Below are 92,401 nucleotides of genomic sequence, written 5' to 3'. Positions count from 1 at the left end.
GTTCAGGTCCGCCGTGCCGAGCTGCGCAACCTGGCTGGACGTCAGTGCCGCGATACCCGCCGTACCCAGGCCATTCACGACCTGGTTTGTGCTCAGCGCCTTGATGTCAGCGCTATTCAGCGCGTCGACCTGAGCCGAGGTGAGATTCGACAGCTGAGCCGTGCTCAAGCTGGCGATCTGGAACGTTTGCAGCGTGCCGATCGCGTTGGTGCCCAGACCGACGATTGCGCTTGCGCTGATCGCTGCGATCTGACCTGTCTTCAGCGCCTGGAGGGCCGAAGTGGACAGCCCCGCAAGCTGCTCTGAGTGAAGCTGGTTGATCGCCGCGCTGCTAAGCGAAACGATCGCCGATGCACTGATCGCGTTCAGCTGGCCCGAAGTGAGGCTGCTCATGTCCGCTGTTGTCAGTGCTGCGACATCGGCCGTGGTGAACGTCGCAAATTGCTGTGTTGACAGCTGCCCGACCTGGGTCGGTGTTAGCGACGAGATGATCGAAGTCATGTTTTATTTTCCTTCCGATTGCATCCAGTGAGGTTCGCGTGTGGCCCAACTGCAGCCTTTGCCGCCGACAATCACCCAAACCAAAAAGTGTCGGCTCTTTGTAAACATTGGCCACTGCCCGAGCTCTCAGCGCTAGAGTGCAGCCTCCGTGCATAACGGCACCGGCCAGAGCGAGTTAAGGGTTTGGAAGAAAAATTTGGTAAGAACTTCAGAATATTTGTAAGGAGGCCGATGAAATAAGCACTGCCGACGGTTTGCGCAAGAAAGGCGCAAACGTTTCACAAGAGAAAATCGATGCTTTCAGAAGAGAAACAGCATGAATCGCGGCAGTTCGGCGGCGATGCCCGGATGCAAGCGCCATACGACGCCAGGTCGATGCGACAGGCTTTCGAAGGCGTGTTCGGTCGTGGGATTTCCGATATATTTGCAGCGGCCGCCCAAGCCGGGCGCGCAGGAACGTCGGCTCCGGGTCACTTACGTGTCGGAAGCCTTACAAATTACCACCTAAGTAAGCGGCACGCGTCGCCACACGATTCGTCGTTGAAGGCAATGCGAAGTAGTAACCTTACGGCCGAATAACGCGATCTATCATGCGCACTGGAATTGTCACAATACAAAAGAACCGGGCTCCCTGGATTCCGGAATGGATTGCGTTTCACCATCTGGCCGGTTTCAACAGATTCTATTTTTACGCCCACAACTGCACCGACGATACGGCGCAGGTATTGCAGAGATTGGGCCAGCTTTACGACATCAAGTCGTTTACGCTTACCACGGATCAAAATCGCGTCCAGCTAAGCGCTTATCAACATGCCTATGAAAATTTCGGGCACGAGTGCGACTGGCTTGCGTTTATCGATGGGGACGAGTTTTTGTTTCCGGTCGCAGACCGCACGATTGGCGCAGCGCTCGACCGGTTCAACTACGAGAAGATTTCCGCAATCGGCGCGTATTGGTCGTGCTTTGGAAGTTCAGGCCACGTGGACGAACCCGCGGGCCTGATTGTGAAGAACTACCGACACCGGTTCGCCCTCGACGCACCGGCCAACAGGCACGTCAAAAGCATCGTTAGGGGAAGGCAAAATACGTCGGTCGGTCCCAACGCCCACATTTTCAACACGCCGTATGGAACCGTCGATGAAAACATGCGGCAGGTAACCACGGGGGCGGCCCCTTACGATCCCACCCACCAGTACTTCAGGATCAATCATTACGCCTGCCAGAGCCTTGAATTTTTCCGCAAATTCAAGCAGCGATCGGGCGCGGCAGATGCAGGCCAGGCATTCGTCAGGCCCGATAGCTGGTGGACTGAATACGATCGCAACGATTGCTTCGACGCTTCGCTGGAGTCGTGGTACCCCCAACTGGAAGCCGAAGTTCAGCGCATCGGCTTCACTGATTTCGCCGGGCGATTTACGCCGCCTTCCGACGCTTGACCTTAGCTCGCGGGGCCAGCGGCGTTTGATCGACTACCGGTTCGGCAACCGCCTTGACCACGTACTGAAACGCAATCGCGTCCTGCTTCGCCTGCTCCGGATCGACGCCAGACGCTTGAGCCATCTGTCCTATGGCGGCAAGTACCTGAGGATCAGGCTGATGGAAGATGCGGGCGCGCATATCGACGATCTGGAATCCACTCGAGTGGAACAGATCGATCAGCGTGAGCCTCGTGAACCAGCGAATATGCGTACGGTCCAGCAGCCCCGAGTCCTGATAGATGAACCGGCCCGTGTTCAAGCAGGTCTGCAGACTCCAATTTTGTGCGTTCGGCACACAGGCGATCACCTCCACAGGACCGCTCGCCTCCTGCCTGATCTTCTTCAGAAGCTTCCACGGATCGTACAGGTGCTCGAGCGCGTCGGCGAATACCCAGCTCTGGGCCGAGGAAAGGTCGCTGAAGGCCTCGTCGTCAAGCTTCTCGACGTTGCCGCAGATCACGTCCGTGCAATAGCGCCTGGACGCCTGCGCGTATTCCTCGACAATTTCGATCCCGACGTACCGGCAATCGGAATTGAGCTCGCGATAAGCGCGCGCCAGCGCACCGCTGCTGGATCCGACTTCCACCACGCAGGCGGCGTCCTTTCGCATTAAATGAAGGACATCGGCATTGTGAATGTCGTTAATCGGTGTTTGCTGGATGTCTTGAACGGGTTGCACCGCGAACCTCTCGTAGGGGCGACTGGTTTGAATAGCGTATTGGTACTAGGCCTGCGCAGCGCGCTGGGTAGCAAGACGATCGAGCAGACTGGCTCGCATCAGGAAAAAGGCCGTGAGGAATTCCGGATGCCCCGTTTCCGTGGCCGCGCGTTTGAGCGCGTCCATTGCGACGAGATCCAGGGCATTGCCCATCAGCGGCGAGTTGTATGAAAACGGCAGTTTCATCCCGTTGAAGCTACGCACTTTCCATCGCGGCTCAGTACCAAGGATCAGTGAGGCGATTCGCTCAACGAGAAAGACCTTCGCCGGCGCGGCCTTGTGGTCGTATTTGACATCGCCGCTTAGCAGCCTGCCGAACTCGCTGGCTTCGTCTTCGGCGAGATTGAACAGAAGCTCGCATTTTTCCAGCCAGCGGCGCCAGAACGCTGGCTTCGCGACGAGGTAATTGCAGAAAATCGTGCTAGCGGTGCTCATGACGATGCTATCGACCACTATGCCCGGCGCAACCAGTTCGAGCGCCTGCTTGATGATTTCGTCGCTACCGGCATGCAGAAACTTCATCTGCTCGAAAACGTTGAGAAAAAGCGCGGAGTGATCGAAAAACGGCGAAAACGTTACGACATCGACGTCATCGTGCGTTTCCGCGAGAAACTGCATGACCTGCGCAGAATCCAAACCCGTCTTGCCGGCGAATTTAGGTGAAAGAAAGCCGTAACGCGTGTTCTCGTCGAGCGATTCGCGCATCAGAAAGCTTCTGATCGGCCAGTATTCGTACCAGTCTGGCCGCTGCCCCGTGTTGTCGAGCGGGAGGAAGCCGGAATCGAGACCCGCCTGAGTTTCCGGAGAGTAAAAGATCTGGAAGACGCGATTATTCATTGCACGCGCGCTCGTCGCCGCGGGCGAGTCCTGGGGGACAGCTTCGTCCGCGGCGGCGTCCCCGCTCGGGGAGTGGATATCAGACATGGGCAAGCTGGCGCTGTTCTGGATGCAATTGGACTGCGGGGCAGTCTAAGCCATGCCCTTGTGCCGCAATCCTCCAAGCTGGCACGGAGTTCACCGGCAATTCACCGTTTGACGCCGCACGAATGCGAAAGCCGGTTTCCCCAACGGATCGGATAGTGGCAAATCTGAAAAAGGAAGCGACGGGGGGAAAACAATAGATTCTTGGCGCGCCCGGCTGGGATCGAACCAGCAACCCCTGCCTTCGGAGGGCAGTACTCTATCCATTGAGCTACGGGCGCATTGACTTGCTGACACTGCCGTCTGACCGAAGAACTCGGGGAAAGCAGCACCGAAGAGAGACCGAGAGAATAACCGGTTTCGGTTAAACCGTCCACCGCGCGGCCTTCCCGCCGGTTATTCGGGGTCATATTGCATCACGGCGCGCCACACGCCACCGCCAGCCCTCCCGCTCCGGGTAAACGCCCGCTGAACTACGTCCGCACACGCCCACCAGCCGGAAAACCTTCCGTCTATAATCGTCGGTGTTTGATCTGCCGCATGGCCATTGCCGTCCTGCTGTACCGCTCACCATAAAACCAACGGGAGTCGAGACAAGCATGAGCGAAGCACCCCACGGAGCCCCGATCAAAACGCCCGGCCAGCTGATCGCCGCTGTCATCGCCGGGTTTGCCGTCCCCATCGTCATCATCATTCTGCTCGCCTATTACGTCGACAACACGACGCGCACCGGCGCGGGCACCGACGAGCTCTCCACCCAGCAGGTCGCCGCACGCATTGCGCCGGTCGCGCAAGTCAACGTGCGCGACGCCAACGCGCCGCGCGTCTATAAGACAGGCGAGCAGGTCTTCCAGGCTGTCTGCGCCGCGTGTCACGCCTCTGGAGCCGCCGGCGCACCGAAGTTCGGCAATTCAGGCGACTGGGCACCACGCATCGCGCAGGGCTTCGACACGCTGTGGAAAACGGCGCTTTCGGGCAAGGGCGCGATGCCCCCGCGCGGTGGCACGAGCCCCGACGACTACAGCGACTACGAAATTGGCCTCGCCGTCGCCTATATGGCGAACCACGCCGGCGCGAACTTCCAGGACCCGCCCAAGCCCGCACCGGGCGCGGCTAATGCAGCCAACGCAGCATCGGGCGCGGCTGCCGCTGCAGCGGCCTCGGGCGCAGCGGGCGCCGATGCGAACGCCGCCCAGGCGCAGGCTGCCGCGGCGGCGATCGCGGCCATCCCGCAGGCGTCGTCCGCTCCCGCGGCAGGCGGCGACACGCAAAGCGCCGACGCCTCGCAGGCGGGCAAGGCGCTCTATCAGCAGGTCTGCCAGGCGTGTCACGCCGCGGGCGTGCTGGGCGCGCCGAAGTTCGGCAACAAGGCCGACTGGGCGCCGCGTCTCAAGGAGCCGATGGACACCGTCTACAACTACGCGCTGCACGGCAAGGGCCAGATGCCTCCCAAGGGTGGCTCGACGGCGCCAGACGCCGACGTGAAGGCCGCCGTCGATTACATGGTTAGCGCGGCGAAGTAAGCGACTCACACGCGCATCGCGCAGAAACACGAAGGGCCGCATCGATCATCGATGCGGCCCTTCGTGCTTTCGATCAGAGGGCAGCGGCGTTCACCCCTTCTGCAACAACGCCTTCAAACTCGCCAACCGGTCCTTCGGCGTCATCGGCGCTTCTTCGGCGGTTGGCGGCGGCGCGTCGTCAAGGCCCATTTCCGGAATGAAACGCGACGCCTCGCACACCACCGTCTCGCGCGCCCGCTTGCGCTTCTTGCACCAGTTCAGATGCAGGCTGCGCTGCGCACGCGTGATCGCCACGTACATGAGGCGGCGCTCTTCCTCGATGCGCCCTTCGTCGATTACGTCGTCTTCCGAGCCGCCGCGGTGGGGCATGATCCCCTCTTCCACGCCGACGAGGAACACGTGCGGATACTCCAGCCCCTTCGACGCGTGCACGGTCGAAAGACGCACGGCGTCCGGGTCCTCTTCCTTGCCTTCGAGCATCGACATCAACGCGACGGTCTGGATCAGGCCCATGAGGTTCTTGCCGGTGTCGGCGAGACCGTCGGCGTTGTCATAGCCGGTCGCCTCGCTGTCTTCGCCAATGTCTTGCTCGGGCTTCGTACCCTTGCGCTTGAGCCACTCCATGAATTCGAGCACGTTCTGCCACTTCGACTGCGCCTGGCGCTCGTCGAAGGCGTCGTACAGATACGCCTCGTAGTGGATCGCATCCATGAGCTCGTCGAGCACAACCGTCGCCGGATCCTTCTGCGCGCGCTCGGCGAGGCGCTGCATGAAGTCGCAGAACACGCGCATCGGTTCGACCTGGCGCGCCGACAGCCGCGCCTCGATGCCGCCCATGTACACGGCCTCGAACAGCGACACCTTCGCCTGCCCCGCGAACGAACCGAGTGCTTCGAGCGTCGTGTTGCCCACGCCACGGCGCGGCGTGGTGATCGCGCGGATGAACGCGGGATCGTCGTCGTGATTGGCGATCAGGCGCAAGTAGGCGCAGATGTCCTTGATCTCGGCTTTGTCGAAGAACGACTGGCCGCCCGAGAGCACGTAGGGAATGCGCTCGCGGCGCAGCACCTGTTCGAAGATGCGCGCCTGAAAGTTGCCGCGATAAAGAATGGCGTAGTCGCGAAACTGCGCGCGCCGCTCGAACTTGTGCGCCGAAAGCCGGAACACGACCGATTCGGCCTCATGCTCTTCGTCGTTGCAAGGCGTCACGGTGATGGTGTCGCCCATGCCGTGCTCGGACCAAAGCTTCTTCTCGAAGAGCTTAGGGTTGTTCGCAATGACGTTGTTCGCCGCCGTGAGAATGCGCACCGTCGAGCGATAGTTCTGCTCGAGCTTGATGACGTGCAGCTTCGGAAAGTCCTTGCCGAGCTGCGCGAGGTTCTCTAGCGTGGCGCCGCGCCAGCCGTAGATCGCCTGATCGTCGTCGCCCACGGCCGTAAACGCCGCGCGCGGGCCCGCCAGCAGTTTCAGCAGCTCGTACTGGCAGGCGTTGGTGTCCTGGTACTCGTCGACGAGCAAATAGCGCAGCTTGTTCTGCCACCGGTCGCGCACCTGCTCGTTCTTCGCGAACAGCTCGGCAGGCAGGCGGATCAGGTCGTCGAAGTCCACAGCCTGATAGGCATGCAACGTCGCCATGTAGTTGCGATACACGATGGCGGCCTGGTGCTCGTCCTCGTTCGAGGCCGTGGCCAGCGCCTGTTCGGGCATCACGAGACCGTTCTTCCAGAGCGAGACGATCGACTGGATCTTGCGGATGAAGCCTTTGTCCGTCGAGCCCACCTGCTCCTGGATCATGGCGAAGCAGTCGTCGGAGTCCATGATCGAGAACTGGGGCTTGAGGCCCAGATGCTCGGCTTCCTGGCGCAGGATCTGCACGCCCAGCGAGTGGAACGTGCAGACCGTCAGCTGGTTGGCCGGCACCTTGCGGCCTTCCTTGCCGGGCGTGGTGAGCGTCTTGCCTTCGAGCAGCTTGCCCACGCGCTCGCGCATTTCGGCGGCGGCCTTGTTTGTGAAGGTGACGGCGGCGATATGGCGCGGCTCGAAGCCTTTCGCTTCGATGAGGTGCGCGATCTTCTGCGTGATCACACGCGTCTTGCCGCTGCCCGCGCCGGCGAGCACGAGACAGGGACCGTCGAGGTAGCGCACCGCTTCGTTCTGGGCGGAATTGAGGCCTGCGGACATCGTTGCTGGATTGGAAAAACGGGTGGTACGGCTGGGATGCGGGAATTCGTGACGCCGCGGCTTCGGGCAATCACCGCCGAAGCGCGGCGCACCGCACGGCGCGAGGCGTGCGCACGTCGCAGCGGCCTCTCACGCGGGAGGTGCGATGCTAACACGGCGCAGCGATCCGCCGATGCCGCCCCCGATGTTGTGTCGCCAGTTCCCTTTCTTGGTCGCTCATCCGTCCCTCGGCTCGATTCGCACGTTCTACGCGCCGTGCCACAATGACGGGCTCCCGCCACCCGCACTCGCTGGAAAAAGGAAGCGCTAAATGACTGCACCGCTGCAAATCGGCCTGATGGGCTACGGCTTCGCCGGCCAGACCTTCCACGCCCCCGTGATCGCGCATAGCGGCGCCGCGCAGCTCGCGGCCATCGCAACGAGCCAGGGCGAGCGCGCCCAGGCCGACTATCCCGACGCCGCGATCGTGCCCGACCTCGACGCGCTGCTCTCGATCGACGCCATCGAATGCGTCGTGATCGCCACGCCCAACGACACGCACTACGACCTCGCGCGCCGCACGCTCGAGCGCGGCAAGCACGTGCTGGTCGACAAGCCGGTCACGCTCACTTCCGAGGAAGCGCGCACGCTCGCGTCCATCGCGAAGCAGCGTGGCCTCGTGTTCGCACCGTTTCACAACCGCCGCTGGGACGGCGATTTCCTCACCGTGCGCGAGCTGATCGCAGGCGGCGAACTCGGGCGCGTCACGCACTACGAATCGCATTTCGACCGCTTCCGCCCGCAAGTGAAGCCGCGCTGGCGCGAAGACGCCACGCGCGGCGGCGGCCTGCTCTACGATCTCGGCCCGCATTTGATCGACCAGACGCTCGCGCTCTTCGGCGCGCCCGAGTCGATCACCGCGTTCGTCCACACGCGCCGCGAAAACGCGAGTGCGCCGGACTATGCGCACCTCGTGCTGCGCTACCCGACCCACGACGCCGTGCTGCACGCCAGCGCACTCGCCGCCTACGCGCCGCGATTCGCGATTCATGGCACGCGTGGCAGCTATTTGAAGAACGGGCTCGACACCCAGGAAGATCAGCTCAAGGACGGCCTGCGCCCGGGCCAGCCCGGTTTCGGCGCGGGCAACGAGGCCGGCCGCCTGCACGTACTGCGCGACAACGGCCAGGAAGCCGATATCGAAGTTCCCAACGCAGCCGGCAATTACGCCGATCTGTACCGCGCGCTTGCCGCGGCGATCCGCGAGGACAAGCCGTTCCCGGTGAGTCCGCAGGACGCCATCGACGTCATGACACTCGTCGAGCTCGCCATGCAAAGCGCGAAGGAAGGCCGCACGCTGGCGTTCGTGCGCCGGTCCTGATCGCCCTGGCTTGCGCTTTCGGAGCGGCGTCGACCTTGCATTGCGCCGACGCCGCTGAAAGGTCCATACAAACGGTTACATCTGCTTGCCGCTGTCGGGTCATCACGCGGCAATAGGAAGACGTTTGTAGACATGCTGGACAAAAAAGCAGCAACGACAAGACAAAGGAGAGTCTGAATGACCCGCTACACCCACGCGCTGCGTTTTATCGCCGCTGGCGCGCTCGTCTCGACCCTTGCCGCGTGCGTGGTCAACCAGCCGGCGCAGCGGCCCGCTCCGCCGCCCGGCCCGAACCCGCACGAAGTCGCCGTCGACCGCCTGCATCAGGTCGATGGCCGGATCGACAACCTGGGCCACCGCATCGACATGCGCGTGAATCAGGGCTACTACCCGCCGCCTCAGGGCAACGCGCTCCATCACCGTCTCGACACGATCCGCGGTGAAGCCCACGACATGGCTGCGCAGCATGGCGGCGGCATTTCGCCCGAGGAGCAGCGCGTGCTGAACCAGGAACTCGACACGGCCGCCCACGCCATCGGCGAGTAAGCGCTACGCACATTTGCCTCACACGCACGGACCGCGCTCGCGGTTCGTGCCTCTTCCGCGCTCACACCCGAACCGCCCCCGTTTTTTATCGGCGCCGCATAATCCGTGCTGCCGCTGCGCGCCAGCCAATACCAGCACGCCCCACGGCCCTTTGCCCGCGCCGCACACAGAATTTTTCCGCATTGACATAGCCCCGAGGCGTCGCGCACAATCGCTGCGCGCGCCGGGAGAGCGCGCCGTTTGCTCTAGTTTGCTTTCGCTAGTGCAACCGGCGCCGCCGAAGGGGCAACCCACAAACTCTCAGGCAAAAGGACCGTGCGCGCCGGACCGCTGATTCGCTGCAGTTGCGCTTTTTGCGCGAGGTAACGCGAAGCAGTTGATCAGTCCGCAACTCTGGAGAGCGGCAGTAGAGCGGGCGGCGGCGGAAAAATCCCCCACGCGTTCAGGCTGCCCACCGAAGGGGCGCGCGCCAGCATCAAAGGCGCAATCTCTCAGGTACCGAGGACAGAGGGGCCATGCAAGAATCGACCACGGGCATCGTGCCTGCGGCGCTTCCTGCATGGCCTTTTTCGTTTTCGCGCGAACTTTCGCGACCGCCTGAGGCCCCATGACCGAACTCAAACGCACCCCGCTGAACGACACGCACCGCGCGCTGAACGCCCGCATGGTCGACTTCGGCGGCTGGGACATGCCCGTCAACTACGGCTCGCAGATCGACGAGCATCGCGCCGTGCGCACCGACGCCGGCATGTTCGACGTCTCGCACATGTGCGTAGTCGACTTTTCGGGCCCGAAGGCGCGCGAGTTCTTCTCCCGCGCGCTCGCCAACAACGTCGCCAAGCTCACTACGCCGGGTAAGGCGCTGTATTCCTGCATGCTGAACCCCGAAGGCGGCGTGATCGACGACCTGATCGTCTACTTCTTCGCCGACGACCAGTTCCGCACCGTCGTCAACGCCGGCACGGCCGAAAAAGACATCGCCTGGTTCGAGAAGCTCAACGCCGAAGGCGGCTTCGGCCTCACCATCACGCCGCGCCGCGATCTCGCGATCGTCGCCGTGCAAGGCCCGAACGCGCGCGAAAAGGTCTGGCAGGTCGCGCCCTCGTCGCGCAGCGACACCGAAGTTCTCAAACCCTTCAACGCCGCGAAGATCGAAGCCACGCCGTTCGGCGAGCTGATGATCGCGCGTACGGGCTACACCGGCGAAGACGGCTTCGAAATCGTGTTGCCCGCAGTGGCCGTGTGCGAGTTCTGGGACGCCCTGCAGCGCCAGGGCGTGAAACCCTGCGGCCTGGGCGCCCGTGACACGCTGCGCCTCGAAGCGGGCATGAACCTCTACGGCCAGGACATGGACGACGGCGTCTCGCCGCTCGACGCCGGCCTCGCCTGGACCGTCGACATGAAGGAGCCGCGCGACTTCGTCGGCCGTCCGGCGCTGGAAGCGAACGGCTCGCGTTCGGCCTTCGTCGGCCTGATCCTGCAGAAGGAAAACGGCAAGGCCGGCGGCGTGCTGCGCGCGCACCAGAAAGTGCTCACGCCGCATGGCGAGGGCGAGATCACGAGCGGCACGTTCTCGCCGAGCATGCAGGAATCCATCGCCTTCGCGCGCGTGCCGCAGGGCGTGCAGCCGGGCGATGTCGTGCAGGTGCAGATCCGTGACAAAGCCCTTCCCGCAAGCGTGGTAAAACTGCCGTTCGTGCGCAACGGCAAGGTGCTCGCCGCCTGATCCGCGAGGATCCTGCCGCCGCGCACGCCCTCCCCCTTTCGAGCAACAAAAACCGAACCACGCACTGGAGCAACCATGAGCATCCCGGCCGATCTGAAATACACCGAATCGCACGAGTGGATCCGCACCGAAGCCGACGGCACGCTGACCATCGGCATCACCGACCACGCGCAGGAAGCGCTCGGCGACATCGTCTTCCTCGAGCTGCCGGAAGCCGGCCGCGCGGTCACGGCCGGCGACGCCGTTGCCGTAATCGAGTCGGTCAAGGCCGCCTCGGACATCTACGCGCCGGTCGCAGGCGAGATCATCGAAGCCAACACGTCGCTCGTCGATACGCCCGACCAGGTGAACGGCGCGCCGTACGAGTCGTGGCTCTTCAAGATCAAGCCCGCCGCCGACGCCAAGCTCGATTCGCTGATCGACGCCGCCGCCTACGAAAAGGCTATCGGCGCTTAACTCGCAACCTTGCCTTAACCGCCACGGCGCGGCGGCGCGCTCACAACGCCGCCCGCGCCGGCCGTAAAAACCCGGAATCCCTATGAAGCTCGAACACCCGGATCGTCTGATGAACTCCCCGCTCTCGCTTGCTGCGCTCGAAGCGCACGACGCTTTCGCCGCCCGCCACATCGGCCCCGACACGGCCGACCAGCAGGCGATGCTCGACGCGCTCGGCTTCACCTCGCGCGCCGCGCTGATCGATGCGGTGATTCCGGCGAAGATCCGCCGCAACGAGACGCTGCCGCTCGGGCCGTTCTCGCAGCCGCGCTCGGAAGCCGAGGCGCTCGCCGCCCTGCGCGCGCTCGCGGACAAGAACCAGGTGTTCCGCTCGTATATCGGGCAGGGCTACTACGACACACACACGCCGGCCGTCATCCTGCGCAACGTGCTCGAAAACCCGGCGTGGTACACCGCGTACACGCCGTACCAGCCGGAGATCTCGCAGGGCCGACTCGAAGCCCTGCTGAACTTCCAGCAAATGATCACCGACTTGACGGGCCTCGCCATCTCGAACGCGTCGCTGCTCGACGAGGCCACCGCCGCCGCCGAAGCCATGACGCTCGTGCAGCGCGTGGGCAAGTCGAAGTCGAACGTGTTCTTCGTCGCCGACGACGTGTTCGCGCAGACCATCGAAGTCGTGAAGACGCGCGCGAAGCCGATCGGCATCGAGGTGAAGGTCGGTCCGGCCGCTGAAGCTGTAAATGCAGGCGCCTTCGGCGTGCTGCTCCAGTATCCGGGCGTGAACGGCGACGTGCGCGACTACCGCGCGCTCGCGCAAGCCGTGCACGCAGCCGGCGGCGCGGTGATCGCCGCCGCCGACCTGCTCGCGCTCACCATGCTCACGCCGCCGGGCGACTGGGGCGCGGACGTGGCCGTGGGCAACTCGCAGCGCTTTGGCGTGCCGATGGGCTTCGGCGGCCCGCACGCCGCGTATCTCGCGGTCAAGGACGAATTCAAGCGCCAGATGCCGGGGCGTCTCGTCGGCGTGACCGTCGACGCGCAAGGCAACCCGGCGCTGCGCCTCGCGCTGCAAACGCGCGAACAGCACATCCGCCGCGAGAAGGCCACCTCGAACGTCTGCACGGCGCAAGCGCTGCTCGCGATCATGGCGAGCATGTATGCCGTCTACCATGGCCCGCAAGGCTTGAAGCGCATCGCGCAGCGCGTGAACCGCGTCGCCGCGATCCTCGCCGCGGGCGCGAAGCAACTGGGCTACACGCTGGTCAATGAAGCGTTCTTCGACACGCTCACGTTCGAAGCCGGCCCGCGCACCCAGGCGCTGCAGGACGCGGCGCTCGCGCGCGGCATGAACCTGCGCCATGTCAGCGAGACGCGCGTGGGCGTGTCCGTCGACGAAACCACCTCGCGCGCCGATCTGGCCGACCTGCTCGCCGTGTTCGCGCAAGCCGCGTTTGCGGGCGAAACGCCTCCGCTCGACAAGCTCGACGCCGAACTCACGCAAAACACCGCTTTGACGTTCCCGGCCGCGCTGGTGCGCGAAAGCGCATACCTCACGCACCCGGTGTTCAACCGTCACCATTCGGAAACGGAAATGCTGCGCTACCTGCGCAGCCTCTCCGACAAGGACCTCGCGCTCGACCGCTCGATGATCCCGCTCGGCTCGTGCACGATGAAGCTCAACGCGACCTCGGAAATGCTGCCGGTCACGTGGCCCGAGTTCGGCCGCATCCACCCGTTCGCGCCGGCTGAGCAAACCGTTGGCTATCGCGAGATGGTCGATCAGCTCGAACAGATGCTCGTGGCCGCAACGGGCTACGCGGCCGTCTCGCTTCAGCCGAACGCGGGCTCGCAGGGCGAATATGCTGGCCTGCTCATCATCCAGGCGTACCACGCCTCGCGCGGCGATGCGCATCGCAACGTCTGCCTGATCCCCGCTTCGGCGCACGGCACGAACCCCGCATCGGCGCAGATGGCCGGCATGCAAGTGGTCGTGGTCGCCTGCGACGCGCAAGGCAACATCGATCTCGCCGACCTCAAGGCCAAGGCCGAGCAGCACGCGGCAAAGCTCGCGGCGATCATGATCACGTACCCCTCGACGCACGGCGTGTTCGAAGAGAACGTGCGCGAAGTCTGCGAGATCGTGCACGCGGCGGGTGGCCAGGTGTACGTGGACGGCGCGAACATGAACGCGATGGTCGGTCTCGCGGCGCCTGGCCAGTTCGGCGGCGACGTCTCGCACCTGAACCTGCACAAGACCTTCTGCATTCCGCACGGTGGCGGCGGCCCGGGTGTCGGTCCGGTCGCGGTTGGCGCGCACCTCGCGCAGTTCCTGCCGAACCAGCTTTCGTCGGGCTACAAGCGCGACGATCACGGTATCGGCGCGGTGAGCGCGGCACCTTATGGCTCGGCCTCGATCCTGCCGATCTCGTGGATGTACATCGCCATGATGGGCGCGGCCAACCTGACCGCCGCGACCGAAAACGCGATCCTCAACGCGAACTACGTCGCAAACAAGCTCGCGCCGCACTTCCCGGTGCTCTACAGCGGCCCGGGCGGGCTCGTCGCGCACGAGTGCATTCTCGACCTGCGCCCCATCAAGGATGCAAGCGGCATCACCGTAGACGACGTGGCCAAGCGCCTGATGGACTACGGCTTCCACGCCCCGACCATGAGCTTCCCGGTGCCGGGCACGCTGATGGTCGAGCCGACCGAGTCGGAGTCGAAGGAGGAGCTGGACCGCTTCATCGACGCGATGGTTGCAATCCGTGAGGAAATCCGCGCCGTGGAAGATGGCCGAGCGGACAAGGAGGACAACCCGTTGCGCCACGCGCCGCACACGGCCGCCGTCGTGGTCGCCGACGACTGGAGGCACGCCTACTCGCGCGAGCAGGCTGCGTACCCGGTCGCGTCGCTCGTCGCTCGCAAGTACTGGCCGCCGGTTGGCCGCGCCGACAACGCGTACGGCGACCGCAACCTGTTCTGCTCGTGCGTACCGATCGGCGAATATGCCGATGAAACGGCAGGCGAATAAGCCTGGTCCGCGCCGCTGCGTTACCTCCGGTTAGCGCAGCGGCAGTCATCCCCCTCACATTTGCCGCCGCAAACCGCTAACATCACACACCTGTCAGCCTTGAATCAGGGAGTCGCGCATGGCGCGGAAGGTGGAAACGGATCTACTGCGGGTTCCACTGCGGGACTCATTGCGGGACTTACCGCATACCGCAACGCGGAATTCGGTCCGGCAGACCCGGCACGCGCGCGGCACGTTGCAAAACCGCCCGCAGCGCCTTGCCGCCGCGCTGGCGCTCGCCTGCGCATCGCTCGCCGGCACCTTCGCTGGCACGGCCCACGCGGCGATGAACTTCTGCGCGGCACCCGCGCTGCAATCGAGCGAGCGCACCAACTCCGACCCGGGCGTGAAGGCGCTCGTGGCCGACGTGCTGACGCATGTGAACGACATGCCGCGTCCATTGCCGCGCCTGCACACCGAGGGCACGCTGCCGCACGAAGGCATCTACGATCAGAGTGTCGAGGCCGCGAAGGAGCTCGACCTCATGCGCAACGCCGCGCTCGCGTGGCGCGCAACGAGCGACGAACGCTTTCTGAGGCTCGTGGACCGCTTTCTGCTCGCGTGGGTTACCACGTACAAGCCGAGCTTCAATCCCATCGACGAAACGCGTTTCGAGGGGCTGATACTCGCCTACGACATGACCGCGAGCGCACTGCCCGTAAAAACGCGCAATGCGACGATGCAGTTCCTGAACAGCTTCGCGAACGGCTATATCGCGCAGGTCGATGCGCAGTCGCGTCCGCTCAAGGGAACTTTCGCGAACAACTGGCAGAGCCATCGGGTCAAACTGATCGCGATGATCGCGTTCACGCTCGACAACCGCAAGATGATCGCGACGGCGCAACGGCTCTTCGTGGAGCATCTCGGCGACAACGTCGCGCCCGACGGCTCGACGCTCGACTTCACCGAGCGCGACGCGCTGCACTACGTGACCTACGATCTGCAGCCGCTCGTGACCGCCGCGCTCGCCGCGCGACGCCACAACCGCAACTGGCTGACCGAACGCGCGGCCAACGGCGCCACGCTCGCGGGTGCGCTCGACTGGCTCACGCCCTATGCGCTCGGCCAGAAATCGCACGAGGAATTCGTGCATTCGAACGTACCGTTCGACGCCAAGCGGCGCGAAGCGGGCCTGCCAGGCTATACCGGCCAGTGGGACCCGAAGAACGCCGCGGAACTGTTTCACCTTGCGGCGCGACTCGACGGCCGCTTTGCGCCGGTCGCGCTGAAACTCGCGCCCACGCCGCCCGCGTGGCTCGCCGTCTGTCTGCCGTTGCCGGCGCGGTAAACCGCGCCCGGGTTGCGGCGGCGGCACGGAACTAACGATGCCGCGGAACGTGACTTCCGCGCCGCATCCCCGCAAACCAACGTCAGACAAGCAGGAGCAGTACCCATGGCAGTGAGCGTTTTCGATCTCTTCAAAGTCGGCATCGGGCCGTCCAGTTCGCACACGGTCGGGCCGATGCGCGCGGCGCTGATGTTCGCCGAAGGACTCGAGCGCGACGGCCTGCTCGTGAGCACCGCCGCCGTGAAGGTCGAGCTGTACGGCTCGCTCGGCGCAACCGGCAAGGGCCACGGCACCGACCGCGGCGTCATGCTGGGCCTCATGGGCGACGCGCCCGACACCGTCGATCCCGATACGATCAGCGAGCGTCTCGAAGCTGTGCGCATCTCGCGCCAGCTCGCGCTCCTCGGCCGCCATCCGATCGGCTTCGTGCCGAAGGAGCACGTGGCGTTTTATCGCCAGGCGCTGCCCGAACACCCGAACGGCATGAAGCTGCGCGCGCTCGACGCGGGTGGCGACACGCTGCGCGAGAGTACCTATCTCTCGGTGGGTGGCGGTTTCGTCGTCACGGCCGGCGCGCCGAACTCGAAGGTACTCGCCGCCGCGCAGCAATTGCCGAATCCGTTCAGCACGGGCGCGCAGATGCTCGCGCTGTGCGCCTCGACGGGCAAGAGCGTCGCGCAGTTGATGCTCGAAAACGAGCGCGTCTGGCACAGCGACGAGCAGATCCGCTCAGGTCTCCTGCGTATTTGGGACGTGATGCAATCGTGCGTCTCACGCGGTTGCGGCATCAACAATCCCGACGCCGACGGCACGCTGCCCGGCCCCTTCGCCGTGAAACGCCGCGCCCCGCAGCTGTACCGCGCGCTCACGAGCAACCCCGAGCGCGCGCTGCAAGACCCGCTCTCGATGATCGACTGGATCAACCTGTACGCGATCGCCGTGAACGAGGAAAACGCCGCGGGCGGGCGAGTGGTGACGGCGCCGACGAACGGCGCAGCGGGCATCATCCCCGCTGTGCTGCACTACTACGTGCGCTTTACGCCTGGCGCAAACGAGCAAGGCGTGATCGACTTCCTGCTCACCGCAGCGGCCATCGGCATTCTCTACAAGCTCAACGCGTCGATCTCCGGCGCGGAAGTGGGCTGCCAGGGCGAAGTGGGCGTGGCCTGCTCGATGGCTGCGGGCGCGCTCGCAGCCGTCATGGGCGGCACGCCGCTGCAAGTGGAAAACGCCGCCGAAATCGGCATGGAGCACAACCTCGGCCTCACCTGCGATCCCGTCGGCGGCATGGTGCAGATTCCCTGCATCGAGCGCAACGCCATGGCTTCGGTGAAGGCCGTGAACGCCGCGCGCATGGCGCTGCGCGGTGACGGCGCGCACTATGTCTCGCTCGACTCCGTCATCAAGACGATGCGCGAGACCGGCGCCGACATGAAAACGAAGTACAAGGAGACCTCGCGCGGCGGCCTCGCGGTGAACATCGTCGAGTGCTGATTCGTTCAAGCGCTGTCGCCTTGCCCGAAGTATCCAGACGTAATCACGTAACGATCGAAGGAGACTTGACCGTCATGCAGCAGCCGAACGCATCCGCCACTACCGAAGCCACCACCACCGGCGCTCGCCTCGTCGTCGACGCACTCGTCGCCAATGGCGTCGAGCGCGTGTTCTGCGTACCGGGCGAGAGCTATCTCGCGGTGCTCGATTCGTTGTCCGACGAAACCGCGAAGATCGAAACCGTGGTGTGCCGTCACGAGGCGGCGGCGGCGAACATGGCGGAAGCGATCGGCAAGCTCACGGGCAAGCCGGGCGTCGCGCTCGTCACGCGCGGGCCGGGCGCCACGCACGCCTCGATTGGCGTGCACACGGCGTTCCAGGACTCCACGCCGATGATCCTGCTGATCGGCCAGGTCGCGCGGGATCAGATGGACCGCGAGGCGTTCCAGGAAATCGACTATCGACGCATGTTCGGCCAGATGGCCAAGTGGGTCACGCAGATCGACGACGCGCGCCGCGTGCCCGAATATCTGAGCCACGCGTTCCATATTGCGATGTCGGGCCGCCCGGGCCCGGTCGTGCTCGCGCTGCCCGAAGACATGCTGAGCGGCGCGATTCCCGCAGCCGAAGCGCAACCCATCGCGCCGCCCGCGCAGCGCGTGCAGGCCTCGCCTTCCGCGGCTCAGATGGAGCGCGTGCGCGAACTGCTCGCGGGTGCGAAGAAGCCGTTCGTGATCGCGGGCGGACATGGCTGGAACACACAGGCATGCGCGGACTTCCAGCGCTTCGTCGAGAACTGGCAATTGCCGGTCGGCCTCGCGTTCCGCTTCCAGGACACGCTCAACAACGAGCACCCGAACTACGCGGGCGATGTGGGTCTCGGCGTGAATCCCGCGCTCGCGAAGCGCATTCGCGAAGCCGACGTGCTGCTCGCGCTCGGTCCGCGTCTGGGCGAATCCACGACGGGCGGCTACACGCTCTTCGATATTCCCAGGACGAAGCAAACGCTCATTCACGTGCATCAAGGTGCGGAGGAACTCGGTCGCGTCTATGCAGCGGATCTGCCGATCGTTTCGGGCCTCGCGGAAATCGCGGCGCTACTCGCAGAGCTTCCCGCACCCGCTCAACCGGCGTGGGCCGGCAGTGCCGCCGAAGCGCACGAGGCGTGGCACGCATGGCGCAAGCCGCTGCCGATGCCGGGCGACGTGCAACTCGGCGAAGTCATGCAGCAACTGCGCGCACGCCTGCCCGACGACGCGATCGTCACGAATGGCGCGGGCAACTACGCGACATGGCTGCATCGCCATTTCGCGTATCGCCACTTCCGTTCGCAACTCGCGCCCACGAGCGGCGCGATGGGCTACGGCGTGCCCGCCGCGATCGCTGCGAAGTCGCTCTATCCTTCGCGCACCGTGGTCGCGCTCGCGGGCGATGGCTGCTTCATGATGGCCTCATCGGAACTCGCCACGGCGATGCAGTACGGGCTGAATGTCGTGTTCATCGTCGTGAACAACTCGCACTACGGCACGATTCGCATGCATCAGGAGCGCCACTATCCGAATCGCGTGCATGGCACGCAGCTCACGAACCCTGACTTCGCGGCGTTTGCGCAGTCGTTCGGCGCGCACGGCGAAGTCGTCACGACCACGGCGCAATTCGCGAGCGCGCTGGAGCGCGCGCTCACGGCAGGCAAACCCGCACTGATCGAGATCCGTGTGACGAAGGAAGCGAGCACGCCTGCGGCTACGCTCGAACAGATTCGCGAGGCAGGCAAGAAAACACGCGGCGGGTGACTGAAAAGGAATCCTGAATAAGCTCACCTTTCGAGCTGGATGAGTCATTGTGAGCGCATAAACAAAAGCCCCGCAGATCTTTCGATCCCGCGGGGCTTTTGACTTCAGCCGGGCGTCAGATGCTTACTTGCCGCCCACGCTTTGCAGCGTCGTCCACTTGCCGTCGACAACCTTGTACAGCGTGATGCCGCCGTTCTTCAGGTCGCCGCGCTGATCGTACGCGAGGTCCGACGTCGTGACAGCCTGCATGCTGGTCTTCGCGAGGAACGGCAGGTACTTCGCCGGATCCGTCGAGTTGGCCTTCTTCATGGCCGCGAACATCGCCATTGCGCCGTCGTAGGCGTACGGCGAATAGGTCTGCACGTCTTCGCCGAAGCGCTTCTTGTACTTCGTGACGTAGTCCTTGCCACCCGGCATCTGGTCGAGCGGCAGGCCGGCGAGCGATGCCACCGTGCCGTTCGCTGCGTCACCCGCGATCTGCAGGAAAGTCGGCGTGTGCACCATTTCGCCGCCCATCAGCGGGGCCTTGATGCCGAGCGACTTCATCTGCTTGACCATCGGTGCCGCTTGCGAATCCGCGCCGCCGAAGTAGACCAGGTCGGGGTTCATCGCCTTCGCCTTCGTCAGAACCGACTTGAAGTCGACGGCCTTGTCGTTGGTGTACTCACGGTCGATGATGGTGCCGCCCGCAGCCTTCGCAGCCTTCGAGAATTCGTCGGCGAGACCCTGGCCGTAAGCCGTGCGGTCGTCGATCACGACGATCTTCTTCATGCCCAGGCTCTTCACCGCGAACGCGCCCGCCACCGAACCTTGCTGCGTGTCCGAGGTCATCATGCGGAACGTGGTGTTGAAGCCTTGCTGCGTGTATTCAGGCGCCGTCGCCATGGCGATCTGCGGGATACCTGCGTTCGCGTAGATGCGCGAAGCCGGGATCGTCGTGCCCGAGTTGAAGTGGCCGAGCATGCCCTTGATGCCGTCGTCGACGAGCTTCTGTGCGACCGTCGTGCCGGTGCGCGGGTCAGCCTGATCGTCGGCCGAGTCGAGCACGAAGTGAACCGGCTTGCCGCCGATCATGGGCTTCGTTGCGTTTTCTTCTTCGACTGCGAGCGTGATGCCGTTCTGGAAGTCCTTGCCATAGTGCGCCTGCGCACCCGTCATCGGACCGGCGAAACCGATCTTCACGTCTTCGGCTTGTTGTGCGTGCGCAGTCCCCGCCAGCGACAGGGCGGCAACAAGCGTTGCGCCTGCCAGCTGCTTCATCGTGTGTTGCATTGCTTCTCCTTGGTACCAGGTATCAAACGAGCGGCTTCGGATTCGATGAGCCTTGCCGCTTCCTTGTCTTGAGACGACCGACAGTATGGCTTGCGCTTAACCGATCGTCATCAAATTTGCATTACCGCCTGCTGCTGCCGTATTCACGCTGACCGAACGTTCCGCGAGCAGTCGTTCGAGAGCGTAATCTTCATCGCCGTTGGCGAGCGCATGCGCTGCCACGCCTTGCACCGAGACGATCGGGCCAGGACGCTTGGCCACTTCCTTCACGAGTGCGAGCAGCTCGTCGCTGTCGCCTTCGAAGAGGACCGCATCGAAGTCGGCGTCGGCCGTCTTCTTGATCGCCACGTGTGCCTTCAGTGTTGCCGGGAGCGCGTTCACCAGCGCTTCGCCTGCTGCGCCCTGGAACAACGCGCGGTTGCCCGTTGCGAGCGCAACGGCCAGTTGTGCGCGTGCGCCCGTTGCCGTGGAGGGCACGCACAACACCGTGCCGCGCGCCGAAAGCGTGTACGTGTTGCGCTCGCCCGTCGGGCCCGGCAAAACCGCCGTGGCGCCCGCGAGCACGTATTCGAGGTAGCCGTCGCAACGGGCCGCGAGCGCAGGCTCGCGCTCGGCGATGAGCCAGTCGCGCAGCGTCGTGAGCGCCGAATGGGCAAACTGCGGTGCCGATTGCGGCGCGCCGTTGGTGCCTTGGGCACCTTGCGGCGCATCCACGACGAGCACATCGGCGAGCGACTTCGGCAAACCTGCCGGACGCTTCGCGAGCAAGCGCGAGAGATACAGCGCGCCACCCGCCTTCGGACCCGTGCCCGACAGGCCTTCGCCGCCGAACGGCTGCACGCCCACCACCGCGCCGATCACGTTGCGGTTCACATAGATGTTGCCCACGTGCGCACGGCCAATCACGTGCGCAATCGTTTCGTCGATACGCGTGTGAATGCCGAGCGTGAGGCCATAGCCCGTTGCGCGGATCTGCTCGAGCAGCTTGTCCAGCTGGCTGCGGCGATAGCGCACCACGTGCAGCACCGGGCCGAACACTTCGCGCTTGAGTTCGTCGAGGCTGTCGAGCTCGATGAGCGTGGGCGGAACGAACGTGCCTTGCGCGCAAGTGTCGGGCGTCGGCATCTGCTGGACCTTGCGGCCCTTTTCGCGCATGCCGGCCACGTGGGTGTCGATGCCGCGCTTGGCGTCAATGTCGATCACGGGGCCGACGTCGGTCGAGAGGCGGTCGGGGTTGCCCACCGCGAGTTCCTTCATCGCGCCCGTGAGCATTTCGAGCGTGCGGTCAGCCACGTCGTCTTGCAGGCACAGCACGCGCAGCGCGGAACAGCGCTGGCCGGCCGAGTCGAACGCGCTTTGCAGCACGTCGGCCACCACTTGCTCGGCGAGCGCCGACGAATCGACGATCATCGCGTTCTGGCCGCCAGTTTCAGCGATCAGCGGAATCGGGCGGCCTTCGGAGTCGAGACGCTCGGAAAGCGTCTTGTTGATGAGGCGCGCAACTTCCGTCGAGCCCGTGAACATCACGGCGCGCGTGCGGTGATCGGCGACGAGCGCCGCGCCCACGGTTTCGCCGTTGCCCGGCAGCAGTTGCACCGCGCCCGCCGGCACACCGGCTTCGCGCAGGATGCGCACGGCTTGCGCGGCGATCAGCGGCGTTTGTTCAGCAGGCTTCGCGAGCACCGTGTTGCCGGCTGCGAGCGCGGCGGCCACCTGGCCCATGAAGATCGCGAGCGGGAAGTTCCACGGACTGATACACACCACGGGGCCGAGCGGACGATGCGTGTCGTTCGAGAACTCGTCGCGGATCTGCGTGGAGTAGTAGCGCAGGAAGTCGATCGCTTCGCGAATTTCGGCCACGGCGTTCGGCAGCGACTTGCCCGCTTCGCGCACGATCAGGCCCATCAGCGTGTGCATCTGCGCTTCGAGCAAATCGGCGGCGCGCGCGAGGCAATCTGCGCGCGCTTCGACGGGCGTGGCCTGCCAGATCGGGGCGGCGGCCACGGCGTGCGAGAGCGCGGCGCTCACGTGCTCGCTCGTGGCTTCCACAACGGTCCCGACGAGATCGCGATGATCGGCGGGATTACGCACGTCGCGTACGGCGCTGTCTGCGATGACGTTGTCGGCGAGCAACGGCGCGGCGCGCCACGGGTGATGGGCGCTAGCCAGCAGCGCCGACGACAGCGAAGCGAGACGATGCTCATTCGAGAGATCGAGGCCCATCGAATTGAAGCGCTCGTTGCCGTACAACTCGCGCGGCAGCGGAATCTTCGCATGCGGCGCGCCGAGCGGCACGACCTTGGTGGCGTCGTCGATGGGGTTCGTGACCAGTTCGCTGACCGGCACGGATGCATCGGCGATGCGGTTCACGAACGACGTGTTCGCGCCGTTTTCGAGCAAGCGGCGCACGAGATACGCAAGCAGCGTTTCGTGCGTGCCGACCGGCGCGTAGACGCGGCACGGACGGTTGAGCTTGCCTTGCGCGAGCGGGCCCGTGACTTCTTCGTACAGCGGCTCGCCCATGCCGTGCAGGCACTGAAATTCGTACTGACCGGGATAGTAGTTCTGGCCCGCGAGGTGATAGATCGCCGAGAGCGTGTACGCGTTGTGCGTGGCGAACTGCGGATACACGGCATCCGGCGCGCCGAGCAGCTTCTTCGCACAGGCGAGGTACGACACGTCCGTGTAGATCTTGCGCGTGTACACCGGGTAGCCTTCGAGGCCATCCACTTGCGCGCGCTTGATTTCCGTATCCCAGTATGCGCCCTTCACGAGGCGGACCATGATGCGGTGACGGCTGCGGCGCGCGAGATCCACGATGTAGTCGATCACGAACGGGCAGCGCTTCTGGTAAGCCTGAACCACGAAGCCAATGCCGTTCCAGCCCGCCAGTTCCGGGTCGAAGCACAGCGCTTCGAGCAGGTCGAGCGAGAGTTCGAGGCGGTCCGCTTCTTCGGCGTCGATATTGAGGCCGATGTCATAGCGGCGGGCGAGCACGGCGAGCGCGCGCACGCGCGGCAGCAGCTCGCTCATCGTACGTTCCTGCTGCGCGCGCGAGTAGCGCGGGTGCAGCGCGGAGAGCTTGATCGAGATGCCCGGGCCTTCGTAGATGCCGCGTCCACCCGCGGCCTTGCCGATCGCGTGAATCGCCTGCTCATACGATGCGTAGTAGCGCTGAGCATCGGCTTCCGTCGTCGCGGCTTCGCCGAGCATGTCGTACGAGTAGCGGAAACCACGCGCTTCGAACTTGCGGCTGTTGGCAAGCGCTTCGGAGATGTTCTCGCCCGTCACGAACTGCTCGCCCATCAGGCGCATGGCCATGTCCACGCCCTTGCGGATCAGCGGCTCGCCGCCCTTGCCGATCATGCGCGTCAGCGCCGACGACAGGCCGGTTTCGCTGTTCGTCGTCACGAGCTTGCCGGTGATCATGAGACCCCAGGTCGCGGCATTCACGAACAGCGACGGCGCGTGGCCCACGTGCGACTTCCAGTCGCCCTTGCTGATCTTGTCGCGAATGAGTGCGTCGCGTGTGGCGCGGTCGGGAATGCGCAGCAGCGCTTCGGCGAGGCACATCAGCGCCACACCTTCCTGGCTGGACAGCGAAAACTCGTGGATCAGGCCCTCCACACCGCCGCCGGTGCCCTTTGCCCGCAACGTTTCCACGAGCTTGGTGGCGAGCTTCGTCACGTCGCCCGTGAGGTTGGCCGGCAGCCGCCCCTCGCCGATCAGGAACGGCACGCACTCCGGCTCCGGTCGGCGGTACGCGGCCGTGATGGCCGCGCGCAGCACCGACTGCGGTTGCACGTTCTGCGCGAATTCGAGGAAGGGGTGCGAGGCCGCTTCGTCGTCATCGGCGGTAGCACCTTCGGCGAGATCGGTCGCACCGACATGGCCATTGAGCTCGGGAGGCAGCTGGCCGTGCTCGATTTTCTCGAGATAGGCAAAGATGGCTTGCTTGATGAGCCAGTGCGGCGTGCGCTCGAGCCGTGTGGCGGCGTCCTTGAGGCGGGCGCGGAGGAGATCGTCGACTTTGACGCCAAGTGTGGTGCTAGCCATGTTTCCTTCGTATGCCGGCAGATCCACACCGGCGGTGACTAAAAAGTTGGCGAATCGTAACCCTACAAATAAAAAGGTGCAACCACTCTCTCGATATGGTTGCACCACTATGGAAACCTTGTGCAGCCGGGCTTTACGGCCGATGGCCGCCCACCGGGCCGCGCGGGTTGCGCTCGGTATTTTCCCTGGTCCTACAACACGCTGGACAACCCTAATCGATTCCGCGGCCGTGCCGTTATACAAACAAAGCGGGGGTTGTTGGTCACAAGAAAGAGCGAAGGGACCGGAAAATGGAAAAGCTGCTGGTAGTCGCAGGGATCTGGACGATGTGCGCCATGTGCGCCGTACTTTTCATGCGCGGTGCGACCGCGCCGGATGAGCGTCGCATGAGTCTGAAGCGAGCGTCGCGTAGGGAAGTGGCCGATACCGTCGGCCAGTAAGGAAGGAAACGGGAAGTTGATGCCGGGTGGCCCCGCTGTTGCCGCAGGGTGAACGTCCGCGGGGCCACGTCCGCTGCTAGATATCGAGCGGATCGACTTCGAGATTCCAGCGCAGCACGCCGCGCAACGCGCGCAGTGCGGGCTGCCACGCGCGCAGCGTCGCCTGCAGCGCGGCACGCGACTGGCTTTCCACGAGCAGTTGCGCACGATGCACGTTCATCACCTTCACGATGGTGAGCGGCACCGCGTCGTAAGCCATGACGCGCTCGGCGCCCGGAATCGCCGCGAGCGCAGCTGCGGCTTGGGCGAGAAACGCCAGCGCCGCCTCGAGCGTGCGCCCTTCGGCACGTAGTAACGCCTGATAGACGAACGGCGGCAGGTGCGCATCGCGCCGCTCCGCGACCTGCGTATTCGCGAAACCCACATAGTCCTGGCGTGCCAGCGCGTGATAAAGCGCATGGCGCGGATAGCGCGTCTGCACGAGCACCTCGCCGGGCAGTCCGGCGCGCCCCGCACGCCCGCTCACCTGCATCAGTTGCGCGAACAGGCGCTCGCCCGCCCGGAAATCGTGCGAAAAAAGCGCATTATCGGCGTTCAACACGCCAACTAGCGATACGCGCTGGAAGTCGTGCCCCTTCGCGATCATCTGCGTGCCCACCAGGATGTCGACTTCGCCCGCGTGCACGTCGGAGAACAGCGCCTGCGCGCTGCCCTTGCGGCGCGTGCTGTCGGCGTCGATGCGCAGCACCCGCGCCCCCGGCACGGCGCTCGCGAGTGCCTCCTCGATACGCTGCGTGCCGCGCCCCATGGGCGCGATGTCGACGTTGCCGCACTCGGGGCACGAATGCGGAATACGCGATTCCCAGCCGCAGTGATGGCAGCGCAGCGCGCGCTCGGGCTTGTGCAGCACGACGTAGGCGGTGCAGCGCGGGCAGCCCGCCACCCAGCCGCAGGCATCGCACGCGAGCGTGGGCGCGTAGCCGCGACGGTTCAGGAACACGAGGCTCTGCTCGCCGCGCTCGAGACGCGCCTTCATCGCCGCGACCAAAGGCCCGGAAAGCCCCTCGAACGAGGCGCGGCCGCGTCGCCGCTCCTCTTCGAGGTCGATCAGCTTGACGGTGGGGAGCACCGCGTCGGCAATTGCGCGGCGCGTGAGCGTGAGGCGCGTGTAGCGCCCCTGCTCGGCCTGCCACCAGCTTTCGAGCGAAGGCGTGGCCGAGCCCAGCACGACCGGCACGCCGAGTTGCTTCGCGCGCCATACCGCGAGGTCCCGCGCCGAGTAGCGCAGCCCTTCCTGCTGCTTGTACGCGGGGTCGTGCTCCTCGTCGACCACGAGCATCGCGAGACGCGGCAGCGAGGCGAGCACCGCGAGCCGCGTACCGAGCACGATGCGCGCGCGGCCCGTGTGCGCCGCGAGCCAGTTGCGGGCGCGCTCGCCTTCGGCCAGACCGCTGTGAAGCGTGACGATGGCGTCGCTTGCGAGCGTGGCCGCGAAGCGCGTGCGAAAGGCCGCTTCGAACTGCGGCGTGAGATTGATTTCGGGGACGAGCACGAGCGCCTGAGCGCCCGGGTCGCGCTCGAGCAGCGCCGCGAGCGCGCGCAGATAGACCTCGGTCTTGCCGCTGCCCGTCACGCCATGCAACAGGAAGGGCGCGAAGCCGCTCGCGGCGCCGATCGCTTCCACGGCGTCGGCTTGCTCGTCGCTCAGGCGCGGGATCTCCACAGCGGCGGCGGCATCCGCCGCGCTGTTGGCCACGCTTGCGGCCGCGCCGAACTCGATGCATTCATGCTCGACCCAGCCGGCCTCGCCCCAGGCTTCGAGCGTCGCAATCGCCTTGGGATGCAGCGCGCGGGCCGCGGCTGCGTCGAGTTCGACGGCATCGGCCAGCGATTGCGCGAGACGACGCAGCGCCTGAGCGCGCGCCGGCAAGGCGTCAGGGAGTGCAGCGCGGCCTTCCGGCAGCAGACGATAGCGCTCCTCGGGGGCGAGCAGCCGCGCCCAGCGCGACGGATCGCGCAACGCCTGCGGCAGCGCCGGCAAGGCGACTTCGCCCAAGCCTCGCTGATAGTAGTCGGCGGCAAAGCCTGCCAGCGCGAGCCATTGCGCCGAAAGCGGCGGGCAGGCGGCGCACACCGCGCTCACGTCACGGAGCTTGTTTGCGGGTACGTCGCTGTGAGCGCTCACTTCGTAGATGAGGCCGACCATATCGCGGCGCCCGAACGGCACGCGCACCAACATGCCGGGTGCGGGCGCGCAGTCGAGGCTATAGCGATAGTCGTAGAGCGCGTCCAGAGGGTGGTCCAGCGCCACGCGCACGTACTGCCCTGTCATGCCCTACTCCCAGGGAAGTTCCGTACGCCAGCGCACAGACACGCAAACCTAAAGTAATACTTGAGATTTCGCGCTAAGTTTTGGATTCCGCAGAACAATCGCGCCCCCGAATCTGCGCCTGTGGATAACTTTGTTGAGAACTTGTCGGGCGCCGCCGCAGGGCGCCCGCGCAGGGTCGTTATGTGGGATACCGCACAGAGCGCCGTGGAGCGCCGAAAGCCTTGTCTGTCAAGGGTCTGATTGATTCTGCTCAGACTTAAGCGGGCGCCTGCGACAACCTTTCCCTCTTGCGCGCCGCAACGAGGCAAGTGTGCATAAGTCAACGCTTGACAGGGCCGCGATGCCGTCTGGGTGGCCTCTTGAGCCCGGCCATACCCTGATGCCCAGAGCCCAGCTTGGTGCAACGCACCAAAAACGTCACGCACCGGTCGCGAGAATCGCGCGGCTGTGACGATGCACTTCGTCCACGAGTTCGGCCACGTTTTCCGGCGGCGTGAACTGCGAGATGCCGTGGCCAAGGTTGAACACGTGCCCCGGGTGCGCACCAAAGCTGTCCAGTACCGCGCGCGCCTGCTCGCGAATCGCGGCCGGCGTTGCGAACAGCACCGTGGGGTCGAGGTTGCCCTGGAGCGCCACGCGATCGCCCACGCGCTCGCGCGCGCGGCCAAGGTTGACGGTCCAGTCAAGGCCCACTGCGTCTACGCCCAAGTTGGCGATTTCATCGAGCCAGAGGCCGCCGCCCTTTGTGAACGTGATCACCGGCACGCGCTCGCCATCGTGCTCGCGCTTGAGCTGCGCCACGACCTGCGCGATGTACGCGAGCGAAAAACGCTGGTAGACGCCGTCCGCGAGCGCGCCGCCCCAGGTGTCGAAGATCATCACGGCTTGCGCGCCGGCTTCGATCTGCGCGTTGAGGTAGGCCGCCACGGCTTGTGCATTGACTTCGAGGATGCGCTGCATGAGGTCCGGGCGCGCGTACAGCATCGACTTCACCGTGCGGAAGTCGTCCGAGCCGCCGCCCTCGACCATGTAGCAGGCGAGCGTCCACGGGCTGCCTGAGAAGCCGATGAGCGGCACGCGCTGGCGCCCCTCTGCGTTGGTGAGCGCGCGGCGAATTTCACGCACGGCGTCGGTCACATAGCCGAGCGTCGCGCCGATGTCCGGCACGGCGAGTCGCGCCACGTCTTCTTCGGTGCGCACGGGATGCGCGAACTTCGGCCCTTCGCCCGCCTGAAACGAGAGGCCGAGGCCCATCGCATCGGGAATCGTCAGGATGTCGGAGAACAGGATCGCGGCGTCGAGCGGAAAGCGCTCGAGCGGCTGCAGCGTGACCTCGGTCGCGTAATCGGGATTCTTCGCAAGGCCGAGGAAGCTGCCCGCGCGGCTGCGCGTGGCGTTGTACTCCGGCAGATAACGGCCTGCCTGGCGCATCAGCCAGATTGGCGTGTACTCGGTCGGCTGGCGCAACAGCGCGCGCAGGAAGGTGTCGTTCAGGAGAGTGTGGGCCACGTGCTGGATGCGCGAAGTCGCGCCAAGGTTCGGAAGCAAGCGGCCATTTTACCGGACCGGCCGCCGCGCCATGCCGCTGATGGGCGGGATCAGAAAGCGCAACAACACCGAAGTATAGGTCCTTGCATACCCAGGTAAGTCCGCGCTTATCCGTAGGGGTATGCGAGGACTATGATCAGGCGGCTTTCTAAAAAATTACATCGATCAAAACCATAGACGGAGACACGATGAAAAGAGCCGCCCTCGGCCTGACGATCGTTAGCGCCGCATTGCTGAGCGCATGCGCCCTGAACCAGTCCGCCGGTACGTCGACCAACGGTACGCAGACCGCCACCGCCCCTTCGCGCCTCGATGAAATCCTCACGCGCGGCACGCTGCGCGCCTGCACGACCGGCGACTACAAGCCCTACTCGTTCTACAGGCAGGACGGCACGTTCGAAGGCATCGATATCGACATGACGGAGTCGCTTGCGAAGTCATTGGGCGTGAAGGCCGAGTTCGTGAAGACGTCGTGGTCGAACCTCATGACCGACTTCCTCGCGAAGTGCGACGTCGCGGTGGGTGGCGTCTCCACGACGCTCGAGCGCCAGAGGCGCGCGTTCTTCACGGACGCGTATCAAGTCGACGGCAAGACACCGATCGTGCGATGCGACGACGTCAAGAAGTACCAGACCATCGCGCAGATCAACCAGCCTTCCGTGCGCGTGATCATGAATCCGGGCGGCACGAACGAGCGCTTTGCGAAGCAGTTTTTGCCGCATGCGAATCTCATCATGTATCCGGACAACGTGACGATCTTCAAGCAGATCCTCGCAGGCAACGCCGACGTGATGGTCACCGACGCTTCCGAGACCCTGCTGCAGCAGAAGCTCAACCCGGGGCTGTGCTCGGTGCATCCCGACAAGCCGTTCCAGTACGGCGAGAAAGCGTGGATGGTGCCGCGCGGCGACGTGGTGTTCCAGCAGTATGTGGATCAGTGGCTGCATCTCGCGCGGGCGAGTGGCGAATATCAGGCAATCTCCGACAAGTGGCTGAAGTGACCTGTTGGCCCGCGCCACGTTGTTATGGCCCTTCGAATTGCTACGGTGAGTTGCAGACGATGTCGTAACACGAGGCGCGCAAAGTTTGTATTTCACGCACAGGTGCAATGTCGACGCATTGCGCATGTGCGCAACCGGTAATTCCGTACGGAGCGCCTCACGCGCAAAAGGCCCATGCCGTGGGCCTTTCCTCATGCGATACGAATCCTCGCACGCAAGCGTGCCCTTCGGGCTGCCAGACAGCCCCGGAAAATAGCGGTAAAAATGACTTCCGCGGGACGCTCAGGATGGCAAAAAGAGGCTCGGAGCCTTATCTGACGGGCGTTACAACCTGAAACACTTTGTTACCGCGAACCCTCCTTAATTCGCCCACAATGGCCTTCAACGGTTTCAACACGGATGTGGCTCGGTGCCAGTGTGAGCGGACACAAAACACCTGCCGGTCGGCACTACGCCGAAGCCCTCTCGAGGGGCATCCTTGTTGGAGCCGTGACCGGCGTCGAAGACGTTCATGACCCGGCTCCTCCTTTGGTCTCCTCGCGCTAACCCCGTAGCGTGTGGTTTTTAGCGGGCTCCAGGCCCGCTTTTTTTTCGCCTGTACGTTTCGTTATTCATCAGGCATCGTTGCGCACCCACACCCTCCACTGCCACGCAATCGTTCGGTTTCCCGATTATTTTTTGCGCGCTCAGGCATTGCGCCGCGACGGGGTAATTCATCCGCCGCAGCATTGCCTCAAACCAGGCGTCAAGCCGTCTTCTGCTCGCTGATCTTGAGTTCGTCGATCATGCGCGCGCGCATCACGAACTTCTGCACCTTACCCGTCACGGTCATCGGTAATTCGTCGACGAAGCGGATGTACTTGGGAATCTTGTAGTGCGCAATCTGGCCCTGGCAGAACGCCTGAATGTCTTCCGCCGTTGCCACCTCGCCCGGTCGTAGCACGATCCACGCGCACACTTCCTCGCCGTACTTCGCATCGGGCACGCCGAATACCTGCGCCGATTGCACCTTCGGGTGGCGGAACAGAAACTCCTCGATCTCGCGCGGGTAGATGTTCTCTCCGCCGCGAATGAGCATGTCCTTCAGACGGCCGACGATGTTGCAGTAGCCTTCGGCATCGATCGTGGCCAGATCGCCCGTATGCATCCAGCCGTCGACGATCGACTCCGCCGTCTTCTCCTCGTCGCCCCAGTAGCCCTGCATCACCGAATAGCCTTTCGTACACAGCTCGCCCGTTTCGCCCACCGGCACGGTAGTGCCAAGCGCATCGACGATCTTGACTTCGAGATGCGGCTGAATGCGGCCCACCGTGGTCGTGCGCTTGTCGAGCGGGTCGGTTGTCGAGCTTTGGAACGACACCGGACTCGTTTCCGTCATGCCATAGGCGATTGTGATTTCGGCTAGATGCATCTTCGAGACCACGCGCTTCATCGTCTCGATCGGACACGGCGAGCCGGCCATGATGCCCGTGCGCAGCTTCGAAAGATCGAAGCGGGCGAACTCCGGATGATCGAGTTCCGCGATGAACATGGTGGGCACGCCGTGCAGCGCCGTGCAGCCCTCTTCGGAGACGGCGGCAAGCGTCGCGCGCGGATCGAAGGCCTCGCCCGGAAACACCATGTTCGCGCCCACCGAAACGCACGCAAGCACTGCGAGCACCATGCCGAAGCAGTGATAAAGCGGCACCGGAATACAGAGCGAGTCTGCTTCCGTGAGGCGCATCGCCTGGGCGATGAAACGCCCGTTGTTGACCACGTTGCGGTGCGTGAGCGTCGCGCCCTTCGGATTGCCGGTCGTGCCGCTTGTGAACTGGATGTTGATCGCGTCGTCGGGAGATAGCGTCGCATCGATGGTGTCGAGCCACGCCGTGCCGTCGCGGGCAATGCGCTCGCGGCCCATCTCCACGAGTTCGCTGAAGCAGAGCATGCCGGGCGTGGCCGTATCGCACATGCGCACGACCGCGCGCAGTTCGGGCAGGCGCCCGGCCTGCAACTGGCCGGGCGTAGCGTTCGCAAGCTCCGGCGCGAGCGTCTGCAGCATCTCCAGATACTTCGAGGTCTTGAAACTCTCCGCTGAGACAATGGCCTTGCAGCCCACCTTGTTCAGCGCGTATTCGAGTTCAGCGAGGCGATACGCGGGATTGATGTTGACGAGCACCGCGCCGATGCGCGCGGTCGCAAACTGGGTGAGCAGCCATTCGACGCGATTGGGCGACCAGATGCCGACGCGATCCCCCTTGACGATGCCTAGCTCGGCGAAGCCGGCTGCGAGCACGTCCACTTCAGCGGCGAACTCGCGCCAGTTCCAGCGGATACCCTGCTCGCGGAACACCACGGCAGGCCGCTCGGGAAACCGCTTCGCGGTCTCCTGCAGGAACGTGCCGAGGGTCGCGTCGCTGAGCGGCACGTCGGTCGTGCCTCGCACATACGAAAGTCCGTCTTTCGGCGCGATAAGCGGCTCATGTACACCGGGCGCGGCGCGCGCGCCTGCTGCGTCGATTGCCATGATGGCTGTCTCCTGGGGAGCGTCACTCCCGCGTTTGAAATGAATTTGAAAACCATTGTGCCACCGGCCTTCCCGGGGGCGGCATCAAGTCTTACCCGCAGCGCATGTCTGGGCCGAGTCCGGCGCCGCTTGATGGGCCGGCCGCGAACGCATGATTTGGCATTACCTTTCCGTAAACGTCAAGTATGCCAGAGCGTTTTTGTCGACCTCCGTCGCTCACGGCATTTATGCCGCGTTTTTCATCGCGATGCCATCGGGCCGTGCCCAATCCGCAGCGCGCAAATGCAAAAAGGGCTCCCCGGTTGGGGAGCCCTTTTCGCTTCGGACGTCGCGCTACAAGGGCGCGCGTACGAGAACCAATTAGTGCTGGTTCATCTTGCGCAGGCGCTGGATCGCCGCGAGCTGCGCGACCGCGTAGGCCAGTTCGGCCTGGGCGGTGGCGTACTCGAGGTTCGAGCCCGCGTTCTGCAGCGTCTCTTCAGCGCGCTTGCGCGCTTCCGTGGCCTTCGCCTCGTCGAGGTCCTTGCCGCGGATCGCAGTGTCAGCGAGCACCGTGACGGCGCCCGGCTGGACTTCGAGAATGCCGCCTGCGACGAACACGAACTCTTCGCCGCCGTCTTCCGCCACGATGCGCACCGCACCCGGACGAATACGCGTGATGAGCGGGGTGTGGCCCGGCAGAATGCCCAGCTCGCCCGCCTCGCCGGGAAGCGCGACGAACTTCGCCTGGCCGTCGAAGATGTTCTCTTCGGCGCTGACGACGTCTACCTTGATGGTTGCTGCCATATGTTCGACTCCTGGGGTCAAGGGGTTGCGGCGGCGAGATCAGTCAACTCCGACTGATACCTGAGCGACAAATCTCGCCTCGTTGCCTGCAACTCAACCCTTACTGGATCTTCTTGGCCTTTTCGAAGGCTTCGTCGATCGTGCCGACCATGTAGAACGCCTGCTCCGGCAGGTGATCGCACTCGCCTTCAACGATCATCTTGAAGCCGCGGATGGTTTCCTTCAACGGCACGTACTTGCCCGGCGAGCCCGTGAAGACTTCCGCGACGTGGAACGGCTGCGACAGGAAACGCTGGATCTTGCGTGCGCGGGCGACCGACAGCTTGTCTTCCGGCGACAGTTCGTCCATGCCGAGAATCGCGATGATGTCGCGCAGTTCCTTGTAACGCTGGAGCGTTTGCTGCACGCCACGCGTGATCGAGTAGTGCTCTTCACCGATCACGTTCGGGTCGATCTGGCGCGAGGTCGAGTCGAGCGGGTCGACTGCCGGGTAGATACCCAGCGAGGCGATGTCACGCGACAGCACGACGGTTGCATCCAGGTGGCCGAAGGTCGTAGCCGGCGACGGGTCGGTCAAGTCGTCCGCAGGGACGTACACGGCCTGAACCGACGTAATCGAGCCCTTCTTGGTCGACGTGATGCGCTCTTGCAGCTTGCCCATCTCTTCTGCCAGCGTCGGCTGATAGCCCACTGCCGACGGCATACGGCCGAGCAGTGCCGACACTTCCGTGCCAGCCAGCGTGAAACGGTAGATGTTGTCGACGAAGAACAGCACGTCGAGGCCTTCGTCACGGAAGTGCTCGGCCATCGTGAGACCCGTCAGCGCCACACGCAGACGGTTGCCCGGCGGCTCATTCATCTGGCCGTACACCAGCGCGACCTTGTCCAGAACGTTCGAGTCCTTCATTTCGTGGTAGAAGTCGTTGCCCTCACGGGTACGCTCGCCCACGCCCGCGAACACGGAGTAACCACCGTGCTCCTTCGCGATGTTGTTGATGAGCTCCATCATGTTGACGGTCTTGCCCACGCCGGCACCACCGAACAGACCCACCTTGCCGCCCTTTGCGAACGGGCAGATCAGGTCGATAACCTTGATGCCGGTTTCGAGCAGTTCCGCCGACGGCGACAGGTCTTCGAACGCCGGTGCCTTCTGGTGGATCGCACGCGTCGTTTCGCTGACGATCGGGCCCGCTTCGTCGATCGGGCGGCCGAGCACGTCCATGATGCGGCCGAGCGTCGGCTTGCCGACCGGCACGCTGATGGGCTTGCCCGTGTTCTTGACCACGGTGCCGCGACGCAGGCCGTCCGAAGCACCCAGACAGATGGTGCGGACAACGCCGTCGCCCAGCTGCTGCTGCACTTCCAGGGTCAATTCCGACCCTTCGAGAATCAGCGCGTCGTAGATCTTCGGCATGTGCGCACGCGGGAATTCCACGTCGATCACCGCGCCGATGCACTGTACGATCTTGCCTTCTACCAAAGCAGTTGTACTCATCGATTTTCCTTTAGATACCTGAATTCTTCACTCGCTCACCGGATCAACACCGGCGCGGTTTCGCAATCGGTGCGCGCCTATCAGACGGCTGCTGCGCCGCCGACGATTTCCGAAAGTTCCTTCGTAATCGCGGCCTGGCGGCTCTTGTTGTACGAGAGCTGCAGTTCGTTGATGACCGTCTTCGCGTTGTCCGACGCCGCCTTCATCGCGACCATACGGGCCGACTGCTCCGAAGCCATGTTTTCCGCCACGGCCTGATAGACCAGGGCTTCGACATAGCGCACCAGCAGTTCGTCCACGACGGTTTGCGCGTCCGGCTCGTAGATGTAGTCCCACGCTGACTTCGGCGTCGTGCCGTCGTCATTCGCTTCGAGACGCTCGGCCGACAGCGGCAGCAGTTGCTCGATCACAGGCTCCTGCTTCATCGTGTTGACGAAGCGCGTGTACGCGAGGTACACGGCGGAAAGCTTGCCTTCCGAGTACTGGTCGAGCTGCACCTTGATCGCGCCGATCAGCCTTTCGAGGTGCGGCGTATCGCCGAGTTGCACAACGTTCGAGACGACCTTTGCGCGCAGACGGTTCAGGAAACCGAGGCCCTTGCTGCCGATCGCAGTTGCTTCGATCGACGTGCCGGATGCTTCGAGATCCTTGATCTTCTGCAGCGTCGCGCGCAGCACGTTGGTGTTCATCCCGCCGCACAGACCCTTGTCGGTCGTGACGAGAATCACGCCTGCGACCTTCGCACCGGTGTTTTCCACCATGAACGGGTGGCGGTACTCGGGGTTCGCACGGCTCATGTGCGCAGCGATGTCGCGGACCTTGTCGGCATACGGGCGGGCGGCGCGCATGCGCTCCTGGGCACGGCGCATTTTCGACGCCGCGACCATTTCCATCGCCTTGGTGATCTTGCGCGTGTTTTGCACGCTCTTGATCTTGCCGCGAATTTCCTTCATTCCAGCCATTGCTTGCTCCTTTGTCGACCCGAGTTTGCGCTTCAGCGCTTACTCGGGTCCCAGTCCGTTTATCGTGATTGATTCCCGGACGGATCAGTATGCGCCGGACTTCTTGAAGTCCTTGAGAGCCGCGTGGAGCGCGTTCTCGTCGTCCTTCGACAGGTCCTTCTTGTCCTCGATGCGCGCGACGAGGTCAGCGTGCTTCGATTTCAGGTATTCGCGCAGGCCCTTTTCGAACGGCAGGACGTCCTTGACTTCGATGTCGTCGAGGTAGCCATTGTTCGCCGAGAACAGCGCAACAGCCAGTTCCCACACTTGCAGCGGCTGGTACTGCGGCTGCTTGAGCAGTTCCGTCACGCGGCGGCCGCGCTCGAGCTGCTTGCGGGTCGCTTCGTCGAGGTCCGATGCGAACTGGGCGAATGCCGCCAGTTCACGGTACTGCGCGAGGTCGGTACGGATACCGCCCGACAGCTTCTTCACGACCTTCGTCTGCGCCGCGCCACCCACACGCGACACCGAAACGCCGGCGTTGATTGCCGGGCGGATGCCTGCGTTGAAGAGGTCGGTTTCCAGGAAGATCTGGCCGTCGGTAATCGAGATCACGTTCGTCGGAACGAATGCGGTCACGTCGCCGGCTTGCGTTTCGATGATCGGCAGTGCGGTGAGCGAACCCGTCTTGCCCTTCACTTCGCCGTTCGTGAACTTCTCGACGTAGTCGGCCGACACGCGTGCCGCGCGCTCGAGCAGACGCGAGTGGAGATAGAACACGTCGCCGGGGTACGCTTCACGGCCCGGCGGGCGGCGCAGCAGCAGCGAAATCTGACGGTAGGCCCAGGCTTGCTTGGTCAAGTCGTCGTAAATGATCAGGGCGTCTTGACCGCGGTCGCGGAAGTATTCGCCCATCGAGCAGCCGGCGTACGGCGCGAGGTACTGCAGCGCGGCCGATTCCGAAGCCGAAGCGGCAACGACGATCGTGTATTCGATCGCGCCCGTTTCTTCGAGCTTGCGCAGCACGTTCTGGATCGACGAAGCCTTCTGACCGATGGCGACGTAAATACAGATCAGGTCCTTGCCCTTCTGGTTGATGATCGTGTCGACGGCCACTGCAGTCTTGCCGCACTGACGGTCGCCGATGATCAGCTCACGCTGGCCACGGCCGATCGGCACCATCGAGTCGATCGACTTCAGACCCGTTTGCACCGGCTGCGACACGCCTTCACGCCAGATCACGCCCGGAGCGATCTTTTCGATCGCGTCGGTCATCTTGGCGTTGACCGGGCCCTTGCCGTCGATCGGGTTGCCGAGCGGATCGACCACGCGGCCGATCAGTTCCGGACCCACCGGCACTTCGAGAATGCGGCCCGTCGTCTTGACGATGTCGCCTTCCGAGATGTGCTCGTACTCACCGAGAATCACGGCGCCGACCGAGTCGCGCTCGAGGTTCAGCGCGAGGCCGAAGGTGTTGCCCGGGAATTCGAGCATTTCGCCCTGCATCACGTCCGACAGGCCGTGGATACGCACGATACCGTCGGTCACGGAGATCACGGTGCCCTGGTTGCGAACGTCGGCGCTCGCTTCAAGGCCCTGGATCCGGCTCTTGATCAGCTCACTGATCTCAGAGGGATTGAGTTGCATTATTCGCTCCTGATGTTCAATTCTGTTGCGTGCCAGCCGCCGCGCCCGATTCTTGTAATCGGGGCGCTCAGGCGGTCAACGCCGCCTGCATGCTGGCGAGCCGCGCGCGGACCGAGGTATCGAGCACTTCGTCGCCGACCGTGACGCGCACGCCGCCGATGAGCGACTTGTCGATCTCGACGGTCGGCTTCAGCTTGCATTTGAACTTGCGTTCGAGGCTGGCGACGAGGTCGTTCAACTGTGCGCCTTCGAGCGGGAACGCGCTGACGATCACTGCGTCAGCAGCGCCTGCCTTGGCGTTCTTGAGCGCTTCGAACTGCGACTGGATTTCCGGCAGCAGTGCCAGGCGATGATTCTCGATCAGCATCTGCACGAGGTTCTTCACCTCGGCCGATTCCTTGACCGGGGACTTCACCGCCGCGAGCAGCAGCTCGACGACCTGGGCATGGCTCACCTTCGGGCTCGTCGCGACCGACTGCACCTCGGGCAAGGCCGCAACCTGTGCCAGCTCCGAAACGAGCGTGGACCAGGCGGCGGTGTCACCAGCTTCGGCCACGCCAAACAATGCTTCTGCGTACGGGCGGGCGATGGTTGCAAGTTCGGCCATGATCAGAGCTCGGCTTTCAGTTGATTCAGCAGTTCGGCGTGGGCCGACTGATCGACTTCGCGCTTCAGGATCTGCTCGGCGCCTTGCACAGCGAGTGCCGCGACTTCGGAACGCAGGACTTCGCGTGCCTTGACGACCTGCTGGTCGGCGTCGGCCTTCGCTTGAGCGATGATGCGTGCCGCTTCCGCGTGTGCCTGAGCCTTGATTTCTTCTGCGACAGCCAGCGCGCGCTTTTCGGCGTCGGCGATACGGCTTTGACCCTCGTTACGGGCCGTGGCGAGCTCTTCGCCGACGCGCTTGTGCGCCGCATCGAGTTCCGCCTTGCCCTTTTCCGCAGCGGCGAGGCCGTCTGCGATCTTCTTCGAGCGCTCGTCGAGGGCGTTGATCAACGGCGGCCACACGAACTTCATCGTGAACCACGCGAGGATCAGGAACACGACCATTTGCGCAAACAGGGTTGCGTTGAGATTCACGGTGTTTCCTTAATCGTTGCTATTCCGGGGAATTGAAACGGCAAGGCGCTCATCGGTTGTGAAACTCGATCAGCGCCTCGTCTCCCGTTCCGCCATGCGCCCACTACCCGTTATAGGTCAGGCGCAACCTTCCAGGGAACTTAGCCCGCGAGCTTCGAGAGCAGCGGGTTAGCGAACGCGAACAGCATTGCAACACCAACGCCAATCAGGAACGCCGCGTCGATCAGACCAGCCAGCAGGAACATCTTCGTCTGCAGCGGGTTCATCAGTTCAGGCTGACGTGCGCAGGCTTCGATGTACTTGCCGCCCATCAGGCCGATACCGATACAGGCGCCGATTGCACCCAGGCCGATGATGATGCCGATACCGATGGCCGTGAAACCCTGGATGTTGGCGATGAAAGCTTGCATGATCACTCCTTTGTGAGATTTTCTGGAACTGGGGATTTAAAACTACAAATCTGGTTTGACGAGCACTTAGTGCTTGTCGTGTGCCTGGCCGATATACACCAGCGTCAGCATCATGAAAATGAACGCCTGCAGCAGAACGATCAGGATGTGGAAGATCGCCCAGACGCTGCCCGCAATCACGTGGCCGATGAAGCCAAGCACCGTCGTGTCCGCGCCGAAGCTCCACAGACCGCCCAGCAGCGCGATCAGCAGGAACAGCAGCTCGCCTGCGTACATGTTGCCGAACAACCGCAGGGCGAGCGAAACCGTCTTGGCGACAAACTCGATGATGTTCAGTGCAAGGTTCGGGATCCACAGCAGCGGATGCGCGCCGAACGGGGCCGAGAGCAACTCGTGTGCGAAGCCGCCAGGACCCTTGATCTTGAGGTTGTAGTAAATCATCAGCACGAACACGCCGAGCGCGATGCCGAACGTGCCGTTGAGGTCGGCAGTCGGAACGATGCGTTGGTGCGGCAGTGCTTCGGAGAGGCCGAGCCAGCCGATCACGCGGCCCGGCAGATCAACGGGAATGAAGTCGAGCGAGTTCATGAGCCCGACCCAGATGAACACGGTCAGCGCGAGCGGTGCGATGAATGCGCGGTTGCCATGGACGATGGACTTGGACTGGTCCTCGACCATCTCGACCAGCATTTCGATAGCGCACTGGAAGCGGCCCGGTACGCCCGGGGTCGCTTTGCGCGCAGCGAGACGCAAGATGAGGATCGTCACGACGCCGCACAAGATCGACCAGAACAGCGTGTCGATGTTCCAGACGCTGAAGTCGACGATCGACGTCTGGTGCGAGGTCGCAAAGTTCTGCAAGTGGTGAGCAATGTACTCGGACGGACCCGGTGCGCTCGTTCCTTCGCTAGCTGCCATATCGTTAAAGCCACCCAAATTGTCGAAAATCGTTTTCGGCCGCTCCCGCCGCAATACTGTATTGCGGGAACGCACCGCCGTGGATCGTGTCTTATCTGCTTCGCATCGGCTAGCCGAGTTCCACCTGCATCGCTTCGACGCCCTGACTTGAGGCGGCGCGATGTTGGTGGATCAGCGCCAAGCGAGCGCGATCCAGTATGTCTTTAGTGCGATCAGGTACGTGACGAGCAAGGGAATCCACAGCACGTCGTGATACCAGAACGCGATGGCGACGAACATCGCAATCGTCGCCCCCATCTTGAAGGCTTCGCCGAGCATCCAGTTCAGCACGGTGCCGGCACGACTCAACTGCCTGAGGCGCGCTGCGAACAGCGCTCCGGGAAACCAGCAGATCGCTCCGCCCAGGAACGCCGACAACGCAGCACTGCCCGGCGGCTTATAAAACAGCCACCACGCCAACGTTGCAACCAGGGACAAAACCACTTGCGCCGCCACAACACGAAACGGCGTGACGCGCGATGGGCGGCTCACCTGTGCGCCGAAGATCTGTTCGGCTTCGGCCCGGGTGAGCGGAACGATGTCGTTGTTATCTTGCTGGCTGGCGTCCAGCTCATCCCAGCGCACGTTGTGATCAACGCGTGCGGAATGGTTTGCCGCTGCATCCCGCCCCCGGCTGGATGCTCCGACTTCGCCCGGCGGTACATCGGGCCCTTCATGCGCCTGCGGCGCTTCATCTGGCCTCTGACCCACCATCGCTTCATTCCGGAAATTCGCCTGGCACGCCCTTTATTACAGCGCACTTACGGCATCGCCAACCAAATAAATCCGGGCGATTGTAAGCGATAGTTGCAGGCAATTCAAGACTTTAGGCCCTTCAATAACACCCGTGAGATGGGACTTCATGATGCGGGAAACGCGGCGCCGCGCGGGTGTGACCGGTAACTGTAAGGGACGAAGCAAACAAGAAACAATCGTCAGGATGACCAAGTAATTACAGAAATCATCTGGCGCGCAATTCAGAGTATGCGCCAGGATTCGGGATGGGGTGACATCAAAACAGATGTAGCAGCAACGCGCCGCCCAAAAAGGCCGCCAACCAGAACGGCACGGCGATCAGGTGAAACGACAGCCACACGCCGCGCTCGCCGGAAAGACGCACGGCAATGAGATTCGCGAGCGAGCCGATGGCGACCCCAAAGCCCCCCACGCTCACGCCGAATGCGAGTGCGCGCCAGTCGTGCGTGAAGCCCGCGAGCACAATGGCAGCCGGGACATTGCTGATGACCTGCGACAACACCGCGCCTGCGGCAAAAGCGCGCATAGGCGTTTGCAGCGACAACGACGTCAGTGCGTGATGAATGGCGGGCAGCGCCGCCACACTGCGCAGGACGATGAACATCAGCACGAAGATCAGCAGAAGCAGCCAGTCGATCTTGAGCACGATGCGAATGCGCCAGATCACAAAACCCGCGGCAACGGCAGCCAGCGCAACGCCTGCGTGGTGTGCATCGGCGAGCAGTACGAACGCGACGAAGAGCACGGCGGCGACGCTCGCCAGCGCGCGATCGACGCGCTGCGGCGCGGCGTCTTTCGAGAGATCGAGCGGTATGGCCTTGAAAAGAAACGCGGCAAGGACGATCAGCATCGTCATGAGAAACGCGCAAAGCGGTGCGAGCCCAACGACGAAGCGTCCGAACGACACCCCGCTGACCTGCCAGAGAAACAGATTCTGCGGGTTGCCGAGCGGCGTGAGCACGGAGCCCGCGTTCACGGCAAGCGCGATGACGATCACGAGGCGCTTGAGCGGCAGCGGCGTGAGCTTGTGGAGCGAAAGCACGAGCGGTACCACGACGAATAGCGCCACGTCGTTGGTCACGATCGTCGATAGCGCCGCGGCCAGCGCGACCAGCAGCAACGCGAGCCCGCGTTCCGAGTGAATGTGGTGGACGAGCTTGTGCGCGAGCCAGGTCAGCAGTCCTGAATATTCGATGCCCTTCGTCAGAATAAGCAGCCCCGCGAGGGTCATCACCGTTTGCCAGTCGACGAGTGCGGGCAGCGAGGCGATGGAACGAGGCGCGTAAATCTGCAACGCCACAAAGGCCACGACAAGAATCGCGAGCACGGGCTCCGATGCGGCGAATGCGCCGACACGGCGCAACAGGCTCAAGGGCTCACGCGCGCCCTGCTCCGATTCACGCACCGGCTTTATGCGCCGGCGCGCGCGTTTGCCGCGGCGACGCGCATCACGCTCATGGCGGTCATCACGCTGCAGTTTCGCCGCGCAAACGCAGCAGAATGCCGTCGAGCGCGTCGAGGTCTCCGAAGTCGACCGTGAGTTGCCCTCGCCCGCGTCGTCCGAGCTTGATCTTCACAGATGCCGCGAGCAGGTCCGACAACTCCTCTTCGAGACGGCGCGTGTCGCGTCCGCCGTCGTGCGCGGCCTTCGCCCTCACTGCCGGTGCGGCCTTCGTCGTGGCCGAAACGAGCTTCTCCGTTTCACGCACCGACATGCGCTTGTTGACCACCTGGTTCGCCAGCGTGATTTGCGTGGCGGCGTCCACGGCGAGCAGCGCGCGGGCGTGCCCCATGTCGAGATCGCCGGCCAGCAGCATGGTCTGCACGGGCGCCGCAAGATTGAGCAAACGCAGCAGGTTCGACACCGCGCTGCGTGAACGCCCTACCGACTCGGCCGCCTGTTCGTGCGTGAAGCTGAACTCGTCGAGCAGGCGCTGAATGCCCTGCGCCTCTTCCAGCGGATTCAGGTCCTCGCGCTGGATGTTCTCGATCAGCGCCATCGCAGCGGCGGCCTGGTCGGGCACGTCCTTCACGAGCACTGGCACTTCGGTCAGCCCGGCGATGTGCGCCGCACGGAAGCGTCGCTCGCCCGCGATGATTTCGTAGCGCCCCGTCGCAATCGGGCGCACAAGAATGGGCTGCATCAAACCCTGCGCGCGGATGCTCGCGGCCAGTTCCTGGAGCGCACCCTCGTCCATGCGCGTGCGCGGCTGGTACTTGCCGGCCTGCATCTGCGTGAGCGGCAGCGTGTTAGGCGCGCCTTCGATCTTCACCGCCTCGGTGATGTCCGCGCTGCCGCCGAGCAATGCTTCCAGCCCCCGGCCCAGCCCCTTCTTCCGTGCTACTGCATTCATCGTGCTTCCCCAGTCTCTCGTCAGAGTGCGCGCACGCGCTCGATCATTTCCGCGCCGAACTGCACGTAGGCCTGTGCGCCGCGCGAGGCGCGATCGAATACCACACCCGGCAAGCCGTAGCTGGGCGCTTCGGCAAGGCGCACGTTGCGCGGGATCACGGCGTCGAAGACCTTGTCGCCGAAGTGCTCTTTCAATTGCTCGGAAACCTGCTGTTGCAGCGTAATACGCGGGTCGAACATCACCCGCAGAAGACCGATCACCTTCAGGTCGCGATTCATGTTCGCGTGGACCTGCTTGATCGTATTGATGAGATCCGAGAGGCCTTCGAGCGCGAAGTATTCGCACTGCATCGGAATCACCACGCCATGTGCGGCGCACAGGCCGTTGAGCGTGAGCAACGAAAGCGCCGGCGGGCAGTCGATCAGGACGAAGTCGTACTCAGCGTCGACTTCGGCGAGCGCGTTCTTCAGGCGCCGCTCGCGCTGCTCGACCGCCACCAATTCAACTTCGGCGCCAGCCAGTTCACGGTTGGCAGGCAACACGTCGTAGCCTACCTGTTCAGGCCGCGTGCGCGCGGCGTCCACCGTGACGCCGTCGACCAGCACCTCATACACCGTGTTCTCGCACGCGGCCTTGTCGACGCCGCTACCCATCGTGGCGTTGCCCTGCGGGTCGAGATCGATGAGAAGGACACGTTGTCCCTGCGATGCGAGGCTCGCGGCGAGATTGACCGTTGTCGTCGTCTTGCCGACGCCGCCCTTCTGGTTCGCAACGCAGAAGATTTTTGCCATCTTTTGTGTGTCCCTTTTACTGCCTTGAGAAGTTTGCTTACGTTACGCCGCTGCGACCGGCTCAACCGACACTAGGATCAGGTGACGCTCCGCATCGAGCATCGGCACGCTCAGGCGGATCGTATTCAGCGCCTTGGTGCCCGACGGCAAGCGCTCGATCTCGCCTTCGGGGTGCACGCCCTTCATCGCCCAGATCGCGCCGCCCTCGGCAACGAGATGACGGGCCAGTGTAACGAAATCGGCGAGATCCGCGAATGCCCGAGACACGATTAAATCGAATTTTTTCGGTACTTCCACGCCGGGACGCAGCGATTCGACTCGACCGGTCACCACCGAGAGGTTCGCGAGTCCGAGTTCGGCCTTCGCTTGCGACTGGAACGCCGACTTCTTCTGCACGATATCGTTGAGCGTGACCTGCCAGTTAGGCCGCACGATCGCGAGCACGATACCAGGCAGCCCGCCACCGGAGCCGACGTCAAGCACCGTTGCGTCGGTGCGCGCCGGCAGATGCGGCACGATCGAAAGCGAGTCGAGAATGTGCTGGATCAGCATCTGACGCGGATCGCGGATGGCCGTGAGGTTGTACACGGCGTTCCACTTCGCGAGCAGCGCAACGTAGTCGAGCAACTGCTCGTGCTGGCGCTCGGTGAGTTCGACACCAAGCACCTCTGCGCCATCTTTCAGCAGATGAGCCAGCGCGTCACGGTCCGCAATGCCGGGTTGCCTCGAGCGCCCCGTCATTGCGCCACCGGCGTCGAGTCGGTGCCATTTTCATCCGTAGCACCCGGATTCTGGCGACGGCGTCCAAGGCCACGCTTGAGGTGAACCATGAGCAACGAGATCGCAGCGGGCGTGATGCCGGAAATGCGCGATGCCTGGCCAATGGTCTCGGGTCGGAACTGAGTTAACTTCTGACGCGCTTCAAACGAAAGGCCTCGCACTTCCGCGTAATCGATACCCTCCGGCAGACGGGTATTCTCTTGCGCGCCATTGCGCTCGATCTCGTCGGCCTGGCGATCGATATAACCCTGATATTTGATGCCGATCTCGATCTGCTCCTTGATCTGAGCGAGCAGAACTTCGTCGTCGGCAAGCGCAGTTTCCGGCGCGCAGGCGCCATCACGCAAACCACAAACGCCGTCATAGCTCACGCCCGGGCGACGCAGCAGATCGGCGAGGTTGTACTCGCGGTCAATCGACTTACCGAGGAGTGCCGTCGCTTCTTCAGCAGACAGCGTCTTGGGATTCACCCACGTCGACTTCAAACGCTCTGTTTCACGTGAAACAGCATCGCGCTTACGGGAGAATGCGTCCCAACGAGCGTCATCGATCAAACCCAGCTCGCGACCGGCCTCCGTCAAGCGCATATCCGCATTGTCTTCGCGCAGGCTCAAGCGGTATTCAGCTCGGCTCGTGAACATGCGGTACGGCTCGGATACGCCACGCGTCACCAGGTCGTCGACCAGCACGCCAAGATATGCCTGATCGCGGCGCGGGCACCATGCGTCCTTGCCCTGCACCTGCAGGCCTGCGTTCATGCCAGCGAGCAAGCCTTGCGCCGCCGCTTCTTCATAGCCCGTTGTACCGTTGATCTGGCCCGCAAAAAACAGACCGGTGATCACCTTGGTTTCGAGCGAAGCCTTGAGCCCGCGCGGGTCGAAGTAGTCGTATTCGATCGCGTAGCCCGGACGCAGGATGTGCGCGTGCTCGAGGCCACGCATCGAGTGCACGAGATCGAGTTGCACGTCGAACGGCAGGCTCGTGGAGATCCCATTCGGGTAGAACTCGTTCGTCGTCAGGCCTTCCGGCTCGAGGAAGATTTGATGCGATTCCTTCGAAGCGAAGCGATGAATCTTGTCCTCGATGGACGGGCAATAGCGCGGCCCTACCCCTTCGATCACGCCCGTATACATCGGCGAGCGGTCGAGACCGCCGCGGATAATGTCGTGCGTGCGCTCGTTCGTATGCGTGACCCAGCACGGAATCTGGCGCGGATGCTGCTCCGCGCGGCCGAGAAAGGAGAACACCGGCACCGGATCGAGGTCGCCCGGCTGCTCTTCGAGTACCGAGAAGTCGATGGTGCGGCCGTCGATACGCGGCGGCGTGCCCGTCTTCAGGCGCCCCTGCGGCAGCTTCAACTCCTTCAGGCGAGACGACAGCGTCACGGCAGCGGGATCGCCAGCGCGGCCGCCCGTATAGTTGTTCAGGCCCACGTGGATCTTGCCGTCGAGGAAAGTCCCCGCCGTCAGCACGACTGCACGGCCGCGGAAGCGGATCCCCACCTGCGTGACGGCGCCAACAACGCGGTCGCCTTCGACCATCAGGTCTTCCACGGCCTGCTGGAACAGCCAGAGATTCGGCTGATTTTCGAGGCGCCGACGGATCGCCGCCTTATAAAGGATGCGATCTGCCTGTGCACGCGTCGCCCGGACCGCCGGGCCCTTGGACGAATTGAGAATGCGGAACTGGATCCCGCCCTCGTCCGTCGCAGCGGCCATGGCGCCGCCGAGCGCGTCGACTTCCTTGACCAGATGACCCTTGCCAATGCCGCCAATCGACGGATTGCAGCTCATCTGGCCGAGCGTTTCAATGTTGTGCGTGAGCAGGAGCGTCTTGACGCCCATGCGGGCGGCGGCAAGCGCAGCCTCGGTTCCGGCGTGACCGCCGCCGACGACGATGACGTCAAACTCTGTGGGATAAAGCATGGCGGGACCTCACGCATGGACGGAAACGACCGCGTGAGCCTTCTCAGAAAAAGTGGTATGCGCGAATTATAACGGTTTAAGGTTTAAGGCCGTTCACACCCGAATAATGTGTCGGCCAGAGCTAGCGCCTTAGTCCTTACTCTGGCCCCACGCAGGGCACTCCGCGCAGCGCGTCGCCGCAAAAAAAGAAGCGGCGTGTTTCACGTGAAACACGCCGCTCATTTCTACAGCGATAGACGAAGTCAGACCGGCTTCTTCGCCAAGCCCAGATACGTTTCGATCACGCGTGGATTCTGCGCCAAATCCCCCGCCGGTCCTTCGAGCGCCAGATCGCCGGTTTCCAGCACGTAGCCGTAGTCGGAAATCTGCAGCGCGGCGCGTGCGTTCTGCTCGATGAGCAGCGTCGCAACGCCGGTTTGCCGCAGCGCGCTAATGATGTGGAAGATTTCCTTCACGATGAGCGGCGCCAAACCGAGACTCGGCTCGTCAAGCATCAGCAAATCGGGCTTGCCCATAAGCGCGCGGCCGACTGCGAGCATCTGGCGCTCGCCACCCGAGAGCGTGCCAGCGGCCTGAGCGCGGCGTTCCTTCAAGCGCGGAAACAGCGTGAAAACCGGCTCAAGCTGATCGAGGAAATTGCGTTCGCCGGCGCGCTTTCGCCGGTAGGCGCCGAGCACGAGGTTGTCCTCCACTGTCATCGAGGCAAACAACTCGCGCTTCTCCGGCACGAGACACATACCGCGTGCCACGCGCCGCTCAATCGGCATCGCGCCGATCTCTTCGCCCATGTAAGCGATACGGCCGCTAGCGTGCCCCGTTACGGGCAGCGCGCCCATGATGGCGTTGAGCAGCGTGGACTTGCCCGCGCCGTTCGGACCGATCACGGAGACGATCTGCCCCGCGCCCACCTTGATCGCCGCCTTGTGCAGCGCCTCGATCTTGCCGTAGCGAACCGCGAGTCCAGAGACTTCCAGTACGGGTGTCGTCATCATTCCACCCCGCCCAGATACGCTTCCAGCACGGCCGGATCCTTCTGTACCTCTTCCGGCAAACCTTCCGCGATGCGCGTACCGAACTCCATCACCACCAGCCGGTCGGTGAGATTCATCACGAAATCCATGTCGTGTTCGACCAGCAGCACACTCATCCCCTCTTCTCTCAGCTTGCGCAGCAATGCCGCCAACTGTTGTTTTTCCTGGTAACGCAGGCCGGCCGCCGGCTCGTCGAGCAGCAGCAAGGTCGGATCGCAGCACAGCGCGCGTGCAATCTCCAGGATCCGCTGCTGACCGAGTGCGAGGCTGCCCGCCTCGTCATACATATGCTGCTCGAGGCCCACGCGGCGGATCTGCTTCGCCGCCTCGCTCATGAGCCGCCCCTCTTCCGCCGCATTGAGCTTGGCGACGCTGCGCAGTACGCCCGCGTGGCCGCGCAGGTGCGCGCCGATGGCGACGTTCTCCAGCACCGTCATCGTCGGCAGCAGTTTGACGTGCTGGAAAGTGCGACCGATGCCGCGCGCGACAATTTCACGTGAAGTCAGGCGGTCGATGCGCTGGCCACGGAACGTGATCTCGCCGCTGGTCGGTTGAAGCACGCCGGTCACGAGATTGAAGGTCGTTGACTTGCCTGCGCCGTTGGGACCAATCAGACCGATAATCTGCCCCGCCTTCACCTCGAAGCTCACGTCGTTCACGGCCACGAGGCCGCCGAACTGCTTGCGCGCCTTGTTCACCGTCAGCAGCATCTCGCCAGTGGCCGGCTTGCTGCGCTGCGGCAAAGCCTCGGCATGCTCGGGCACATGCGCCTGCGGGCCACGCGGGAAGAAGCGCGCCACGAACGGCCAGACGCCGCGCCGCGCGTATTGCAGCAGCAGCACCATCAGAATGCCGAAGACGATGATCTCGAAGTTGCCGTTCTCGCCCAGCAGCTTCGGAAGCAGCGTCTGCAGCCAGTCCTGCAGCACGGTCAGGATCGCTGCGCCCAGCACGGCGCCCCAGACGTGCGCTACGCCGCCCACCACGGCCATGAAGAGATACTCGATGCCGTGATTCAGACCGAACGGCGTCGGGTTCACCGCACGCTGCAAATGCGCGTACAGGAAGCCCGAAACGGCCGCGAGCACGGCCGCATAGACGAAGATGACCACACGCATCCAGCCGGTGTTCACGCCCATTGCCTCGGCCATCATGCCGCCGCCGCGCAGCGCGCGGATCGCCCGGCCCATGCGGCTATTAAGCAGATTTTGAACAGACAGCACTGACAGCAGCACCACGACCCAGATCAGGTAGTAGATATGGCGACCCGACTCCAGATCGATGCCCAGCACGTTCAGCACGGGAATGCCGTTGATGCCGTCGTACTTGCCGAGCATGTCGAGATTGCCGAACAGGAAGAACAGCGCGAGGCCCCAGGCGATCGTCCCGAGCGGCAGGAAGTGGCCCGACAGGCGCATCGTGACGAGCCCCAGAACGAGCGCCACGAGCCCCGTGATCACCACGCCGACAATGAGCGCGAGCCAGGGTGAAACGCCGTACTGCGTCGTCAGATACGCGGTCGCATACGCGCCGAGCCCGACGAACGCGGCCTGCCCGAAGCTCGTCATCCCGCCGATGCCGGTGAGCAGCACGAGCCCGATCGCGACGATCGAATACAGGCCGATATAGTTGAGTAGCGTGATCCAATACTCGGGTACATGCACCGGATGCGGCAGCACCGGCAACGCGAACATCACCACGAGGAACAGCCAGAAGAAGCGGTTGTGCATGACGAATCGTTTCATCGCATCACTCCTCTTCCTCTTCGGCGTGCGGCGTCGAAAGCGAGCGCCACAGCAGCACCGGGATGATCAGCGTGAACACGATCACTTCCTTGTAAGAGCTCGCCCAGAACGACGAGTAGGACTCCAGCAGGCCCACGAGCACGGAGCCTGCCGCAGCCAGCGGATAGCTCACCAGGCCGCCGATAATGGCCCCTACGAAGCCCTTGAGGCCGATCAGGAAGCCCGAGTCATAGTAGATGGTGGTGAGCGGCGAGACGAGAATGCCGCACAGCGCGCCGAGGCCGGCGGCGAGCGTGAACGCGAGCCGCCCCGCCTGCGTGGTGCCGATGCCGACGAGCCGCGCTCCAAGCCGGTTCACTGAAGTCGCGCGCAGCGCCTTGCCCGAAATCGTGCGGTCGAAGTAAAGATACAGGGCGACGATCAACACAGCTGCCGTGCCGATCACCCAGAGGCTTTGCCCCGAGATCGAAAGGCTGCCGATGTTGAACGTGGCGTCGGAAAACGCGTTCGTGCGCGAGCCTTCCGCGCCGAACATCACGAGCCCGAGGCCCACCATCGCGAAGTGCACGGCTACCGCCACAATCAGCAGCAGCAGCGTGGTCGCCTCGGCGATAGGCTCATACGCGAGGCGATAGATGAACGGCCCCATCGGCACCACGATCGCGAGCGTGAGCGCGATCTGCACAAGCATAGGCAATTGCTGGCTCGCTACCCCGCGCGTCACCGCATAGAGCGCAATGGGAAAGAGCAGATACTTGCCCGCAAGCGTCACGAGCGAGCGCGCCGCGTGGCGCCGCCGTTCGGCATGACGCACGAGCCCGGCGGTCTCGACGACGAAACACGCCGCGCCGAGCGCGACGAGTAGCCAGCAGGTGGCGGGAAACTTCTGCGATTGCAGCGCGGCAAGCGTAAGCGCGCCATACGAAACGAATTCGCCCTGCGGAATGAAGATCACCCGCGTGACTGAGAACACCAGCACCAGGGCAAGCGCGAGCAGCGCGTAGATCGCTCCGGTGGTGATGCCGTCCTGCGCGAGGATCGCGGCGATCGATAAATCCATACTCCCCTCTTCCTGAAACCTTCTGGAACCTGGAAAAACAGCGACGTCGAAAAAATGGAAACGCTGGCGTGAACCGTCAGACACGCGGTTCGGACTTCATGTGTGAAAAGCCGCTGCGCAGCGATGAAGCCGCGCACCGGTCATGCTTGTGCGTTCTTGTGCGTCATTCTCATCGGCCAGAATGACGCCGTGACACGCGCGTGTGTTCCACGGGAAAACGCGCTGCGCTTTCCCGTGCGCCGCACGTTATTCGCTCTGCAGCTTCCACTTGTTGTTGACGATCTCGACGATCACCCGCGCGCGCTGATCGAGGCCCGCATGATCCGTCGCGCTCATGTTGAAGATGCCGTGCGCGCCCGCCACGTCCTGCGAGTTTTCGAGCGCGGCGCGCAGCGCCACGCGGAACGCCTCGGTGCCAGGCTGTCCCGCCTTCAAGGCGACCGGAATCGCGCGCTGGAGCAACTGGCCGGCGTCCCACGCATGGCCACCGAAGGTCGCCACCGTGCCAACGCCATAGGCCTTCTCATAGGCCGCCTTATACGCCAGCGCCGACTTCTTCACAGGGTTCGAATCGGGCAGTTGGTCAGCCACGAGAATCGGGCCTGCGGGCAGCAACTCGCCTTCGCAATCCTTGCCGCAGACGCGCAGGAAGTCGTTATTCGCCACGCCGTGCGTCTGATAGACCTTGCCCTTGTAGCCGCGATCCTTGAGCGTCGTTGCGGGCAGCGCCGCAGGCGTGCCTGAACCCGCGATCAAAATCGCATCGGGGTTCGCCGACATCAACTTGAGCGCCTGGCCCGTCACCGACGAGTCCGTGCGGTTATAGCGCTCGCTCGCCACGATCTTGAGGTTGTGCTTCGCGGCCGCGCTGGTGAACTCCTTGAGCCAGCTGTCGCCATAGGCATCGGTGAAGCCGATGAAGCCCACCGTCTTCACGCCTTGCTTCTCCATGTAGCCCGCAAGCGCGTCGGCCATCAGGCTGTCGTTTTGCGGCGTCTTGAATGCCCACTGACGCTTCGCGTCGATCGGCTCGACGATCGCGGCAGATGCGGCGAGCGAGATCATCGGCGTCTTGCCCTGCGCGACGACGTCGAGCATCGCGAGCGAGTTCGGCGTAACCGACGAGCCGATGATCGCGTCCACGTGGTCTTCGTCGATCAGCTTGTGCGTGTTCTGCACGGCCTTGCTCGTGTCCGAGGCGTCGTCGAGCACGATGTACTCCACGCTCTTGCCCGCAATCTCCTTCGGCAGCAGCGCGATGGTGTTCTTCTCGGGAATGCCGAGCGACGCCGCCGGCCCCGTTGCCGAGAGCGTCACACCAATCTTCACCTGCGCGGCGGCTACGCCTGCCGTGCCCATCAGCGCCGCTGCGAGTCCGGCACTAATCGAGCTCAAAACCCACTTCTTCGTTTTCATTGCGCGTCTCCAAACGCTTGGTCTGCGTGTTGTCGATTGATCCTGCGCCGATTACTAGGATGTTCGTAAATTGGCGCCGGCCTTTGAGTGTAGTAATCGGGATCGCGCGTGTAATGCATGGTTTTCCCTGCCTGCGGCGCCGCACAAGCCGCCGCATGTCTGGGTGCGCTCTCCGTTTTATCGACTGCTGAACCGCTGTACCGCCCTGCTCTCCTGCTGCTGCAAAACCGTTGTAGCGGCAACAAAAAAGGCACCTCAATCGAGCGTGCCTTTTTCGTGTTCCGTGTGTCATTCAGCCGACGCTCAATCGCCGGCGAGTTTCCACTTGCCGCCGACGATCTCCACCATCACGCGGGCACGCTGGTCGAGGCCCGCATGGTCCGTCGCGCTCATGTTGAAGATACCGTGCGCACCCGCCACATCGTGCGAGCTTTCGAGCGCGGCGCGCAGCGCTTCGCGGAACGCCTTCGTACCCGGCTGACCGGCCTTCAGCGCGACCGGAATGGCATGCGCAAGCAAGAGGCCCGCGTCCCACGCGTGACCGCCGAAGGTCGAGATCGAGCCTGCGCCATAGGCCTTTTCATACGCGGCCTTGTACGCGAGCGCCGATTGCTTGACGGGATTCGAATCAGGCAATTGATCGGCGACGAGCAGCGGTCCGGCAGGCAGATACGTGCCGTCGCAGTCCTTGCCGCACACGCGCAGGAAGTCGTTGTTGGCGACGCCGTGTGTCTGATAGTACTTGCCCGCGTAGCCGCGTTCCTTGAGCGTTTTCTGCGGCAGCGCGGCCGGCGTGCCCGCACCTGCGATGAGCACCGCGTCGGGGTGCTGCGAGATCATCTTGAGCACCTGGCCGGTGACGGAGGCGTCGTTACGCGCGAAGCGCTCGTTCGCGACCACCTTGATGTTTTGCTTCGCGGCGGCAGCGCTGAATTCTTTGTACCAGCTCTCGCCATAGGCGTCGGCAAAGCCAATGAAGGCCACCGTCTTCACGCCGTGCGCGGCCATGTGCTGCGCGATGGCGCCGGCCATCAGCGCGTCGTTCTGCGGCGTCTTGAAAACCCATGAGCGCTTGGCGTCCATCGGTTCGACGATGGACGCCGCGGCGGCCATGGAGATCATTGGCGTGGACGTTTCAGCAGCCACATCGATCATGGCGAGCGAGTTGGGCACGACGGTCGAGCCGATCAAGGCGTCGACATGATCTTCGCTCGTGAGCTTGCGCGCGTTCTTCACCGCCTGCGTGGAATCCGTGGCGTCGTCGAGCACGATGTAATCGACTTTCTGGCCCGCGATTTCCTTCGGCAGCAGCGCAACCGTGTTCTTTTCCGGAATGCCGAGCGAAGCAGCCGGCCCCGTAGCCGACAGCGTCACGCCGATCTTCACGTCTGCATACGCGCCGCCGGCCGTCGCCGCGAGCACCCCGGTCGCGACGCAAGCCGCCCCCATCCAACGCAAAACCAACTGCATCTCCACTCCTTCGATATTCGTTTTCTTTATTGCTACGGATTTTGTGGCGCACCGCGGCCGATTACCTCATATACAAATCGATAATTCGCTGCGGGAAATCAACGCAAAAATGCTGACCGCATGGTCGGTGATTGGCGAGTGTAGCGGTCTGCGTATTCAGATGGCAAGTGCTTTCCATCTGCTTACAGCGCGCAGGAATACGCGCTCACTTTGCGTAATGCGCAAATGCTTATGCAGCAGGCGAAGCAGCCCGTGTGGCCTGAATTGCGTAATTTGGGAAAGGATAATCTGCGCGTGCGAAGGTGCGTAAATCGTGCACCAGGCAGAGGGGAAAAGATAATCGCCGCGCCGTTGAAAGAAGGCGAGCAGAAATATAAAAAGCGCTGTTGGACTCTCATCCAACAGCGCTTCCTTGTCCGGGCACTTGGTGCCTCAGTTGTCTCCTCGTTCTCCACCTGCAAATTCGGTGCATCAGAACTAGGTGCAACTTTAAACTTCACCCCCCTCAGCAGCAACTAGCATTTACCCTAGTGGTGCAGTGCGGCACCGAAATGGGGCGCGGCGCCACAGGTTTGTCGCACGGCGGGCCGCTCGGGCATGCCGCAACGCGACATGTTTGCGTGGATTTCCCAGTTCGGTGCGAGGGACGCTCATTCTATCGCAGTCCAGAGCAGTCCTGGCACGCCAGCTCGTCACGCGCGCAAGGGCCGCACGCGCGCCACGATCTCGCCGACAATGCCGCGCCGGAACGCCAGCACGCAGGCAATGAAGATGATGCCCGTGACGATCGTTGTGGACTCACCGAGTGAGCGGAACCACTCCACGCCCGTCCCTCTTGCGAGCGCCGTACCGATGTCACCCAGCCGGTCTTCGAGCGCGACGATCAGCGTGGCGCCGAGCAGCGGCCCGAACAGGGTGCCCATGCCGCCCACGAGCGTCATGAGGATTACCAGGCCGGACATGGTCCAGTACGCATCGCCAAGCGTTTCGAAGCCGAGCACGAGCACCTTGAGCGCACCGGCCAGGCCCGCGAGCCCCGCCGACAACACGAACGCGAGCAGCTTGAAACGGTCGGTGTCGTAGCCGAGCGAAACCGCGCGCGGCTCGTTCTCCTTGATCGCGACGAGCACCTGCCCGAACGGCGAATGCACGATGCGCACGATCAGCATGAACGCGAGCACCATCACCACGAGCACGACGTAGTAGAGCGTGAGATCGGAATCGAGCGAAAGCACGCCGAACAGCTTGCCGCGCGGCACGCCTTGCAGACCGTCCTCGCCATGCGTGAACGGCGCCTGCAGGAACACGAAGTAGACCATCTGCGCGAGCGCGAGCGTGACCATCGAGAAGTAGATGCCCTGCCGGCGAATCGCGAAGATGCCCACCACGAGCCCGAGTATCGTAGCCACCGCGGTGCCCGCGAGCACGCCCAGCTCGGGCGTAAAACTGAGCGACTGGATCGCGTAGCCGGCCGTATAGCCCGCGCTCGCGAGAAACATCGCGTGGCCAAACGAGAGCAGACCGGTGTAGCCGATCAGCAGATTGAACGCCGCGGCGAACAGCGCGAAGCACAGCACCTTCATGACGAAGAGCGGATAGGCGCCAGCGAACGGCGCGACGATCAGCCCGATCAGCAACAACCCATAGAGCGCTTTTCTTTGCATCATCGTTCCTTGCCGAAGAGGCCAGCGGGGCGAATCAGCAGCACGATCGCCATGATTACGAACACCACGGTCGCGGAGGCTTCGGGCCAGAAGACCCGCGTGAAGCCCTCGATCACGCCGAGCATGAGGCCCGTGAGGATCGACCCCATGATCGAGCCCATGCCGCCGATCACGACCACGGCGAACACGGTGATGATCATCGACTGCCCCATGAGCGGCGACACCTGGATCACGGGCGCGGCGAGCACGCCCGCGAACGCCGCGAGCGCGACGCCAAAGCCGTAGGTGAGCGTGATCATGAGCGGCACGTTGATGCCGAACGCTTCGACGAGCTTGGGATTCTCCGTGCCCGCGCGCAGATACGCACCGAGGCGTGTCTTTTCGATCACGAACCAGGTGGCGAAGCACACGGCGAGCGACGCCACGACCACCCACGCGCGATAGTTCGGCAGATACATGAAGCCGAGATTGGTCGCGCCCGCGAGCAGATCAGGCACGTCATAGGGCTGCCCCGACGAACCGTAGATCGAGCGAAAGACGCCCTCCACCACGAGCGTGAGCCCGAAAGTGAGCAGGAGTCCGTACAGATGATCGAGCCGATAGAGCCAGCGCAGCATCGTGCGCTCGATCACGATGCCGAACGCGCCGACCACGAGTGGCGCGACGACGAGCATCACCCAGTACGGCAGATTGAAGTACGCGAGCCCCATCCACGTGAGCATCGCGCCCAGCATGAACAACGCGCCGTGGGCGAAGTTGATCACGTTGAGCATGCCGAAGATCACCGCGAGGCCAAGGCTCAGGATCGCGTAGAACGAACCGTTCACGAGCCCAAGGAGCAACTGGCTCAGCATTGCCGGAAGCGGAATGCCAAAAATCGTCATGAAAGCCGCCCATCGAGGCATTAACGCATTAACGGATTACGCAATCACGCCGCGCCCGGCGCACCAACCTCGGTGTGCCGGGCGCGGCATACGACTGCAGCATTTACGCGCTCGCGCTTACTTCCACAGCGCGCACTTGCTCTCCTGCTTCGTCGTATAGGCCTGCTCGCCCGGGATCGTCTGCAGCACCTTGTAGTAGTCCCACGGCTTCTTCGACTCGGACGGCTTCTTCACCTCGACCAGATACATGTCGTGAATCAGCACGCCGTCCTGGCGGATATAGCCGCCCTTGGTATAGAAGTCGTTGACCTTCGTCTTCTTCAGTTGCTCCATGACCTTGTCGGAATCGGTCGTGCCGGCTGCCTGCACCGCCTTCAGATACGTCGTCACCGCCGAATAGTCAGCCGCCTGCAGTTCGGACGGCATCTTCTTCGTCTGGTCGAAGTAGCGCTGCGCCCACTTGCGCGTGTCGTCGTTCTGGTCCCAGTACCAGCCGGTCGTCAGCACGAGGCCCTGCGTGGTGTCGAGCCCGAGGCTGTGCACATCGGGCAGGAACATCAGCAGCGCCGCGGTCTTCATCGTCTTGTTGATGCCGAATTCCTTCGCGGCCTTGATCGCGTTGACCGTGTCGCCGCCCGCGTTCGCGAGGCCGAGAATCTGCGCCTTCGACGCCTGCGCCTGCAGCAGGAACGACGAGAAGTCCGACGCCGAAAGCGGATGGCGCACTTCGCCGAGCACCTGGCCGCCGTTCGCCTTCACGACGTCCGCGGTGTTCTTCTCGAGCGACTTGCCGAACGCGTAGTCGGCGGTCAGGAAGAACCAGGTCTTGCCGCCCTGCTTGAGCACCGCGAGGCCCGTGCCTTTCGCGAGCGCCACCGTGTCGTAGCCGTAGTGGACCGTGTACGGCGTGCACTGCTCGTTCGTCAGTGCGTCCGTGCCCGCGCCCGTGTTGAAGTACACCTTCTTCTTCTCTTGCGCGACCTGGTTCATCGCCAGCGCCGTCGCCGAGTTCGTGCCGCCAAGCAACATGGTGAGCCCGTCACGGTCGAACCATTCGCGCGCCTTCGAAGCGGCGATGTCGGCCTTGTTCTGGTGATCGGCGTACTCGATCTGGATCGGCTTGCCGAGCACCTTGCCGCCGAAGTCCGCGACCGCCATCTTGATCGCGGTGAGGCCGCCCTGGCCGTCGTCGTCGGCGTACAGGCCGGACATGTCGGTGATGAAGCCGATCTTCACCGCGTCGTCGGCGGCCTGCGCGCTCCCCGCGCTGAACGCCATCGCAGCTGCCGAAGCGGCAAAGAGGCCCGCGAGCCGCGCGAACGTGGTTTTCTTCATTGCAGTCTCCTTCCTTGGTTGCGTAGTTATTCAGGAACACTCCATGAACACTGGAGGCAAAACGATTCGCGCGGCGCTCGTGCCGCGCCGCGCAAAACCAGACCGAAAATTAAACGCCCAGCAGGTCGTGCAGCACCGGCATCTTCCCCTCGAGCTCGGCAGTGCCGAAGTGCTCGACGATGCGCCCGTGCTCCATCACGTAAAAGCGGTCCGCGAGCGGCGCCGCGAAGCGGAAGTTCTGTTCAACCATCACGATCGTGTAGCCGCGCGCCTTCAGGGTGAGGATCATGCGCGCGAGCGTTTGAACGATCACCGGCGCGAGACCTTCCGATATCTCGTCTAGCAGCAGCAGATTCGCGCCCGTGCGCAGAATGCGCGCCACGGCCAGCATCTGCTGCTCGCCGCCGGAAAGCCGCGTGCCCTGGCTGTTGCGCCGTTCGGCGAGATTGGGGAACATCGCGTAGATCTCGTCGAGCGACATGCCCTCTGCCAACTTCGCCCTCTTCTCACCCTTTGCGCCGATATGGGGCGGCAGAAGCAGATTTTCTTCGCACGAGAGGCTCGAGAAAATGCCGCGCTCCTCGGGGCAATAGCCCACGCCACAGTGCGCGATGCGATAGGTGGGCATCTGGATCGTCTCGCGCCCGCCAATGCGGATCGATCCGGTGCGCCGCCCCGTGAGTCCCATGATGGCGCGCAATGTGGTGGTGCGGCCCGCGCCGTTGCGCCCGAGCAGCGTCACGACCTCGCCGCGCCCGACGGAAAGATCCACGCCGTGCAGGATGTGCGACTCGCCGTACCACGCCTGCAGCCCCGCAATCTCCAGCGCCTTCGCGCTTTCGGTCGCGCCAGCAGCGGCGGCCGTCTCGCGTTCGGTGACCGTGTTCATGCGTGCGCCCCCGTGAGCGCCGCGTCCGCGCTGCCCATATAGGCTTCGGCGACGAGCGGGTTCTTCGAGACTTCGGCGTAGCTGCCTTCGGCGAGCACCTCGCCGCGCTGGAGCACCGTGATGGTGTCGGAGATGCCCGCAATCACGTTCATGTTGTGCTCGACCATGAGGATCGTGCGGCCACTCGATACTTTCTTGATGAGCGCCGTCACGCGGTCGACGTCTTCGTGGCCCATGCCCTGGGTCGGTTCGTCGAGCAGCATCAGCTCGGGTTCCATGGCGAGCGTCGTGGCGATTTCCAGTGCGCGCTTGCGGCCATAGGCGAGTTCGACCGTGGGCACATCGGCGAAATCGGTGAGGCCCACTTGCGTGAGCAGATCCATGGCGCGGTCGTTGAGCTCCGCGAGCGTGCGTTCGCTTTTCCAGAAGTGGTAGGCGGTGCCGAGCGAGCGCTGCAGCCCCACGCGCACATTCTGGAGCGCCGTGAGGTGCGGAAACACGGCCGAAATCTGGAACGAGCGGATGATGCCGCGCCGCGCGATCTGCGCGGGCCGCTCATGCGTGATGTCGATGCCGTTGAAGACGATGCGCCCCGCGCTGGGCACGAGGAATTTGGTGAGGAGATTGAAGCAGGTGGTCTTGCCTGCGCCGTTCGGTCCGATCAGCGCATGGATCGAGCCGCGGCACACGCGCAGGTTCACGCCGTTCACGGCCGTGAAGCCCTTGAACTGTTTCGTGAGGTCGCGCGTCTCCAGAATCGTGTCGCCGAGAATCATGTCCCCTTCCGAGCGTGGTAAGGCGTAACACTGCAGACCGTCCGTGACTTGTGGTGCACGGTGAGGTCCGGCGCGGACGTTGCGGCGCGCCTCCCGATGCGCGCAACGCGCGCCTGCCGACATCGCGTCATTGTCTCGCCAATGATGCAGCGCAATCATTGGGATTTGCACTTAAGGGGGCGTCACAAGGACAGTAAACGTTTAAATCAACAGTTGACGACAGTTCGATGAACAATACGCGCAGGTTAGTCGCATGATCGACGCAAACGCGTATCTGACAGACGTAAAGCAACACGCGCGCGCAAGCGCTTGCGCGCGCGTCTTATATCGTTGTCGATACGACGCTATCTTGCGCGTCGCCCCCTGCCCTCAGGCGGTCGTCAACGTCGCACTGGCGGCGGCCTCCGTTTGCGCACGCGCACGCTCGCGACGATCGGCACGCAGGATCTCGGCGGCGCGCTCCGCGATCATCAGCGTCGGCGAATTCGTGTTGCCCGAAGTAATGGTCGGCATGACCGAGGCGTCCACCACGCGCAGGCCCTCCACGCCGCGCACGCGCAGGCGCGCGTCGACCACGGCGTCCGGATCGTCGGCGCGGCCCATACGGCACGTGCCGACCGGGTGAAAGATCGTCGTGCCGACGTTGCCCGCCGCCTCGCGCAGTTCCTCCTCGCTCTGAAATGCGAGCCCGGGCAGGATCTCGTGCGGCTCGTAACGCGCGAGCGCTGCGGAATTCGCGATGCGCCGCGTCAGCCGGATCGAGTTGGCGGCAACGCGCAGGTCGTGATCGGTCGAAAGATAATTGGGTGCGATCGCGGGCGCTTGCGACGGGTCCGCCGAAACCGCGTGGATACTGCCACGCGACGTGGGCCGCAGGTTGCACACCGACGCCGTGAACGCGTTGAAGCGATGCAGCGGCTCGCCGAAGCGGTCGAGCGACAGCGGCTGCACGTGATACTGGAGGTCGGGCCGCGTGAGCGCGGGATCGTTCGGGTCCGATTTCGCGAACGCACCGAGCTGCGACGGCGCCATCGACATGGGCCCGCTCTGGAAGAACGCGTACTGCATGCCGATCATCAGCTTGCCCCACCAGTGCGCGGAAAGCGTGTTGAGCGTGCGCACGCCGTTCACGCGAAACGCCATGCGCAATTGCAGATGATCCTGGAGGTTCTCGCCCACGCCGCGCAAATCCTCCACGACGCCAATGCCGAGCTGCGCGAGCCGCTGTGCGTCGCCGATCCCCGAAAGCTCGAGCAGTTGCGGCGAATTCACGGCGCCGGCGCTCAAGATGACTTCGCAACGCGCACGCGCGACGTAGTCCACGTCCCCGCGATACTCCACGCCCACGCAGCGCTTGCCCTCGAAAATCACGCGCTGTGTGAGCGCCCCGGTGACGACGGTCAGGTTGGGCCGCTTCATTGCCGCGCGCAAGAACGCTTTCGACGCGTTCCAGCGCACGCCGCGCTTCTGGTTCACCTCGAAATAGCCGACGCCACCGTTGTCGCCGCGATTGAAGTCGTCGGTCGCGGCAATGCCCTGCTCCTGCGCCGCGTGCGCGAACGATTCGAGAATCTGCCACCGCAGGCGTTGCTTCTCTACACGCCATTGGCCGCCCGCGCCGTGAAACTCGCTCGCGCCGCCGTGATGGTCTTCGCTGCGGCGAAACACTGGCAGCACGCTGTCCCACGACCACCCGGAATCGCCGGTCTCGCGCGCCCAGCTGTCGTAGTCTTCGCGCTGGCCGCGCATGTAGATCATGCCGTTGATCGACGACGAGCCGCCCAGCACACGCCCGCGCGGATACGAAAGCGCGCGTCCGTTGAGGCCTTTTTCGGCGGCGGTCTTGTAGAGCCAGTCCGTGCGCGGATTGCCGATGCAATACAGGTAGCCAACGGGAATGTGGATCCAGTGATAGTCATCCGTGCCGCCCGCTTCGATGAGCAGCACGGAAACGTCCGCGTCTTCGGTCAGGCGATTGGCGAGCACGCAGCCCGCGGTGCCCGCGCCGACGATCACATAATCGAATTCGCCTTCGAGGCGGCGCGAGGAAGCGCCGCGTGCTCCTTGAACTTCACCCGGTGCAGGCATGATTGTCTCCAGCTAATGCCCTTCTCTTTGTATTGTGATTTTCGAACCACGATTGCCAAGCCGGGCACCATCAAATATTTCGTTATGCTTCATAAGTCGCCCAGCTCCTGCTCGCCTACTTCGCCACCGGCATCGTGAACTCCGCGCCCTTGGCGATGCTGTCGGGCCAGCGCTGCATGATGCTCTTGTAACGCGTGTAGAAGCGCACGCCTTCCTCGCCATAAGCATGGTGATCGCCGAACAGTGAACGCTTCCAGCCGCCGAACGAGTGCCACGCCATCGGCACCGGAATCGGCACGTTGATGCCCACCATGCCCACCTTGATCTGGCGCGAGAACGCGCGCGCGACGCCGCCGTCCGAGGTGTAGCACGACACGCCGTTGGCGAATTCGTGTGCGTTGATCAACTCGACGGCGCTCGCGAAATCGGGCACGCGCACGACCGAAAGCACCGGCCCGAAGATCTCTTCCTTGTAGATCGTCATGTCGGTCTTCACGTCGTCGAACAGCGTGCCGCCCATGAAGAAGCCGTCCTCATGGCCGTCCACCTCGTGGCCGCGCCCGTCCACCACGAGCCTCGCGCCCGCCGCCACGCCCGCCTCGATATAGCCCTGCACCTTCGCGCGATGCGCTCCCGTGACGAGCGGCCCCATTTCCGAGGCACCGTCCATGCCGCTGCCGATCTGCAGCGTCTTCACGCGCGGCGTGAGGCGCTCGACGAGTTCGTCCGCGATATGGCCCACGGCCACCGCAACCGAAATCGCCATGCAACGCTCGCCGGCCGAACCGTATGCCGCGCCGATCAGGGCGTCGACGGCCTGGTCGAGATCGGCGTCCGGCATCACGACGAGGTGATTCTTCGCGCCGCCCAGCGCCTGCACGCGCTTGCCGCGCTTCGTGCCTTCCGTGTAGATGTACTCGGCGATCGGCGTCGAGCCGACGAACGACAGCGCCGTGACCTCGGGATGCGCAAGCAACGCGTCCACGGCCACCTTGTCGCCGTGCACGACGTTGAACACGCCGTCGGGCAAACCCGCTTCCTTGAGCAGTTCGGCAAGCCGCACAGAAGCCGAGGGATCGCGCTCCGAAGGCTTGAGCACGAAGGTGTTGCCGCACGCGAGCGCGATGGGGAACATCCAGCACGGCACCATCATCGGGAAATTGAACGGCGTGATGCCCGCCACGACGCCAAGCGGCTGGCGCAGATTCCAGTTGTCGATACCGCCGCCGATCTGGTCGGTGAAGTCCGTCTTCAGCAGGTTGGGAATGCCGCACGCGAACTCGACCACCTCGATGCCGCGCATCACCTCGCCTTTCGCATCAGAGAACACCTTGCCGTGTTCGCGCGTGATCAATTCAGCGAGTTCGTCGTGATGCTGGTCGAGCAGATCCTTGAACTTGAAGAGAATGCGCGCGCGCTTGATGGGCGCCATCTCCGCCCACGCGGGAAACGCGGCCTGCGCGGCGGCTACGGCGGCGTCGACTTCGGCCACCGTGGCGAGCGGCACGCGCGCGCTCACCTTGCCAAACGCCGGATTGAATACGTCGCCGTAACGGTCGCTCGTGCCGGCCAGCGGCTTGCCGTTGACGAAATGCGTCAGCGTACGCACGCCCGCATCGCTTTGATGTGTCTCGCCCATGTGTGTGCCTCTTCTGTCGTGAAGCCTCGATGCGCTTAGCGTAATCGGGACGCCGGGGCGCGATCCAATGATTAATGCTCAACAGCGATATAAGGCGGTTTAATATCAGGATATGGACCTGACCTTGCTTCGAGCGTTCGTCACGGTCGCGCGCGAGGGCAACCTCACGCGCGCGGCCACCCACCTGCATCTCACGCAGCCGGCCGTGAGCCTGCAGATCAAGCATTTGCAGGAGCAGCTTGGCGTCTCGCTCTTCACGCGCACCTCGCACGGCCTCACGCTCACGCGTGACGGCCAGGCGCTGCTGCCGCACGCCGAGCGCGCGCTCGCCGCCGCCGGCGACGTGCAGCGCGCCGCTGCTGCGCTGCGGCACGAGGTGCGTGGGCGCTTGCGCATCGGCACCATTCTCGATCCGGCCTTCCTGCGCCTGGGCGGCTTTCTGCGCCAGCTCGTCGAAACCTGGCCGCAGATCGAAACGGCGCTACGCCACGGCATGTCCGGCTGGGTGCTCGACCAGGTGCGCTCGCGCGAACTCGACGTGGGCTACTACATCGGCCAGCCCACGCCCGCCCCCGATACCTTCCACGCCATCACGCTCACGCGCTTTCAGTATCGTGTGCTAGCGCCTGCGGGCTGGAAGGAGCGCGTGAAGGACGCGCGGGACTGGCGCGCGCTCGCCGCGCTACCGTGGATCTGGACGCCGCCCGCCTCCGCGCACAATCGCCTGCTCACCACGCTTTTCGAGGCCGCGCATGCGAGGCCCGTGAAGGTGGCCGAGGTGGACCAGGAACCGTCGATGCTCGATCTCGTGAAATCGGGCGTGGGCCTCACGCTCGCGCGCGATTCCACGGCCCTCGCCGAAGCGCACGCGCACGGGCTCGCCATCGTCGAAGGCGTGGCGGTGCCCACGGAGCTCACCTTCATCACGCTCGCCGCGCGGCGCGACGAACCCACCATCGCGGCGGCGCTCAAGTCGATCGAAACGCAGTGGGCGATATGAGCCGCGCTCATGAAGACGCGCGTACGCCGTTCATGTCTGACGTGAGCGCCGAACGGCTCGCGTAACAGCGCTGTCACACAAGTTTTGATAGATTGGGAATTCGCTCCGCGTTTTCAGCACGCCTGCCGGTGTGCTCACCCTGCGCGGCGCGTTTCCAGCCTCTCCCATCGTTCCCCTTGTTCCCTTCGTTCGACAGGAGCCTTGCATGGCCCGCAACATCGAAATCAAAGCCCGCGCCCGTCAGTTCGACGCCCTGCGCGAGCGCGCTTCCCAGCTCGCATCCGATGCGCCGCTGATCTTTCGCCAGCAGGACTTCTTCTACGATGTACCGCGCGGCCGCCTGAAGCTGCGCCAGTTCGACGACGGCACGCCGCCCGAGCTGATCTTCTACCAGCGCGACGACCGCGACGGCCCGAAGGCCTCGTACTACACGCGCAGCCCCGTCACCAATGCCGAGGCCATGCACTCGCTGCTCGCCACGGCGCTCACCACGCGCGGCATTGTCTCGAAGGAGCGCCACGTGTATCTGGCGGGCCGCACGCGCATTCATCTGGACCGCGTGGACGGCCTGGGCGACTTTGTCGAGCTGGAAGTGGTGCTCGGCCCCGAGGACGACGAGCAAGGCGGCGAAGCCGAAGCGCACGCGGTGTTCGCGAAGCTCGGCGTGGATGAAAGCGATCTCGTCGCCGTGGCTTACGTGGATCTGCTCAATACGGCCAGCGCGGCCTGACATCTTCAATCAGCAAGCGGGCCCTTCGGCCCTCTTGGGCCCTCCGCTCACGCCGCCGGCGCGCCCGGCTCCAGATGACCGAGCGGCAGCGGCCCGTTGCGCTTGAACGTGGTCAGCACGATGTTCGAGCGCACGCTGTCCACGCCGGGCACGCGCATGAGCTTCTTCATGACGAAGGTCGAGAGCGCGTTCAGATCGGGCGCGACAATGCGCAGCAAATAATCGGCGTCTCCCACCACGGCGTGGCATTCGAGCACCTCGGGCAGCACGTCGATCTGCTGCTGGAACTGCTCGATGATCGAATCCCCGTGATGCTTGAGCTTGAGGCTCGTGAACGCGGTCACGCCCAGCCCGAGCTTTTCGGGCCGCAGCACCACGCGATAGCCGTCGATCACCCCCGAGGCCTCGAGGCGCTGCAGCCGTCTGCCGATCTGCGAGGGCGAGAGCGGCACCTGCTCGCCAAGCTGCTGATGCGTGGCGCGGCCAAAGCGCTGCAGCACGTCGAGGAGCGCCAGATCGAAATGGTCGAGTTCGAGCATGAATTAAATCCGCATTGATTGACTTGATAGCGCTCGATTATTGCATATTTGATGTAAATCACGTTCAGTACGCGCACATGCCGCGCGCCAATCGCTCTAGACTTGCATCACAGCAAGCCTTTTTAGTGGAGCGTTACGAACATGGCCGCCGCCACCGCGAAACTGCAGGAGCAGTTCGACGCGGGTCTCACCACCCGTCCCGATTTCACGATAGACCAGCCGCTCGAACGCTACGGCGCGGCCGATCACGCCGTATGGGATCAGCTCTACCGGCGCCAGCGCGCGCTGCTCGAAGGTCGCGCCTGCGAGGCCTTCCTCGAGGGCGCCACGCGCATCGGCCTGAATGTTTCCCACGTTCCCTCCTTCGAGCAGGTGAACGAGCGTCTGATGGCGGCAACCGGATGGCGCATCGTGGCCGTCCCGGGCCTCGTGCCCGACCGCATATTCTTCGAACACCTTGCTAACCGGCGCTTTCCGGTCACCTGGTGGATGCGCCGTCCCGATCAGCTCGACTATCTGCAGGAACCCGACTGCTTCCACGACCTGTTCGGCCACGTGCCGCTGCTCACCGACGCCACTTTCGCCGATGCGATTCACGCCTATGGCCGTGCCGCGCTTGCCGTCGAGGAGCGCGCGTTGCCGTTGCTCGCGCGGCTCTATTGGTACACGGTGGAGTTCGGTTTGATGCGCGACGCGAGCACGCCCAACGGCGTGAAGATCTACGGCGCCGGCATCGTGTCGAGCAAGGGCGAGATGCTCTACAGCGTCGAAAGCGCGGCGCCGAACCGGCTGGCGTTCGACCTCGACCGCGTGCTGCGCACGCGCTATCGCATCGACACATTCCAGAAGACCTACTTTGTGATCGACTCGTTCGCCCAGCTCTTCGAAGCGCTGGGCACGGGCATTGCCTCGCGCCTTGACGATCCGGCGGCGCTCATCGCGGCGCAGCCTCACGCGGCAGGCGACGTGCTGCACAGCGACACGATCATCACGCGCGGCACAGGCGAGGGCTGGCTCGATGACGGAGACGTCTGAACGAAAGGCGGCTGGGCAGCGCGACAGATAGGCGCAACATCGGACGCAACACGGCGCGCAACGCGGCACCAACTGCCCTTTGCGCCCCAGCTAGCGCACGTTGCTTGACCGGACCGCTCGCACACGCGTCCCATAAGTGAAAAAATGGCTGATCGGCTAACGGCGCACGCCTGGCCCCAAGCTCAACAGAGGTGCAACGATGATCAACCGACTCACATCCGAAGAGCGCGCATCGCAACTGGCCGACCTGCGCGGCTGGCAGGCCGTCGCCGGCCGCGATGCGATCCAGCGCCATTTCCGCTTTGCCGACTTCAATGAGGCATTCGGCTTCATGACGCGCGTGGCCATCAAGGCGCAGGAAATGAACCATCACCCCGAGTGGTTCAACGTATACAACCGCGTGGAAATCACGCTTTCCACTCACGAAGCCGACGGCCTCACCTCGCGCGACATCGAACTCGCGCGCTTCATCGACTCGATTGCGCCGGGACCGCTCAGCGCATAAGCAGCGGGACTACACATGGGTACGCTGTGCGCAGGGCAAGTGCACACAACTCACGCACAGCGTGTCGTGAAAGCATAATGCAGGGTGTGTGGCCTTCAAACCTTCAGCTTTGAAGGCTATTCTTGATGGATACGTAAGACTCCCAGGCAGCTCGGGCAATCGGGTCTAAACGTTCCGGTGATATGGCGTTCTGACGCTGTACAATCAGCAGCGCATAAGGCTTGGAGAGCGCACTCGCCTCCTGGCACAACGCGAGTTCGTCGCCAATCGAAGGCGAGCGGTTGCGCCAGAAGTTGATCGCGGCTTCGAGTTCGGTGATCGAAATATCGGACATGTGGATCGTGATCGCGCAACCGTCGGGCTGTGCTGTGAGCTCAGCAAGCGACGCTTCGCGAACTGCGTGCCTGAACGCTAAAACCCATTGTACTTGAGCGAATCCCATGCGACTCCTTCTGATCGAAGACGACCGCCCTATCGCACGCGGCATCCAGTCCAGCCTCGAACAAGCCGGCTTCACGGTCGACATGGTCCACGACGGCATCTTCGCCGAACAGGCCCTCACGCAGAATCGCCATGAGCTCGTGATCCTCGATCTCGGCCTGCCGGGCATCGACGGCATGACGCTGCTTTCGCGCTTTCGCCAAAGCAACCGCCACACGCCCGTTATCGTGCTCACCGCGCGCGACGAACTGAACGACCGCGTCCAGGGCCTGAATTCCGGCGCCGACGACTACATGCTCAAGCCGTTCGAACCGGCCGAGCTTGAAGCGCGCATTCGCGCCGTGATGCGCCGCAGCGGCCCGCACGGCGACGTGCCGCGCCCCGAAGTGTCGCTCGGCGGCGTGCGCCTGTCGGGCGTCGATCGCCGCATCTTCAACGACGACAAGCCGCTCGAACTCTCGCCGCGCGAGTTCGCCGTGCTCGAAATGCTGCTGCTGCGTCATGGCCGCGTGGTGAGCAAGGCGCAACTGCAGGACCACCTCACGCACTTCGGCGGCGATCTCGGCGACACCGCGATCGAAGTCTACGTGCACCGCGTGCGCAAGAAGCTCGAGAACTGCCGCGTCGAAATCGTCACGGTGCGCGGCTTCGGCTACCTGCTGCAGGAAATCCGCCAGGCGGCCTGATCCGCCTCGCTTCCTGAGCCAGCCAGCGGCGGCGGAACATTCCGCCGCCGTTTGCGCTTGATGGCCCTTCATTGGCCCTTCAATGGCGCATCAATGGGACTTCAGCCGCCACGCCCGCGGCCCGCGTACAATGGATCGATCCCGTGTGGCGCACGCCGCCGCACCCACGATTCATTATTCGCCCCGAAGCCATCATGTCCTCACCGGCCGCAACGAGTCTGCGGCGCACGCTGCTACGGCGCCTCGCCGCCCCGCTTTCGCTGCTCGCACTGATGAGCGGCCTGATCGCCTATTGGCTCGCCTGGCAGTACACGCAGCACGTAGTCGATCGCTCGCTCGCCGACCTCGCCACGGCCATTTCCCGGCAGATCCAAATCGCCGGCGACGATGCCGCCAGTACCGTCCCGCCCCTCGCGCAGGCGATGTTTTCCGACCCCGTCGAGCACCTCATCTATCGCATCAGCAACGGCGAAACCGAAATCGCGGGCGATCACGATCTGCCGCTGCAGGGCACCAACGTGCGCCGCATGCACTACGCGTACGTGTTCGAAACGATCTATAAGGGCGTGACCGTGCGCGTCGCCCAGGTGCGGGTGCCGCAGACACACGGCAACCCGATCGTCGTGGAAGTCGGTCAGCCTGTGCATCATCGCTTTCGCATCGCGGCCGAATTTCTCGTCGCGATCATGATGCCGTTGCTGCTCCTGCTGCTCGCCGGCTGGGTCATCGTGTGGCGCGTGGTCAACCAGCAGCTCAACCCACTCACCGCGCTCGCCGACTCACTCAACCGCCAGACGCACACGTCCCTCGAACCTGTGGACGAGACCTACGTGCCCGTCGAGATCCGTCCGCTCACCGGCGCACTCAACGCGCTGCTCGGCCGTCTGAAGACCGCGCTCGACGCGCAGCGCAAGTTCATCGCCGACGCGGCCCACCAGTTGCGCACGCCGCTCACCGCGGTGAAGCTGCACGCCGAACAGGCCGTGAATGCGCGCGAGCCGCAAAAGGTCAACGACGCCGTGCGCGAGCTGCGCGCGGCCGCCGATCGCGCGGTGCGTCTGTCCAATCAGTTGCTCTCGCTTGCTCGCGCGGAGCCGGGTGAGCAAGCCGCGCGTTTCGTCGATATCGACATGGCCGCGCTCGCGTTCGAGACAGGAGCCGAGTGGGTGCCGCGCGCGCTGGCGAGCCATGTCGACCTCGGTTTCCAGCGCCTCGACGACCCCGAAAACGACACGCCGTTGATGGTGCGCGGCAACCCCGTGCTGCTGCACGAGGTCATCGCGAATCTGCTGGACAACGCGCTCAAATATTTGCCGCCCGCGCGGTTAGAGGGCGGCCGTATCACCGTGACTGTTTCGCAGTCCTCCGCAGACGGCGTACCGATGGCCGAGATCATCGTGGAAGACAACGGCGGCGGCGTGCCCGCTTTGCAACAATCGGATCTTTTCAAGCGCTTCTTCCGAGGCGACGCCCAGAGCGAGAACGGCGTGGACGGCGGCGCGGGCCTTGGTCTCGCAATCGTCCACGACATCATGGCGCTGCATCGTGGCAGCGTGCACTACGACGATGCACCGGAAGGCGGTGCGCGCTTCATCGTGCGTGTGCCGCTCGCGAATCTCCGCACGCCGGTGCGCACGGACGTCAAAGACAAGCGAGACAGCAAGGAAGGCAGCGCCACCGAGACCGCACAGCTCCAGACGCTCAAGTCCGACGAACCGCCACGCGAGAAGAAACCGACCCATCAGGCGAGCATCGATCTCTGAGGCGGCAAACGCCACGAAAACGACAAGGGCCGCTCATGCGGCCCTTGTGCTTGATGCGATGCGACGCGCGTTGCGGCGCTTACTTCTTCTTTTTGCTCTTGCCCTTCGCCGCTTTTGCGCCCTTCGCAGACTTGTCGTCGTCGGGCGGCGCGAGCATTGTGCCGCGGCACTTGCGGGCGCCGCAACGGCATTCGTATTCACGCTTGAGCTTCTTCGTCTGCTTCGCGTCGATCACGAGGCCGTAGTCGTAGAAGAGTTCCTCGCCTTCCGCGATATCGCGCAGCGCGTGAATATAGACGTGTCCTTCGATTTCCTCGGCTTCGCAGTTCGGCGCGCACGAGTGATTGATCCAGCGCGCGCTGTTGCCCTTCACCTTGCCGTCGATCACGTCGCCGTCGTCGAGCGCGAAATAGAACGTGTGATTCGGCTCGTCAGGATTATGCGGATGACGCCGCAGCGCTTCCTTCCAGGAGATGCGCTCGCCCTTGTATTCGATCAGTCGTTCGCCGGTCGCAATGGGGACCGCCGCAAACACGCCCTTGCCGTGCACGCCCGACTGGCGCACGACGATCCTGCGTTCACTCATTGAATGAATCCTTGTGAAGTACTGGGGGAGACTGTCCCGGTCATGACAGGCGGCTTGGAACACATCCTCGCGCGCCGCCTGCGGCTCTCTCATGAAGCCGTGCCTGACGGTCTGCCTGGCCTTGCATCGGCCCTTGCATCAAACTTCGCGTCCTGCCTCGTCGCGCTCCGTACGCAAACGCGGCGCCGATTGGGCGCCGCGCTCATGCGACGCCCGGCGCGCCACAGACGGCATCGTACACGCTCGCGCCTCTTTCGTTCAACCCATATGCGCCGTGAGACAAGCGCCGCGCGCAGCGTATCAGCGCTGACCGAGTGTCGTCTCGCCGAATAGCTTCTTCAACTCGCGCGGCTGCGAGCGCCAGTATTGCGGTGGCGCACTCACGCTCGCGCCGAGTTGTGCCGCGGCGTGCCACGGCCAGCGCGGATCGTAGAGCATCGCGCGCGCCATCGCGATCATGTCGGCTTCGCCGTCTTCGACGATCTGGTTGGCCTGCAAGGCGTCGGTGATGAGGCCCACCGCAATCGTCGTCATGCCGGTTTCGGCCTTCACCTGGCGTGCGAACGGCACTTGATAGCCGGGTTCGAGCGGAATTCTTTGCAGAGGCGACACACCGCCCGACGACACGTCGATCCAGTCCGCGCCGCGTGCCTTGAGCGCCTGCGCGAGCACGACAGTGTCCTCAGGCGTCCAGCCTCCTTCAACCCAATCCGTTGCCGAAACGCGCACACCAATCGGGCGATCGGCGGGAAATTCGGCGCGCACGGCGTCGAACACTTCGAGCGGAAAACGCATGCGGTTCTCGCGCGAGCCGCCGTACTCGTCGCTGCGCTGGTTCGCGATCGGCGAGAGAAATTGGTGCAGCAAATAGCCGTGCGCCGCGTGTATTTCGAGGGCGTCGATGCCAAGACGCGCAGCGCGGCGCGCCGTGGCCACGAACGCATCGCGCACGCGATTCAGACCCGCGACGTCGAGTGCGAGCGGTGGCGCCTCGCCCTCCTTGTGCGCGAGCGCCGAAGGCGCGTGCGGCAGCCACCCGCCGTCGGCGACCGAAATCAGTTGACCGCCCTCCCACGGTACATGGCTCGATGCCTTGCGCCCCGCGTGCGAGATCTGCATGGCGACGCGAATTGGCGAATGGCGGCGGATAGCGGCGATGACGGGCTCGAGCGCGGCTTCGGTCACGTCGTCCCAGAGGCCGAGATCGCCCGGCGTGATACGACCGTCGGGTTCGACGGACGTCGCTTCGATACAAAGCATCGCGGCGCCCGAAAGCGCCAGGTGGCCGAGATGGATCATGTGCCAGTCGTTGGCTTCGCCACGCTCGGCGGAGTACTGGCACATCGGTGAGACGACGATGCGATTGGCGAGCGTCACGCCACGCAGTTCGAGCGGAGTGAAGAGCTTGCTCATGGGAGGTCCACGGACGGTTGGCAGAAGCGTCCGAGAATATCACGCGCTTTTTTCACGCGTTCGACAGGGAACAACGCGTACGCGACGTGCGCCCGCGTGAGGTGGTTCAGCTCGGGTTCAGGCGTGCGTCAGGGTTGGCGCGCCGCCATGCGTGCGTCGACGGCGTCTAGCCATTCGCCAAACATGCGGCTCGCCTGCGCTTCGAGCGTCGGGCCGTGGCGCGCCGTATCGCCGCGCAGCGCGTTGACATCCACGCCCGCGGTGGCGATTTCAGCGGCATGACCGATCAGCCAGGGCTCGAAGCGGTCGGCGCGCACTTCGGGATGGCATTGCAGGCCGAGCACGTGGTCGCCCCATGAAAACGCCTGGTTCTCGCACAGCGGCGTGGAAGCAAGACGCGTCGCGCCCTGCGGCAGATCGAAGGTATCGCCATGCCAATGCAGCATGGAGGTCGCCGCGGCGTCGAGGTGCTGCAGCGGTGAGGCGCGGCCAGCGTCGGTGAGCGTGAGCGGCGTCCAGCCGATTTCGGGCTGGGGCCCGGCATACACGCGCGCACCGAGCACGCGCGCGATGAGCTGCGCGCCGAGGCAAATGCCGAGCGTGGGCAGACCCGCCGCGACGCGCTTTTCGATCATCGCGGCAAGAGGAACCAGGGTGGGATAGCGTGCGTCGTCGCACGCATTGATCGGGCCGCCGAGCACGACCATGAGCGACGCCGACAAGGGATTGAGCGCGCCAACGCGCGCGAAGCCGACGTCGACGTAGCGCACGGGGCGTCCGCGGTCGCCGAGCACACGTTCGAAGCTGCCGAGGTCCTCGAAATAGACATGGCGCACAGCCAATACTTCGCGATTCATCGGTAAATTCCCGGGTCGGCTGTGGACGGCTGCACGTTACCGTTTTTGTACGGCGCTTGCGAACGCTTGCGCCTACGGTCGTGCCATAAAACGTGTGGCAAATACTTGTGGCAAATACTTGCGAGAACTACACAAATCGCCACGCACACAATACCGGCACGCAATCGACATCGCGATGCTTCGCATTGCCGTGCATTACATGCATGACGCGCGCAGGCGTCAACGCGCGCCGGCCGCCCTGGGGCGGCGGCGCAGCTTTGGCCTTAAACCGCGAAGATCTTCCAGTTTTTCTTCTGGGTCGTCACGTCGGCCTGTTCGTAGACCGAGCAATCGAGACGCAGATCGGTGTCAGCCATATCGATGTTCAGAAGCTGGCAGTGATGCGGCGTCTTCTTCGGGTTCTTGCTCGGCTCGAAATGCGAGCAGGTCAGGCACATGCGGTGTTGCGGGCTGGTTTCCTGCGATTCGAGCAGATAAACCGTCTTGAGCAGCGTGCGATAAAGCGTGGACTGTTCGTCCGCCTTCAGTGTGCCGACCGCCTTCGACAGGAAGTCAGGCCACTGCGACGCCTTCTTCGCCGCCGTGCGGCCGCGCGAGGTCAGACGCACCGCGAGTGCGCGGCCGTCGTCGAGCGCGCGACGCTTTTCGACGAGCCCCTTGGTTTCGAGCGTGCTCACCGCATCGCTGGTGGTAGCGGCCGTGAGGGCCGTTTCACGCGCGATCTCGCCGAGGCGCATCGGCCCCTTGCGCTGCATCAGCAGCACGAGAATTTCGCCCTGGGTAGGCGTGAGTCCTGCGCCTTCGGCCCAGTCCCACGCCTGGCTCCGCATAGCCGTGCTAAGTCGCAGCAGGCTATGGGTCACCCGCCCGGCTGCCTGCTCTCCATATACGCCTTCGCTCATAGTCTTTCGCTGGTTATTGGCAGCTTGCGCTGCATCGTCAGCCGCCGCTTTGACCGACGGCCTGTGGGAACGCTGGCGCCCGGTCATCCCGAACGCCGCACCATCTGGAAAAAACCTGCAACGCGCACGCCATAGCTGCGTTGCACTGTCATTTTCCTTGCCGCAGGCCCCGAAAACATCCTTCAAGTCCCGACGCCAGTGCAGCAAACCGACATTCTATGCGAGAGCGGCAAATCGCACAGCTAACTTATCCAACGTGAATTGTGGATAACCCGTTGATAAGCACGCCATTGCTATGTGGACAGGTTCCTGGCTGCTCGCAATCGTCGCCCCATGACTCATGCAGGTTATCGCGGATTTCTGTCTCGAACGCAACTGGAATCTGCCCGATTGTCGCTAACCAATCATTACGTAGTCCATTGAGTTTGCAGGGAAATCGATGGTTGCCCACAGCGGCGTGGGGCCGTTTGTCCATGAATATGGCCCATGTCGGGACCCAGGTCAAAAAAATAAGAACCCCCAGGTACCTCGAAGCCAGCAAAAAAAATTTCATCCACCTCGAAAAAAGTGGCGCGCGGAACCAACGCGACCCGTTTTTGACCCACTTGTTACCCGCTTCTTGCCCACTTCCCGGCCCCTGAAAGCACGAAGGGCAGCCCGAAAGCTGCCCTTGCATCCTGTTTTGCCGGCGCGGGGCGCTTCTGGCACCCCGCGAAAATCGGTCAGTGGTCCTGTGCGTCCGCCGGCTCCCTTTTTTGATTCCCGTCAGGCGCGCCAGCGCAGGCACTGTTGCCGCACAGCTTCGTGCAGCGATTTTTCCTCGGCCACCACGCTGCGCAGCCAGGTGGCGTCGTTATTCTGCGCGCGGGCGATTGTGCCGATCTCGGTGAGCGCGCGCGTCGAGCCGAGCGCTTCGCCGTGCGGCGCGATCCGATCCAGCGTTTCGAGAATGTCTTCGGAAATCGTACGCCGCTCGCCCGTTTGCGGATTCACGCAGGTGCCGGCGAGGCCGAAGCGGCACGCCTGGAAGCGGTTGAACGTGTACACGAGATAGTCGTCCTCGAGCGGCGCGATCGGTCGATCGGTGAGCAGATGGCGTGCGAGCGTCTGGATGTAGCAGGCGATCGCAGCGGCGCGCTCCACCGAAAGCGGCGTGTCCATCACGCGCACCTCGATCGTGCCGAAACCGGGTTTCGGGCGGATGTCCCAGTAGAAGTCTTTCATGCTGTTGACAACACCCGTGTGCACCATCTTCGAGAAGTACTCCTTGAACTCCTCCCAGCTCAGCACGAACGGCGCGCGGCCCGACAGCGGAAACGCGAACACGGAATTCAGTCGTGCCGAATGAAATCCGGTGTCCACACCCTGCACATAGGGCGACGACGCCGAGAGCGCGATGAAATGCGGAATGAAGCGCGAAAGGGAGTGCAGCAGGAAAAGCGCGCTGTCCGCATCCGGGCAGCCGATATGCACGTGCTGGCCGAACACCGTGAATTGCTTCGCAAGGTAACCGTACAGCTCGGAAAGATACTGAAAGCGCGGGGTGTCGACGATGCGCCGGTCGCTCCATTGCTGGAACGCGTGCGTACCGCCGCCGCACAGACCGACATTGAGACGATCGGCCGCGGCGACGAGCACGTCGCGAATCTTGCGCAGATCGGCCACGGCCTGCTCGTGATTGGTGCAGATACCGGTGGAAAGCTCAATCATGCTTTCGGTGATTTCGGGCGTGATGTTGCCCGGAATCTCCTGATCTTTGATGAGGCGCATGAGGTCGCTACCCGCCTTGGTCAGATCGTAGTCGTGCGTGTTGACGATCTGCATTTCAAGTTCGATGCCGAACGTGAACGGCTTCGAATCGACAAACGTTTCGAGTGACATGGCGTCCCCTTTCAGGGCGTCGCGCGCATGCCGTTGGCCGCGCGCGACGCGAGATTCATTTTTCGCCGCGTTCGCCGACGAGCGTAAGCGCGCGATAGACCAGCCAGGGTCCGAAGAGCTGCAGCACGACGATCGAGCAAAGAATGATCGCGCGCAGGCGCGGATCGAACGTCGGATAAAGCTCGTAGGTGTCCTCGACAAGCAGCAGCGCGAGCGCCGACATCGGGGTCAAGGCAATGCCGAGCGCCACACCCTGCTTCCAGTGCAGCCCGCTCGGTTTGGCGAACATCAGCACGCCGACGAGTTTGGCCACGAGGCGCGCGACGATCAGCCCTGCCGCGGCCGCGCCGCCCACGAGAATGTCGTGCCACTCGAAGGTCGTGAGCGTGAGCACGAACAGAATCACCGTAAGCAGCCATCCGGCCGTGCCGAAATGCTGCGGCCACAATTGCGGACGCGCCTCCAGATTCTTCACGATGATGCCGGCGGCAAGCAGGCTCAGGATCGTCGAAAGCTTGAGCAGGTGCGCAATGGCAATCGCGAGGAGCACGAGGCCGAAGAGCGCGACAAACGAGTGCTCGTCCTGCGGGCTCAGCCGCCGGTAAAACAGCGTGCACGCGCGGGCGAGCACGAACGCGAGAATCAGCGAGCCGATCAGCAGATAGAGCGGCTGCAGGATCGTCGCGAATACGTTGCCGTACATTTCCTGATGCAGCCAGGTCGAGGCGAGCTTTTCCACGATCACCGCATACATGCTGTTGAGCGCCGTGAGCGTGAGCAAGCGTTGCGTGACCTGGCCTTCCGCGCGCAACTCTGTCTTGAGCTGGATCACCATGGCAGGCGACGTCGCCATGGCGATCGCGGACACGACGAGCGCGATCATCGTCGGCACGGAAAGAAACAGCAGCACCGCGAGCACGAGCACAAAGGTGAGCGAGGCCTCGGCGAGACTCGAAAGGATGAGCCAGGGATTGCGGCGGATCCAGCGCAGGTCGAGCCGGCTGCCCAGTTCGAACAGCAGCAGGCCGAGCGCAACGTCGAGCAGCGGCCGCGCGGACGTGCCGACATTGGCGTCGATCACGCCAAACCCGGCCGATCCGGCTATGAGCCCGATCACGCCATAGCCCGAGATCCGCGGCAAGCGCCACGCCCGATAACAAAGCTCGCCGCACAAACCGGCGGCGAGCAGCGCGAGCCCGGCCCAGAAAATACCGTCGAGTGGCAACGGCCAGGCGGGAAAAAACGAAAACGCCGACTTCATCGTGGTGGCTTCTCCTTGGCAACGACATCTTGCGTGGGATCGAATCCGGCTGTCCGACGTTAGATCGACATACGGCTGGCTAGCAGGCAAGCCGCGTGCCGCGCGAGGCGAACGACACCTCTACTCCCCGTCCGGTGCCTGCTTGCTGCGCACCTGGCGCGGTTCGCGCCAACCGATGCAGCCGGCTGGCTCAACGATCTGACGACATGGCGAGCTGGCGCGAATTAGCGCTTCCTGCGGCGAGTGCGGGCAATTCGTGCGGCAAACGCTACGGCAAAACGCTGCGGCAAGCAGTGCGCCGGCACATGACGGTGCGGCGAACAGCCGGTACGGGCGCCTTGCGTGTGGTGTGGCTGCGCCCGCGTTGGATGAACGAACGTTGCTGTCTACCCTGAGCACTCAGATTCAGGATGAGGGGCAACCGTTCCTTGGATGCGTCGACCGTCTGATGCGGCGTTTGACGCGGAAAGAACGGCGATTGTGCCATAGCTTTTTTGCAATTGCCCCCCGCTCTTCGAAAGCATCGACGAAGGCGGTAATAGCGTCCTCATTGTGCGCTTCGGGCGACGTATGCGGAAAAAATGACCGCATCGAGAGGCGGCTTTCGTCGGCGTTTTCAAGCTCGGGTTTCGTCGTGCTTTCCGGTAGCGATGGGATTAGCTTCGGGTTTACGGTTTACCGTATGTATACGTAGTAGAAGTTAACAAGGGCCTGGGTTTCCTGTGGATAACCGGGGTTTACCGAAAGGAATCCGCGAGTTGGCGCTCGCACAACCGGGCGCAAAGTGTGTGCGGTCCGCGCGCGCTTCGAAGAACAACTTTTTGGCCTGGAAGGGGGTGTGCTGAGTTACCCCGTTTACGTCCACACCGGCTCCACACTCGATTCGCTGGTAATTCGCGCGGTTATCCACAGATTCGCGTGGATAACCTGGGCGGCCCTTTTCAGCCCTTTTCCGTGCGCCGCGCTCAAAGACTGCGCTGGCGCAAGGCGCGCTGGAGAAAGCGCGCCGGATCCACCTGATCGGCGAGTTCCCGCTCCAGCGGCCACGGTTCGCCTTCCAGCTGCGAGGCGATCAGCTCCGCCCCTAGCGCCGCCCACACGAGCCCGCGCGAGCCAAACGCATACGCACCGTAGAGGCCGCTTGCGCGCGGCAGGTCGAGCGGCCACGCGCCGGCCAGACGCTGCGCATCGCGGCGGGCGGCATTTTCGTCGGCGAGCGGGCCGATCATCGGCATGCGGTCGCTGGTGACGCAGCGGAACGCCACGCGGCCCGCGAAGTCGCGCTCGCCTTGAGCCGCGCCGAGTTCCGGCAGCATTTGGGCGACGCGTTCGATATTCTCGGTATGGCCGGCGGCGCGCAGCGCGTCGTCGGCGTCGTCGACTTCGTAGGTAGCGCCCGCGAGTGTCACGCCGTCGTCGAGCGGCACCGCATAGCCTTCGCCGATCACGGGCACGCGCAGGTTCGCGAGCGGGCTGGGATCGACGAGCGTGAGCTGACCGCGCACGATGCGCGTGGGCGCATGCTCGAGCGTGGCGGCGCGCGAGGCGTCCTGGGCGTTGGCGAAGATCACCGCCCCCGCCTGGGCGACGAATCGTCCGGCGTCGTCGAACACCTGCCATTCGTCGGATTCTTGAACGCCTGCGCGCGCGATATGACCGATACGTACACCGAAACGTGTTTCGACCTGTGCGCGAGGCAACGCGGCGGCGTAGGCGCATTGAGCGTGGCAGAGCGACGCCGGGGAGATCGCGCCGCCTAGCGGATAGAACCACCCGCCCTGATTGAGCGCGACGCCGGCCAGCGCCTGCGCTTGCTCACGCGTGACGGCGCTCACGAATTCTTCGGGATAGCCGAACGATTCCAGCGCGGCGGCGACGGCGCGCGATTCGTCGTCGGTGGCGAGATGGAGCAAGCCGGCGTGCGAGCGCCTGGGCGCATGGCCCGCGGCTTCGAGCGCCGCCCAGCGCCGGAGCGCGTAGAGAAACCCCGCGCGCGTGATGCGGGACGCGCTGCTGTCGTCACGGGAAATCAGCGGATGAAACACGCCGGCCGGATTGCCCGATGCCTCGAGCGCGGGTGCGGCGTTGCGTTCGATGAGCGTCACGCGCCAGCCGCGTACGGCCAGCCGCTCGACGAGTGCGCAGCCGGCGAGTCCCGCTCCCACGACGATGGCGTGCCGCTCGCGCAGCGCAAGTGGCAGCGGCGGCTCGTAGCGGCGCACGCGCCAGCGCGGCGCGAAGCGTCCGACCAGCATCGCCCACTTGCCGTTGAAGCCTTTTACCTTCTGGTATTCGAAGCCGCTTTGCTCCAGCGCGCGCTTCACGTCCCCCGAACTGCTCCAGGTCGCGAAGGTCGCGTCCTCGCCGGCAATGCGCGCAAGTGCCTTGAAAATGGCCGGGGACCAGAGCTCGGGATTCTTCGCGGGAGCGAAGCCGTCGAGGTAGATCGCATCGGCGCGCATCCACATTTTGGGAAATACCTCGAGCGCGTCGCCGAAAACGAGCGTGAGCGTGACGCGTCCGTCATCGAATTCGAGTCGATGCGTGCCCGCCACGAGCATCGGCCAGGCGTTCACGAGTTCGCGCGCGAGCGGCGCTTCGCGTGTGTGCGCAACGATTGCGCCGAGCGCGCTCTGCAGGTCGTTGCGCGCGAACGGATGTTTTTCCACCGAAACGAAATGCAGGCGTTCGCAGCGCGCCGGATCGTCGCGCCATGCCGACCACGTCGCGAGAAAGTTCACGCCCATGCCGAAGCCGGTTTCGACCACGGTGAAGATCCGCCGGTCTTGCCAGCGCTGCGGCAACGCGTTGCCGTTCAGAAAGACGGCTTGGGCCTGTGCGAATGCGCCTGCAGTGCTGTGATAAACGTCGCCATAGATAGGCGAAAACGGCGTGCCGTCTTCCCGAAAAGCGAGCGTGGCAGGTGTCAGGGTGGCGGTCATGAGGAACGCGAAGCCAGAAGTGAGGAAGAAACGAGAAAGGAGCGAGACGGGAAAAAGCGTATGGCGAAGGCTTGCCGCATGGCCGCAAACGCTTGCCAGGCCTGCGTTTGCGCGCGTGCTGCGTTGGCGCCGCGCAACGCGTGCGGCGGGAAAAATGCCGCAGGCAGCGGGATTTGCGGGGGTGGATACCCCTAAAACGTCTGTAGGCGCCAAAAAAGCCGCAATTCCCGCGCGAATTCTTCGAAACCCTTGTCGTTATTGGGTTTGCGCTGCGCTATCATAGCAAGCGCCGCCCAGGGAAGCGGCAGCACGGACGTTGCGGCATAAGACACACGCTAGCCGCCGCAACGCGAAAACGCCGGGGTGCTCCGGGTCCGTCGCTGCTCGACGGCGCGGCACGCGTCCGTATAATCGGCGCGTTCGCGCTGTTCGTGTCAACCTAAACACAGAAAGGAACTTCTCAATGAATAAACAGGAACTGATCGACGCCGTCGCAGCACAGACGGGCGCTAGCAAGGCACAAACCGGCGAGACGCTGGACACGCTCCTCGAAGTGGTCAAGAAGGCTGTGTCGAAGGGTGACGCGGTTCAGCTGATCGGCTTCGGCAGCTTCGGTTCGGGCAAGCGCGCAGCCCGTACGGGCCGCAACCCGAAGACCGGCGAAACCATCAAGATTCCCGCAGCCAAGACCGTCAAGTTTACGGCTGGCAAGGCGTTCAAGGACGCCGTCAACAAGCGCTAAGCCATTGCCGCTTTAAGTTGACACCCGCCCCTGGCGGGTTTTTTTTCGCCCGCGCGGTTCGTGCAGCGCGGGCGAAAAAGCAAACGGCGCCGCAATAATGCGGCGCCGTTGTTGATTGAGCGCGTCGCTCTGACTACTCGGGACGACTAGGGACGATGGACGATTTCGCCGTGATCGCCGTGATCGCCGTGATCGCCGTGATCGTGATCGTGATCGTCGTCGTCCAGTTCCCAGGACGGGAACGGGTCGGCGTAGTTCAGCCAGGCTTCGGGACCAGCCGCGTACTCCTCGTCGGTGAGAAGACATGCGTCGAGCTTCGAGCGCCAGGCGTCGCGATCGAGATCCACACCGATCATCACCAGTTCCTGGCGACGGTCGCCGACGCTGGGGTCATCGAGATCGCCCTGCCAGTCGGCGGCGATTTCCTTTTCGAGCTCGGCGTCCTGCGGCCATTCCTCGCGCGGCAGCGCAGCCCACCACGTGCCCGCGGGACCGTGGCGGCACACGCCGCCTGCCTGCGAGAGCGTGCCCGTTATGTCGTTGCGCGTGGCTAGCCAGAAGAAGCCCTTCGAGCGCAGTACGCCCTTCCACTCCTGGTTGAGCAGCGCCCAGAAGCGTTCGGGATGAAACGGACGGCGCGCGCGATAAACGAAGTTGCTGATACCGTACTCATCGGCTTCGCTGCGCGGCGCATGCGTATGCGCAGGATCGTGGCAATGCGCCGGGTCATCGCTATGGTCATGGTCGTGCAGCGACGCGAGCCAGCCCGGTGCGCTCGACGCCGCATCGAAATCGAAGCGCCCGGTATTGATCACTTCCTCGAACGGCACATCGCCGAAGCGGCTCACCACCTGCACGGCGCGCGGATTGATGCGCGCGAGAATGTGCTGCAGGCGCGCGAGTTCGTCGTCGCTCACGAGGTCGGCCTTGTTGAGCACGAGCACGTCGCAGAATTCCACCTGATCGACGAGCAGCTCCACGATCGCGCGGTCGTCTTCCTCGCTCGCCGCCACGCCCCGCTGCGCGAGCTGGTCAGCGCTCGCGTAGTCGCGCAGGAAGTTGAATGCGTCGACCACCGTGACCATCGTGTCGAGGCGCGCGAACGCGTCGAGCGCGACGCCGTCTTCGCCCGCGAAGGTGAACGTTTCCGCGATCGGCATGGGCTCGGCCACGCCGGTCGATTCGATCACGATGGCGTCGAAGCGCTGGCCGGTGTGCGCGGGGTCGGCGAGGCGCTGGATCTCGGTGAGCAGGTCGTCGCGCAGCGTGCAGCAAATGCAGCCGTTCGACATTTCGACCACGCGCTCTTCCACGCGCGAGAGCGCCGAGGCGTCGCGCACGAGCGCGGCGTCGATGTTCACCGACGCGAGGTCGTTGACGATCACCGCCACGCGCAGGCCCGCGCGGTTCGAAAGAATATGGTTGAGCAGCGTGGTCTTGCCCGCGCCCAGAAAACCCGAGAGCACGGTGACGGGCAGTGGCGGCTGGTTCATCGCAGTTGGGGTGCAGAAAGTGAGTCGGGAGGCGCGCCGCGCGAAAGGATCGAAATCCTCGTAAGGGAGCGGCGCCAGCCAGTATTTTGCACCATGCACGCGCCAGGCGCCGGGCACGCGTGTCGCCGCTTTCAGGGCTCAAGCACGCAGTATGCGCTCGAGTGCGCTACTGCATGAGATGCCATTTGCGCAGAATGTCGGCGATTTGCTGCGCGTACTGGTCGCGCTGCGTTGGCGTTTCGGAATGGTAAGCGCCGATCGCCGCCCACGTGTTGCCGTATTTGTTCATCTTCTGGCGTAGATGCCACGCGGCAATGTAGACGTTCTTGCACGGCTCCATGAGCGTGCTTTGCGAGATGCCGTACTGCGAGAGCACGGGCAGGTGCACGGAATTGATCTGCATGACGCCATAGTCGATCGAACCGTTCGCATTCCTGTGTACCGCGTCGGGCCGGTTGTGCGACTCCTGCCAGGCGATGGCGCGCAGGATCAGCGGATTGACCTTCTGGTAGTGCGCGGCCTCGTCGAAACAGTCCGCGTGCGCGAGCGTGCTGGCGCTCGCGGTGACGAGCACCACGGCGGCGGCAAGCGTAGCGGACCAGATGTTCTGCATGGCGACTCGCGCGGAAGCTGAAAAAAGGGCAAACAAAAGGACAAACAAAACGGCAAGCAAAGAACCGAACGACGCAGTCTGAAGAATGACGCAATCTCTCGCGGGCCGGCCTGTTTTCTGGCGAGCAATGCGGGAATTCCCACACAAATAAGGCCCGAAAGTGCGTTGGGCAACCTTCGGGCCGCTCGTATGATACCGGTCACCGATGAAGCGTCAAGCTGGCCGCCCGGACAAGACGCCCGCATGCTTACAAATAGCTTGGGATTGATGGCTGGCGCGGCTCGCGGATTAGAAGAATTCCCCGGAGACCCATTTTTTGTGACAAATTCGACATGAAAAACTGCTACTGTTCCATCTTTTGTTGACTAACGGACGTCCGGGCTGAGGAGAGCCGGCGCCGACACTAGTCAGAAAAGCACAGGCGAGTCGGCCCCACAGCCGCACGTCGAGAACGAATAGCCGCGCGCGTCTGCCGCTGGCTTCGATAAGACACCCATGAGAAGAAATCGTATGGCTTTGCGTCGCGTCGCCACGGCGCTGCTCGTGAGCGGACTCATTACGGCACAGCTTGCCTATGCGCAGGTCACGCTCAATTTCGTCAACGCCGACATCGATCAGGTGGCGAAGGCAATTGGCGCCGCCACCGGCAAAACGATCATCGTCGATCCCCGCGTGAAGGGGCAGCTCAATCTCGTCTCGGAGAACCCCGTACCCGAGGACCAGGCGCTCAAGACCCTGCAGTCGGCGCTGCGTATGCAAGGCTTCGCGCTCGTGCAGGATCACGGTGTACTGAAGGTCGTGCCGGAGGCGGACGCCAAGCTGCAGGGCGTGCCCACCTATGTCGGCAATGCGCCTACCGCGCGCGGCGACCAGGTGGTGACCCAGGTGTTCACGCTCAGGCACGAGTCGGCGAACAACCTCCTGCCGGTGCTGCGCCCGCTCATCTCGCCGAACAACACCATTGCCGCCTACCCGGCCAACAACACGCTCATCGTGACCGACTATGCGGACAACGTGCGCCGCATCGCCTCGATCATCGCGGGTGTGGACTCGGCCGCCGGCCAGCAGGTGCAGGTGGTGCAGCTGCACAACGCCAATGCGCTCGACATCGCGCCGCAAATCGCGAAGATGCTCGACCCGGGCGCGATCGGCGCCTCGGACCCGTCGCTGAAGGTTTCGGTCGTTGCCGACCCGCGCACCAACTCGCTGATGCTGCGTGCCTCGAACGCGCAGCGCCTCGCCTCCGCAGTCCAGCTCTCGAAGCAGCTCGACGCGCCGACCAGCATGCCGGGCAACATTCACGTCGTCCCGCTGCGCAACGCCGACGCCACGCAACTCGCCAAGACGCTGCGCGGGATGCTCGGCAAGGGCGGCAACGATACGTCGTCGTCGGGCAACGCGAATGGCTTCAACCAGAGCGGCAACGGCGGTGGCGGCAGCAGCACGTCGACCGGCACCTCCGGCACGCCGCCGCTGCCGTCGAGTTCGCTCGGCGGCGGTACGTCGTCGGGCAGTTCGATGGGCGGGGGCAGCTCATACGGCAGCGGCGGCGGCAGCAACGAAGCGCCGTTCCTCGGCGGCGACAAGGACAAGGGCGACGACAACCAGCCGGGCGGCATGATCCAGGCGGACCCGGCGACCAACTCGCTGATCATCACGGCCCCGGACGCGGTGTACCGCAACCTGCGCTCCGTGATCAACCAGCTGGATGCGCGTCGCGCGCAGGTCTACATCGAAGCGCTGATCGTCGAGCTGAACTCGACCACCAACGCCAACCTGGGCATTCAGTGGCAGGTCGCGAGCGGCAATGTGTACGCGGGCACCAATCTGGCCACCGGCAGCGGCAACAGCATTGTCAACCTGACGACGGCAGCGGCCGCCGCCGCCACTACCGGCGGCCTCGCCAACGCGCTCGGGGCATCCGGCCTCCAGCAGGGCCTGAATGTGGGCTGGATCAAGAACATCTTCGGCGTGCAGGGGCTTGGCGCATTGCTGCAGGCGCTCTCGCAAACGGCCGATGCCAACGTGCTGTCCACGCCTAACCTCATCACGCTCGACAACCAGGAAGCGAAGATCGTCGTCGGTACGAACGTGCCGATCCAGACGGGTTCGTACTCGAACCTCACGAGCGGCACGGCGAGCACGGCGTTCAACACCTACGACCGTGTGGACGTAGGCTTGACGCTGCACATCAAGCCGCAGATCACCGACGGCGGCATCCTCAAGCTGCAGCTATACACGGAAGATTCGGCGATCGTCACGGGTACGACCAACGCGTCGACCAACCCGGCCGGCCCCGAGTTCACCAAGCGTTCGATCCAGTCGACTGTGCTGGCCGATAACGGCGAAATCATCGTGCTCGGCGGCCTGATGCAGGACAACTACCAGGTCGCCAACAGCAAGGTGCCGCTGCTCGGTGACATTCCCTGGATCGGCCAGCTGTTCCGCTCGGAAAACAAGACGCGCGAGAAGACGAACCTGATGGTGTTCCTGCGTCCGGTGATCATCAGCGACCGCGACACGGCGCAAGCGGTCACGTCGAATCGCTACGACTATATCCAGGGCGTGACGGGCGCATACAAGTCCGACAACAACCTGATCAAGGATAAGGACGACCCGGTCGTGCCGCCGATGCCGCTCGGCCCGAGCCAGGGCGGATCGGCGCTGAACCTGTTCGATCTCGACCAGATGCGGCGTCAACAGGCGGTGGGCGTGCCGCCCGCGGCTCCTGCAAATCCGGCAAGCGCCGTGCAGATGCAGCCCGCCGAACCCCTGCAAACCGCGCCCGTGGAAACCACGCCGGTGCAACAGGCGGTGCCCACCACGACGCGGGTGCAGCCGTGAGCACGCCTCACGCGCCTGCGGCCACGAGCGGCGCGGACCGCGAGCCGCCCTCGCCGCTCGCCGCTCGCCTCGTGCCGTACGGCTTTGCGCGCAGCGGCCAGATTCTCGTGGCCCACCAGCGCGCCGAGGGCCTTGAAGTGTGGATCAGCGAGCGCACGTCGCAGGCCGCCATCGCTGAGGTCGCGCGCAATTTCGGCGCGTTCGCGCTCGTGCGCTTGCCGGCCGACGAACTCGCGCAGGCCATCAACCAGGCTTACGCGCGCCAGGACGGCAGCGCCGCGCAGGTAGTGGGCGAAGTGGAAGGCGAAGTGGATCTCTCGCGCCTCATGCAGGACATTCCCGAAGTGGAAGATCTGCTGGAGTCCGAAGACGACGCGCCGATCATCCGCATGATCAACGCGCTCCTGACACAGGCCGCGCGCGAGCAGGCATCGGACATCCACATCGAGCCGTTCGAGAATGCCTCGGTGGTGCGCTTTCGCGTGGACGGCACGCTGCGCGACGTCGTGCGCCCGAAGAAGGCGCTGCACGGTGCGCTTATCTCGCGTATCAAGATCATGGCGCAGCTCGACATTGCCGAGAAACGCCTGCCGCAGGACGGTCGCATCACGCTGCGCGTAGGCGGGCGACCGGTGGACGTGCGCGTCTCCACGCTGCCCACGGGCCACGGCGAGCGCGCCGTGCTGCGTCTGCTGGAAAAAGACGCGCAGCGTCTGAACCTCGAAGCGCTCGGCATGGCCGGCGACACGCTCGGCAAGTTCGACCAGTTGATCGCGAAGCCGCACGGCATCGTGCTCGTGACCGGCCCGACGGGCTCGGGCAAGACAACCACGCTGTACGCGTCAATGTCGCGGCTCGAAACGGCCACGACCAACATCATGACCGTGGAAGACCCGATCGAGTACGACCTCTCGGGCATCGGGCAGACCCAGGTGAACGAGCGCATCGGCATGACGTTCGCGCGCGCGTTGCGCTCGATCCTGCGTCAGGACCCGGACATCATCATGATCGGCGAAATCCGCGACCTCGAAACCGCGCAGATCGCCGTGCAGGCCTCGCTCACGGGTCACCTCGTGCTCGCCACGCTCCATACCAACGACGCCGCCTCGGCGGTGACGCGTCTGACCGACATGGGCGTCGAACCGTATCTGCTCGCTTCGTCGCTGCTCGGCGTGCTTGCGCAGCGCCTCGTGCGCCAGCTCTGCCCCGTGTGCAAGGAAGAGCGCGTGGAAGACGACGGCAGGAAGCGCTGGCATCCGGTGGGGTGCGAGCGTTGCGGTCATTCGGGCTACTCGGGACGGCGCGGCGTATACGAACTGCTGCTCATCGACGAGCCGATTCGCGCGCTCATCCACCGCAATGCCGCCGATGCGGAGATCTTCCAGGCCGGTCGGACGCAAGGGATGCGCACGCTGCGTGAAGACGGCGAGCGCTGGATCGATGCGGGCAGGACGTCGCTCGAAGAAGTGCTGCGCGTGACGGGCGGCGCGTGATGGGCCGCAAGATGAACCACAAGATGGACGTTCAATAAAAGCGAGGTCGATCAGCAACATGCCGGCATTTCGCTTCGAAGCCATCGACGCCACGGGCAAACCGCAAAAAGGCGTGCTCGACGCCGACAGCGCGCGCGGCGCGCGCGCGCTGCTGCGTGGCCAGGGCCTCACGCCGCTCGTGGTCGAGCCGGCCGCGACCCGCACGCGCGGCGCGCGTGCGCAGCGGCTTGCGCTCGGGCGCAAGCTCTCGCAGCGCGAGCAGGCCATCCTCACGCGCCAGCTCGCCAGTCTGCTGGTAGCGGGCTTGCCGCTCGGCGAGGCGCTCGCGGTGCTCACCGAGCAGTCCGAGCGCGACTACATCCGGGAACTGATGGCGGCGATTCGCGCCGAGGTGCTCGGCGGCCATTCGCTTGCCAGCGCGCTCGAGCAGCATCCGCGCGACTTCCCGGACATCTACCGCGCGCTCGTGGCTGCGGGCGAGCACACCGGCAAACTCGGCATCGTGCTTTCGCGTCTGGCCGACTACATCGAGCAGCGCAATGCGCTCAAGCAGAAGATCGTGCTTGCCTTCACGTACCCGACGATCGTCACGATCATCGCGTTCGGCATCGTCACGTTCCTGCTGAGCTACGTGGTGCCTCAAGTGGTGAACGTGTTTGCGAGCACCAAGCAGCAACTGCCCTTCCTCACCATCGTGATGATGGCGCTTTCGGGATTCGTGCGGCAGTGGTGGTGGGCGGTGCTGATCGCCGTGGCGCTGGTTTCGTGGATCGTGCGCGCGACTCTGCGCAGGCCCGGGCCGCGTCTCGCGTTCGACCGCTGGATGCTCACCGCGCCGCTCGCGGGCAAGCTCGTGCGCGGCTACAACACCGTGCGCTTCGCGAGCACGCTCGGCATTCTCTCCGCGGCGGGCGTGCCGATCCTGCGCGCGCTGCAAGCGGCGGGCGAAACGCTCTCGAACAAGGCGATGCGCACGAACATCGACGAAGCCATCGTGCGTGTGCGCGAAGGCACGTCGCTTTCTCGCGCGCTAGGTAATACGAAGACGTTTCCGCCGGTGCTCGTGCACCTGATCCGATCCGGCGAAGCGACCGGCGACGTGACAACCATGCTCGACCGCGCGGCCGAAGGCGAAGCGCGCGAACTGGAGCGGCGCACGATGTTCCTCACGAGCCTGCTCGAACCGCTCCTGATTCTGGCGATGGGCGGCGTGGTGCTCGTGATCGTGCTCGCGGTGATGCTGCCGATCATCGAGCTGAACAACCTCGTGCAGTAAGGCGTACGAACGAGTACGAACTGCGCGAGGCGGCCGGCACGAAGCCGGGCGCGCGCAACTCAGCGCATGTAGATGGTGGGACCGGCTGCGTTGGGCGGCAGGAAGATTTCGGAGTGCACGCCGTGGCGGTCGATGACGATCGAGCGGGGGCGCACTTCGAAGAGTTTTGAGTTCTGGTCGATTGGGCCGCCGAGCGAGATGGCTCTCGGCGGTTCGCCGCCGATGCTTACGATCGCCGCGGCGCCTTGAGCGAGCGAGAGGATGCCGAACAGGTGAATGTCCTGCACGGGGTTGCGCTCGAGCCTGCCGCCGAACAGCGTGCCGGCCTGGTCGAGCGAGATCGGCGGCTGAGCGGCGGCAGCCTGCACCGGTGCCGCGCGGTTCGTGGCGAGGGTGATCGTCCACCACGTGGCCGTGGCGCAGAACACCGCAAACGCGGCGAGGGAAAGAAGGCGGATTTGCAGTGGGTTCATGCGCTCATTGTACGAAGGTTTATGAAATTTTTGATGTACGCGTTTGCCATGCCTGCAAGGCGTCGGAAAGGCGTCATCGTGTGACATTACAATGACCCGTCATGCGTGCGAGGACCCGGCCGATTCAAGCGGCGGTTCGATTGCAAGCGGACGAAGCGCGGCGCACAAGCGTGCACCGCAACCATATCTAGCGAGGGAGGAAAGAATTCATGTCCATATGGGCCAAACGCCGTGCCGAAATCGAAGTCACGCGCACGCGCCGCCAACGCGGTTTCACGCTCATCGAAATCATGGTCGTGATCGCGATTCTCGGCATTCTGGCCGCGTTGATCGTGCCGAAGATCATGAGTCGTCCCGATGAAGCGCGCCGCGTCGCCGCGCGCCAGGATATCGGTACGATCATGCAGGCGATGAAGCTCTATCGCCTCGACAACGGCCGCTATCCGGCCCAGGACCAGGGGCTGCAGGCGCTCGTGCAAAAGCCGACCACCGACCCCGTGCCGAACAACTGGAAGGACGGCGGCTATCTGGAGCGCCTGCCCAATGACCCGTGGGGCAATCCGTACCAGTACCTGAACCCGGGCGTGCACGGCGAGATCGATGTATTCAGCTATGGCGCCGACGGCAAACCTGGCGGCGAAGGTAACGACGCCGATGTCGGCTCCTGGCAGTAAGTCATCCGCCACGCTGCATCCATGCAACCGAGCCGCCTTTCCCCTTGCCGGGACCGCCGTTTTTCGCGCACCTCACGCGCGGGCATGCGCTCGCGCGCGGCGGGGTTCACGCTGCTCGAAATGCTCGTGGTGCTGCTGATCGCGGGGATTCTCATCTCGCTCGCTTCGCTCACGCTCACGCGCAATCCGCGCACCGATCTGAACGAAGAGGCGCAGCGTCTCGCGCTCCTGTTCGAATCGGCGGGCGACGAGGCGCAGGTGCGGGCGCGGCCCATTGCATGGCAGCCGCTCGCGGGCGGGTTCCGCTTCGATGTCCATACGGAAGACGGCTGGCGTCCGCTGCGCGACGATCTGCTCGGACCGCGCCAGTGGGAAGGCGGCGTGACCGGCGTGGCGATCACCTACCCCGGCGGCGACGACACGCAGGCAAACCGGCTCATCTTCGGCACCGAGGCCGTGGACGTGCCGGTGCAGATCACACTCTTTTCGGCAGCCGGCCGCGCGACGATCGTCGGCACCGGCACTGGCCGCTTCGAGGTGCGCTGAGATGCGGCTCTCGATACGTGGAGGAAAGCGCGGCCGCAGCGCTCGCCTGGATCGTCCGGTACGTTCGGTACGTGAGCGCGGTTTCACGATGATCGAAGTGTTGGTTGCGCTCGCAATCATCGCGATTGCACTGGCCGCTTCGTTGCGCGCCGTGGGCAGCCTTGCCGCGAGCGAAGCCGACCTGCACGACCGCCTGCTTGCGGGCTGGAGTGCGGACAACATGCTTGCACAACTGCGACTCGTGCACGCGTGGCCCGACCTTGGCGAGAGCAGCTTCGACTGCTCGCAGGGTAATCTGCGGCTGACCTGCACGCAGCATGTCGCGGCAACGCCTAACCCCGTTTTTCGGCGCGTGGAGGTGTCGGTGACGATGCCCGGCCGCTCCGGCAATCTCGCGCAACTCGTCACGGTGCTCGCCAATGAGACGAACCGCTCGTTGTGACCGCGTGCGCGTCGCCGCATCAGCGCGCGGCTTCACGCTGATCGAGCTGCTCGTTGCGATCGCCATCATGGCCGTGGTGGCGATCCTCTCGTGGCGCGGCCTCGACGAGATTGTCCGCGGGCGCGAGACCATCACGCGCTCGATGGCGCAGGAGCGCGTGTTCGCGCAGATGTTCGACCAGATGCGCATCGACTTGCGCGAAGCCGCCTCCGACGACGAAGCGGGCGGCGTCGCCATCTCGCTCGACGGCGGCGCGCTGCAGATCGTGCGCGCGTTCGCGGTGCCGCCGGGCGCGGCGCCCCGCCTGCAAGTGGTGCGCTACCGCGTGTCGGGCGGCCAGGTGGTGCGCTATGCGTCGCCGCCCCTCGCCAATCTCGGGGCGCTGCGGCGTGCACTGCGCGGCGGCGAAGGCGACAACTGGGGCGCGTTGCCGATGATGAGCGGCGTGGACGTCATCAACGCGCGCCTGTACGTGCCGAAGACGGGCTGGACGGCGAACATGCAGGACGTGCGCTCTCAGGTAACGGGCAATGACAACGATCTCAAGGTGCCGCAACTCGGTAACGCACCGCTGCCGCGCGCGGTGACGGGGGTGCAGGTGAGCGTGGGTTCGCATGCGCTCGAGCGGCCGGTGACCCGCGTGTTTCTGGTGGGGGAATGACGTTGCGCACACAACGAACCGCCGCCCGGCAAACCAGACGATCCAGCTGTTCCACGCGCGCACGGCGCGGGGCGGCCATCATCAGTGCGCTACTCGTCGTTGCGCTTTCGGCGATCATCGTCTCGGGCATGTTGTGGCGCCAGCAGGTGCAGTTGCGGCGCATCGAGAATCAGCGGCTACTCGCGCAGGCGCAATGGATCGCGCGCGCCTCGCTCGATTGGACGCGCCTCGTGCTGCGCTCCGAAGCGGATACGTCGGCGGGCATCACGTATCTTGGCGGCGCGTGGGGCGTCCCGCTCGCGAGAACGCGCCTGTCCGACTTCCTCGGCCAGATCGGCGAAGCGCGCACACAACAGGGCGCGGACACCTGGCTCTCGGGTTCGATCGAAGACGCCCAGGCGCGCTTCAATCTGCGCGATCTCGCGGCAACCAGCACGCCCGGCTCGCTGCAGCTGAACGTCACGGAGATCGAGGCATTCGCGCGCCTGTTGCAAATTCTCGGCATCGACCAGTCACTCGCGAAGAACACCGCGGTGTACCTGCGCTCAGGGCTTGCCTACTCGGCAACGCGCTTCCAGACGCAAACCGCCACGACGAACACCGGGTCGCAAGCCGAGGTGCTCGCAGGCGGCGGAACGACTGGCGGCGGCAACTACACCGACAACCCCGGCCTCTCGGAGCCCGACAACAACAGTGGCGTCGCCCCGCTGCTGATGACGAGCGTCGATTCGCTCCTCGATGTGCCCGGTTTCACGCCCGACGCCGTCGCGCGGCTGCGCCCGTTCGTGACAATTCTGCCCACCGTGACGCCCGTGAACATGAACACGGCGAGCGCCGAGGTGATCGCCTCCGTCGTGACGGGTATGAGCCTTTCGAATGCACAGGCCCTCGTCGCGCATCGCCAGAGCGTGTTTTTCCGCAACGTGAGCGACGTGCAACTCGCGCTCGAAGGGGTGGGCGTGAAGCAGGTCTCGATCGACACCACGCAGATCGACGTCAACACGAGTTATTTTCTGGTCCATGGGCGCGTGCAGCACGAGCGCGCCGAGGTGGACCGCACGACACTTGTCTGGCGCGATCCGCTCACTCATACGACGCGCATCGTGCGCGTTAGCGACGAACCATGAAACCGTCCCCGACCAACATCGAAAAGAGGTGCGTTTGAGCACGCTGATCGTTCTCATGCCGCCCCGCGACCCGGCGGTCCACTCGCAGGAATGGCAACTGCCGGAACTGCCCTTCGTGCTGCTCGACAAGACGGGCAACACGCAGCGCGCGGGCCGTTCGGCGCTGGGGCTGCTGCCGAAGGCCTCGGCCACCATCCTGCTGATCGCCGCGCGCGACCTGCTCATGCTCGCCGCCACCGTGCCGCCGCTCAGGGGACCGCGTCTGCGTCAGGCGCTGCCGAACGTGGTCGAGGATCATCTGATCCAGGATGCGCAGACCTGCCATCTCGCGCTCGACCCGAAGCGCCTGGCCGATGGCCGGCAGGTCGTGGCGGCCATCGATCGAGGCTGGTTCCGCTTTCTCCTGGAAGGCTTCACCGCCGCGGGGCACCGCAATCTGCGCGCCGTGCCCGTGGCGCGCTGCCTGCCGGCCGCGCAGGTGGTGGAGGCGGCTCACGAGGCTCAAGTAACTGAGCCTGCCGTGCCCGCAGAGCCGCGCGTAACGTCCGCTGCCGCGAATCCCGCCTCCGCTGCCACGCCCGCGTTCGATCCCGTCACCGCATGCGTGCTGGGCCATGTCGTTGCCACCGCCCCCGCGCTGCTGCCCGGCGTCGCGCTGGAGCCCGCGGCCGCCACGACGGAAGTGGCGCTCGAACTCGCGATCGTGCGCGGCGCGCTCGCCGACGGCTTCGCCGTGCCCGCCGCGAGCGTAGCGGCCACCGTCACGGCGCTCGCCGGCGGTGCGCCGGTCTCGGGCTACGTCCTCACCCAGCTCCCGGGCGAGCCCGCGAGCGCGGCCGCCCGCGCGTCGCTGGCCGCCGCGTTGCCGGGTGCGCAGACGCTCACGTTCGAGGCGCTCGCGCGGCGCGCGCTCGCCTGCCGCTTCGACCTCTGCCAGTTCGAGTTCGCCTCGCAGCCGTGGCAGCTCGATCGCGCGACGCTGCGGCGTCTGCGCGTGCCGATCGTGCTCGTGGCCGCGTCGCTCGTCGTCGCGGTCGTGGGGGCGAATATCCAGTGGCTCATGATGGCGCGCCAGCGCGACGCCATCAGCGCGCAGATGACCGAGCTGCTCCTCAACGCGTTCCCGAAGACGACCGTCGTCCTCGACCCCGCCGGACAGATGGCGCGCCAGTTGCAGCAATTGCGCCTGGCCGCGGGCGAGCCCTCGCCCGACGACTTCCTCGCGCTGTCCGACGGCCTCGCTCGTTCGCTCGGTCCGGTGCCCGCGAACGGCATCGCGGCGCTCGATTATCACGACCGGCGTCTGGACGTGACCTTCAAGCCAGGCGTCAACGTCGACGCCGA

73 protein-coding genes, 1 tRNA gene, 2 pseudogenes and 2 riboswitches (1 of these 78 only partly in view) are annotated in these 92,401 nt (G+C 64.2%); of the genes and pseudogenes, 28 read left to right on the top strand and 48 right to left on the bottom strand.

From position 1 onward, the window contains the following. Nucleotides 1-501, bottom strand: a pseudogene (locus JMY28_RS24390) (heme utilization protein); the annotation flags it as partial. 590 nt (nt 502-1,091) lie between these two features. On the opposite strand from JMY28_RS24390, the gene JMY28_RS24385 reads away from it, so the two are divergent. Beyond that, on the top strand, nt 1,092-1,937 hold the full coding sequence (locus tag JMY28_RS24385; RefSeq protein WP_201698450.1) for a glycosyltransferase family 2 protein: 846 nt from the start codon (nt 1,092-1,094) through the stop codon (nt 1,935-1,937). On the opposite strand, the gene JMY28_RS24380 is transcribed toward JMY28_RS24385, so the two are convergent. From JMY28_RS24380 to JMY28_RS24370, 3 genes are all read right to left on the bottom strand, one after another. Continuing rightward, the gene (locus JMY28_RS24380; protein WP_236597008.1) at nt 1,915-2,658 is read right to left on the bottom strand and encodes a class I SAM-dependent methyltransferase; all 744 of its coding nucleotides are present in this window, start codon (nt 2,656-2,658) and stop codon (nt 1,915-1,917) included. The genes JMY28_RS24385 and JMY28_RS24380 overlap by 23 nt on opposite strands. A gap of 45 nt (nt 2,659-2,703) precedes the next feature. Next, nucleotides 2,704-3,534 carry a hypothetical protein gene (locus JMY28_RS24375; protein ID WP_201698449.1) on the bottom strand — a complete coding sequence of 277 codons (831 nt, stop codon included), beginning with the start codon at nt 3,532-3,534 and terminating at the stop codon, nt 2,704-2,706. 289 nt (nt 3,535-3,823) lie between these two features. Further along, nucleotides 3,824-3,899: transfer RNA gene (locus tag JMY28_RS24370), tRNA-Arg, on the bottom strand. A 318-nt stretch (nt 3,900-4,217) separates the two neighbouring features. On the opposite strand from JMY28_RS24370, the gene JMY28_RS24365 reads away from it, so the two are divergent. Then, nucleotides 4,218-5,141, top strand: a complete 924-nt coding sequence (locus JMY28_RS24365) for a c-type cytochrome (RefSeq protein ID WP_201698448.1) — start codon at nt 4,218-4,220, stop codon at nt 5,139-5,141. Nucleotides 5,142-5,231: 90 nt separating this feature from the next. On the opposite strand, the gene JMY28_RS24360 is transcribed toward JMY28_RS24365, so the two are convergent. Continuing rightward, entirely contained in the window at nt 5,232-7,322 is a 2,091-nt protein-coding gene (locus tag JMY28_RS24360; protein ID WP_201698447.1) for a UvrD-helicase domain-containing protein, read from the bottom strand. A gap of 310 nt (nt 7,323-7,632) precedes the next feature. Between JMY28_RS24360 and JMY28_RS24355 the strand changes: the two genes are divergently transcribed. The 8 genes from JMY28_RS24355 (at nt 7,633) to JMY28_RS24320 (ending at nt 19,058) form a co-directional block, all read left to right on the top strand. Beyond that, on the top strand, nt 7,633-8,682 hold the full coding sequence (locus JMY28_RS24355) for an oxidoreductase (protein WP_201698446.1): 1,050 nt from the start codon (nt 7,633-7,635) through the stop codon (nt 8,680-8,682). A gap of 177 nt (nt 8,683-8,859) precedes the next feature. Continuing rightward, entirely contained in the window at nt 8,860-9,228 is a 369-nt protein-coding gene (locus JMY28_RS24350; protein ID WP_201698445.1) for a hypothetical protein, read from the top strand. A gap of 214 nt (nt 9,229-9,442) precedes the next feature. Next, a riboswitch (glycine riboswitch) is annotated at nt 9,443-9,553 on the top strand. Between the two features lie 58 nt (nt 9,554-9,611). Then, a riboswitch (glycine riboswitch) is annotated at nt 9,612-9,746 on the top strand. A gap of 89 nt (nt 9,747-9,835) precedes the next feature. Next, nucleotides 9,836-10,954, top strand: a complete 1,119-nt coding sequence (gcvT, locus tag JMY28_RS24345; protein WP_201698444.1) for a glycine cleavage system aminomethyltransferase GcvT — start codon at nt 9,836-9,838, stop codon at nt 10,952-10,954. Between the two features lie 75 nt (nt 10,955-11,029). Further along, nucleotides 11,030-11,410 (top strand): glycine cleavage system protein GcvH, encoded by a 381-nt coding sequence (gcvH, locus tag JMY28_RS24340; protein ID WP_028203325.1) that lies wholly within the window; start codon nt 11,030-11,032, stop codon nt 11,408-11,410. An 82-nt stretch (nt 11,411-11,492) separates the two neighbouring features. Beyond that, nucleotides 11,493-14,444, top strand: coding sequence for an aminomethyl-transferring glycine dehydrogenase (gene gcvP, locus JMY28_RS24335; RefSeq protein ID WP_201698443.1), 2,952 nt, complete (start codon nt 11,493-11,495; stop codon nt 14,442-14,444). Between the two features lie 325 nt (nt 14,445-14,769). Continuing rightward, the gene (locus tag JMY28_RS24330) at nt 14,770-15,771 is read left to right on the top strand and encodes an alginate lyase family protein (RefSeq protein WP_201698464.1); all 1,002 of its coding nucleotides are present in this window, start codon (nt 14,770-14,772) and stop codon (nt 15,769-15,771) included. 105 nt (nt 15,772-15,876) lie between these two features. After that, complete coding sequence (locus JMY28_RS24325; protein ID WP_201698442.1) at nt 15,877-17,265, top strand: L-serine ammonia-lyase; 1,389 nt, start codon at nt 15,877-15,879, stop codon at nt 17,263-17,265. Nucleotides 17,266-17,339: 74 nt separating this feature from the next. After that, the gene (locus tag JMY28_RS24320; RefSeq protein WP_201698441.1) at nt 17,340-19,058 is read left to right on the top strand and encodes a thiamine pyrophosphate-binding protein; all 1,719 of its coding nucleotides are present in this window, start codon (nt 17,340-17,342) and stop codon (nt 19,056-19,058) included. Between the two features lie 123 nt (nt 19,059-19,181). On the opposite strand, the gene JMY28_RS24315 is transcribed toward JMY28_RS24320, so the two are convergent. Continuing rightward, the gene (locus tag JMY28_RS24315; protein WP_201698440.1) at nt 19,182-20,330 is read right to left on the bottom strand and encodes a branched-chain amino acid ABC transporter substrate-binding protein; all 1,149 of its coding nucleotides are present in this window, start codon (nt 20,328-20,330) and stop codon (nt 19,182-19,184) included. 96 nt (nt 20,331-20,426) lie between these two features. Continuing rightward, on the bottom strand, nt 20,427-24,386 hold the full coding sequence (gene putA / locus JMY28_RS24310; RefSeq protein WP_201698439.1) for a trifunctional transcriptional regulator/proline dehydrogenase/L-glutamate gamma-semialdehyde dehydrogenase: 3,960 nt from the start codon (nt 24,384-24,386) through the stop codon (nt 20,427-20,429). A 290-nt stretch (nt 24,387-24,676) separates the two neighbouring features. Here putA and JMY28_RS24305 point away from each other — a divergent pair, with 290 nt between their 5' ends. Continuing rightward, nucleotides 24,677-24,826 (top strand): hypothetical protein, encoded by a 150-nt coding sequence (locus JMY28_RS24305; protein ID WP_201698438.1) that lies wholly within the window; start codon nt 24,677-24,679, stop codon nt 24,824-24,826. Nucleotides 24,827-24,902: 76 nt separating this feature from the next. Here the strand turns inward: JMY28_RS24305 and JMY28_RS24300 are convergent, their stop codons facing one another. Both JMY28_RS24300 and hemE read right to left on the bottom strand, forming a co-directional pair. Further along, complete coding sequence (locus JMY28_RS24300; RefSeq protein ID WP_201698437.1) at nt 24,903-27,158, bottom strand: primosomal protein N'; 2,256 nt, start codon at nt 27,156-27,158, stop codon at nt 24,903-24,905. A gap of 417 nt (nt 27,159-27,575) precedes the next feature. Next, nucleotides 27,576-28,667, bottom strand: a complete 1,092-nt coding sequence (gene hemE / locus JMY28_RS24295) for a uroporphyrinogen decarboxylase (protein WP_201698436.1) — start codon at nt 28,665-28,667, stop codon at nt 27,576-27,578. A gap of 227 nt (nt 28,668-28,894) precedes the next feature. On the opposite strand from hemE, the gene JMY28_RS24290 reads away from it, so the two are divergent. Further along, the gene (locus JMY28_RS24290; protein ID WP_201698435.1) at nt 28,895-29,707 is read left to right on the top strand and encodes a transporter substrate-binding domain-containing protein; all 813 of its coding nucleotides are present in this window, start codon (nt 28,895-28,897) and stop codon (nt 29,705-29,707) included. Between the two features lie 745 nt (nt 29,708-30,452). Here the strand turns inward: JMY28_RS24290 and JMY28_RS24285 are convergent. The 27 genes from JMY28_RS24285 to JMY28_RS24155 form a co-directional block, all read right to left on the bottom strand. Beyond that, nucleotides 30,453-32,213 (bottom strand): AMP-binding protein, encoded by a 1,761-nt coding sequence (locus JMY28_RS24285; RefSeq protein ID WP_201698434.1) that lies wholly within the window; start codon nt 32,211-32,213, stop codon nt 30,453-30,455. A 360-nt stretch (nt 32,214-32,573) separates the two neighbouring features. Continuing rightward, the gene (locus JMY28_RS24280; protein ID WP_158758930.1) at nt 32,574-32,999 is read right to left on the bottom strand and encodes a F0F1 ATP synthase subunit epsilon; all 426 of its coding nucleotides are present in this window, start codon (nt 32,997-32,999) and stop codon (nt 32,574-32,576) included. A gap of 100 nt (nt 33,000-33,099) precedes the next feature. After that, complete coding sequence (gene atpD, locus JMY28_RS24275; protein WP_201698433.1) at nt 33,100-34,494, bottom strand: F0F1 ATP synthase subunit beta; 1,395 nt, start codon at nt 34,492-34,494, stop codon at nt 33,100-33,102. A gap of 80 nt (nt 34,495-34,574) precedes the next feature. Then, complete coding sequence (gene atpG / locus JMY28_RS24270) at nt 34,575-35,456, bottom strand: F0F1 ATP synthase subunit gamma (protein ID WP_201698432.1); 882 nt, start codon at nt 35,454-35,456, stop codon at nt 34,575-34,577. An 84-nt stretch (nt 35,457-35,540) separates the two neighbouring features. After that, the gene (gene atpA / locus JMY28_RS24265) at nt 35,541-37,082 is read right to left on the bottom strand and encodes a F0F1 ATP synthase subunit alpha (protein WP_201698431.1); all 1,542 of its coding nucleotides are present in this window, start codon (nt 37,080-37,082) and stop codon (nt 35,541-35,543) included. A 67-nt stretch (nt 37,083-37,149) separates the two neighbouring features. Then, a complete protein-coding gene (locus JMY28_RS24260; protein WP_201698430.1) occupies nt 37,150-37,689 on the bottom strand; it encodes a F0F1 ATP synthase subunit delta in 540 nt (179 codons plus the stop codon). 2 nt (nt 37,690-37,691) lie between these two features. Then, nucleotides 37,692-38,162, bottom strand: a complete 471-nt coding sequence (locus JMY28_RS24255; protein ID WP_201698429.1) for a F0F1 ATP synthase subunit B — start codon at nt 38,160-38,162, stop codon at nt 37,692-37,694. Nucleotides 38,163-38,302: 140 nt separating this feature from the next. After that, nucleotides 38,303-38,572, bottom strand: a complete 270-nt coding sequence (gene atpE / locus JMY28_RS24250) for a F0F1 ATP synthase subunit C (protein ID WP_028203308.1) — start codon at nt 38,570-38,572, stop codon at nt 38,303-38,305. Nucleotides 38,573-38,638: 66 nt separating this feature from the next. Next, the gene (gene atpB / locus JMY28_RS24245) at nt 38,639-39,490 is read right to left on the bottom strand and encodes a F0F1 ATP synthase subunit A (RefSeq protein ID WP_201698428.1); all 852 of its coding nucleotides are present in this window, start codon (nt 39,488-39,490) and stop codon (nt 38,639-38,641) included. A 171-nt stretch (nt 39,491-39,661) separates the two neighbouring features. After that, complete coding sequence (locus JMY28_RS24240; RefSeq protein WP_201698427.1) at nt 39,662-40,243, bottom strand: ATP synthase subunit I; 582 nt, start codon at nt 40,241-40,243, stop codon at nt 39,662-39,664. 298 nt (nt 40,244-40,541) lie between these two features. Further along, on the bottom strand, nt 40,542-41,690 hold the full coding sequence (locus JMY28_RS24235) for an SLC13 family permease (protein WP_407945530.1): 1,149 nt from the start codon (nt 41,688-41,690) through the stop codon (nt 40,542-40,544). Between the two features lie 61 nt (nt 41,691-41,751). Next, nucleotides 41,752-42,639 carry a ParB/RepB/Spo0J family partition protein gene (locus tag JMY28_RS24230; RefSeq protein ID WP_201698426.1) on the bottom strand — a complete coding sequence of 296 codons (888 nt, stop codon included), beginning with the start codon at nt 42,637-42,639 and terminating at the stop codon, nt 41,752-41,754. Between the two features lie 20 nt (nt 42,640-42,659). After that, nucleotides 42,660-43,430 (bottom strand): ParA family protein, encoded by a 771-nt coding sequence (locus tag JMY28_RS24225; protein ID WP_201698425.1) that lies wholly within the window; start codon nt 43,428-43,430, stop codon nt 42,660-42,662. Between the two features lie 42 nt (nt 43,431-43,472). Next, on the bottom strand, nt 43,473-44,171 hold the full coding sequence (gene rsmG / locus JMY28_RS24220) for a 16S rRNA (guanine(527)-N(7))-methyltransferase RsmG (RefSeq protein ID WP_201698424.1): 699 nt from the start codon (nt 44,169-44,171) through the stop codon (nt 43,473-43,475). Next, nucleotides 44,168-46,135 (bottom strand): tRNA uridine-5-carboxymethylaminomethyl(34) synthesis enzyme MnmG, encoded by a 1,968-nt coding sequence (gene mnmG, locus JMY28_RS24215; protein WP_201698423.1) that lies wholly within the window; start codon nt 46,133-46,135, stop codon nt 44,168-44,170. The genes rsmG and mnmG overlap by 4 nt, the downstream gene beginning before the upstream one ends. Before the next feature lie 242 nt (nt 46,136-46,377). Continuing rightward, nucleotides 46,378-47,127: an ABC transporter ATP-binding protein gene (locus JMY28_RS24210; protein WP_201698422.1), complete on the bottom strand. Its 750-nt coding sequence runs from the start codon at nt 47,125-47,127 to the stop codon at nt 46,378-46,380. Further along, entirely contained in the window at nt 47,124-48,911 is a 1,788-nt protein-coding gene (locus JMY28_RS24205; protein WP_201698421.1) for a branched-chain amino acid ABC transporter ATP-binding protein/permease, read from the bottom strand. Before JMY28_RS24205 ends, JMY28_RS24210 begins: the two co-directional genes overlap by 4 nt. A gap of 4 nt (nt 48,912-48,915) precedes the next feature. Next, nucleotides 48,916-49,971, bottom strand: coding sequence for a branched-chain amino acid ABC transporter permease (locus JMY28_RS24200; protein ID WP_201698420.1), 1,056 nt, complete (start codon nt 49,969-49,971; stop codon nt 48,916-48,918). A gap of 246 nt (nt 49,972-50,217) precedes the next feature. Further along, nucleotides 50,218-51,387 (bottom strand): ABC transporter substrate-binding protein, encoded by a 1,170-nt coding sequence (locus tag JMY28_RS24195; RefSeq protein ID WP_201698419.1) that lies wholly within the window; start codon nt 51,385-51,387, stop codon nt 50,218-50,220. 303 nt (nt 51,388-51,690) lie between these two features. Continuing rightward, on the bottom strand, nt 51,691-52,857 hold the full coding sequence (locus JMY28_RS24190) for an ABC transporter substrate-binding protein (RefSeq protein ID WP_201698418.1): 1,167 nt from the start codon (nt 52,855-52,857) through the stop codon (nt 51,691-51,693). Nucleotides 52,858-53,549: 692 nt separating this feature from the next. Then, nucleotides 53,550-54,521, bottom strand: a complete 972-nt coding sequence (locus JMY28_RS24185; RefSeq protein WP_201698462.1) for a branched-chain amino acid ABC transporter permease — start codon at nt 54,519-54,521, stop codon at nt 53,550-53,552. Further along, the gene (locus JMY28_RS24180) at nt 54,521-55,405 is read right to left on the bottom strand and encodes a branched-chain amino acid ABC transporter permease (RefSeq protein ID WP_201698417.1); all 885 of its coding nucleotides are present in this window, start codon (nt 55,403-55,405) and stop codon (nt 54,521-54,523) included. The genes JMY28_RS24185 and JMY28_RS24180 overlap by 1 nt, the downstream gene beginning before the upstream one ends. A gap of 117 nt (nt 55,406-55,522) precedes the next feature. Further along, a complete protein-coding gene (locus JMY28_RS24175; protein WP_201698416.1) occupies nt 55,523-56,740 on the bottom strand; it encodes an ABC transporter substrate-binding protein in 1,218 nt (405 codons plus the stop codon). A 109-nt stretch (nt 56,741-56,849) separates the two neighbouring features. Then, nucleotides 56,850-57,629 carry an ABC transporter ATP-binding protein gene (locus JMY28_RS24170; protein WP_201698415.1) on the bottom strand — a complete coding sequence of 260 codons (780 nt, stop codon included), beginning with the start codon at nt 57,627-57,629 and terminating at the stop codon, nt 56,850-56,852. Then, the gene (locus JMY28_RS24165; protein ID WP_028203291.1) at nt 57,626-58,405 is read right to left on the bottom strand and encodes an ABC transporter ATP-binding protein; all 780 of its coding nucleotides are present in this window, start codon (nt 58,403-58,405) and stop codon (nt 57,626-57,628) included. Before JMY28_RS24165 ends, JMY28_RS24170 begins: the two co-directional genes overlap by 4 nt. A 369-nt stretch (nt 58,406-58,774) precedes the next feature. Next, on the bottom strand, nt 58,775-60,493 hold the full coding sequence (locus JMY28_RS24160) for a GMC family oxidoreductase (protein ID WP_201698414.1): 1,719 nt from the start codon (nt 60,491-60,493) through the stop codon (nt 58,775-58,777). Between the two features lie 115 nt (nt 60,494-60,608). Beyond that, nucleotides 60,609-62,132, bottom strand: coding sequence for a CoA-acylating methylmalonate-semialdehyde dehydrogenase (locus JMY28_RS24155; RefSeq protein WP_201698413.1), 1,524 nt, complete (start codon nt 62,130-62,132; stop codon nt 60,609-60,611). 112 nt (nt 62,133-62,244) lie between these two features. Between JMY28_RS24155 and JMY28_RS24150 the strand changes: the two genes are divergently transcribed. Beyond that, entirely contained in the window at nt 62,245-63,132 is an 888-nt protein-coding gene (locus JMY28_RS24150; RefSeq protein WP_201698412.1) for a LysR family transcriptional regulator, read from the top strand. A 205-nt stretch (nt 63,133-63,337) separates the two neighbouring features. After that, nucleotides 63,338-63,862 (top strand): class IV adenylate cyclase, encoded by a 525-nt coding sequence (locus tag JMY28_RS24145; protein ID WP_201698411.1) that lies wholly within the window; start codon nt 63,338-63,340, stop codon nt 63,860-63,862. Between the two features lie 47 nt (nt 63,863-63,909). Here JMY28_RS24145 and JMY28_RS24140 read toward each other — a convergent pair whose 3' ends face one another. Then, the gene (locus JMY28_RS24140) at nt 63,910-64,401 is read right to left on the bottom strand and encodes an Lrp/AsnC family transcriptional regulator (protein WP_028203286.1); all 492 of its coding nucleotides are present in this window, start codon (nt 64,399-64,401) and stop codon (nt 63,910-63,912) included. 141 nt (nt 64,402-64,542) lie between these two features. On the opposite strand from JMY28_RS24140, the gene phhA reads away from it, so the two are divergent. Continuing rightward, on the top strand, nt 64,543-65,436 hold the full coding sequence (gene phhA / locus JMY28_RS24135; protein ID WP_201698410.1) for a phenylalanine 4-monooxygenase: 894 nt from the start codon (nt 64,543-64,545) through the stop codon (nt 65,434-65,436). Nucleotides 65,437-65,617: 181 nt separating this feature from the next. Further along, nucleotides 65,618-65,941 (top strand): annotated as a pseudogene (locus tag JMY28_RS24130) (4a-hydroxytetrahydrobiopterin dehydratase); the annotation flags it as partial. A gap of 103 nt (nt 65,942-66,044) precedes the next feature. Here JMY28_RS24130 and JMY28_RS24125 read toward each other — a convergent pair. Continuing rightward, nucleotides 66,045-66,275, bottom strand: a complete 231-nt coding sequence (locus JMY28_RS24125; protein ID WP_028203283.1) for a DUF3717 domain-containing protein — start codon at nt 66,273-66,275, stop codon at nt 66,045-66,047. A 106-nt stretch (nt 66,276-66,381) separates the two neighbouring features. On the opposite strand from JMY28_RS24125, the gene JMY28_RS24120 reads away from it, so the two are divergent. Both JMY28_RS24120 and JMY28_RS24115 read left to right on the top strand, forming a co-directional pair. Then, entirely contained in the window at nt 66,382-67,068 is a 687-nt protein-coding gene (locus JMY28_RS24120; RefSeq protein ID WP_027815974.1) for a response regulator transcription factor, read from the top strand. A gap of 194 nt (nt 67,069-67,262) precedes the next feature. Beyond that, nucleotides 67,263-68,831, top strand: a complete 1,569-nt coding sequence (locus JMY28_RS24115; protein ID WP_201698409.1) for a sensor histidine kinase — start codon at nt 67,263-67,265, stop codon at nt 68,829-68,831. A 79-nt stretch (nt 68,832-68,910) separates the two neighbouring features. On the opposite strand, the gene JMY28_RS24110 is transcribed toward JMY28_RS24115, so the two are convergent. From JMY28_RS24110 to mnmC, 7 genes are all read right to left on the bottom strand, one after another. After that, the gene (locus tag JMY28_RS24110) at nt 68,911-69,417 is read right to left on the bottom strand and encodes an SET domain-containing protein (RefSeq protein ID WP_201698408.1); all 507 of its coding nucleotides are present in this window, start codon (nt 69,415-69,417) and stop codon (nt 68,911-68,913) included. Nucleotides 69,418-69,717: 300 nt separating this feature from the next. Further along, on the bottom strand, nt 69,718-70,830 hold the full coding sequence (locus JMY28_RS24105; protein WP_201698407.1) for an NADH:flavin oxidoreductase/NADH oxidase: 1,113 nt from the start codon (nt 70,828-70,830) through the stop codon (nt 69,718-69,720). Between the two features lie 128 nt (nt 70,831-70,958). Then, nucleotides 70,959-71,687 (bottom strand): glutamine amidotransferase, encoded by a 729-nt coding sequence (locus tag JMY28_RS24100; RefSeq protein WP_201698406.1) that lies wholly within the window; start codon nt 71,685-71,687, stop codon nt 70,959-70,961. Nucleotides 71,688-71,950: 263 nt separating this feature from the next. Further along, nucleotides 71,951-72,589: a MarR family winged helix-turn-helix transcriptional regulator gene (locus tag JMY28_RS24095; RefSeq protein ID WP_042266031.1), complete on the bottom strand. Its 639-nt coding sequence runs from the start codon at nt 72,587-72,589 to the stop codon at nt 71,951-71,953. A 765-nt stretch (nt 72,590-73,354) separates the two neighbouring features. Beyond that, nucleotides 73,355-74,470: a YbdK family carboxylate-amine ligase gene (locus JMY28_RS24090; RefSeq protein ID WP_201698405.1), complete on the bottom strand. Its 1,116-nt coding sequence runs from the start codon at nt 74,468-74,470 to the stop codon at nt 73,355-73,357. Between the two features lie 55 nt (nt 74,471-74,525). Continuing rightward, nucleotides 74,526-75,731, bottom strand: coding sequence for a cation:proton antiporter (locus JMY28_RS24085; protein WP_201698404.1), 1,206 nt, complete (start codon nt 75,729-75,731; stop codon nt 74,526-74,528). Nucleotides 75,732-76,696: 965 nt separating this feature from the next. Beyond that, nucleotides 76,697-78,673 carry a bifunctional tRNA (5-methylaminomethyl-2-thiouridine)(34)-methyltransferase MnmD/FAD-dependent 5-carboxymethylaminomethyl-2-thiouridine(34) oxidoreductase MnmC gene (gene mnmC, locus JMY28_RS24080; protein ID WP_201698403.1) on the bottom strand — a complete coding sequence of 659 codons (1,977 nt, stop codon included), beginning with the start codon at nt 78,671-78,673 and terminating at the stop codon, nt 76,697-76,699. Between the two features lie 463 nt (nt 78,674-79,136). Here mnmC and JMY28_RS24075 point away from each other — a divergent pair, with 463 nt between their 5' ends. Next, nucleotides 79,137-79,415, top strand: coding sequence for an HU family DNA-binding protein (locus JMY28_RS24075; protein ID WP_027815965.1), 279 nt, complete (start codon nt 79,137-79,139; stop codon nt 79,413-79,415). 146 nt (nt 79,416-79,561) lie between these two features. Here JMY28_RS24075 and JMY28_RS24070 read toward each other — a convergent pair whose 3' ends face one another. Together JMY28_RS24070 and JMY28_RS24065 are read right to left on the bottom strand one after the other, a co-directional pair. Continuing rightward, entirely contained in the window at nt 79,562-80,908 is a 1,347-nt protein-coding gene (locus tag JMY28_RS24070) for a GTP-binding protein (protein WP_201698402.1), read from the bottom strand. Nucleotides 80,909-81,074: 166 nt separating this feature from the next. Beyond that, entirely contained in the window at nt 81,075-81,521 is a 447-nt protein-coding gene (locus JMY28_RS24065; RefSeq protein WP_201698401.1) for a lytic transglycosylase domain-containing protein, read from the bottom strand. A gap of 510 nt (nt 81,522-82,031) precedes the next feature. On the opposite strand from JMY28_RS24065, the gene gspD reads away from it, so the two are divergent. Genes gspD through gspF form a run of 3 tightly spaced genes read left to right on the top strand, consistent with a single transcriptional unit; the run spans nt 82,032 to nt 87,134 of the window. Beyond that, nucleotides 82,032-84,365, top strand: coding sequence for a type II secretion system secretin GspD (gene gspD / locus JMY28_RS24060; protein ID WP_201698400.1), 2,334 nt, complete (start codon nt 82,032-82,034; stop codon nt 84,363-84,365). Next, the gene (gene gspE / locus JMY28_RS24055) at nt 84,362-85,858 is read left to right on the top strand and encodes a type II secretion system ATPase GspE (protein WP_201698399.1); all 1,497 of its coding nucleotides are present in this window, start codon (nt 84,362-84,364) and stop codon (nt 85,856-85,858) included. Before gspD ends, gspE begins: the two co-directional genes overlap by 4 nt. Before the next feature lie 58 nt (nt 85,859-85,916). Further along, nucleotides 85,917-87,134 carry a type II secretion system inner membrane protein GspF gene (gene gspF / locus JMY28_RS24050; protein WP_201698398.1) on the top strand — a complete coding sequence of 406 codons (1,218 nt, stop codon included), beginning with the start codon at nt 85,917-85,919 and terminating at the stop codon, nt 87,132-87,134. A gap of 59 nt (nt 87,135-87,193) precedes the next feature. Here the strand turns inward: gspF and JMY28_RS24045 are convergent, their stop codons facing one another. Then, entirely contained in the window at nt 87,194-87,607 is a 414-nt protein-coding gene (locus tag JMY28_RS24045; RefSeq protein WP_201698397.1) for a general secretion pathway protein GspC, read from the bottom strand. A gap of 209 nt (nt 87,608-87,816) precedes the next feature. On the opposite strand from JMY28_RS24045, the gene gspG reads away from it, so the two are divergent. The 6 genes in view from gspG to gspL are tightly spaced (at most 34 nt apart) and all read left to right on the top strand, a layout consistent with a single transcriptional unit that may run on beyond the window. Next, nucleotides 87,817-88,281, top strand: a complete 465-nt coding sequence (gene gspG / locus JMY28_RS24040; protein WP_201698396.1) for a type II secretion system major pseudopilin GspG — start codon at nt 87,817-87,819, stop codon at nt 88,279-88,281. A 21-nt stretch (nt 88,282-88,302) separates the two neighbouring features. Beyond that, nucleotides 88,303-88,827, top strand: coding sequence for a GspH/FimT family pseudopilin (locus tag JMY28_RS24035; RefSeq protein WP_201698395.1), 525 nt, complete (start codon nt 88,303-88,305; stop codon nt 88,825-88,827). A gap of 13 nt (nt 88,828-88,840) precedes the next feature. Beyond that, entirely contained in the window at nt 88,841-89,269 is a 429-nt protein-coding gene (gene gspI / locus JMY28_RS24030; RefSeq protein WP_407945534.1) for a type II secretion system minor pseudopilin GspI, read from the top strand. Continuing rightward, nucleotides 89,247-89,930, top strand: a complete 684-nt coding sequence (locus tag JMY28_RS24025; protein WP_201698393.1) for a PulJ/GspJ family protein — start codon at nt 89,247-89,249, stop codon at nt 89,928-89,930. The genes gspI and JMY28_RS24025 overlap by 23 nt, the downstream gene beginning before the upstream one ends. Continuing rightward, complete coding sequence (gene gspK / locus JMY28_RS24020) at nt 89,927-91,057, top strand: type II secretion system minor pseudopilin GspK (protein ID WP_201698392.1); 1,131 nt, start codon at nt 89,927-89,929, stop codon at nt 91,055-91,057. Before JMY28_RS24025 ends, gspK begins: the two co-directional genes overlap by 4 nt. Nucleotides 91,058-91,091: 34 nt before the next feature. Continuing rightward, nucleotides 91,092-92,401 carry the 5' portion of a type II secretion system protein GspL gene (gene gspL, locus JMY28_RS24015; RefSeq protein ID WP_201698391.1) on the top strand. It continues 85 nt past the right edge of the window, so the window shows 1,310 of its 1,395 coding nt (coding positions 1-1,310); the start codon lies at nt 91,092-91,094; its stop codon lies off the right edge, out of view.

The sequence above is a fragment of the Paraburkholderia hiiakae genome (assembly GCF_904848665.1).
In the GTDB taxonomy this organism is placed as follows: domain Bacteria; phylum Pseudomonadota; class Gammaproteobacteria; order Burkholderiales; family Burkholderiaceae; genus Paraburkholderia; species Paraburkholderia hiiakae.
The sequence above is the reverse complement of the archived record's forward strand: the minus strand, read 5'-3'. Positions and strand labels throughout refer to the sequence as shown.

What these genes read in the sequence shown, in the direction of transcription:
- JMY28_RS24385 (WP_201698450.1), top strand. Translation starts at nt 1,092, where the DNA reads ATGCGCACTGGAATTGTCACAATACAAAAGAACCGGGCTCCCTGGATT.
- JMY28_RS24375 (WP_201698449.1), bottom strand. Translation starts at nt 3,534, where the DNA reads ATGAATAATCGCGTCTTCCAGATCTTTTACTCTCCGGAAACTCAGGCG.
- JMY28_RS24365 (WP_201698448.1), top strand. Translation starts at nt 4,218, where the DNA reads ATGAGCGAAGCACCCCACGGAGCCCCGATCAAAACGCCCGGCCAGCTG.
- JMY28_RS24360 (WP_201698447.1), bottom strand. Translation starts at nt 7,322, where the DNA reads ATGTCCGCAGGCCTCAATTCCGCCCAGAACGAAGCGGTGCGCTACCTC.
- JMY28_RS24355 (WP_201698446.1), top strand. Translation starts at nt 7,633, where the DNA reads ATGACTGCACCGCTGCAAATCGGCCTGATGGGCTACGGCTTCGCCGGC.
- JMY28_RS24350 (WP_201698445.1), top strand. Translation starts at nt 8,860, where the DNA reads ATGACCCGCTACACCCACGCGCTGCGTTTTATCGCCGCTGGCGCGCTC.
- gcvT (WP_201698444.1), top strand. Translation starts at nt 9,836, where the DNA reads ATGACCGAACTCAAACGCACCCCGCTGAACGACACGCACCGCGCGCTG.
- gcvH (WP_028203325.1), top strand. Translation starts at nt 11,030, where the DNA reads ATGAGCATCCCGGCCGATCTGAAATACACCGAATCGCACGAGTGGATC.
- gcvP (WP_201698443.1), top strand. Translation starts at nt 11,493, where the DNA reads ATGAAGCTCGAACACCCGGATCGTCTGATGAACTCCCCGCTCTCGCTT.
- JMY28_RS24330 (WP_201698464.1), top strand. Translation starts at nt 14,770, where the DNA reads ATGAACTTCTGCGCGGCACCCGCGCTGCAATCGAGCGAGCGCACCAAC.
- JMY28_RS24325 (WP_201698442.1), top strand. Translation starts at nt 15,877, where the DNA reads ATGGCAGTGAGCGTTTTCGATCTCTTCAAAGTCGGCATCGGGCCGTCC.
- JMY28_RS24320 (WP_201698441.1), top strand. Translation starts at nt 17,340, where the DNA reads ATGCAGCAGCCGAACGCATCCGCCACTACCGAAGCCACCACCACCGGC.
- JMY28_RS24315 (WP_201698440.1), bottom strand. Translation starts at nt 20,330, where the DNA reads ATGCAACACACGATGAAGCAGCTGGCAGGCGCAACGCTTGTTGCCGCC.
- putA (WP_201698439.1), bottom strand. Translation starts at nt 24,386, where the DNA reads ATGGCTAGCACCACACTTGGCGTCAAAGTCGACGATCTCCTCCGCGCC.
- JMY28_RS24305 (WP_201698438.1), top strand. Translation starts at nt 24,677, where the DNA reads ATGGAAAAGCTGCTGGTAGTCGCAGGGATCTGGACGATGTGCGCCATG.
- JMY28_RS24300 (WP_201698437.1), bottom strand. Translation starts at nt 27,158, where the DNA reads ATGACAGGGCAGTACGTGCGCGTGGCGCTGGACCACCCTCTGGACGCG.
- JMY28_RS24290 (WP_201698435.1), top strand. Translation starts at nt 28,895, where the DNA reads ATGAAAAGAGCCGCCCTCGGCCTGACGATCGTTAGCGCCGCATTGCTG.
- JMY28_RS24285 (WP_201698434.1), bottom strand. Translation starts at nt 32,213, where the DNA reads ATGGCAATCGACGCAGCAGGCGCGCGCGCCGCGCCCGGTGTACATGAG.
- JMY28_RS24280 (WP_158758930.1), bottom strand. Translation starts at nt 32,999, where the DNA reads ATGGCAGCAACCATCAAGGTAGACGTCGTCAGCGCCGAAGAGAACATC.
- atpD (WP_201698433.1), bottom strand. Translation starts at nt 34,494, where the DNA reads ATGAGTACAACTGCTTTGGTAGAAGGCAAGATCGTACAGTGCATCGGC.
- atpG (WP_201698432.1), bottom strand. Translation starts at nt 35,456, where the DNA reads ATGGCTGGAATGAAGGAAATTCGCGGCAAGATCAAGAGCGTGCAAAAC.
- atpA (WP_201698431.1), bottom strand. Translation starts at nt 37,082, where the DNA reads ATGCAACTCAATCCCTCTGAGATCAGTGAGCTGATCAAGAGCCGGATC.
- JMY28_RS24260 (WP_201698430.1), bottom strand. Translation starts at nt 37,689, where the DNA reads ATGGCCGAACTTGCAACCATCGCCCGCCCGTACGCAGAAGCATTGTTT.
- atpE (WP_028203308.1), bottom strand. Translation starts at nt 38,572, where the DNA reads ATGCAAGCTTTCATCGCCAACATCCAGGGTTTCACGGCCATCGGTATC.
- atpB (WP_201698428.1), bottom strand. Translation starts at nt 39,490, where the DNA reads ATGGCAGCTAGCGAAGGAACGAGCGCACCGGGTCCGTCCGAGTACATT.
- JMY28_RS24240 (WP_201698427.1), bottom strand. Translation starts at nt 40,243, where the DNA reads ATGGTGGGTCAGAGGCCAGATGAAGCGCCGCAGGCGCATGAAGGGCCC.
- JMY28_RS24230 (WP_201698426.1), bottom strand. Translation starts at nt 42,639, where the DNA reads ATGAATGCAGTAGCACGGAAGAAGGGGCTGGGCCGGGGGCTGGAAGCA.
- JMY28_RS24225 (WP_201698425.1), bottom strand. Translation starts at nt 43,430, where the DNA reads ATGGCAAAAATCTTCTGCGTTGCGAACCAGAAGGGCGGCGTCGGCAAG.
- rsmG (WP_201698424.1), bottom strand. Translation starts at nt 44,171, where the DNA reads ATGACGGGGCGCTCGAGGCAACCCGGCATTGCGGACCGTGACGCGCTG.
- mnmG (WP_201698423.1), bottom strand. Translation starts at nt 46,135, where the DNA reads ATGCTTTATCCCACAGAGTTTGACGTCATCGTCGTCGGCGGCGGTCAC.
- JMY28_RS24210 (WP_201698422.1), bottom strand. Translation starts at nt 47,127, where the DNA reads ATGATGACGACACCCGTACTGGAAGTCTCTGGACTCGCGGTTCGCTAC.
- JMY28_RS24205 (WP_201698421.1), bottom strand. Translation starts at nt 48,911, where the DNA reads ATGAAACGATTCGTCATGCACAACCGCTTCTTCTGGCTGTTCCTCGTG.
- JMY28_RS24200 (WP_201698420.1), bottom strand. Translation starts at nt 49,971, where the DNA reads ATGGATTTATCGATCGCCGCGATCCTCGCGCAGGACGGCATCACCACC.
- JMY28_RS24195 (WP_201698419.1), bottom strand. Translation starts at nt 51,387, where the DNA reads ATGAAAACGAAGAAGTGGGTTTTGAGCTCGATTAGTGCCGGACTCGCA.
- JMY28_RS24190 (WP_201698418.1), bottom strand. Translation starts at nt 52,857, where the DNA reads ATGCAGTTGGTTTTGCGTTGGATGGGGGCGGCTTGCGTCGCGACCGGG.
- JMY28_RS24185 (WP_201698462.1), bottom strand. Translation starts at nt 54,521, where the DNA reads ATGCAAAGAAAAGCGCTCTATGGGTTGTTGCTGATCGGGCTGATCGTC.
- JMY28_RS24180 (WP_201698417.1), bottom strand. Translation starts at nt 55,405, where the DNA reads ATGACGATTTTTGGCATTCCGCTTCCGGCAATGCTGAGCCAGTTGCTC.
- JMY28_RS24175 (WP_201698416.1), bottom strand. Translation starts at nt 56,740, where the DNA reads ATGAAGAAAACCACGTTCGCGCGGCTCGCGGGCCTCTTTGCCGCTTCG.
- JMY28_RS24170 (WP_201698415.1), bottom strand. Translation starts at nt 57,629, where the DNA reads ATGAACACGGTCACCGAACGCGAGACGGCCGCCGCTGCTGGCGCGACC.
- JMY28_RS24165 (WP_028203291.1), bottom strand. Translation starts at nt 58,405, where the DNA reads ATGATTCTCGGCGACACGATTCTGGAGACGCGCGACCTCACGAAACAG.
- JMY28_RS24160 (WP_201698414.1), bottom strand. Translation starts at nt 60,493, where the DNA reads ATGCCTGCACCGGGTGAAGTTCAAGGAGCACGCGGCGCTTCCTCGCGC.
- JMY28_RS24155 (WP_201698413.1), bottom strand. Translation starts at nt 62,132, where the DNA reads ATGGGCGAGACACATCAAAGCGATGCGGGCGTGCGTACGCTGACGCAT.
- JMY28_RS24150 (WP_201698412.1), top strand. Translation starts at nt 62,245, where the DNA reads ATGGACCTGACCTTGCTTCGAGCGTTCGTCACGGTCGCGCGCGAGGGC.
- JMY28_RS24145 (WP_201698411.1), top strand. Translation starts at nt 63,338, where the DNA reads ATGGCCCGCAACATCGAAATCAAAGCCCGCGCCCGTCAGTTCGACGCC.
- JMY28_RS24140 (WP_028203286.1), bottom strand. Translation starts at nt 64,401, where the DNA reads ATGCTCGAACTCGACCATTTCGATCTGGCGCTCCTCGACGTGCTGCAG.
- phhA (WP_201698410.1), top strand. Translation starts at nt 64,543, where the DNA reads ATGGCCGCCGCCACCGCGAAACTGCAGGAGCAGTTCGACGCGGGTCTC.
- JMY28_RS24125 (WP_028203283.1), bottom strand. Translation starts at nt 66,275, where the DNA reads ATGTCCGATATTTCGATCACCGAACTCGAAGCCGCGATCAACTTCTGG.
- JMY28_RS24120 (WP_027815974.1), top strand. Translation starts at nt 66,382, where the DNA reads ATGCGACTCCTTCTGATCGAAGACGACCGCCCTATCGCACGCGGCATC.
- JMY28_RS24115 (WP_201698409.1), top strand. Translation starts at nt 67,263, where the DNA reads ATGTCCTCACCGGCCGCAACGAGTCTGCGGCGCACGCTGCTACGGCGC.
- JMY28_RS24110 (WP_201698408.1), bottom strand. Translation starts at nt 69,417, where the DNA reads ATGAGTGAACGCAGGATCGTCGTGCGCCAGTCGGGCGTGCACGGCAAG.
- JMY28_RS24105 (WP_201698407.1), bottom strand. Translation starts at nt 70,830, where the DNA reads ATGAGCAAGCTCTTCACTCCGCTCGAACTGCGTGGCGTGACGCTCGCC.
- JMY28_RS24100 (WP_201698406.1), bottom strand. Translation starts at nt 71,687, where the DNA reads ATGAATCGCGAAGTATTGGCTGTGCGCCATGTCTATTTCGAGGACCTC.
- JMY28_RS24095 (WP_042266031.1), bottom strand. Translation starts at nt 72,589, where the DNA reads ATGAGCGAAGGCGTATATGGAGAGCAGGCAGCCGGGCGGGTGACCCAT.
- JMY28_RS24090 (WP_201698405.1), bottom strand. Translation starts at nt 74,470, where the DNA reads ATGTCACTCGAAACGTTTGTCGATTCGAAGCCGTTCACGTTCGGCATC.
- JMY28_RS24085 (WP_201698404.1), bottom strand. Translation starts at nt 75,731, where the DNA reads ATGAAGTCGGCGTTTTCGTTTTTTCCCGCCTGGCCGTTGCCACTCGAC.
- mnmC (WP_201698403.1), bottom strand. Translation starts at nt 78,673, where the DNA reads ATGACCGCCACCCTGACACCTGCCACGCTCGCTTTTCGGGAAGACGGC.
- JMY28_RS24075 (WP_027815965.1), top strand. Translation starts at nt 79,137, where the DNA reads ATGAATAAACAGGAACTGATCGACGCCGTCGCAGCACAGACGGGCGCT.
- JMY28_RS24070 (WP_201698402.1), bottom strand. Translation starts at nt 80,908, where the DNA reads ATGAACCAGCCGCCACTGCCCGTCACCGTGCTCTCGGGTTTTCTGGGC.
- JMY28_RS24065 (WP_201698401.1), bottom strand. Translation starts at nt 81,521, where the DNA reads ATGCAGAACATCTGGTCCGCTACGCTTGCCGCCGCCGTGGTGCTCGTC.
- gspD (WP_201698400.1), top strand. Translation starts at nt 82,032, where the DNA reads ATGGCTTTGCGTCGCGTCGCCACGGCGCTGCTCGTGAGCGGACTCATT.
- gspF (WP_201698398.1), top strand. Translation starts at nt 85,917, where the DNA reads ATGCCGGCATTTCGCTTCGAAGCCATCGACGCCACGGGCAAACCGCAA.
- JMY28_RS24045 (WP_201698397.1), bottom strand. Translation starts at nt 87,607, where the DNA reads ATGAACCCACTGCAAATCCGCCTTCTTTCCCTCGCCGCGTTTGCGGTG.
- gspG (WP_201698396.1), top strand. Translation starts at nt 87,817, where the DNA reads ATGTCCATATGGGCCAAACGCCGTGCCGAAATCGAAGTCACGCGCACG.
- JMY28_RS24035 (WP_201698395.1), top strand. Translation starts at nt 88,303, where the DNA reads ATGCAACCGAGCCGCCTTTCCCCTTGCCGGGACCGCCGTTTTTCGCGC.
- JMY28_RS24025 (WP_201698393.1), top strand. Translation starts at nt 89,247, where the DNA reads ATGAGACGAACCGCTCGTTGTGACCGCGTGCGCGTCGCCGCATCAGCG.
- gspK (WP_201698392.1), top strand. Translation starts at nt 89,927, where the DNA reads ATGACGTTGCGCACACAACGAACCGCCGCCCGGCAAACCAGACGATCC.